This is a genomic window from Fundidesulfovibrio putealis DSM 16056 (assembly GCF_000429325.1).
Taxonomy (GTDB): Bacteria; Desulfobacterota; Desulfovibrionia; order Desulfovibrionales; family Desulfovibrionaceae; genus Fundidesulfovibrio; species Fundidesulfovibrio putealis.
Genome location: NZ_AUBQ01000015.1, coordinates 1 through 115,077, shown reverse-complemented (window position 1 = coordinate 115,077; position 115,077 = coordinate 1). Strand labels below are relative to the sequence as shown.

General features: G+C 62.2%; 102 protein-coding genes and 1 pseudogene. 68 read left to right on the top strand and 35 right to left on the bottom strand.

The features are described 5' to 3' along the window. Nucleotides 1–478 precede the first annotated feature (478 nt). From G453_RS28450 to G453_RS27245, 9 genes are all read left to right on the top strand, one after another. The gene (locus G453_RS28450; RefSeq protein WP_169725333.1) at nt 479–643 is read left to right on the top strand and encodes a hypothetical protein; all 165 of its coding nucleotides are present in this window, start codon (nt 479–481) and stop codon (nt 641–643) included. 12 nt (nt 644–655) lie between these two features. Then, the gene (locus G453_RS26395) at nt 656–892 is read left to right on the top strand and encodes an SHOCT domain-containing protein (protein WP_051272400.1); all 237 of its coding nucleotides are present in this window, start codon (nt 656–658) and stop codon (nt 890–892) included. Between the two features lie 20 nt (nt 893–912). Then, nucleotides 913–1,221, top strand: coding sequence for a hypothetical protein (locus tag G453_RS0113035; protein ID WP_027191424.1), 309 nt, complete (start codon nt 913–915; stop codon nt 1,219–1,221). Between the two features lie 117 nt (nt 1,222–1,338). Beyond that, nucleotides 1,339–1,623, top strand: coding sequence for a hypothetical protein (locus G453_RS27980; protein ID WP_156920912.1), 285 nt, complete (start codon nt 1,339–1,341; stop codon nt 1,621–1,623). 51 nt (nt 1,624–1,674) lie between these two features. Next, a complete protein-coding gene (locus G453_RS23950; protein ID WP_043645699.1) occupies nt 1,675–1,977 on the top strand; it encodes a hypothetical protein in 303 nt (100 codons plus the stop codon). 38 nt (nt 1,978–2,015) lie between these two features. Next, nucleotides 2,016–2,462 (top strand): periplasmic heavy metal sensor, encoded by a 447-nt coding sequence (locus tag G453_RS0113020; protein ID WP_027191422.1) that lies wholly within the window; start codon nt 2,016–2,018, stop codon nt 2,460–2,462. Nucleotides 2,463–2,588: 126 nt separating this feature from the next. Beyond that, nucleotides 2,589–2,969: an isoamylase early set domain-containing protein gene (locus tag G453_RS26390; protein ID WP_051272399.1), complete on the top strand. Its 381-nt coding sequence runs from the start codon at nt 2,589–2,591 to the stop codon at nt 2,967–2,969. A 124-nt stretch (nt 2,970–3,093) separates the two neighbouring features. Further along, nucleotides 3,094–3,681, top strand: a complete 588-nt coding sequence (locus tag G453_RS0113005; RefSeq protein ID WP_051272398.1) for an RNA polymerase sigma factor — start codon at nt 3,094–3,096, stop codon at nt 3,679–3,681. After that, nucleotides 3,668–4,297 (top strand): isoamylase early set domain-containing protein, encoded by a 630-nt coding sequence (locus G453_RS27245; RefSeq protein ID WP_084502312.1) that lies wholly within the window; start codon nt 3,668–3,670, stop codon nt 4,295–4,297. Before G453_RS0113005 ends, G453_RS27245 begins: the two co-directional genes overlap by 14 nt. A 423-nt stretch (nt 4,298–4,720) precedes the next feature. On the opposite strand, the gene G453_RS27975 is transcribed toward G453_RS27245, so the two are convergent. Further along, nucleotides 4,721–4,969 carry a hypothetical protein gene (locus G453_RS27975; RefSeq protein WP_156920911.1) on the bottom strand — a complete coding sequence of 83 codons (249 nt, stop codon included), beginning with the start codon at nt 4,967–4,969 and terminating at the stop codon, nt 4,721–4,723. 740 nt (nt 4,970–5,709) lie between these two features. Here G453_RS27975 and G453_RS28445 point away from each other — a divergent pair. Beyond that, nucleotides 5,710–6,003: a hypothetical protein gene (locus G453_RS28445; protein ID WP_027191419.1), complete on the top strand. Its 294-nt coding sequence runs from the start codon at nt 5,710–5,712 to the stop codon at nt 6,001–6,003. Nucleotides 6,004–6,383: 380 nt separating this feature from the next. Here G453_RS28445 and G453_RS28605 read toward each other — a convergent pair whose 3' ends face one another. Continuing rightward, nucleotides 6,384–6,737 (bottom strand): hypothetical protein, encoded by a 354-nt coding sequence (locus G453_RS28605; protein WP_205620069.1) that lies wholly within the window; start codon nt 6,735–6,737, stop codon nt 6,384–6,386. Between the two features lie 46 nt (nt 6,738–6,783). On the opposite strand from G453_RS28605, the gene G453_RS28440 reads away from it, so the two are divergent. From G453_RS28440 to G453_RS27235, 6 genes are all read left to right on the top strand, one after another. Then, nucleotides 6,784–6,939, top strand: a complete 156-nt coding sequence (locus tag G453_RS28440) for a hypothetical protein (RefSeq protein ID WP_169725332.1) — start codon at nt 6,784–6,786, stop codon at nt 6,937–6,939. A gap of 198 nt (nt 6,940–7,137) precedes the next feature. Further along, nucleotides 7,138–8,586: an outer membrane homotrimeric porin gene (locus tag G453_RS0112980; RefSeq protein WP_027191417.1), complete on the top strand. Its 1,449-nt coding sequence runs from the start codon at nt 7,138–7,140 to the stop codon at nt 8,584–8,586. Between the two features lie 240 nt (nt 8,587–8,826). Beyond that, on the top strand, nt 8,827–9,516 hold the full coding sequence (locus G453_RS27965) for a hypothetical protein (protein ID WP_156920910.1): 690 nt from the start codon (nt 8,827–8,829) through the stop codon (nt 9,514–9,516). Between the two features lie 234 nt (nt 9,517–9,750). Then, a complete protein-coding gene (locus G453_RS23930; protein WP_043645698.1) occupies nt 9,751–10,263 on the top strand; it encodes a periplasmic heavy metal sensor in 513 nt (170 codons plus the stop codon). A gap of 91 nt (nt 10,264–10,354) precedes the next feature. Further along, nucleotides 10,355–12,364, top strand: a complete 2,010-nt coding sequence (locus tag G453_RS0112965; RefSeq protein WP_027191416.1) for a methyl-accepting chemotaxis protein — start codon at nt 10,355–10,357, stop codon at nt 12,362–12,364. 396 nt (nt 12,365–12,760) lie between these two features. Next, nucleotides 12,761–13,514, top strand: a protein-coding gene (locus G453_RS27235) for an IS5 family transposase (RefSeq protein WP_156920909.1) whose coding sequence is annotated in 2 segments (ribosomal slippage) — nt 12,761–13,086 and nt 13,085–13,514 — 756 coding nt in all. Because the reading frame shifts where the segments join, the coding sequence is not laid out codon by codon here. 13 nt (nt 13,515–13,527) lie between these two features. Here G453_RS27235 and G453_RS0112950 read toward each other — a convergent pair. Continuing rightward, a complete protein-coding gene (locus G453_RS0112950; RefSeq protein WP_027191415.1) occupies nt 13,528–14,550 on the bottom strand; it encodes a transglutaminase-like domain-containing protein in 1,023 nt (340 codons plus the stop codon). Between the two features lie 484 nt (nt 14,551–15,034). Here G453_RS0112950 and G453_RS0112945 point away from each other — a divergent pair, with 484 nt between their 5' ends. From G453_RS0112945 to G453_RS28600, 4 genes and pseudogenes are all read left to right on the top strand, one after another. After that, complete coding sequence (locus tag G453_RS0112945) at nt 15,035–15,508, top strand: periplasmic heavy metal sensor (protein WP_027191414.1); 474 nt, start codon at nt 15,035–15,037, stop codon at nt 15,506–15,508. Nucleotides 15,509–15,597: 89 nt separating this feature from the next. Then, nucleotides 15,598–17,496 carry a heme lyase CcmF/NrfE family subunit gene (locus tag G453_RS0112940; protein ID WP_027191413.1) on the top strand — a complete coding sequence of 633 codons (1,899 nt, stop codon included), beginning with the start codon at nt 15,598–15,600 and terminating at the stop codon, nt 17,494–17,496. Beyond that, on the top strand, nt 17,486–18,067 hold the full coding sequence (locus G453_RS26375; RefSeq protein ID WP_027191412.1) for a tetratricopeptide repeat protein: 582 nt from the start codon (nt 17,486–17,488) through the stop codon (nt 18,065–18,067). Before G453_RS0112940 ends, G453_RS26375 begins: the two co-directional genes overlap by 11 nt. 12 nt (nt 18,068–18,079) lie before the next feature. Then, a pseudogene (locus G453_RS28600) lies at nt 18,080–18,976 on the top strand (UshA-like (seleno)protein family 2). Nucleotides 18,977–19,128: 152 nt separating this feature from the next. Here the strand turns inward: G453_RS28600 and cadR are convergent. Next, complete coding sequence (gene cadR, locus G453_RS27230) at nt 19,129–19,602, bottom strand: Cd(II)/Pb(II)-responsive transcriptional regulator (protein ID WP_084502308.1); 474 nt, start codon at nt 19,600–19,602, stop codon at nt 19,129–19,131. Between the two features lie 180 nt (nt 19,603–19,782). Here cadR and G453_RS0112920 point away from each other — a divergent pair, with 180 nt between their 5' ends. Together G453_RS0112920 and G453_RS23915 are read left to right on the top strand one after the other, a co-directional pair. Next, entirely contained in the window at nt 19,783–21,942 is a 2,160-nt protein-coding gene (locus tag G453_RS0112920; protein ID WP_043645759.1) for a heavy metal translocating P-type ATPase, read from the top strand. A gap of 40 nt (nt 21,943–21,982) precedes the next feature. Further along, nucleotides 21,983–22,549, top strand: coding sequence for a M23 family metallopeptidase (locus G453_RS23915; protein WP_051272395.1), 567 nt, complete (start codon nt 21,983–21,985; stop codon nt 22,547–22,549). A gap of 91 nt (nt 22,550–22,640) precedes the next feature. Here the strand turns inward: G453_RS23915 and G453_RS0112910 are convergent, their stop codons facing one another. The 3 genes from G453_RS0112910 to G453_RS0112900 form a co-directional block, all read right to left on the bottom strand. Further along, nucleotides 22,641–23,225: a flagellar basal body-associated FliL family protein gene (locus tag G453_RS0112910; protein WP_027191410.1), complete on the bottom strand. Its 585-nt coding sequence runs from the start codon at nt 23,223–23,225 to the stop codon at nt 22,641–22,643. 356 nt (nt 23,226–23,581) lie between these two features. Further along, nucleotides 23,582–25,222, bottom strand: coding sequence for a TraI/MobA(P) family conjugative relaxase (gene traI, locus G453_RS0112905; protein WP_027191409.1), 1,641 nt, complete (start codon nt 25,220–25,222; stop codon nt 23,582–23,584). A gap of 16 nt (nt 25,223–25,238) precedes the next feature. After that, nucleotides 25,239–25,568, bottom strand: coding sequence for a plasmid mobilization protein (locus tag G453_RS0112900; protein ID WP_027191408.1), 330 nt, complete (start codon nt 25,566–25,568; stop codon nt 25,239–25,241). Nucleotides 25,569–25,762: 194 nt separating this feature from the next. Here G453_RS0112900 and G453_RS27960 point away from each other — a divergent pair, with 194 nt between their 5' ends. Continuing rightward, a complete protein-coding gene (locus tag G453_RS27960) occupies nt 25,763–25,942 on the top strand; it encodes a hypothetical protein (protein ID WP_156920908.1) in 180 nt (59 codons plus the stop codon). On the opposite strand, the gene G453_RS23910 is transcribed toward G453_RS27960, so the two are convergent. The 5 genes from G453_RS23910 to G453_RS0112875 form a co-directional block, all read right to left on the bottom strand. Further along, nucleotides 25,929–26,807, bottom strand: coding sequence for a tyrosine-type recombinase/integrase (locus G453_RS23910; RefSeq protein ID WP_084502305.1), 879 nt, complete (start codon nt 26,805–26,807; stop codon nt 25,929–25,931). The two genes, G453_RS27960 and G453_RS23910, sit on opposite strands and share 14 nt — an antisense overlap. 458 nt (nt 26,808–27,265) lie before the next feature. Continuing rightward, a complete protein-coding gene (locus G453_RS0112890) occupies nt 27,266–27,781 on the bottom strand; it encodes a GNAT family N-acetyltransferase (protein WP_027191407.1) in 516 nt (171 codons plus the stop codon). A gap of 461 nt (nt 27,782–28,242) precedes the next feature. Further along, nucleotides 28,243–28,971, bottom strand: a complete 729-nt coding sequence (locus G453_RS0112885) for a PEP-CTERM sorting domain-containing protein (RefSeq protein ID WP_027191406.1) — start codon at nt 28,969–28,971, stop codon at nt 28,243–28,245. A 587-nt stretch (nt 28,972–29,558) separates the two neighbouring features. Continuing rightward, nucleotides 29,559–30,563, bottom strand: coding sequence for an Lnb N-terminal periplasmic domain-containing protein (locus G453_RS0112880; protein WP_027191405.1), 1,005 nt, complete (start codon nt 30,561–30,563; stop codon nt 29,559–29,561). After that, nucleotides 30,560–32,488 (bottom strand): esterase/lipase family protein, encoded by a 1,929-nt coding sequence (locus G453_RS0112875; protein ID WP_051272392.1) that lies wholly within the window; start codon nt 32,486–32,488, stop codon nt 30,560–30,562. The genes G453_RS0112880 and G453_RS0112875 overlap by 4 nt, the downstream gene beginning before the upstream one ends. A gap of 430 nt (nt 32,489–32,918) precedes the next feature. Between G453_RS0112875 and G453_RS0112870 the strand changes: the two genes are divergently transcribed. The 7 genes from G453_RS0112870 (at nt 32,919) to G453_RS23895 (ending at nt 40,054) form a co-directional block, all read left to right on the top strand. Next, on the top strand, nt 32,919–34,196 hold the full coding sequence (locus tag G453_RS0112870; protein WP_027191403.1) for an ammonia-forming cytochrome c nitrite reductase subunit c552: 1,278 nt from the start codon (nt 32,919–32,921) through the stop codon (nt 34,194–34,196). Nucleotides 34,197–34,261: 65 nt separating this feature from the next. Then, nucleotides 34,262–34,918, top strand: a complete 657-nt coding sequence (locus tag G453_RS28435) for a cytochrome c3 family protein (protein ID WP_043645697.1) — start codon at nt 34,262–34,264, stop codon at nt 34,916–34,918. Further along, the gene (locus tag G453_RS23905; protein WP_051272391.1) at nt 34,915–35,715 is read left to right on the top strand and encodes a formate dehydrogenase subunit gamma; all 801 of its coding nucleotides are present in this window, start codon (nt 34,915–34,917) and stop codon (nt 35,713–35,715) included. The genes G453_RS28435 and G453_RS23905 overlap by 4 nt, the downstream gene beginning before the upstream one ends. Nucleotides 35,716–35,988: 273 nt before the next feature. Beyond that, complete coding sequence (locus tag G453_RS0112855; protein ID WP_027191401.1) at nt 35,989–36,672, top strand: cobalamin B12-binding domain-containing protein; 684 nt, start codon at nt 35,989–35,991, stop codon at nt 36,670–36,672. Then, a complete protein-coding gene (locus G453_RS0112850; RefSeq protein WP_027191400.1) occupies nt 36,669–37,682 on the top strand; it encodes a uroporphyrinogen decarboxylase family protein in 1,014 nt (337 codons plus the stop codon). Before G453_RS0112855 ends, G453_RS0112850 begins: the two co-directional genes overlap by 4 nt. A 7-nt stretch (nt 37,683–37,689) precedes the next feature. Beyond that, entirely contained in the window at nt 37,690–38,289 is a 600-nt protein-coding gene (locus tag G453_RS23900) for a DUF1638 domain-containing protein (protein WP_051272390.1), read from the top strand. Nucleotide 38,290: 1 nt separating this feature from the next. Beyond that, nucleotides 38,291–40,054: a two-component system sensor histidine kinase NtrB gene (locus G453_RS23895; protein WP_051272389.1), complete on the top strand. Its 1,764-nt coding sequence runs from the start codon at nt 38,291–38,293 to the stop codon at nt 40,052–40,054. 120 nt (nt 40,055–40,174) lie between these two features. Here G453_RS23895 and G453_RS23890 read toward each other — a convergent pair whose 3' ends face one another. The 4 genes from G453_RS23890 to G453_RS0112815 form a co-directional block, all read right to left on the bottom strand. After that, complete coding sequence (locus tag G453_RS23890) at nt 40,175–40,675, bottom strand: MarR family winged helix-turn-helix transcriptional regulator (RefSeq protein ID WP_043645694.1); 501 nt, start codon at nt 40,673–40,675, stop codon at nt 40,175–40,177. Beyond that, nucleotides 40,675–43,797: an efflux RND transporter permease subunit gene (locus tag G453_RS0112830; protein WP_027191399.1), complete on the bottom strand. Its 3,123-nt coding sequence runs from the start codon at nt 43,795–43,797 to the stop codon at nt 40,675–40,677. Before G453_RS0112830 ends, G453_RS23890 begins: the two co-directional genes overlap by 1 nt. A 13-nt stretch (nt 43,798–43,810) precedes the next feature. After that, nucleotides 43,811–45,049, bottom strand: a complete 1,239-nt coding sequence (locus G453_RS23885; protein WP_043645693.1) for an efflux RND transporter periplasmic adaptor subunit — start codon at nt 45,047–45,049, stop codon at nt 43,811–43,813. A gap of 628 nt (nt 45,050–45,677) precedes the next feature. Then, nucleotides 45,678–46,931, bottom strand: coding sequence for a hypothetical protein (locus G453_RS0112815; protein WP_027191397.1), 1,254 nt, complete (start codon nt 46,929–46,931; stop codon nt 45,678–45,680). A gap of 881 nt (nt 46,932–47,812) precedes the next feature. Between G453_RS0112815 and G453_RS26370 the strand changes: the two genes are divergently transcribed. Beyond that, the gene (locus G453_RS26370) at nt 47,813–48,676 is read left to right on the top strand and encodes a PEP-CTERM sorting domain-containing protein (protein ID WP_051272388.1); all 864 of its coding nucleotides are present in this window, start codon (nt 47,813–47,815) and stop codon (nt 48,674–48,676) included. A 233-nt stretch (nt 48,677–48,909) separates the two neighbouring features. On the opposite strand, the gene G453_RS23875 is transcribed toward G453_RS26370, so the two are convergent. Both G453_RS23875 and G453_RS26365 read right to left on the bottom strand, forming a co-directional pair. Next, a complete protein-coding gene (locus G453_RS23875; protein ID WP_043645690.1) occupies nt 48,910–49,551 on the bottom strand; it encodes a hypothetical protein in 642 nt (213 codons plus the stop codon). Nucleotides 49,552–49,559: 8 nt separating this feature from the next. Next, on the bottom strand, nt 49,560–50,336 hold the full coding sequence (locus G453_RS26365; RefSeq protein ID WP_051272387.1) for a DUF2092 domain-containing protein: 777 nt from the start codon (nt 50,334–50,336) through the stop codon (nt 49,560–49,562). Between the two features lie 811 nt (nt 50,337–51,147). Here G453_RS26365 and G453_RS0112795 point away from each other — a divergent pair. The 14 genes from G453_RS0112795 to G453_RS0112730 all read left to right on the top strand — a co-directional run bounded on the left by G453_RS0112795 (nt 51,148) and on the right by G453_RS0112730 (nt 63,331). Continuing rightward, complete coding sequence (locus G453_RS0112795) at nt 51,148–51,558, top strand: NADH-quinone oxidoreductase subunit A (protein WP_027191396.1); 411 nt, start codon at nt 51,148–51,150, stop codon at nt 51,556–51,558. Next, complete coding sequence (locus G453_RS23865) at nt 51,528–52,025, top strand: NADH-quinone oxidoreductase subunit B (protein ID WP_043645688.1); 498 nt, start codon at nt 51,528–51,530, stop codon at nt 52,023–52,025. Before G453_RS0112795 ends, G453_RS23865 begins: the two co-directional genes overlap by 31 nt. 2 nt (nt 52,026–52,027) lie before the next feature. After that, nucleotides 52,028–52,663 (top strand): NADH-quinone oxidoreductase subunit C, encoded by a 636-nt coding sequence (locus tag G453_RS0112785; RefSeq protein ID WP_027191395.1) that lies wholly within the window; start codon nt 52,028–52,030, stop codon nt 52,661–52,663. Further along, nucleotides 52,660–53,778 carry an NADH-quinone oxidoreductase subunit D gene (locus tag G453_RS0112780; RefSeq protein WP_027191394.1) on the top strand — a complete coding sequence of 373 codons (1,119 nt, stop codon included), beginning with the start codon at nt 52,660–52,662 and terminating at the stop codon, nt 53,776–53,778. Before G453_RS0112785 ends, G453_RS0112780 begins: the two co-directional genes overlap by 4 nt. Before the next feature lie 9 nt (nt 53,779–53,787). Further along, nucleotides 53,788–54,780, top strand: coding sequence for an NADH-quinone oxidoreductase subunit NuoH (gene nuoH, locus G453_RS0112775; RefSeq protein WP_027191393.1), 993 nt, complete (start codon nt 53,788–53,790; stop codon nt 54,778–54,780). 2 nt (nt 54,781–54,782) lie between these two features. After that, nucleotides 54,783–55,226, top strand: coding sequence for a NuoI/complex I 23 kDa subunit family protein (locus tag G453_RS0112770; RefSeq protein WP_027191392.1), 444 nt, complete (start codon nt 54,783–54,785; stop codon nt 55,224–55,226). Further along, the gene (locus G453_RS0112765; RefSeq protein ID WP_027191391.1) at nt 55,223–55,753 is read left to right on the top strand and encodes an NADH-quinone oxidoreductase subunit J family protein; all 531 of its coding nucleotides are present in this window, start codon (nt 55,223–55,225) and stop codon (nt 55,751–55,753) included. Before G453_RS0112770 ends, G453_RS0112765 begins: the two co-directional genes overlap by 4 nt. Next, nucleotides 55,750–56,076 carry an NADH-quinone oxidoreductase subunit NuoK gene (gene nuoK, locus G453_RS0112760; protein ID WP_027191390.1) on the top strand — a complete coding sequence of 109 codons (327 nt, stop codon included), beginning with the start codon at nt 55,750–55,752 and terminating at the stop codon, nt 56,074–56,076. The genes G453_RS0112765 and nuoK overlap by 4 nt, the downstream gene beginning before the upstream one ends. A gap of 12 nt (nt 56,077–56,088) precedes the next feature. Then, a complete protein-coding gene (locus tag G453_RS0112755; RefSeq protein WP_027191389.1) occupies nt 56,089–57,585 on the top strand; it encodes a monovalent cation/H+ antiporter subunit D family protein in 1,497 nt (498 codons plus the stop codon). Next, nucleotides 57,582–57,833 (top strand): hypothetical protein, encoded by a 252-nt coding sequence (locus G453_RS0112750; protein ID WP_027191388.1) that lies wholly within the window; start codon nt 57,582–57,584, stop codon nt 57,831–57,833. The genes G453_RS0112755 and G453_RS0112750 overlap by 4 nt, the downstream gene beginning before the upstream one ends. Then, nucleotides 57,823–59,619, top strand: coding sequence for a Na(+)/H(+) antiporter subunit D (locus G453_RS0112745; protein ID WP_027191387.1), 1,797 nt, complete (start codon nt 57,823–57,825; stop codon nt 59,617–59,619). The genes G453_RS0112750 and G453_RS0112745 overlap by 11 nt, the downstream gene beginning before the upstream one ends. Before the next feature lie 23 nt (nt 59,620–59,642). Further along, complete coding sequence (locus G453_RS0112740; protein WP_027191386.1) at nt 59,643–61,163, top strand: NADH-quinone oxidoreductase subunit M; 1,521 nt, start codon at nt 59,643–59,645, stop codon at nt 61,161–61,163. 40 nt (nt 61,164–61,203) lie between these two features. Beyond that, a complete protein-coding gene (locus G453_RS0112735; protein WP_027191385.1) occupies nt 61,204–62,625 on the top strand; it encodes an NADH-quinone oxidoreductase subunit N in 1,422 nt (473 codons plus the stop codon). A 397-nt stretch (nt 62,626–63,022) separates the two neighbouring features. Next, the gene (locus G453_RS0112730) at nt 63,023–63,331 is read left to right on the top strand and encodes an RNA recognition motif domain-containing protein (protein WP_027191384.1); all 309 of its coding nucleotides are present in this window, start codon (nt 63,023–63,025) and stop codon (nt 63,329–63,331) included. 242 nt (nt 63,332–63,573) lie between these two features. Here the strand turns inward: G453_RS0112730 and G453_RS0112725 are convergent, their stop codons facing one another. From G453_RS0112725 to aprB, 6 genes are all read right to left on the bottom strand, one after another. After that, nucleotides 63,574–64,236 carry a hypothetical protein gene (locus G453_RS0112725; protein WP_027191383.1) on the bottom strand — a complete coding sequence of 221 codons (663 nt, stop codon included), beginning with the start codon at nt 64,234–64,236 and terminating at the stop codon, nt 63,574–63,576. 14 nt (nt 64,237–64,250) lie between these two features. Continuing rightward, on the bottom strand, nt 64,251–65,456 hold the full coding sequence (gene qmoC, locus G453_RS0112720; protein ID WP_027191382.1) for a quinone-interacting membrane-bound oxidoreductase complex subunit QmoC: 1,206 nt from the start codon (nt 65,454–65,456) through the stop codon (nt 64,251–64,253). Between the two features lie 12 nt (nt 65,457–65,468). Beyond that, on the bottom strand, nt 65,469–67,769 hold the full coding sequence (locus G453_RS0112715) for a hydrogenase iron-sulfur subunit (RefSeq protein WP_027191381.1): 2,301 nt from the start codon (nt 67,767–67,769) through the stop codon (nt 65,469–65,471). 6 nt (nt 67,770–67,775) lie between these two features. After that, a complete protein-coding gene (locus G453_RS0112710) occupies nt 67,776–69,023 on the bottom strand; it encodes a CoB--CoM heterodisulfide reductase iron-sulfur subunit A family protein (RefSeq protein ID WP_027191380.1) in 1,248 nt (415 codons plus the stop codon). A gap of 159 nt (nt 69,024–69,182) precedes the next feature. Next, nucleotides 69,183–71,180: an adenylyl-sulfate reductase subunit alpha gene (gene aprA, locus G453_RS0112705; protein WP_027191379.1), complete on the bottom strand. Its 1,998-nt coding sequence runs from the start codon at nt 71,178–71,180 to the stop codon at nt 69,183–69,185. A gap of 51 nt (nt 71,181–71,231) precedes the next feature. Then, nucleotides 71,232–71,726, bottom strand: coding sequence for an adenylyl-sulfate reductase subunit beta (gene aprB / locus G453_RS0112700; protein ID WP_027191378.1), 495 nt, complete (start codon nt 71,724–71,726; stop codon nt 71,232–71,234). A gap of 503 nt (nt 71,727–72,229) precedes the next feature. On the opposite strand from aprB, the gene G453_RS23860 reads away from it, so the two are divergent. From G453_RS23860 to G453_RS0112680, 4 genes are all read left to right on the top strand, one after another. Next, nucleotides 72,230–73,738 carry a sensor histidine kinase gene (locus tag G453_RS23860; protein WP_156920905.1) on the top strand — a complete coding sequence of 503 codons (1,509 nt, stop codon included), beginning with the start codon at nt 72,230–72,232 and terminating at the stop codon, nt 73,736–73,738. A 105-nt stretch (nt 73,739–73,843) separates the two neighbouring features. Continuing rightward, nucleotides 73,844–76,165, top strand: coding sequence for a glycosyltransferase family 2 protein (locus G453_RS23855; RefSeq protein ID WP_051272384.1), 2,322 nt, complete (start codon nt 73,844–73,846; stop codon nt 76,163–76,165). Then, nucleotides 76,162–78,483, top strand: coding sequence for a cellulose biosynthesis cyclic di-GMP-binding regulatory protein BcsB (locus tag G453_RS0112685; protein ID WP_027191377.1), 2,322 nt, complete (start codon nt 76,162–76,164; stop codon nt 78,481–78,483). Before G453_RS23855 ends, G453_RS0112685 begins: the two co-directional genes overlap by 4 nt. 7 nt (nt 78,484–78,490) lie before the next feature. Then, on the top strand, nt 78,491–79,090 hold the full coding sequence (locus tag G453_RS0112680; protein ID WP_027191376.1) for a tetratricopeptide repeat protein: 600 nt from the start codon (nt 78,491–78,493) through the stop codon (nt 79,088–79,090). Between the two features lie 615 nt (nt 79,091–79,705). Here the strand turns inward: G453_RS0112680 and G453_RS0112675 are convergent. The 3 genes from G453_RS0112675 to G453_RS0112665 form a co-directional block, all read right to left on the bottom strand. Beyond that, nucleotides 79,706–81,616: an autotransporter outer membrane beta-barrel domain-containing protein gene (locus tag G453_RS0112675; RefSeq protein WP_027191375.1), complete on the bottom strand. Its 1,911-nt coding sequence runs from the start codon at nt 81,614–81,616 to the stop codon at nt 79,706–79,708. A 292-nt stretch (nt 81,617–81,908) separates the two neighbouring features. Beyond that, the gene (locus tag G453_RS26360; protein WP_051272383.1) at nt 81,909–83,513 is read right to left on the bottom strand and encodes an ATP-binding protein; all 1,605 of its coding nucleotides are present in this window, start codon (nt 83,511–83,513) and stop codon (nt 81,909–81,911) included. Nucleotides 83,514–83,516: 3 nt separating this feature from the next. Next, on the bottom strand, nt 83,517–84,743 hold the full coding sequence (locus tag G453_RS0112665) for an HDOD domain-containing protein (RefSeq protein ID WP_027191374.1): 1,227 nt from the start codon (nt 84,741–84,743) through the stop codon (nt 83,517–83,519). Nucleotides 84,744–84,882: 139 nt separating this feature from the next. Here G453_RS0112665 and G453_RS0112660 point away from each other — a divergent pair, with 139 nt between their 5' ends. Then, complete coding sequence (locus G453_RS0112660) at nt 84,883–85,572, top strand: precorrin-8X methylmutase (protein WP_084502301.1); 690 nt, start codon at nt 84,883–84,885, stop codon at nt 85,570–85,572. Between the two features lie 181 nt (nt 85,573–85,753). Here G453_RS0112660 and G453_RS26355 read toward each other — a convergent pair whose 3' ends face one another. From G453_RS26355 to G453_RS0112640, 4 genes are all read right to left on the bottom strand, one after another. Further along, entirely contained in the window at nt 85,754–88,771 is a 3,018-nt protein-coding gene (locus tag G453_RS26355) for an EAL domain-containing protein (protein ID WP_084502300.1), read from the bottom strand. Between the two features lie 54 nt (nt 88,772–88,825). Beyond that, nucleotides 88,826–89,926, bottom strand: coding sequence for a redox-regulated ATPase YchF (gene ychF / locus G453_RS0112650; protein WP_027191372.1), 1,101 nt, complete (start codon nt 89,924–89,926; stop codon nt 88,826–88,828). A 206-nt stretch (nt 89,927–90,132) separates the two neighbouring features. Continuing rightward, complete coding sequence (locus tag G453_RS0112645; RefSeq protein ID WP_027191371.1) at nt 90,133–90,378, bottom strand: type II toxin-antitoxin system Phd/YefM family antitoxin; 246 nt, start codon at nt 90,376–90,378, stop codon at nt 90,133–90,135. 133 nt (nt 90,379–90,511) lie between these two features. Continuing rightward, the gene (locus G453_RS0112640; RefSeq protein WP_027191370.1) at nt 90,512–91,333 is read right to left on the bottom strand and encodes an alpha/beta fold hydrolase; all 822 of its coding nucleotides are present in this window, start codon (nt 91,331–91,333) and stop codon (nt 90,512–90,514) included. Between the two features lie 349 nt (nt 91,334–91,682). On the opposite strand from G453_RS0112640, the gene G453_RS0112635 reads away from it, so the two are divergent. The 7 genes from G453_RS0112635 to G453_RS23840 all read left to right on the top strand — a co-directional run bounded on the left by G453_RS0112635 (nt 91,683) and on the right by G453_RS23840 (nt 101,300). Further along, the gene (locus tag G453_RS0112635; protein ID WP_084502299.1) at nt 91,683–93,425 is read left to right on the top strand and encodes a transporter substrate-binding domain-containing protein; all 1,743 of its coding nucleotides are present in this window, start codon (nt 91,683–91,685) and stop codon (nt 93,423–93,425) included. After that, nucleotides 93,422–94,834, top strand: coding sequence for a sigma-54-dependent transcriptional regulator (locus G453_RS0112630; RefSeq protein WP_027191368.1), 1,413 nt, complete (start codon nt 93,422–93,424; stop codon nt 94,832–94,834). The genes G453_RS0112635 and G453_RS0112630 overlap by 4 nt, the downstream gene beginning before the upstream one ends. Nucleotides 94,835–95,154: 320 nt before the next feature. Then, nucleotides 95,155–96,264: a CocE/NonD family hydrolase gene (locus G453_RS0112625; RefSeq protein ID WP_043645683.1), complete on the top strand. Its 1,110-nt coding sequence runs from the start codon at nt 95,155–95,157 to the stop codon at nt 96,262–96,264. Nucleotides 96,265–96,611: 347 nt separating this feature from the next. Continuing rightward, a complete protein-coding gene (locus G453_RS0112620; protein WP_027191366.1) occupies nt 96,612–98,042 on the top strand; it encodes an anion permease in 1,431 nt (476 codons plus the stop codon). 104 nt (nt 98,043–98,146) lie between these two features. Further along, nucleotides 98,147–98,983 carry a fumarate hydratase gene (locus G453_RS0112615; RefSeq protein ID WP_027191365.1) on the top strand — a complete coding sequence of 279 codons (837 nt, stop codon included), beginning with the start codon at nt 98,147–98,149 and terminating at the stop codon, nt 98,981–98,983. Continuing rightward, on the top strand, nt 98,983–99,540 hold the full coding sequence (locus tag G453_RS0112610) for a FumA C-terminus/TtdB family hydratase beta subunit (RefSeq protein WP_027191364.1): 558 nt from the start codon (nt 98,983–98,985) through the stop codon (nt 99,538–99,540). The genes G453_RS0112615 and G453_RS0112610 overlap by 1 nt, the downstream gene beginning before the upstream one ends. A 98-nt stretch (nt 99,541–99,638) precedes the next feature. Next, nucleotides 99,639–101,300, top strand: a complete 1,662-nt coding sequence (locus G453_RS23840; RefSeq protein WP_051272381.1) for a cache domain-containing protein — start codon at nt 99,639–99,641, stop codon at nt 101,298–101,300. Nucleotides 101,301–101,446: 146 nt separating this feature from the next. Here G453_RS23840 and G453_RS0112600 read toward each other — a convergent pair whose 3' ends face one another. Continuing rightward, nucleotides 101,447–102,064, bottom strand: a complete 618-nt coding sequence (locus tag G453_RS0112600; RefSeq protein ID WP_027191363.1) for a YajG family lipoprotein — start codon at nt 102,062–102,064, stop codon at nt 101,447–101,449. Further along, nucleotides 102,061–103,107 carry a GTPase ObgE gene (gene obgE / locus G453_RS0112595; RefSeq protein ID WP_027191362.1) on the bottom strand — a complete coding sequence of 349 codons (1,047 nt, stop codon included), beginning with the start codon at nt 103,105–103,107 and terminating at the stop codon, nt 102,061–102,063. Before obgE ends, G453_RS0112600 begins: the two co-directional genes overlap by 4 nt. A gap of 197 nt (nt 103,108–103,304) precedes the next feature. On the opposite strand from obgE, the gene G453_RS0112590 reads away from it, so the two are divergent. Continuing rightward, on the top strand, nt 103,305–103,859 hold the full coding sequence (locus G453_RS0112590) for a DUF2939 domain-containing protein (protein WP_027191361.1): 555 nt from the start codon (nt 103,305–103,307) through the stop codon (nt 103,857–103,859). Nucleotides 103,860–104,283: 424 nt separating this feature from the next. On the opposite strand, the gene G453_RS0112585 is transcribed toward G453_RS0112590, so the two are convergent. Further along, on the bottom strand, nt 104,284–106,266 hold the full coding sequence (locus G453_RS0112585) for a peptidase U32 family protein (RefSeq protein WP_027191360.1): 1,983 nt from the start codon (nt 106,264–106,266) through the stop codon (nt 104,284–104,286). A gap of 203 nt (nt 106,267–106,469) precedes the next feature. Here G453_RS0112585 and G453_RS0112580 point away from each other — a divergent pair, with 203 nt between their 5' ends. From G453_RS0112580 to G453_RS0112535, 10 genes are all read left to right on the top strand, one after another. Next, the gene (locus tag G453_RS0112580) at nt 106,470–107,666 is read left to right on the top strand and encodes a pyridoxal phosphate-dependent aminotransferase (RefSeq protein ID WP_027191359.1); all 1,197 of its coding nucleotides are present in this window, start codon (nt 106,470–106,472) and stop codon (nt 107,664–107,666) included. Between the two features lie 104 nt (nt 107,667–107,770). Beyond that, nucleotides 107,771–108,004, top strand: a complete 234-nt coding sequence (locus G453_RS0112575; RefSeq protein ID WP_027191358.1) for a hypothetical protein — start codon at nt 107,771–107,773, stop codon at nt 108,002–108,004. An 89-nt stretch (nt 108,005–108,093) separates the two neighbouring features. Further along, a complete protein-coding gene (gene ffh / locus G453_RS0112570) occupies nt 108,094–109,548 on the top strand; it encodes a signal recognition particle protein (RefSeq protein WP_027191357.1) in 1,455 nt (484 codons plus the stop codon). Between the two features lie 88 nt (nt 109,549–109,636). Then, complete coding sequence (gene rpsP, locus G453_RS0112565; RefSeq protein ID WP_027191356.1) at nt 109,637–109,882, top strand: 30S ribosomal protein S16; 246 nt, start codon at nt 109,637–109,639, stop codon at nt 109,880–109,882. 57 nt (nt 109,883–109,939) lie between these two features. Then, nucleotides 109,940–110,173: a KH domain-containing protein gene (locus tag G453_RS0112560; protein ID WP_027191355.1), complete on the top strand. Its 234-nt coding sequence runs from the start codon at nt 109,940–109,942 to the stop codon at nt 110,171–110,173. A gap of 18 nt (nt 110,174–110,191) precedes the next feature. After that, nucleotides 110,192–110,713 carry a ribosome maturation factor RimM gene (gene rimM / locus G453_RS0112555; protein WP_027191354.1) on the top strand — a complete coding sequence of 174 codons (522 nt, stop codon included), beginning with the start codon at nt 110,192–110,194 and terminating at the stop codon, nt 110,711–110,713. Nucleotides 110,714–110,815: 102 nt separating this feature from the next. After that, entirely contained in the window at nt 110,816–112,093 is a 1,278-nt protein-coding gene (trmD, locus tag G453_RS0112550) for a tRNA (guanosine(37)-N1)-methyltransferase TrmD (RefSeq protein WP_027191353.1), read from the top strand. A 40-nt stretch (nt 112,094–112,133) separates the two neighbouring features. Beyond that, on the top strand, nt 112,134–112,487 hold the full coding sequence (rplS, locus tag G453_RS0112545) for a 50S ribosomal protein L19 (protein ID WP_027191352.1): 354 nt from the start codon (nt 112,134–112,136) through the stop codon (nt 112,485–112,487). 112 nt (nt 112,488–112,599) lie between these two features. Continuing rightward, nucleotides 112,600–113,253 (top strand): ribonuclease HII, encoded by a 654-nt coding sequence (locus tag G453_RS23835; protein ID WP_051272380.1) that lies wholly within the window; start codon nt 112,600–112,602, stop codon nt 113,251–113,253. After that, nucleotides 113,235–113,639: a YraN family protein gene (locus tag G453_RS0112535; RefSeq protein ID WP_027191351.1), complete on the top strand. Its 405-nt coding sequence runs from the start codon at nt 113,235–113,237 to the stop codon at nt 113,637–113,639. The genes G453_RS23835 and G453_RS0112535 overlap by 19 nt, the downstream gene beginning before the upstream one ends. Before the next feature lie 225 nt (nt 113,640–113,864). Here G453_RS0112535 and G453_RS0112530 read toward each other — a convergent pair. Next, nucleotides 113,865–115,077 (bottom strand): GGDEF domain-containing protein (locus G453_RS0112530; RefSeq protein WP_205620067.1); only part of this gene is annotated, 1,213 nt, incomplete at its 5' end.

Here is a 115,077-nt window from a genome sequence, read left to right as displayed (position 1 = left end):
GATTCCCGCCTAGAAATCCCATCCAAGTCCGCGTTTCCGGCCTCCAAAGCCCAAATCAGCACCTCGGCCTGTCCACGAGGCTCTGGGACATGCGTCGCCCTTCCCGCAGTCTGTTCCTGGCGGCCAGCATGGCGATGCCACACCGGAAGATTACGGCCCCCCACGATCAAACAGGGGCAAAGCTGAAGAAGAATTGGGCATGAGAAAAGGATGGAACGCAAGCCTCCCTGTCATTTCGAGTTCCTCTTCGTTTCAAGTTGCCGCCGGAAACAAGTTACCATTTTACGCATCGCACCCAGCAAAAAGTGGATACTTTTGACGCACTCAAAAACACATCCAGGTTGCGCACAAACCCGGCAGAACAGCATAAAGTTAATTATTTTAAGCAAATAGATTAATATTTTCATACTGGCACGGCGCTTGCCTTATAGGTTCCATCTCGCGTTGAAACTGAAAAGGGAACGCAAGGAGGCTCATCATGAATAAGGTTCTTCTGGCTGTCGCGGCTCTTCTGCTGGTCGCCTCGTGCGCTCCGTACCGATCCTGGGGCGGCCCCGGCTGGTGCTCGGGCGGATACTGGAGCGGCTCCGGCTACTACAGCGCCCCCGCCAATTACGGCCCCTACGGCGGGTACGGGAGATAGGAGGAGAAACGAATGTGGGGCTGCGACTACATACCCTACGCATCAGGCTGGGGCGGATGGATTCCGATGGTGTTCTGGTTGTTGATTCTGGGCGGAATTGCCCTCCTGGCCTTCAAGACGCTCTGCGGGAAGTCCAGGAACGGCAACCAGGATGCCGACAGAAACGATTCGCTGGCAATCCTGAAGACCAGGCTGGCCAGGGGCGATATCAACATGGACGACTACAACACGCTCAAGAGCGTGCTGTAGTAACTAAGGAGGGAAACAACATGACTTTTCAAAAGCGGATGCTGAAGGGATTCGCAATGGCTGCTGTCCTGGCCGGAGGCCTGGCTGTTTCCGGTTCCTTCCAGGAAGCTAAGGCTCAGATGATGTACGGCTATGACCAGAACTGGGTGCAGCCTGTGCCGCAATCGGTGGTGCAGAATCAGCAGGCGTATCCGCCTCAGCAGAATACGTACGGGTACGTTACGCCGAAGAATTACAAACGGTACGTCAACACCTCGGGCGGATACTACGGCCAAGGGCGGCATTACGGCCCGCGCGGATACGGCTACGGATACGGCTGCTCCTGGTGATAAAAATACCGCCGGAGCCGGGTGTTGTTAAGCCACCCTCTCCACCTTCACCGTCGTCCTTGCCCGGCTTCGGCGGAACAAATGAAATCAACCAAAACTGTACGTGAGGATATCTGTATGAAGACAAGATCGAAAAAGACCACCTTCCTCGCCGCCGTGGCTCTTAGCGCGGCCATCCTGGCCGGGTCGGCCTTGCCGTCCCCGGCACAGACCACCACCGTCCAGCCGCAGGCCACTATCCAGATCGCACAGTCTTCGCCCGCAACTTTCGGCAACTGGTCTTGGCCCATGATGTGGTGGCCTGCCGCTTCGAGCACCACGGCAACCACAACCATCGCGACACCGGGAACCACCTCTCAGCCCACGTCCTTTTGGGGCGGCTGGGGCGGCTGGTGGTGGTAATCCAGAACCTTTAACCGCGCCGAAAACGCACAAAATCAAGGAGAAACGCAAATGAAATCCATACTTAAAAAGTCCAGAAACGTTGGACTGGCGCTGGCTCTCGGCTTAGCCTCCCTCGCGGGGATTCCCAACATGGCTTCGGCCCAGACCCCTGACACCTCCACCACGGCCCAGCCCTCGGTCGTGCAGCAGGTCCCGGCCGGAACGTACGCACCCGCCCCCGGCTACTACGGTCCCGGCTACTACGGTCCCTGCTATTACGGCCCCGGCTATGCGCCCGGACCGCAGGCGTACGCTCCCAGGGGATACGCTCCCGGCTACGGCTACGGTGGTTGGGGATGCGGCTGGTATTAGGCCACCTGATTCAATCTGAACCCAAAAGGAAAACGACTATGAAGACCTCTCGAATGCACGCCTTGACCCTGACGCTTGCCCTGGTGGCCCTTCTCGGTCTGAGCGGGCTGGCAAACGCCCAAATGATGGGTCCCGGAATGATGGGCGGCCCCCAGATGATGGGCGGCCCCATGTACGGTCTGACCCCGGAAAAGCAGGCCGCCGCCCAAAAGCTTTACGCGGACTTCAACGCCAAGACGGCCACCCTGGGGCAGCGCCTGAACGCCAAGCAGTATGAGCTGAACGTCCTGCTTAACACCTCCAACCCGGATGACAAGAAGATCAAGTCCTTGAGCAAGGAAATCGCCGACCTGAACTCGAAGTTTTACGAAGCCCAGGCGGCTTTCCAGAACCAACTGACCAGGGAAGGCATTCCGGCCATGGGCGGCATGGGCATGATGGCGGGCGGAATGCACCATGGAATGAACATGGGGTGGTGCTGGTAAGTGATGCAGCATTATGATGCATGATCGAAGAAGAGACGGAGAAATGCTCCCTCCGTCTCTTCCTCATCTTTGTCTCCGTCCAGCAGCACCTGGAGGACAGGCACCAGGAAGCATCGGACTACAACCATGATTACAGAACATTTCCTAAGAAAACTTCTCCGTGCGTTACTTCCGCTCATCTCCATTGTACTGGCCGGTTGTCATATTGTCGCAGCTCGCCACCCTCTTCAGGGAAGGGATACTGGGAAAGAAGCCGTCATCAGATTCAGCTATCTGGATAAGGGTGCTGATTCTGTATGCGTTACAGGCGATTTCAATGGATGGTCCACAACGGCGGACTGCCTTTCCAAGCAAAAAAGCGGCTTCGCACTGGAAAAGCGTTTCGGTCCTGGACGCTACAAATACCAGCTGATCATTGACTCGAAGACAATGATTCATGATCCGAGGGCAATCATTTCGGAGGACGACGGGTTCGGCGGCAAAAACTCTGTCCTGGTGGTGGAATGATCGTGACCATATTCATCTCCAGTTCGTATATCTTATTATGAGGACCGCCGACCTCGCTTCCTCCAGCCGTCAATCCTCCGGGAATCCAGGGGAGGTGGCCAGTTCGATACAAGGACAGCCTGACGTGCACAGGAATAAGGATGTAACGAGCAACGACGCGGAACACCAAGAACGTGATGCGATTCGTGCCGTACTTTCTGGGAACGCCAACGCCTATAGGGTTATCGTCGATCGACACCAGAGGCCAATATATAACCTCATGCTCCGTATGTCAGGGTCTGAAGCGGAGGCATTAGACCTATCCCAGGAAGCGTTCATAAAAGCCTATCAAAACATCAACAAATTTAATGGCTCTGCACGGTTTTTTCCCTGGCTTTATTCGATATCCATGAACGTGGCACGCGACTATCTTCGGCGGAAGAAAACCGCACCTGTGAGTTACGAGGAAGATCCTGAAGAGGAGGTTGGCGACTATGCGGAAGAATCCGAGAAGATGTGCCAGAGGCTCGATGCCGCGCGTCTCAGTGCGGCGGTGCTGAAACTGCCCGAGGATTACAGGGAAGCGGTGATGCTGCGATACCATCACGAGTTGTCTTTGCAGGAAGTGGCCGATGCGCTTGGACTGACGTTAAGCGGAGCGAAGATGCGAGTCAGCAGAGGGCTTGGGCGTCTACGTCTGATGTTGAGGGAGCAAAATCATGCCATACGATAATCAATCTGGAGATGAAGAGCAAAAAGGAACTGGCCGCCGGATCCTTTCTCCAGAAGAGATTGACCTTCGTGAGATTGCATGTGCCTTAAGGGAACTTCCAGACCAACGTGTCCCAGACGCATTCACGGACATGGTGATGGCCAGCCTGCCGGTTGCCAGCAAGGGGAAGAGTGCATGGGCAAGGTTCGCCGACTGGGTGAAATCACCTCGCACCATAACCTATAGTCCCCTTAAGATTGCTCCAGCCTTCGCACTAGCTGCCATGTTGCTCGTGCTGGGCATTCGGGAAAAAGTGAACCTTAATACCGTCGATGTCCGCCAAGATCCGTCCGGAAAGCAAGTTGTGTCCTTTGTATTTCACTCACCTCAAGCCCGCACTGTTGCGGTTGTTGGCTCATTCAATGAGTGGACACCCGGCGGAAATGAGATGCGTCGGCTGGATAACGGCTCCTGGGTTCTTACTCTACCCTTGAATCCAGGCCGGCACAAATATGCTTTTCTTGTCAATGAAATGAATGTCGAGCCTGACCCAAGTGCCATAATGTGCGAAGATGATGGCTTTGGGAGTCGCAATTCAGTACTAATAATTGGAAACAACAATGACTTATCCATATAGACTACTCATTGTCACTGCGGCGCTAGCCACTGCATTCATGCTGCCACTCTTGGCGTGTAATTTATATGCGCAAACGCGTTCCCTTTCAGAAACTTCTGGAACAACAGCCAGTGGTGTCGGTGGAGATCCATACTCTGGGCACATTTTGTCGCTAAAGTCCGAAAATAAAATCAATGTTGAGGAAGCTACGGCACTTCTTGGCGTCATGGAGAAAGCGCGTCTTTTGAGTATGCCCCACAAGCCCCTCAACGACAAACTGGACGAAGGACTGACCAAGCGCGTCCCCCCGATGAAGGTGGCATCTGTTCTGGAGCGTAGGGTTAATGACTATTCGGAAGTGAAAAACTTGCTCGGACAATACAGAAAGAATTGGCCCGACACCGTGCGGGCCGACCTTATCGGACGCCTTGCGGATTGCTATGGCTACGGCGTCACCCGGGACGAATTATCGTCAATGATCAGAACGGCTCCAGCCTCTTCACTTCCCTCCTTGACGCAGGGAACAGAGGCGTATGCCGCATTGAAGCAGCGCGGGATAAACCCTGACAGCGCCAGGAATGTCATCGAGGCCGCCATGATGAGTGATCGCTTCTCGGACTGGAACTCGTTGGCCACAATGAGCAAATTGGCAGCGGAGCAAGGCATTACGCAGGATAAAGCGATGTCGGCCATGATGGACTCTATCGGTAAGTTTGGCGACATGCGGGGCGTGCCGACGGCGCTTGGCCTCAGCGAACATACTGCTCGTCAGTCTGCCGTAAACAACCGGGACACGGCCCCTACTGGGACCCAGAGAGAGGGAATGCCTGGGGACGCAGCAACCGGGCGGAGCACCGACAAAACCAATTCTTGGTCTGGCGGCAAGAGCCAGGGTGGAGAGTCTGTGGGGAGTGGCGGTCACGATGGGTCTGAAGGGGCTAGCAGTAGAAGCGGGAGTGGCAGCAGCGGTAGCGGCGGTAGCGGTAGCGGCAGCGGCAGCGGTAGCGGCGGCAGCGGTAGCGGCGGCAGCGGTAGCGGCGGCAGCGGTAGCGGCGGCAGCGGTAGTGGCGGCAGCGGTAGTGGTAGCAGCGGTAGTGGTAGCGGCGGCGGTGGAGGCAACAGGGGCGGACATGGCAGGTGAGGAATCTAATCTACTCTTCAGCATAACGATTGTTACCATAACAATGTCGCACCGTAACGCATGATTTCAGTTGAAACACCCTCCCATAATCATTCTTATTAGCAGCCATGCAATTAGATTCCGACTTTGTTGAAGACATTTATGCATTCTGAAAAAAAATTCTGTGACCCTTCACAAACCTCAATCGTATATCAATGTGAGTGCCCTTGATGGACTGGAGCGGCTCCTGCACGGCACTGACAATTCCTTGTGCTGCCGCATCACCCTTAACCACGTTTGGAGGGTATCGAACATGAGATCGAAAAAGACTTCCTTCCTGGCCGCCACGGCCCTGGGCGTTGCGGTTCTGGCCGGGTCGGCCCTGCCGTCCCAAGCGCAGACCACCACGGTCCAACCGCAGGGGACGATCCAGACGCAGGCCACTGCCCAGGGCGTCCAGGGCGTGCTGCCTGACTCCGTTTACACCGGCTGGAACTGGCCTACGGTGTTGTGGCCTACCACCTCCGCTACTCCAGGCACCGTGCCGGTAGCTCCGCAGGCTACCACTTCCCAGCCCACGGCCTTCTGGGGCTGCTGGTGGTGGTAAACCAAAGTTCCTAGTTGCGCAGCAAGTCTATAAAACAATGGAGCAATGTGCACAAAATTCATACTGAAATGGTCCAGAAATCGCGATCTGACGTTGGCCCTACGCATCGCCAAAGGCTCTTCTAGATCGCCTCGAACCCGCAGGAGACCGTGAAAAAGCACGGTGGAACGCAGGGCATTTTGTGACCATGCCCTGCGTTCCAACAACATTCCAGCTTTATTCAGCGTGCTGAATACACAATCGGGAACAAGAACGGAGATGAAAATGAACATACATTCCTTGAAAAAAATCCTGGCCCTGTGTCTCTCCCTGCTGCTCGTAAGCTCCCTTGCCTTTGCCATGGGCGGTGGTGGTGGCGGCGGCGGTGGTGGTGGCGGCGGTCACGGCGGCGACGGCGGCGGTGGCATGGGCGGCGGTGGTGGCGGCATGGGCGGAAGCTCCGGCGGTGGTGGCGGCATGGGCGGAAGCTCCGGCGGTGGTGGCCAGGGTTCCTCAAGCGGCAATTCCGGCGGGGGCAGCAATGGCAGCATGGGCTCGGACCACTCCGGGAGTTCCAGCAGCATGGGCAGTTCCGGGTACTCTGGTAGCTCCAGCAGCATGGGCAGTTCCGGGTACTCTGGTAGCTCCAGCAGCATGGGTAGCTCCGGGTACTCCGGGAGTTCCAGCAGCATGGGTAGCTCCAGCAGCAAGAGCAGCACCAGCAACTCCGGCAACATGAATGCATACAGTGGCATGACCAGTTCCACGGACATGAATACCAACATGAATACCGATACAAATATGAACAGCTCTGGAAACATGAGCTCCTCCAGCTCCAAGGGCATGAACAACACAAGCTACACCGACATGAGCAACCCCAGCGGCAAGAACAGCGCCACGAAAGGCCAGGGATACTCTTCCACGGCGAGCAAGGGGGTTCCTGTCAACGACCAATAAAGAGCGACTGGAAACCTCGCACCACTAAACACCTCGTCATCAACAATCCGAAAGCCTCGACTTCCGGCTACGGCTTGCCATTTGCGGGGGGGGGGGGTAACGAACAAGATATGGGAAAAGCGGCAGGGTCTTCATAGGAAGGCCCTGCCGCATCGATAGTCCGGCAATCTTCATCACAAACAAGGGGAAAGGAAGAAGATGAAACGATTGATCACCCTGGCGCTGCTCGGCCTCATGGCACTCGGCTGCGCGGCGACCGCCTCCGCAGCCACCGAGGTCAAAATGACCGGCGATGCACGTATATGGGGCAACTTCTGGTCCAACATCAACTACACCGGCTGGAACACCACGGGCACCAACACCGGCGATGCCCTGACCATCTGGGAGCGCTTCCGCCTGCGCACGGACTTCATCGCCAATGAGAACCTGAAGTTCCGCTTAGGCATCCGCGTGAACAACACCCCCTGGGGCAACGGAACGTTCACCGTGGACAACCCGGCCGTTTCCATCGACGTGTACCAAGCCTACTTGCAATTCAAGTGGCCCAACACCGACGTGGAGTTCACCCTGGGCTTGCAGGACATGGACCTGCCGATCTCCTCTCAAGGGCTGTTCAATTCTAACCCCGTGTTGGGCGGAACGCGCGCTGCGGCCGCCGTGTTTGTCATTCCTGTGGTAGACCAATTCAAGGTCATCGGCGGCTTCACCCGCCTGCTGGACACCAACAGGGACTTCGATCCCACCACTACTCAGGTGCCCGACGAATTGGACGCCTACTTCCTCGCTCTGCCCATCACCCTGGACGGTTTCGCCGCAACTCCCTGGGCCGTGCTCTCCTTCGGCGGCAAGAACGCCAACTATGTCACCCCCGTGGGCACGTCCCCCCGATTCACGAACCAGTCTCTGGCCACCAACCTGGCCTCGGCTGGCTACATGCTGGGACCCGTCGGCTTCCGTCAGGCCCAGACCACGTACTGGTGGGTCGGCAGTGCGTTCGCAGTCACCGCACTGGATCCGTTCAAGTTCTATGCGGACGTGATGTACGGCGAGGGAGCCGCCAACGACGGCAAGAACCGTCGCGGCGGCCTGTTCTTCGACGTGGCCGCCGAGTACGGCGGATTCGACATGCTGACCCCGCAGGTGGCCTTCTGGTACTCCACCGGCGAGGACAGCTCCACCCGTAACGGCTCAGAGCGGATGCCCACCGTCGTGGGTTCCTGGGGCCCCTCCACTTCGTTCTTGCTCGACTCCGGCCAGGCGTTCTCGGGCCATATGGGGTTGAACCCCACCGGTTCCTGGGGCTTCGCCGCCTCCCTGAACAAGATGTCCTTCATTGAGAACCTGACCCACCGCCTGACCTTCACGTACGCTCGCGGCACCAACTCCGGCCGCGCCCTGCGCGCCGCCAACGCCCTCTGGGGCACCGGCAGCTATGTCCAGATGGGCCGCGACCTGACCACCAACGAGTATGTGGTGGGCGTCAACTTCGACAACCAGTACAACATCTACGAGAACTTGGCCGCCATCGTCGAGGCTGGTTGGGCTCACGGCCAGTTCGAAAAGAGCGTCTGGGGACGCCGCATGGTGAACCAGTCCCAGAACGGCGACGCCTGGAAGGTCGCCTTCGGCATTCAATACAAGTTCTAAGCGGTTGAGGATTTTGCCGGACTAAGCCAGCGGCCGGGGCGCAAGCCCCGGCCGTCTGCTGTTATCAGCAGTCGCCCAACCAAGGTTTCATTATTTCAATCAATTGCCCCAAAGAGCGCCTCCTCAACCTCATGGATATTTTTTACCCACAACACCCAGGCACCATGTCCAGAAATCACCCGCCCTTGTGCCGCTTGATTATGAAACACACGGCCATGTTCATAAATATCATATCATTCCATGCCATTAACAAAAAAAATAGAACTTGGCACGCAATGTGCTCAACTGGCTACTGATGGCGAGTGTGAATACGCCGTCATTGAATGTCACTCTGGGTTATCCCACGAGAATAAACATATCGAGGACTTTATGTTAAATGTAATCAGTTTGCAAACTTGGACACCAATAAAAATTACTGTGCGCCAGCAACGTCTGATCAAGATATTTCATCTTTTTTGTGCCTCTTTATGGGGAGGCTCTACAGCCAGCGTCGCCCTCGTACAGTGTTTTTTTCAACCGAAAAATGCGTCCGAGTTGTATGCAAGCAGCTTGTCAGTAGCATACATTGACTACTACATCGTCGCGCCCTCAGCCATCGGCTGCCTTCTCACAGGAATTGCCTATGCTGCGCTCACAAAATTTGGTTTTCTCAAGTATAAATGGATCGTCTTCAAATGGATTATGACCATTGCATACTTAACGTTCGGCTTCGCTTGGTACATGCCCGGGCTGGAGAGGCTATTTTCTTATGGAGAATTCGTTAACAATGCCAAAGGAATGTTAGCAGAAACATTGCCAGTCTATGTTATGCGCAACACAATGGACATCATACAATTGTTTGCTGTGTTCTTCATTGTCAGCATCTCTGTCATAAAACCATGGGGGAGAACCAGACGTTTCTCGATTGAAAAGGGGTTTCCATCAGAATGACGACCGTTGCACGGAACAGCAGCTTAAGTCAAATAATCTTGATGGTTACAATTTGTAGCGCAACATCGTTGTCTTGCAGGATGGCGAGCCAGGAAAATCCCCCCGCAGGCCGTCCAGAACGGATGTAGTTGTTGGGGCGGCTACCTGTGGTAACAGCCCTCTAACCGTGATAACCATGGAGGCAAGTCCCTGGTTTTCAGTCAATCCACAACACTTTAACCAAGGAGAACTCCCATGAAGACTCGCAAGCACATTTCCGGCCTGACTGTGGCCCTGGCCCTGGTGGCCCTTCTCGGCCTCAGCGGCCTGGCCAACGCGCAGATGATGGGTCCCGGCATGATGGGCGGACAGGGCATGGGCATGATGGGTGGACAGGGTATGATGGGCGGCAACATGATGATGAACCTGCCCCCTGAGAAGCAGGCCGCCGCCCAGAAGATATACGCCGACTTCAACACCAAGACGGCCACCATGCGCCAGCAGTTGACCGCGAAGCAGTACGAACTGAACGCCCAACTCTACAGCGCGACGCCCGACGACAAGAAGGTCCAGGCCCTGACCAAGGATATCGCCGACCTGAACGCCAAGATCTTCGAGGCCCAGGTGGCTCTCCAGAACCAGCTGACCAAGGAAGGCATCCCGGCCATGAGCGGCATGGGGATGATGGGCGGCATGAGTTGCCCGATGATGGGCGGCAGCATGGGAATGGGTGGAATGGGCATGGGTCATCAGGGCATGGGCTACTAGCCGCAGGATTCGGATAGAACGGGGGAAGTCTCACGGCTTCCCCCATTTTTTCGCCATTTCAATGTCAACGCCGCTTCCAGGAGCAGACAGCATGTTTTCAACCAGGAACTGGAAAATCGGAACCAAGCTTACCCTGGGTTTCGTCGCCATAGCGCTCATCTTCATTCTCAACGGCATTGTCAGCGCCATTCTGATCTCTTCTGTCGATAAAAGCGTCATGAGCGTGGTGGACGAATACTTCCCCAACGCCCTCAAAGCAGACAAGATGGGCGATGATCTGTTGCGTTTACAACAGCTTTTTGTCGCTCAGTCTACCCAGCATCAACCCGATCCAGCGACTGAAACTGAAGTCAAGCGTCTCTCCCTGGAATTCCAGGAACTGACGGGGGGATTCTCCTCCACCTTTCGGAAGGAGGCAGACACCGAGAACCTGAAACTGGTCGCAGAGATTCAGGAGCTATTCCAGCGCTTCATGAAGGAAAACACCGACGCCGTGGCGGTCTTCCGCCAACAAGGCATGGAGAAGGGACACGAGAAACAGGAGAAAAACACCAGCATTCTTGAAGGGCTGGAGGAACGGATCGAGCAGCTTAGGACCGGGCAAACGGAGTTGGCCCACAAAGCGGCGAACGATGCGGACGATACCGTCGACCTTATGCGCGTTGTCATGGGCAGCACAGGCTTAGGAGCGCTCGCAACATGCCTCCTGGTGATCCTCTTCGTTCGCCGAGGGGTAATCCTGCCTCTGCGTTCTATCGCCTCTCAGGCGGCTCGTATCGCCGAGGGTGAAACCAACCTGCGCGTGAACATTCCTGGAAATGACGAAATCGCAGAGCTTTCTCGTACGCTTGATCATCTTTTGGAACGGATAGGCAAGTCTCTGGCCCTCAACGACGCAGTGCTCAATGCGGTGCCCGACCCTATATTTATGACAGGCGAAGATGACGCAGTGATGCTGGCAAACGCCGCCGCCGTCCGTCTGGCAAAAGTCCCCAAGGGATCTCTCATCGGGCAGAACTGCAAAATGGCTTTCAAGGCCGGTGTCTGTGGAACGCCTTTCCACCCCAGCAGCCAAGCAGGCGCAAAACTTGGAATCATAGAATGCAACACGCAGTCGGGATCGGTTTTCTTCCAACCCCATGCCGTGGCCGTGCTCGATGAAGGCCACCATACCATCGGCTTCTTGGAAGTTGCCAGGGACATCACGGAAATGGTCCTCCACGAGAGGGAAGTCGCCAAGCACCTGGAAAGAGTGCGCCATGTCAATTTCGAGGCGGACAGCGCGGCCCAACTGATCGCAGAAGCCACGGATAACATCGCCACCCAGATGGAGCAGGTGTCCTCAGGGGCCACGGCTCAAACCAACCGGATCGCCTTGAGCGTGGGAGCCATGGAACAAATCAGTTCAAAAATCGGCGAAGTCGCTGGGAATGCATCGCGGGCCTCTCAACTGGCGAATCAGGCGCGTGAAAAAGCCAGGCAAGGTGCCACTGTCGTATCCAGTTCGGTTGATGCTATCGCAAATGTCCAATCGCTGTCTGGCGAACTCCGGCAAAACGTTTCGTCCCTGGGAGTTCAAGCGGAGTCCATCGGCAGAATCATCAACGTCATAAGTGATATCGCAGACCAGACCAACCTGCTGGCCTTGAACGCAGCCATCGAAGCCGCCCGCGCGGGCGAGGCAGGCAGGGGATTCGCAGTCGTGGCCGATGAGGTCCGAAAACTGGCCGAGAAAACCATGTCCGCCACCCAGGAAGTTGGCCAAGCGGTGAAACTTATTCAGAATGGAGTCGGAACCAACATAGAAGGCATGGAGAGAGCCTCCAGCGCCATCCAACATGCTGCGGGCCTGGCTGTTGAATCTGGCCAAGCCCTGGAGGAAATTGTGCCCCTCGTTGAAGCCACATCGGCTCAGGTGGGCATGATCGCCCGCGCGGCGGAAGAGCAAGCTGTCACCAGCGACACGGTCAATCGCAATATTCAGGAGGTGGACGCCGTATCCCGGGAAATCGCTTCGGGCATGGCTCTTTCCGCGAAAGCGACAACGGACCTTGCTGCCATGGCCCACAAGCTCAAGGGGTTAGCTGAAGTTAAGGAATAGCGTCCCCTCCACCTTATAACTGGATCTTATCCCAGTCTGACCGCCAGCATCCAGTCTGCCTTCCTTCTGGAAGGTATCTCGCCATGGGTGAGACTTCCCCAAACAGTGACACCCCTTCCAGATTCCTGGAAGGGGTGTTCATGTTTAGAACGCGTCCGGTCTTCGTTCGAGAGCGTCATGCCCATACGCTTACGACCCAAGCGAGCGACATCTTTAGCCGCTGGAGACTCAATCCCGCTTTCCTTGGCCATGCGCGGAGCATCTTACGGTAGCTCTCGTCCTTTCGTCCCTGGATGTCGCCGCGATTGCCATCTTGTTGAGATAAATGTCGGCACGGCCTAGGGCCTGTCGACATTAGTAGCCTCCTGTGCTATTGATCAGCACAGGAGGACTGCAATGGAACGCAGACATGCTCTTAGGGATGATCAGTGGGAGAAGATCAAAGATGCACTTCCTGGAAAGATTGGTGACAGAGGGAGAACTGCATCTGATAATAGACTTTTTATTGACGCCGTAATGTGGATCGCAAAGACGGGTGCTCCTTGGCGTGACTTACCCGGTGAGTATGGGAAGTGGGCAACGGTGCACAAACGGTTCATTCGTTGGTCAAAGAATGGCGTCTGGCAAATGATATTCAATACATTGGCTGTTGATGCTGACACTGAATGGCTCATGGTCGACAGCACAATCATTCGAGCGCATCAACATGCAGCAGGCGCGCGGGGGGCAGCAGTGGCAGAAATTTGGTAGATCAAGAGGTGGGTTTTCAACTAAAGTCCATGCCACCACAGATGCCCTCGGCTGTCCAACTCGTTTTATTCTTACAGGTGGCAATGCGTCAGATTATACACAAGCAATACCACTTATTGAAGGACAAGATGCGGAACATATTGTTGCTGACAAAGGATATGACTCACAAGCCATAATCGATGCTATTGAGGCGAAGGGCGCAGAGCCAGTCATACCGCCTCGGGGTCTGCGAAAAACACAACGAGAATATGATCGTTATATTTACAAAGAAAGAAACGTCATCGAACGCATGTTCAACAAGCTCAAGCAGTTTCGAAGAGTTTCAAGCAGATACGATAAGCTGGCGACGTCATTCCTTTCCTTTCTGCATCTCGCCGCCATCGCTGTTTGGCTGAGGTGAATGTCGACGCGGCCTAGCGGTCGAGCGTCAAATCGACCTTGTAGCTGAATTTCTTGGGGTCGAAGAAGTTGAGGGTTTCCCCGTCCACTTGGCCGAAGGGATACATGAAGTAGGTGAGCGCTTCCCCGTGCTGCCTCGGGGTCAGCTCCACCTCCCGGGAGTCCTTGTTCAGCACGATGCGGAAGAGATCGTCCCCGTTCCAGAAGAACTCCCGCCATTTCCTGTTTTCCGCATCCTTTAGCTCCAGTTTGTTGACGAGCATCATCTTGCGCACGTCGGCTGGATCGACCATCACCCAGCCGTGGCCAGGCAGATAGAATTCGGCCCAGCAGTGGAAATCACTCGTGATTTCTCCGTCCTTGGGCTCGGCCAGGCGCAGCCCGACCACCTCGCGGGCGGGTACCCCGGCCGCCCGGGCCAGGGCCACGAAGACGCTGGAGATGTCGGCGCATTTGCCGCCCCCCTTGCCCTGAGTCATGGTCCGTCCAGGCAGGCCCAGGCCGCAGCCCTTGACCTCGGGATCGCGGAAGGTGTTGTCGATCGTCCAATCGTACGCAGCTCGGGCCTTTTCCAGAACGGACGTCCTGCCTCTGGTGATCTTTGCTGCCACCTGCCGAAAATACCCCTCCGGGGCTTCGTCCAGATAGCGGGAGCGGATGTCCGCCGGTATGGGCTCACCGGAGTTCTTCAACTTGGACCCCTTGCTGAAGTCCGGCGTGACGTGGAAACGCATGGTCAGTACCGGCTTTTCCTTGAGGTCCGACCACTGGGCATGGAGAAAGACCGCTGAGGATTTCGCGTCCCGGTACACGGCGGAGGCGGTGAAATTCCCCCCCACCGTGACACCGGTGATGGTCTGGTTTTCGTTGGAGAGCGGATAGGGCAACCAGACCTGCGCCGTCTTGGAGCCATCGATCACGGCCGGGGCCACGGTGTAGGTCACGGTCGCCCCCTTTGGGGCGGCCAGGGCCGCCTGGGACAGCAGCAGGCCGACGACAAGGGAGGCCAGAGAACGTGCGAAGATCCTGATGTGCATGGGTGCTCCTCTGCGGTGAGATGCTGGAGGGTAGAGGCAGAAACCCGTCCGGGCAAATTGAAATTTTGAATGTCAATATGATAAATAGATAGACCTGATGGATGGGGTCCACGAAAAGGAGGCCCCAGCGGGTTGGACTGCCGGAGCCTCGTTCGCTTTTTCGGGACCTGGGCGCTATTGGTGCGACCACGATCTATAATGGTCTCCAGCAAAGGAGGCCGATAATGGGGGCGCGTGTCAGCGTGGTAGTGAGCGAAAACCCCCACGGATACTTTTTACCCACAATGTGCAAAACCGTGCCCAGAAATTGCACATACAGTTCAGCCCAACCTTGAAGCATGCAACCTACACCAATAAATAGTCAGCAATCTCAGCATATTGTATCAACACAAACATTTGGCACGCAGTTTGCCTGATTAAAGCTGATGACGAAAGAAGCTAACTCATTTCGCGAAGCCTTAACTGCTGAGAAAGGAGAATTTCAATGAAGACTCGTAATCGCATTTCTGCTCTGACCCTGATGCTGGCCCTGGTGGCCGTCCTCGGTTTTGCTGGATTCGCCAGCGCGCAAGGTCACGGAGCTGGCAGCCCCGGCATGGGAATGGGCATGATGGGCGGGAATATGATGGGCCTGACCCCGGAGAAGCAGGCCGCTGCGCAGAAGATCTACGCTGACCACAACGCGGCCACGGTCCAGCTGAAGCAGCAGCTCTTTGCCAAGCAGTCCGAACTCAACGCCCAGCTCTACGGCGGAGCCACTGACGACAAGAAGGTCCAAGCCCTGACCAAGGAGATCAACGACCTCAACGCCAAGCTCTTCGACTCTCAGGTGAACCTGAAGCGCCAGCTGACCAAGGAAGGCATCCCGGCCATGGGCGGCATGGGTATGGGGATGGGTATGGGCGGCATGGGCTGCGGCATGATGAATGGCGGCATGGGCATGGGCATGCATCAGTAACTCTGTCCTTGGCTTGAGAATCCGGCGGGGCGCGTTGCGCCCCGCCTTCATCATGTCCGGGGCTTCGGCCCCGTTCCCCTGGAGGTTGGATGTATCTCGCGGCTCACGGAGCGATGCTCGTCGCCTTGCTCCTGTCGATACTGGCAGCCGGTCTCGCCTGCGTCGAGGCCTGGACAGGCAATGAGAAGGGTGTGCCCTGGCTGGAACGGATGAACATGTCCGCATTCATCCTGGTGACCATCACATCGGGAATTCTGCTCCAGGCGCTGGTATCCAGGGATTTTTCCCTGGACTACGTCGCCCAGTACACGGACAGCACCTTGCCGATCTTCTACACCATCACCGCATTCTGGGCCGGGCAGGCCGGGTCGTTGCTCTTCTGGACCCTGGTCATGAGCCTGGCGAGCGTGATGTTTCTCTTCTCCGACACCTATCAGGAAATCGCCCCCAGAACCCGGTTGTACTTCTGGATGTTTTTCCTGCCGCTGCAAGCCTTCTTCCTGTTGCTGCTGACTGGCATGAGCAACCCCTTCGTGGTGCTTGCCAACCCTCCCGTGGACGGCAAGGGCCTCAATCCGCTGCTGCGAAACATCGGCATGGTGCTCCATCCCCCGCTTCTTTTCGTGGGCTATGCTGGATTCACCATACCGGCCTGCCTGGCCCTTGCGTCCACCGTGGCCGGAGAACGCAAGTCCTGGGTGGAAGCCGCCCACAACTGGAACGTGGTCTCGTGGGCGCTGCTTACCTCCGGCATCCTGCTGGGTGGCTGGTGGGCCTACATGGAACTGGGCTGGGGCGGCTACTGGGCCTGGGACCCGGTGGAAAACGCTTCGCTCATACCCTGGTTTTCAGCCACGGCGCTTCTGCACACCGCAATGATCGAGCGCCGGTTCGGAGCCTTGCCGCGAACCAACATTTTCCTGGCCTGCCTGACCCTGCTCCTATGCCTTTTCGCAACCTATCTGGTGCGCAGCGGCGTGGTGGAATCCCTGCACGCTTTCGGAGAAGGCGGAGTGGGACGACCGCTTATCCTGGCAATCTCCTTCGGCGTGGCCGTGAGCCTGGCCGTGGCCTCCGCCAGGCCGCGCGGCCAATCCGCCTCGCTGCCAGTCCTGGGAAGCAGACAGGGCATGATCGTGCTGCTGGTGTGGCTGCTTGTCGCACTGGGTGTCGTCGTGTTGCTAGGAACCATCTGGCCGGTGATCAGCCAGCTCTGGGAATCCAAGCCCAAGGGAGTGAATCAGGCGTTCTACAATACCATCTGCCTGCCACTGTTCACTCTCATGGCCATGCTGCTGGCCGTGGCCCCATGGCTCGGCTGGCGTGGCGGACTCTGGAAACCGAAGGTTGCATTGATCCCAGTGGCCGCCTGGGCAAGCGTCGTTGGCGTCGGCGTCTGGCTCGACATAAAGCCCATGCTGGCCGTTGCAGGTGTCGGCGCGGCAGCCGCCGTGCTCGTGTCTCTCGTCATGCTTGCCATCGTCACCCCCAAGGCCGTGCGCACCAGGGTTTTCCTGTCCAGCCACGGTTCCCATCTGGCTTTCGCCCTGATCGTGCTGGGCGTGGCGGTTTCTGGTCCGTTCCAGAAGAGCCGTGAGATCCCGCTCTCGCCGGGTGAGGGCTTCTCATTCGGAGGTTATGACTTCAAATACACCGGGTTGCGCAACACCAAGAGCATTGAGGTAGCCATTGATGAAGCTGTGATAGAGGTGTCCAAAGAAGGTAAACGCGTGGGCGAATTGACCCCACAACGTCGTGTTTACCGGAACTACGACCACCCCAACAGCGAGGTGTCCACCCTGTTCAGCCTGGGCGAGGAACTCTACGCCACCATTCACGACATTGAAGGAGAGCGCGTCCAACCCCTTAAAGTGACCATAAATCCCATGGTGAACTGGGTATGGATCGGGAGTCTGGGCATCTGCCTGCTTCCGCTCCTTGCATGGCGCACGCGTCGCGCTCAGGGAGGCGAAACCCATGAAGAATAGGACCAAGGCCGTGACTGCATACGCTGAATTTCCCATGCGCAAATTGGTCGTGGGCATGATGGCCGTGGGCATCACGGCTATCTTTCTGACCTCGTTCATCACGGGAGCAAACGTTCCCCTTGAGCGTCAGGCGCAGAGCAAGAAATCCATGAAGTCCGACGAGATGGCCGCCGTGCCCGCTCTCATGGGCAGGGTCCAGGCCAATCCCAAGGATGAGGAAGCCCTGCTTGAGTTGGCTGAACTCTTCAGCCGCACGGAGAACTGGGAAAAATCCCTCTTCTTCTGGACCAAGGCACTCGAACTCAATCCAGATAACCTTGGGGGCCACTATCACAGGGCATACTCCCTGGTGGAACTCCAGCGCTACGAAGAGGCAATCTCAGACTACGAGTTCATCCTCAAGGTCAAGCCCGACGCGTATCAGGCTCACTATTACCTGGGCGTGATATACAAACACGGCCTCAACAAGCCTGATTTGGCGAAAAAGCATTTGCAGCAGGCATTGGCCACAAGTCCCAAAGACAACGATCTTATCGCGGAAATCAACAAAGAACTTTCGGATATGAAGTAACGGAGGAGCACCGTGACATTTCGCATTCTGCTGATCCTCCTGGCTCTGTGCGGCCTGCTGCCTACGGCAGCCCAGGCCGCCGGGCAGGCTCTTGAGATCTATTACACCGCCAACTCTTACGGGTACTATGACCCTTGCCCCGGCTGAGGGGGCAAGCTCATGGGTGGGTTGGCCCGGCGGGCCGCTCTTATCGCCTCGAAGAAGAAGGATATCGAACCAGATACGGTTCGACTTTTCATTGCTGGTCCGTATGAGTTGCAGGACATCGACGAAAACAAGAGTCCCGCTGCCACGGCACCCAAGATTGCCGGGCAGGCTTTTGCCGCCCTGGAAAACGACGCCATGATGCTCACCCCGGCGGACGCCGCAGTGCTCGGCACGGAGATGCCGGAGGCTCTCAAAACCTGGGTGACGGCTCCCGGCAAGGTGACGAGCAAAACCATCGAGCGTAAGAATCTGCGTATCGGGTTGGTGTATTTCCCGGTGCTGTCCACGCCTGAAACAACCCCTTCGGACGCAGACATGGATGCCGTCAAAAGAGAGGCTCTCAACGTCCGCCCCAACGTGGATGTGGTAATCGGCGTGAGTTCCTGGGGGATTCAGGGTGAGCAGGCATTCTTAAACAAGTTCAAGGAGTTCCCGCAGCCCCTTGATGTGCTGCTCGGAGGGGGCCATGGTTCGGGGAACCGAGGCAAGCTCGAGGCTGACAGCACCACCGCCTGGGTGCGTCCTTTCTCCAAGGGCAAGGCCGTGAACCTCGTCCGATTGGAAAACATCTCGAACCGTCACGCTGATTCACGGATGAAACACGAATCGGACGTGCGTTTCGACCTGGTGGTTCTGGATGAGAAGGCTCCTGTCGATCCAGGAATGGACGAATTGTTGGCCCCGGCACGTTCCGGGAACTGACCTACCACCATTTGAAAAATACCGATAATCATTGAGGAAAGAGGGGGCAGCCATCCAGGCTGCCCCCCCCAATGGGGACGGTGTCAAATGCGACTTGCGTTGTCCGTCAAAGAGCAAACTTGTCCTGTCGAGGAGAGTATCTTTCCCAAGCCTTACGTTGTTCCCGTTGTATGGGAACAATGGGTGCCGTGCACATGCGTTGCGGCATCGTTGCGAGTTGCTGAGTCATTCCCAAGAGGTCCATCCAACTCAAGAAGTATCGCACATTCCTTTCTAGGTTTAATCCTATGACACAAATTACGAAGCGATGTGAGCTGATCTTTGAGACCTTCCAACATACTAATCCTACTTGTGACATGGTCGATGTGTTCTTCGAGAATCCTATTCACTTCGCTGCAATCTTTGCCAGGGTCAAGTTTAAGGTTCATCAGTATTTTTATCTCTTCAAGAGTCATTTCAAATGCTCGACAATTTCTTATAAAACACAAGGCTCTTAAATGGGAAGAATCATACAGCCGATAATTGTTTGCACCGCGTTCAGGCTTGGGAAGCAGCCCCTCCCGTTCGTAGTAGCGGATGGTTTCCACCGTGCAACCCGCGCGCTTGGCAAGGTCTCCAATCTTCATCGGAACCTCCAAAAGAAAAGGCCTTGACCCTGTAGTTACTCCAGGGTGTGTAAATGTTCAAGAAGCGAGCTGACCGGGAACGGACGTAATCATCCAGATTATTCGGATGGACCCGGCACGGATACCACGCTCGCAACAACAAGGAACATTATGAATATATTGACGTTTCGCATTATGAACATGGACTGTTCCGAAGAGGTCTCTATCCTCATCCGGGTTCTTACCCCAATTGTTGGACAAGAATCCCGCCTGACTTTCGACCTGCTTCAGCGCAAACTTAAGGTGGACGTCTCGGGTCTCCTGGTCAGCGCGGACCAGATAACCCAGGCCATCAATGAGACAGGGATGAAGGCCGAGCCTTTTGTGGAGGCCCTGCCGTCCTGTGCCTGCTGCGGGGGAACATGCTCTACGAAGGGGAGCCTCTGGGAGCGCAGGGGGCGTGAAATCCTCTGCACCGTCAGTGGACTGCTCTGGGCTTCGGGGTTGGCCATGATGATGGCCGAGCACGGTTCATTCCTTGCCGCGTTCAAGGAGAGCGCGTCCGCGCCCGTTGCCGCCAAGTTCCTTTGGATTCTGGCGGCGTTTGGCGGGGTATGGCATGTGCTTCCAAAAGCCGCCCACTCCCTTCGCTCGCTACGCCCCGACATGAACCTGCTCATGGTTCTGGCAGTGAGCGGAGCCATGACCATCGGCGAATACTCCGAGGGGGCCTCCGTTGCCTTCCTGTTCGCCCTGGCCAACCAACTGGAAGCCTGGAGCGTGGGCCGCGCCAGGAATGCTATCCACGCCCTCATGAGCCTGGCCCCGGACAAGGCTCTTGTATTTACACCGACGTCTCCCGCTCCGGTGGACACGCCGGTGGAGGCCGTCCCCACCGGCACGCTCATCCTGGTCCGGCCCGGCGACCGCGTCCCCCTGGACGGCGTGGTACGCTCCGGCGCATCCGCCGTGGACCAGTCCCCCATCACAGGCGAATCCATGCCCGTGGCCAAGACAGCCGGGGACGTGGTCTTCGCGGGCACCATCAATGCCGAAGGTGCCTTGGAAGTGGAAACCACCAAGCCTGCATCCGAATCCACGCTAGCAAGAATCATGCGCATGGTGGAGGATGCCCAGTCCCGCCGGGCCAAAGCCGTGCAGTGGGTTGAGAAATTCGCTGCCGTGTACACGCCGGTGATGGTGGGCGTTTCCTTCCTGTTCGCGGTGATCCCGCCGCTTTTGTTTGGCGGAGCTTGGGATGAATGGTTTTACGAAGCGTTGGTCATCCTGGTGATCTCCTGCCCATGCGCCCTGGTTATCTCCACCCCGGTGAGTATCGTTGCCGCCTTGGCTTCGGCAGCCAGAAACGGCGTCCTGGTCAAGGGCGGAGCCTTTCTGGAGGTCCCCGCCGCGCTGAACGCCATAGCCCTGGACAAGACAGGCACACTCACCCACGGCAGGCCCGCCGTGACCGCCGTGACTCCTCTGAATGGCACGTCCGAGAAAGAACTCCTGGGCATCGCATCTGCCCTGGAATCTCGCAGCAGTCACCCCGTGGCACAGGCCATCATGCGCCATGCATCTTCCATGGGAGCCACCCCGGCACAGGTGGAAGATGCGCAGGCCAGACCCGGCCTTGGAGCACAGGGACGCATCCAGGACGCCATGTACTTCATTGGCAATCGCCGTTTTCTGGATGAGACGGACAACGCCCCGCAGACAACCGAGTTGGAGAAGGCCCTCGACCGCCACGAACTGTCCGCCGGAACGGTTGTGCTGGTCTGGACCGCAGGAAAGGTGCTGGGCTGCCTCACGGTAGAGGACAAGGTCCGGCCCCAATCCAGGGATGCCCTGACTGAACTCAAATCCCTGGGTGTGGACACCATCGTCATGCTCACAGGCGACAACTCCAAAACGGCCGAAAAGATCGCTTCCGAGACGGGGGTAACCCAGTACCGCTCCGACCTCATGCCGGAGGACAAAACCCGCGTGGTGGCTGAATTGGTGGCGTCCGGCAAACGGGTGGGCATGGTCGGTGACGGCGTCAATGACGCTCCGGCCTTAGCCGCATCCCACTTGGGCATCGCCATGGGGTCCATCGGCACGGACGTGGCCATCGAAACCGCCGACGTGGCCCTCATGTCCGACGATCTCTCCAAGCTGCCCTGGCTCATCCGGCACTCGCGCCGCACGATGGGAGTCATCAAGGCCAACATCTGGTTCGCCCTTGGCATTAAGGCCGTGTTTCTCGTGCTGGCTGTGTTTCAGATAGCCACGCTCTGGACCGCGATCCTTGCGGACCTCGGCACGTCATTGCTGGTCATTTTCAACGGCTTGCAATTGTTGCGCATCAAGCGTTAGTGACATCCACGCGTTCCTCATAGCTTCCAAAGGAGGATTCATGGCGAGTCAAGGCCCAACCCGCCTGATTATTCAGCGCTGCCTCAAGAGGATTGTTCTGCACGCAGGTTTGTTCGCGATGGTTGCTGGCGTGGTGGCTCTTGAGGTCACCCCCAGCAAAGCAGACACTGGGATCGCAAAGAATGGAGAGAGGCTTCTCAAAACTCCAGCACCCAAACGCAAAGTCGGAGCCTCCTCGGGATTCGGTGTTCGGCGCGACCCGATCAACAAACGACAGGATTTCCATAAAGGCATCGACATATCACGCCCGGCGGGTACAAAAGTTCTTGCCTGGTCGGGCGGGACAGTAGTGAAAGCGGGCTGGCTGGGAGATTACGGTCATACTGTGGACATTCTCCACCCCAATGGAGTGAAGACCCGCTACGCGCATCTCCGGGCTGTACACGTTCGCGAAGGAGAGCAGACTCGCCCTGGCCAGGTTCTCGGTCAAGTCGGACGGACTGGACGCACCACTGGAGCAAACCTCCATTTTGAAGTCATGGTGGAAGGCAAGCTAGCCGATCCTCGCAAGCACTTGGTTGACACAACACAGATTGTAGGCAGCTAAAAATGAGCACGCAGGCACTCTGGCGCTAGAATAGTGCGCAGAGTGCCTGCTTGTTGTTCAAATTGAGGCCTAAAATGTATGTGCACCGAGACTACTGAATCACCCTGTCCAGTATGAAAACTTGCTTCACAGCTCCAGGACCCATGATTTGGTTCACCCTGCTCTTGATATCTTCCTTTAGCGTAGACATCCCCTCAACCACGGAAAGCGTATCACTGCTCTTCGACCACAGCAATGTCAGTATAGCATCCTTAACACGCATTTGATACTTATCTGAAAACTCGTGTGCAACGCTATCATCCTTGAATTCAAACTCAACAGACATGCGTATATAACGCCTGCCGCCAGGGTCAGCCAAGTTCGTCACAATATTATTAATCGAGGTAACAGGTGCTACCTTATCATCCTTCTTATTCCCACTCTTTTTGTCATCCTTTTTTTCTTCCTTCGCTGGTGCAGACTTACCCTCTGCTTTCAAAGAGCCACCCGATTCAACTTCCGAAGGAGTTTGTCCTTCCTCGATAGGATTTGAATTAGGTGCTTTGAAGAACTTCATATAAGCAAAATATCCCCCACCCCCCAATACGGCAATGGACATGATCAATATAATAATGACCAACAGCTTGCCTTTTTTCTTGGGAACGTCCAAATCGCCTGCGTCATTGCCTTTTGCCATGTGACTCCCTCCCTGTTTATCTCGTGATTGCACTTGTTCCAGCAAACGGATAGCTGCAAGGACCTTGCCGACAGCTACGAACAACATTAACTGCTGAAATACAACGTCTTTTTAACGTTCTTTGCGACGAACAACGCGAGAAGATGGATATATAATACCCATGCGCCGACAAAAAACATGTGTAAAAATTATTCACAACATCCCTGTCGCTTGATGAAGCGGTACGCACGGGGGACATACTCCCAGGACACCGAGAGTACCCTGTTCGGGAGACCATCCTTCATTAAAATATGTTAGTGTGACTTCACTTCTTCCAAGCAACTTGTGGATGCGCCGAGAGGAGCCGAAGTGCAACTTTATCGCTCTAGGCTAAACTCTATCCGCTTATCCCTTGGCTGCAACCGAACTACATTGCCCTCCAGCCTGATGGCCTTGCCCCACTTCGATCTGGCAAATTGTAGAGCTGCCTCCTGGGTCGCCTCGTCATGAGCAGTGAACGCCACCTCCTTGCCCATGTCCCGGATCATTCCGCCGTTGGCCAAGTGGATGAACACCGTCCCACTGGCGTCGACCGAACTGGTGAACCCCGTGAAGAGCCTCTTGGCTCGTGGAGCCGCGCGCTCCAGTTCCGCCAGTTCGTGGGCCTTGGCCACGGCAAGAAGACCACGACGGGCTCGACGGCTCACGTCTGTCTTGGCAACCAAGTCAAGCTGCGTTCCGATCCACTTCTCGCGCACCACCTGCCTCCGGTCTATGCCTAAGGCCCCTGGAGCGGCCTCAGGCTCAACCAAGTCCCCTTTGGAGCGCAGGATGGCCAGGGCTGTTTCGTTCCCTTGGGTGGCCTTCCAGCGTAGGAAATCCGTCCAGGAGGCATAGGGTGCATCCTTCCTTGCCTTTTCCTGCTCGACTCTGATCCTCTTCTGAAGCTGGAGCCGTTGCTCCATCTCCTTTAAACGCGCGATCTTGAGGAGGTCATACCGATTCCGTCCGAAAAACTGCCGGTTGATCTTATCCCGCTCCAAATTCCAGGTTGCCCTCAGGGTTTCCAGTTCTTTAACCTGGCGGTTGGCCAGACCCTCCAAAGCCATCTTCCGGGGCTCGATGCCTTGCTGGTACTCCCGATACAAATCACCACGCTCTGGCCCCAGATGCAAGGGCCTGGCCGTGAATCGTTCCCCTTCGGGATAGTGCTCTTTGGTCAGACCCGACCGGGTATATGTCCCGAAGCGCTTCGTCAGTTTGGACAAGGACAGCGACCGGTCCAAGCGACTGGCCTTGATGGCGAGGTCTCCGTTGCGGTCCTTGATGACTAGCCCGTTGCCATGTGGCTTGATCTCCATTCCGCATCCAGCGAAGGCGGCGTGGACCTGCTCCCAATCGGTTGCCTGAGCCAGTGCCTCGAGGAGACGTTCCCTCCGCTCCTTGGCATATCCCTCAAATGATTGCTGGCCGGTATGGGCCTCCACGGTGGCCGCAATATCATTCATCTGCGGAGCCTTCTTCTCGACTCCGCGCCCATTGTCGATGGCTAGGCCGAACCGCTGCTCCAAGTCCCGGCAGACCGAGTCGCGCTTGATGAAGTCTCGGTATGGCTCATGCCGGGTCAGTCGCTCCGGGTGAATCATGTTGTAGGCCACGTGCATGTGGAGGTTGTTCGTATTCTTGTGAACGCCGCAATGGCGCTGGTGCTCGGAAAATCCAAGGGTCTTGGCGAATTCTTCCTCAATGGCCATGAACATCTCCGGCGTCAGCCGGGCCTCGTCCTCCGGTCGGAAGCTCACGATGAGGTGATACGTCTTCTCCTTGGTGGTCCTTTTGTTCATGGCCTGGGTATCCACTGCTTCCTGAATGCCCAGGGCGTAATCGTCTCCGGCCAGGCATCCGGCGCACCAACGCATCAGGGACTTCTCGCCTGAGTGGTCGGCTGCCGCGATGTAGCGGGCCAAGCGCCGGTAGTCGTCATTCTCCGGTTCCTGGAGGACACGTCGGCTGATCATGTTTTACGCCATGGGATTAAATACGAGCGATGGCAGCCTTCAGGTCTCGTTGCCGGGCTTCAACTTCCTTGAGCACTCGCCGCACCTCCGAATGCAACGTCTGGGTCGGGGTATCTTTCTCCGAAAGGCACATCTTGAAGAGGCCACCAAGCCTTCCAAGGTCGGCATTGATTTTGAGCAAGTCGCGCCTGGCGTGTTGCTTCTCCAGGCTTGGCGTCGGCTGCCCGAGGCAAACACGCTTGATGTAGGTGGACCGGGACAGGCCAGACCGCTCGGCGCTGGCGGAGATCAGGGCGTGCTCCTCCGTGTTGACGTAGCACCAGAGCGCTAGCTTCTTGGTCGGCATGATCGATCCTCTCCGGTTAGCGTTGAGCCGAAGGCGAATAAGCATCAGCCCCGCAGGGCAGGCGTGAGGTACTAGTACCTCACCTGTCCTGCCTCCGGCAACTCTGTCAGAGTATGGAATCTCTGTCTGTCAACATAATGCTTTGACACTTTCCGCCGCCTTGTTGACAGTTAAAAACGCTACGTTGACACAACATGCACGACGGTGACAGAAAAATGCGCTATGTTGACAAATCACAAGACAAAATAAAATCGAACTGGCTTTTGATTCTTGACAAGGTCTTGAATTTGAAAGACTGGTCTTCCGCTGGCTACAATCCAGCGGAAGACTTGAAGACGCCAAAAGAGGAAACCGACTTTTTTACTCCAAGTTGACAGAGTTGGTGAACTGCTCTAGGGCTTTGACAGCTGACACCCCTTGGGCTGGGGCGAGGTGGGCATAGCGCATCGTCATTTGCATGGATTTATGGCCGAGAAGTTGGCCAACCACGGCAAGGGGGATGCCTGACTGAACCAGCCAGCTCGCAAAGGTGTGGCGAAGGGTATGAAAAACTACCCGCTGGCGACGATCCTGTGTGTGGGAGTTCAGGCGACAGATTTCGACGGCCTGCCTGAAGGTTCTCCCGGCATACAAAATCTGCTTCCCATGCTCTGTGAAAATAAGTTCCTTGCGGGAAATGTTTCGACTCAGGACTTCCAACGCCTGCTTGTTCAGAGGCACTGTCCGGTTGCTGTTTGATTTCGTATCGAGCACATGCAGAGCGGAATTCTGAGAGTCGAAATGACAGGGGCGAAGCTTGAAAAGCTCCCCTGAACGCAGTCCCGTATGTAGTGCGAGCACGCAGATGTCATGCCAAAGTGATGACTTTAGTGACACACAAAGCAACAACTCGTTTGCCTCTTCTTTTGTCAAAAAACGGATGCGTTTGTTATCGAACCTTGGCATGTCAAACGAAGGAAGCTCACCACTTATCAATTTCCATTGCTTTGCACGTTGAAGTACTCGTCTAAACAGTGACAAGCAGTGACTTATGCTTTGAGGACTTAGTTTCTTGCCGATAAGAGAGGACCTGAACTCTAGTAAGTTCATACTGGTTATGCTCTCAATCTCGCAGTCTGGGTCAAAATGTTTGAGAATATGATTGTTCCATCGCCCTGTCTCTGTCGCGATTGAATGGGTTGATGCAGTTGACAGGACAAGTTTAGCATACAAGGCCCAAGCGCTCGAAATAGAAGCCATACTACACTCCTCATGCTTGTTTCGGGGTGTTTGTATGGACGAAAAAGGGGCATTTAGGGAAGGGTTTATGTTCACGGCCTCTCACGCCGCTAACAGGGGTTCAAATCCCCTTGGGGACGCCACAGAAAATCAGGAGCTTACGAAAGTAGGCTCCTTTTTCTTTGGGCCTGGGTATACGCTGGGTATACTGAAGCCATCTACCAAGCGGTGGCTTCTCTCTCTTTGAAATCCACCACTTTGCATTGGCCCTTGATCATGGCCTCGCCAAGCCATTGCCGGACTGTATTCAGCCCAAGGCTATGCAGTCTCTCTTGCCGTAGGGCTTGAGTAGCTGTGGACAACGACAATACCAGCGAGGGGCATCCTGCCTATGCAGGATGCCCCTCTTATCGTTGATGCGACCGCCCGGCAGCCTCGCCGCTGGTTCCGGCGTCGTCTCTCGTAAGGCGTTGCGGACGCTACACGGCAGTGATGTTAAAGGCCTTGTGAGCCACGATATCACCGTTGGGGGTCGTGTCCGCGAAGCGCGCCGCAAGCACATACTGGTCCGGAACGCCCGGATAGATCAGGCCCGGCACGCTTACGAACCCGAACCGGGTGTAGAATCCGGGGTCCCCCACCAGCACGACGCCGACGGCCCCCATGTCGCGCATTTGCCGCAACGACTCGCGGACCAGACCGGAACCTATGCCCCGCCCCTGGAGGCCAGGCAGGACGCCGACCGGACCGAGCAGGAACCAACCGTCGGAATCGCCTCCCACAACGGCGGGCGAGAGGGCGATATGCCCCACCGCCTCCCCTTCGACTTCCGCCAGCAGGGAGAGCGTCAGGGAACCGGAGGCGCGCAGACTCGCGACTATACGATGCTCCACCGGCTCCGAGCCGGGGGGATGGACCGGGTGCCCTTTGAAGGCGGCGTAGTGTATCTGTGATATGCGTGAAACGTCTTCAGGCCGTTCGTCTCTGATCAGCATTGTGGCACTCCTTGAGCGCAGTGTGGCCCATAGTCGGCGAAGAGACGGGCGCAAGGCCCGCTCATGCGACATATATGGCCGTGATTGCCATGAGAATCGCCAGGGACGCTGTTGTCGGACGAAAGCAGGAAGAGACCGGCCCGGAATGCCGGGCAGGTTTGGTGCGGGAGGACAGTTCGCCCCAAGAAACATGCCTGCCTCAAGAAGGCCAGGCTTCGGGGCGCTTACTGGCCGCGGCTCTCGCCGACAACCAGCCTGACAAGATCCATTGTGTTGGTTCTCAAAAAAACCTCTTGAGAATAGGCCGTGGGATGCAGGCTCGATACAAAACGACCAGGGCGGCGTCAAGGCCGCCCCCTCGTTCACACGGACAACTTCCAGCGGCCCGTGGTGCACAAAAAAGTCCCGGCAGACCTGAGCCTGCCGGGACGTTAGCATCCGAAGGAACGGATCGGGAAGACCTAGGCGGCGGCTCTGCCGTGCCTGCGCTTCAGGAAAAACGCGCCCACCGCGCCAAGACCCATCAGCACCATCGTGCCGGGTTCGGGAGTGGCAGCGACCTGCTGGATGGTGCCGATGGTGAAGTCGTCAAAGCCGAAGAAGTCCGTACCGGCGTTGGTGTTGCCGAAAGTGATGGAGGTGAAGGGGTTCAGCGTGTCGATCAGGCCCCAGAACAGCACGGACCCGCCGGAAATGTTCATGGAGTTGCCGACATTATACAGGTGTGAGCTGCCGTTCAGGGTGGTGGCGGTCACCTGGCCGTTGAAGTCGCCGATGTCGATGCCGTAGAAACCAAAGGCGACAATGGGAGCACTGAAATCAATGGAGAAAACACCGGAGGCTTCATAGTAGTTGCTTCCGGAGATGGGGTAGCGGCCAAAACCGTTGGTGCCGCTGCTCACGGTGGCTATTGAACCCGTACCGTTCAGGGTCGCGGTGACGCCGTTCGAGAACAACACGTTCAGGGGAGCGGAGGCTCCGGTGGAGAAACTTTCAAATTTTTCCGCACCAACCCCGACGAGGTTGCTCAGGAATGCCGCATTTGCAGAGGAAGCATTCGGGTAGGAGTTCAGTCTGGTTCCTTCTCCCAATCCCAAATCTTCACCCATGAAGGTCTGCGTAAGCGCGTGAGAATTCGTGGCGCAGGACAGGATGAACATAAACAGAAAGATAATTGATGAAATTTTCATATAAACCCCTGATTGAATTGGTTAATCATTAACACTGCACCATATCCGGCCACGACGAAACGAACGCACGACTCTGTTCAACCCGAATACATCAATATTCGTACATGCGGCGTATACCATCCGGAGGGGAGCCAGGCCGTGAACATCGAGCAAACCAGCTCGCGCCCCTAAGCACCACAAACCACACAGCAAAATACGGACCAATCACAACCTCAACAATTCAGGATATATACAGAACACCAATCATATGAATGTAAAACATGTCGACACGCTGTTCCCAAGTTCCTTACACTTGCCCAAGCGAACGATCTGTACCGTTTGCCGTCTTGAATTCCACGCCAATCACGTCTGCCATGCCTTCCAAGGCCCATGGCATCTTCCGGATTGCACCGCATTTTTGTGGAAAAAGAGACGGTCCTCGCCTCCGCGTTCAGAACTCTATGAATGCCCACAGCCAGGCCATGCCGAGCCGCAGCGTGTGCGTGGCTTCCCTGCCAGACGGCAAAAAAACAGGGCCTGCGGCAACATGCCGCAGGCCCTTCAGCGACTCCCGGACAAATATCCCGGAAGCCGAAGGCCTGATTGCCTCAGCGGGCCATTCCAGGCAGGCCCGCCCGAATCCTCGCGGAGAAATCCGGAGCGTCCCCTGCGGCGTGCGCCGCAGCATTCACATGACTCCTGGCCCGCAGTTCCTCGAAGGGGAGCGTCTCATCCAGGCCGCCCAGTTCGTACACATACTGCGGAGCATAGCCGGACAGCAGTATCTTCCAGTTGAAGCTTACCTTGCCGCCAAAGGCGCGCACATGGCTCACTATGTTCGTGGTGCAGTTGGTGGTGAGGGTGTTGTAGAATTCCGGCCTGGCATACAGACTGTTGATCTGTTTCACATATTCCATGAACAGCTTGCGGGCGTTCTCCTTCGGGATGCGGGTGCGGTAGAGGTACACGTCCTCGGGCGGATTCCGGTAGTCCGTACGCAGACGGATCAGATCACGCTCCTCTGCGGCCACGTACGTCAGCTCGTATTGCCTGAAGAAGCCCTTGAGCGAGGAGTACTCCTCGCCCACTTCCTTGCGGGTCTCGATGGAAAAGCACAGGAAGTCCCCTCCCTCGAAGCCGAAGCTCATCATCACGTGGGCGATGGCGTCCCCCATCCAGTACACGGCGATGAGGTCCACGGTGTCGAGCCGCGCGAGGTCGTAGGTCTTGTCGTGGTAGCGGGGCTTATAGTCTGTCTCGGTTGCATAGGAGAAGTCCCGGACGTCGTGCATCGTCACCAGGTCGCCATTCACCTCGGCATGTGGCGGCACGGCCACGTCGCGTTGCCAGTCGCGGACGTTGGAGGGGGCGATCCCGGACCACCAGAGCGTAAACAGCAGGAAACAGGCCAGATACCCGGCAAGCACCCTGCCCTTGCGGGGCTGTAGCGCGAAGGCCAACACCGTCGCCAGGGCAATCCCGACCGCCAGGGACGTGCGCAGGGCCGGGCTCTGGATGTCTGACCAGTAGACGGCCAGGGCGGCCCACCCGGTCATCAGGGACACGGCCACCGCCGCCAGGAACCTCAGGACCAGTGCGGCGGCTCGGGTCATTGGGGGTTCCTGTCATCCCTCGAGGCGTGTTCCAGCATGATGCGCCGCACCTCGCGGATGGCCAGGGGATGCTCGTGCGCCCCGTGGCCGGACTTGACGACAAGCTCGGTCTGCGCCCCGTCCAGGTGGGAGCTCCAGTAGGGCACCACCCCGTCCGACCCGCCAGCGACCCCGGCCTTGCTCTCGTTGCCGATGATGGAGTGGAAGGGCACGGCCACCGGCAATCCTGCCGACGCCTTCAGCACCGGATTCTTCGGAGAGAGCCCGTCGATGCCGGTGGGCAGGCCTTCCACGGGGGATTTCTGGCCGAGCGAGGCCAGCGCCTGGAACAAAGCCGAACTCACCTTCGCCATCGTCAGGGGCAGCGTCACCAGGGCCTTGGCGATCCTGCCGATGTTGCCCAGCGCCATCTCCGAGCCCCGGTGCGGCGTGGCGATGAACACGGCCTCCGTAATGTAGGGCAGGGGTTTGAAGAAGAATACCTTGTCCAGCAGCTCCCGTGCGTCCGGGGAGATGGCCACTTCGGAGAACTGCGCCTTGGAGAGGGCGCTCCACAGGCTGTCCCCGCTGTCCTGGACCATGGCCTTGGCCAGCAGCCCCCCCATGCTGTGCCCCACGATGAGCATGTTGTTGAAGGCCGGGTCCGTGCCGTCCGGGTCGAAGGCCTTGCGGGTGTTCTCCAGGCTCTCGCGCAGGAGCGAGGCGGAGTAGTACACCGGGTTTCCGGTGGGGTAGGAGAAGTACCAGAACTGATAGCGTTCGCGTAGCGCCGGATCGCCCATCAGGCCGTTTATCATGGGCAGCCAGGTCATGGGGGAGCTTATGAGGCCGTGCACGAACACCACCGGGATTTTGCCCTTCTGGTAGGGCTGGAGCATGTAGAGCCCCTGGGCGGCCTTCAGGGCGTCCGGGTCCATGAGGCCCTTGATTCCCTGGGGCGCTGGAGAGGTGGCGGCCATCCAGGCCAGGGGCGTGGTGGTGTCGGTTTCCAGGGGCACCGACATGTCGCCCACCTGGACCGTGTTCACCCGCATGGGATCGTAGAGTTCCAGGCGGCTGCGGTAGACCCGGTTCCCGTAGGCGTCCAGCTCTGGTTCGGTTTCGATGCGCAGGAACAGGGTCGCGGCCAGCACCTGGCGCACGCGCGTCAGAAAGCGGTCCTCCGGGCGGTCCCCGCCTGGCTTGTCGGTCTTGCCGGAATTGCGCACCAGAAACAGCGGCGCGCCGATGCCGGGAACGGAGTAGGTCACGTCCAGACCCGAGACAGCGTACTCGAAGGCCAGATGGAACTCGGAGAACTCTTCGGGGCTGAACGGCAGGCCGCTCAACCGCTCCTTGAGCTCCAGCAAGCCCACAGCCAGGGGCAGCTGCCTGCCGGGTTCGAAACGGATGTCCGCCGAGCGGGCGTACAGCAGATACCTGGACAACGAACGGTTGTGGAATTCCGAGGCCAGCCGCGCGTTGGGGCGAAAGGCCCCCTTGGGAGGGATGACCTTGGGGTCGAACAGGAACAGATAGGAATAGACCGCGCAGGCCAGATCGTAGGTTGCGGCCTTCTCCGGCTGGGATTTCAACCGCTTGGCCTGGAGGTGCGAGAGCTCGACCAGGGCGAACAGGGTCCCGAGGCCCGGATCGGCGTGATATTTGGCGTCCAGGCGGCTGATGAGCCCCTCGGGGTCGTTGTTCCACTGCTCCGTCAGGTCGCGCTGTTTCAGGTAGGCCAGGGTGAGTTCGCTGGGCAGGTCTGAGTTGAGGGCTGTCCGGTCCAGGGCCTTGAAGCGCTCGGAAAGCGGGACCGGTTTGACGCTGGTCCCGGCGCAGCCCGAAAGAAGCGCTCCCAGGACGGCCAGGCTCACGAGGCACAGGATGAAGCTTCGGGTTCGGGGGGCAGTCCAGGACACAGCCGGTAGGACGGTCGAATTCATTGTGTGCTCTGGGGAATACGGTTCATCACCCGCAGGGGTACGTCATCCTGATCCGGAATCCGGGAAAACTGGCGGCATGAACCATGCCGCAAAAGCGAATCCTGGCGGTTAGGGGTTCATCCCGCCGCCGTTGCGCAATACCTGCCTCTTGCGGCTCTCGTGGATCAGATGGCGCGCAATAAGCATCCGTCAGGGTTGCTAAAGGGTATTCGACTCCAGGGCAACTGCTTTCAGCCGACGTCAAGCGAGGTTTCCCGCCGCCAGCCCTTTCAGGCGACGCGCACCTGGAGACAGTGGAAAAGATTTCGCGCTGCCGAGGACAAATCCATTGACAGTTTCCCAAAGAAGGCGAACATAGTTAGTGTCAATAATAATACCTGTAGCATGAAGGAGAGAAGTACCGGCTGAACCAACCGAGGAGGATCGGCATATGAAACGGGCGTCCTTGTTCCTGGCAATGCTTGCGGTTTTGGCAGTTCTGGCCGTGACGGCGTGCGGAGGCGGCGGAGGGGAGAAAGTGAACGTGGCGGAGGTCACGTCCAAGCCCAAGGTCTATGTCGGTTCCGATCGATGCAAATCCTGCCATCTCGAACACTTCGACTCCTGGATGATGACCCTGCACAGCCGGATGCTTGGCGACGCGCGAAAAGACAAGGACGTCATCATCGCCGACCTCAATCCCGACGTGATCCGGGCCGATCTGGCCAAGCTTCAGAATCTCAAGGTCAAGCCCGAGGACTTCTACATCCCCAAACCCGAGGAAGTGCTCTACACCATCGGCAGCCAGTGGAAGCAGCGCTACGTCGTCGAGAAGAACGGCATGCTGGTGATAGCCCCCATCCAGTACAACTCCGACACCGGGCGCTGGGTGAACTACAACGAGGCCACCTGGGACAAGAGTTCCTGGATACTCAAGTGCGGCGGCTGCCACGCCACCGGCGTGGACCTGGCGAAAAACACCTTCGAGCCGAGCGTGGGCTGTGAAGCCTGCCACGGCCCGGGTTCCTGGCACACGGCCCTGCCCAAGGCCCAGGTGTTCGACAAGCGCGCCACCATCGTCAACCCGGCCAAGCTGACCAGCGGCGTGGCCGCCCAGATATGCGGCTCCTGCCACAACCGGGGCAAGGCCACAAAGAACGACAAGGCCGAATGGCCTGTGGGCTACCTGCCCGGCAAGGCCCTGGAAACCTACTTCAAGTCCACGTCCTTCGCGGGCGGGGACGCCCAGCACCTCTACGGCAACGAGTTCTCCAAGGCGCACCACCAGCAGTACATCGACTGGAAGCAGTCCAAGCACTTCGCGGAAGGCGTCATGTGCACCTCCTGCCACTACGTGCATGAGCTGGGCATCGGCAAGACCCGCTTCCAGACCCGCGAATCCGGCTCCAAGCAGTGCCTCTCCTGCCATACCCGCACCAACTCCAACCAGGCGCACGCCATCCACTCCTTCGGCAACTGCCTGGGCTGCCACATGCCGCGCGTGGTCACCAGCGCCGAATCGGGCGACCTGCACAGCCACGTGTTCAAGACGCTCTTGCCCAAGGAAACCCTCAAGGACCCCAAGATCCCCAACTCCTGCGTGAAATGCCATCACCACGCCAAGGACGATCTGGCCACGCTCCAGCAGAAGTACGACGCACTGGCCCAGCTGCCCAGGCCGCAGGGCAAGGTCATCGACAGCGTGGACATGATCAAGGCGGGAAACTAGCGCCCGGATGACGGTCCGTCCGCCGGGCATTCCAGGCGGACGGGCCTCAACGAGTGGAGGGCATCATGAGGTTCAAAGCCATAGCCCTGCTTGTTCTGGGTATCGCGCTGGCCGCGCCGCCCTGGGCGTGGAGCCAGGGTGAGTATTCGTCGCGCCGCACCGGCTACCAGGCCTACGAGGCCAGCAGCGGCCAGTACGACGACACCGAGGTCCTGCCCAGGCAGAGGCAGAGCGAGTTCCAACGTCTGGGACCGGGAACCGTCCAGGGGTCTGCCTCGCAAAGCCGGGCGCGCAACCGGATGTTCCTGGCCGATTCCCACGCGGGCATCCCCTACTATCGCTTCAAGAAGTGCGAGGACTGCCACGCCGGGGCCGCGCGCAATAGCCACGCAGAGCACGCGGGCATCACCTGCCGTCAGTGCCACGGCCCGGAGCCCGTGGCCAGCGTCAATCACTTCTTCTCCAGGCTGAACCCCGCGCGCAAACACGCCTACGTCTGCGCCAAATGCCACGAGGGGGCCGGTGCGTCCTTCGCCACGTTCGTGGTGCACCAGCCCGCGCCGCTCTCGGAAGAAGCCGCCAAGGAGTTCAAGGCGCTGTCCTGGGTGTCCTGGGGCATGAGCGCGCTGCTGCTCGGCGTTTTCCTTCTGTTCGTGCCGCACACGCTGCTGTGGCTTCTGCGGGAATACCGGGAGCGCAGCCGCAAGGGGGACCGGCCATGAACATCCGACGCTTCACGCTGACCCAGAGGATCTTTCACGCCCTGATGGCCTTCTGCTTCATGGCGCAGTCGATCACGGGACTTGCCAGACTCTACGCCGAAAACGCCTGGGGAGAGCGGCTGGCCGCCCTCTTCGGGGGACAGGGCGGGGTGCTGGCCGCGCACAAGGCCGGAGGCATCTTCATGGTGGCGCTCCTCCTGGCCCATGTGCTCCACGTGCTTGCCACCTCGCCGCGCGGGCTCATTCCGGGGCCGGATTCCATGATGCCCCGCATCCGGGACGTTTCGGACTTCTTCAGGCACGTCGGGTGGATGCTGGGCATGAACAAACACCCCAGCCTGGACCGCTTCGCCTATTGGGAGAAGTTCGACTACTGGGCGGTGTTCTGGGGCGTGGCCATCATCGGCGGCAGCGGCCTGCTGCTGGTGGACCCGGTGACCTCGGCGCGCTTCGTACCGGGCTGGTGGCTGAACATCGCCCTGGCCCTGCACCACGACGAAGCCTTCCTGGCCATGGGCTATATCTTCCTGATCCACTTCACGGTGGCGCACCTGCGTCGCTCGCGCTTCCCCATGGACATGGCCATGGTGGACGGCTGCATCCCCATGGAAGAGGTCCGGCTTGAGCGCGGCGACTGGGGAGCGAGGCTCGAAGCCCCGGCAGACGCGGGTGCATGCGTGGCGCGCATGACCCCGGCAGGACGCAGCCTCGCGCTGATCGCGGGATGGGTCGTGGTGCTGTGCGGCTGGCTGCTGGCTTTCTGGGCGCTCAGGGAAATAATCCGGCACGGTCTCTGATGTGGCACAGGCCGCACGTTCGGAGTGCGGCCTGTCACCGCTCCGGAAAGCTGATGCGCTGATGGACTCAGGTCATTGTCTTCAGGTCCGCGCCACGACCGTCACACGCCCGGACAACGCAATCGTTTTCCGCATCTCCCCGCCACGAAGCATCCCGGCACCGCAACATCCTGTATTTCCGACAGCATCCAAGACTCACATTGCCACTTTTACGGTTCCGATATAGGATTAATACGCTATGGTATTGTGTCTAACCCCAGTGCCGGAGCCTACATGAGCGAACCTCTCTCCAGGGAATGCCGGGACCTGTATGGACTGATTCTCTCTGCCAAACGCGATCAGGCGGTGGCCATGCTTCTGGGTGAAGTGGAGCGCTCGGGCTTCACCTGCATGTTCACCAGCCTGCTGGAGCCGGTCCTTGCCGAGATCGGCGAGAACTGGATGGCGGAGCGCATCTCCCTGGCGCAGGGCTACGTGGCGGGCAAGGTGGCGGAGGAAGTGCTGCTGGCTGCCGCCGAGCGGGGGGAGCTGACGCCCGCCGCAAAGAAAGGTCCCGTGGTGCTGTGCTGCATCGAGGACGACTACCACGCCCTGGGGCGCAAGCTGGTCGGCATTTTCCTGCGCGCCTCGGGCTGGGACGTGATTGACCTTGGCAACGACGTCTGCGCGCCGGAACTGGTGGACAAGGCCGTGGCCACCGGGGCCAGGGTCGTGGGCGCCTCGGCCATGATGCTCTCCACTGCCGTGAACATACGCTCGGTGCGCGAGGAACTTGACCGCAGAGGTCTTTCGGGCCGCATCCAGCTGGCCGTGGGCGGGGCGGTGTTCAGGCTGCGCCCCGAACTGGTCGAGGAGGTCGGCGGGGACGGCACCGCGGCAAGCGCGCTCCAGGCGTCGTCCCTGTTCGAGAGGCTCCTTGCGCGCTCGCTCTCCCTCTTTCCGGAGCAACCGGCATGACTTCCGCCCAGCGCGTCATGGCGGCCATAACGGGCGACAAGGCCGACCGCCGGGCCTTCACCCTCACCCTGAGCCTTTACGGGGCTGCGCTCACCGGCTGCCCCCTTCCCTCCTACCACGCCGACCCCTCGAAATACCTCGAAGGCCAGCTGGCCGTGCGTGACGCGGTGGAACCGGACATCCTGTTCAGCCCCTTCGTGCTGCCCCTGGAAGGCCGGGCCTTCGGCTGCACCCTGGCCGACCAGCAGGCCGGACCGCCCAACGTCAGGAGGCCCGCGTTCAGGAGCGCCGCAGAACTGCTGGCTCATCCCCTGCCCCGCGTGGACGCCGATCCGGGCCTGGCCTATCTGGTGGAATCCGTACGGCAAATGGTCCAGTCGCTGGACGGCGAGACCCCGGTGGCGGGCATCCTCACCGCGCCAACCGACCTGGCGGCCATGCTCCTGGGCCTGGAACCCTGGCTGGAGGCCCTGCTCTTCGACCCCGACACGGCCCGGCGCGTGCTGGAGGCCACGGGCGCGCACTTCAGGGCCATGAGCGCCGCCATGATGGAGGCCGGTGCGGCCTGCATCGTAACGCCTATCATGTGCTGCAACCCGCGCATCATAAACCCCGAGATCGCCCGGACCACGGTGCTCCCCGCCCTGCGCGAAGCCTTCGCGGCAGCGCCCGGCCCAGTGGTGTTCCACCACGGCGGCAATCCCCTGTCGCAGTACCTGGGCCTCTTCAAGGACGTCCCCAACGTCCTGGGATTCGTGCTGGACGAGCGCGACAGCTTCATCGAGGCCAGGCAGGCACTGGGACCTGGACACCTGCTGATGGGCGGGATCAGCGGACCGCACATGTCCGCCCGAAAGCCCGGAGACATCCGCCGCCGCGTGGAACACCTCCTGGACGACCGCCGCGACGATGCCCGCTTCATCCTGGCCTCCAGCCACGCAGACGTCCCCCTGGACACGCCGCTTGAGAACCTCCTGGCCGTGCGCGACGCCGTCAGGGAGCACGGATAAGGCTCCCATGACGCAATCATCCGGGGCAACCTTCATCACCTGCGGAATTTTCCGCAACGAGCTGGCCGCGCTGGGGTATTCCTCCCGCCATGGCCGCAGGCTGGTCCGCCTGGACTCCATGCTGCACATGCGCCCCGCCCTTCTGGACTCCATGCTGGCCAAGGCGCTGCATGAACCCCGGAAGGGGCGTTTCCTGCTGATCTACGGCGACTGCTGCCCGCACATGGACCAGTTCGCGCGCATGGACGGCGTCCGCAGGGTCGCGGGCGTGAACTGCTGCGAGATCGTCCTCGGGCATGACCGCTACCGGGAGTTGCGGCGCGCGGGAGTCTTCTTCTTCATGCCCGAGTGGACCCGGCGCTGGGAGCGGGTCTTCAAGACCGAACTGGGCTTCACCACCCGGGAGACTGCGCGGGAGTTCATGCGCGAGATGCACTCCCGGATCATCTATCTGGACACGGGCGTGGAGGAGGTCCCACGGGACACGCTGGCTGACATCGAGGCGTATCTGGGCATGCCGGTGGAGGTGTGCCCCGTCGGGCTCGGCCAGCTCGAAGCGGCGCTACGGGACGGGCTGCGAAGCCTGGACGCAGCCGGGGACGCATAGAATGCCGCAGGAGCAGATCGCCTTCTCCGAACTGTTCGCCGACCTGGTGATCGACATCCTGGCCCTGGCGGGTAGCCCCGGCGAGTGCGGTGAATACATCGCCACGCAGGTTCGCAGCCTCATCGGCGTGCGGACCGTGCTCATCCTGCAATGCGACCGGCAGCTGGATGACGACGTCCATCGCGTGGTGGCCGTCGTGCCTGAGCGGCGGAGGTCCCTGGGAGAAACACCGGAGCTGAACCTCCTCGCGAACCTGAGCCACCACATGGACAAGGCCACCGTCATCGGGCCGCAGAGCCTGCCCGGCTCGGGCTGGGAACAGCTGCAGGCGCTGGGCATCGGCGAATCGGTCGTCATCCCGCTGTGCTATTCGGGGAACCGGGCCGGGGTGATGCTGCTGCTTGATCTCATGGACAAACGGGGGACCGGGACGATCCTGCGCACACTGGACAAGCTGGCCCCGGTGCTGGCGCTCATCCTGCGCAACGCGTCGCTGTATTCAGGCCTTGAGGTGCAGGTGAGCCAGCGGACCATGGAACTCTCCAGGGCCAACGCGGCCCTCAAGGAGAGCGAAGAGCGCTACGCCCTGGCTCTGCGCGGAACCAACGACGGCATCTGGGATTGGAACCTGCGCACGGGAGAGGTGTATTTCTCGCCCCGCTGGAAGGAAATCATCGGATACGGCCCGGACGAGATCCCCAACGAACTCGACCAGTGGCGGACCCGCCTCCATCCGGACGACGCGGACCAGGCCATTCACGCGAGCCAGCGCTGCATAAGCGGCGAAGTCCCTTCGTTCGAGGTGGAATTCCGGCTACGCCACAAGGACGGCAGCTATCGCTGGATTCTGGGACGGGGAGCATCGCTTAAGAACGAACAGGGAGAGGTGGTGCGCATGGCGGGAGCTCACACCGACATCACCGAGCGCAGGCGCATGATGGACGTGATGCTCCAGACGGAGAAGATGATGAGCGTGGGAGGGCTGGCTGCGGGCATGGCCCACGAGATCAACAATCCCCTGAGCGGCATCCTGCAGAACGTCCAGGTGATGGCGCGTCGACTCACCATGGACACTCCCGCCAACATCCAGGCCGCAAACGAGGCCGGGTGCTCCCTGGAAGCGATCAGGCACTTCATGGAAAAGCGCGACATCCTGGCGTCACTGGACGCCATCCGCGAGACGGGGTGCAGGGCGGCGCGCATCGTGTCCAGCATGCTCGAGTTCAGCCGCGCCAGCACCGGCAACGCCAGCTGCGCGGACCTGGGCCAGCTGCTGGACAAATCCACTGAGCTCTGCGCCACGGACTACGACCTGAAAAAGAAGTACGACTTCCGCAACATCCGCGTCGTCAGGGAATACGACAGCCACCTGCCGCCCGTGCCCTGCTCGGACACCCAGATCCAGCAGGTGTTCATGAACCTGCTGGCCAACGCCGCCCAGGCCATGGCCGACACGCCCGCCCCGACCATCACGTTGCGCACCGCCCTGGAGACCGACCACGTGCGCGTGGAGATCGAGGACAACGGGCCGGGCATGCCGCCGGAAGTGCGCAAGCGCGCCTTCGAACCGTTCTTCACCACCAAGCCCGTAGGTGAAGGCACGGGGCTTGGCCTCTCGGTCTCCTACTTCATCATCGTCAACAACCATCACGGGGACATCGCGGCGCAGCCCGTTCCCGGCGGCGGAACCCGCATGGTCATACGCCTGCCGCTTTCCCAGGCGTACCCCAAGCACGGCGGCGGGGACACAGCTCCCTGCCCGTGACGCGCTCCTGGAAAACTTGGGAATGTCCCCAGGAACAGCGGCCCCGCTTTCGAGCTTCGACCTTGAGCGCCACGGTGCAATTGCGCCAGTGACCCCGCAGCAGGCCCGGCCCGAGACCCCTCAGTCCGGAGTCCGGGAGCCTGGAGCCTGCCCTGTCCTGACAGACAGGCTGCCCAGGCGCTCCCGCACCAGCAGCAGCACCTTGTGGGCCAGGCGGACGTCCGCTTCCGGGATGCCCTGCATGATCTCGCGCTCGATGTCCACGGCCGTGCGCACCAGCTCTTCCAGGTACGGTTCGGCCTTCTGGGTCAGGTGCACGTGCTTCATGCGGCGGTCGCCCGGCACGGGCTCGCGCCTGACCCAGCCCGAGGCCTCCAACCTGTCCAGCAGACGGACCAGGGTCGGCCCCTCCACGAAGATGGCTTCGGCCAGCTCGCGCTGGGTCAGGGGCTTCTGGTTGCAGGCCAGGGCTCCGATCACGCTCAGCGTGGCCTTGGAGAGCCCCAGCGGCTTGAAGCGCTCGTCGATGCGCGCCCTAAAGGCCTTGGCCACCTCATGCGCGGTGAGGGCGAAACCTTCCGCCCCCTCCCGTGGCAGCCTGTGGAGTGGTTCCTTGCTCATTACTCGTCGGTTTTCGGCTTACGGCTCAGATACTGTCCAGCCCCGATGATGAGTTTGAAGAACACGGGAATGAAGAACGGCGCAAGCACCGTCGCCCCGAGCATGCCGCCGATGACGCCCGTTCCGATGGCGTGCCTGCTGTTGGCGCCCGCGCCGGTGCTGATGGCCAGCGGCACGCAGCCCAGCACGAAGGCCAGGGAGGTCATGATGATGGGCCTGAAGCGAAGGCGCGCCGCCTCCACCGAGGCTTCGAACAGGGAGAGCCCCTGCCTGTGCCGGATGACCGCGAACTCCACGATCAGGATGGCGTTCTTGGCCGCAAGACCGATGAGCGTCACCAGCGCCACCTGGAAGTAGATGTCGTTGGAGAGCCCCCTGCCCCAGGTGGCCAGGATGGCCCCGAACACCGCGAACGGCACTGCCAGCACCACCGCGAACGGCAGCGACCACTTCTCATACTGGGCGGCCAGGATCAGGAACACCATGATGATGCCCAGCAGGAACACCAGGGTCGAGGACCCTCCGGCGGCCTTCTCCTGGTAGGACGAGCCCGACCAGGCCAGGCCGAACTCCTGGGGCAGCACCTCGGCGGCCACGGCTTCCATGGCGGCCATGGCCTGACCGGAGCTGTAGCCCGGGGCGGGCGCGCCCATGAGCTTGGCGGCAGGGAACACGTTGAAGCGCTCCATGACCTCGGGCCCGCTGGACTGGGTGACGGTCACCAGGGCGGGCAGCGGGATCATCTCGCCCTTCTTGGTGCGCACGAACACGTCGCGCAGGGCCTCGGGGCGGTCGCGGAACTCGGCCTCGGACTGGAGCGTCACCCGGAAGGTGCGTCCATATTTGTTGAAGTCGTTCACGTAGTAGGCGCCGAAGGTGGCCTGCATCACCTCGAACACGCTGGAGACGCTCACGCCGTGGGCCAGGGCCTTGTCGCGGTCCAGCTCCACGTGCAGCTGGGGGACGTCCGCGCCGAAGGTGGTGGACACGCGGCCAAGCTCGGGTCGAGTGGCCGCAGCCGCGATGACCTTGGCCACCATGGCGGCCAGGGCCTTGCTGTCGCCCTCGCCCCGGTTCTGGATGTAGGCCTCGAATCCGCCGGTGGTGCTCATGCCGCTGATGGGCGGCGGGTTGAAGGCCAGGATCAGCCCGGCGGGCTGGGACATGCCGAACCCGAAGACGCGCTTCACCAGATCAAAGGAGCTTAAGCCCGGAGCCTTGCGCTCGTCCCAGGGCTTGAGCGTTATGAAGGACGTGCCGTAGTTGGAGCGGTTGGCGCCGGTCAGGGCGTCGTAGCCCGCGAAGGTGGCCGCGTCCTGCACGGCGGGGTCCTTCAGGGTCATGGAGTCCAGGGTGTCGGTAAGCTCCCGGCTTCTCTTGAGGGACGAGCCATCGGGCAGGATGGTGGCTGCGATGATGAACCCCTGGTCCTCGTCGGGCAGCATGGACCCGGGCACCAGCTTGAACAGGCCGAACGTGGCCGCGCACAGGACGGCGAACAGCCCCAGCGCGATGAGCGGCTTTTCCAGCAGGAAGCGCACGCCGCCCACGTAGGTGTTGGTCACCTTGGTGAAGCCGGTGTTGAACATCTTGAAGAAGCCGCGCGGCTCTTCATGCAGGTCGGGCAGCAGGATGGCGCACAGGGACGGCGTCAGCGTCAGGGCCACGATGCCCGAGATGACCACGGACACCGCGATGGTGATGGCGAACTGCTTGTACATCTCGCCGGTCAGGCCGCCCATGAAGGCGACGGGCACGAACACCGCGCACAGCACCAGCACGATGGCAATGATAGGTCCTGTGACCTCCTCCATGGCCTTGGCCGTGGCCTGCTTGGCGCTCATGCCCTCGGAGCGCATTATTCGCTCCACGTTCTCCAGCACCACGATGGCGTCGTCCACCACGATGCCGATGGCCAGCACCATGCCGAAAAGCGTCAGGGTGTTGATGGAGAATCCCAGGGCGTACATGCCCGCGAAAGTGCCTATGATGGACACCGGCACGGCCATGAACGGGATGAGCGTCGCCCGGAAGTTCTGCAGGAACAGGTACACCACCAGGAACACCAGGAGCATGGCCTCGCCAAGGGTCTTGACCACCTCGTTGATGGACACGCGCACGAATTTGGTGGTGTCGTAGGGGATGTTGTAGGTGATGCCCGCCGGGAAGCGCTTGGAGAGCTCCTCCAGCTTGGCGTGCACCAGGTCGGCGGTGGCCAGGGCGTTGGCGCCGGGCGCCAGGAACACGCCCATGGGCACGGTGGGCTGGCCGCCGCGCTTGCCGGAGAAGTTGTAGTCGCGCGCGCCAAGCTCCACACGGGCCACGTCTTTCAGGCGAAGGGACGAGCCGTCCGGGTCGGAGCGCAGGATGATGTTTTCAAACTCCTCGGCGGAAACGAGCCGACCCTTGGTGGTGACCATGAAGTTCATGTCCACCCGCGCGGCCGTGGGTTCCTGGCCGATGCGCCCGGCAGCGTACTGGGCGTTCTGCTCGCGGATGGCTGCCGCCACGTCGCCGGGGGTGAGCTTCAGCTGCGCCAGCTTGTCCGGGCGCAGCCACACGCGCATGGAGTAGTCCTGGTTGCCGAAGATCACCGCGTCGCCCACGCCCGGCAGGCGGCGCAGCTCGTCCAGCACGTTCACCAGGGCGTAGTTGCTGATGAACACCGTGTCGTAGCGCCCGTCGCGCGAGTCCATGGTCAGGACCTGCAGGAAGTTCGAGGACTTCTTGCTGACCGTAACGCCCTGGCGGCGCACTTCCTCGGGCAGCGACGTCAGGCCGGACTGCACGCGGTTGTTCACGTTGATGGTGGCCTGGTCCGGGTCGGTGCCCACGGAGAAGACCACGGAGATGGAGATGGAGCCGTCGCCCGCGCTGGTGGAGCGCATGTACAGCATGCGGTCCACGCCGTTGATCTGCTGCTCCAGGGGCGCGGCCACGGTCTGGGCGATAACCTCGGGGCTTGCGCCCGGATAGGAGGCCCGCACCTGCACTTCGGGCGGGATGATGTCGGGGTACTGCGAAATCGGCAGCACGTTCATGGCCACAAGTCCGGCCATGAGGATCACCAGGGAGAGAACCGTGGAGAAAATGGGACGGTTCAGGAAAAAGCGTGCCAGCATGATGAGTTCCGCCTTATCCCGTTTTCCCGGCAGGGGCCTGGGTCTTGTCGCCCTGGCCCGTCGGAGGGGCCTGGGCCGGCGCTGCGGGCTGGCCGATGTCGCGCGGGCGCACGGGCGCGCCGGGGCGCACCTTGATGACGCCCTCCACGATCACCCGCTCGCCGGAGTTCACGCCGCTTTCCAGCAGGTAGTTGTTGCCGAGCGTGACGCCGAGCGTCACCGGGCGCGGCTCCACCGTGTCCTGGGCGTTCACCACCCAGACCATGGGACCCTGCTGGGTGCGCAGCACCGCGCCCTGGGGGACGGTCATGGACTGCTTGAGCACCGCGCCGAGGAGTCTGGCGCGCACGAACTGGCCGGGCAGGATGTCGCCCGAGGGGTTGGGCAGCTCCGCCCTGGCCTTCACCACGCCGGTCTGGGCGTCCACCTGGGTGTCCATGAAATTGATGTGGCCCGAATGAGGATACTCCGTGCCGTCGGACAGCAGCAGGCGCACCTCGAAATCTCCGCCCTTGGGAAACACGATGCGGCCCTCGGCGCGGTCCTTGCGGAACTTCATGGACTCCGCTCCGGGGATGGAGAAGTTCACGTACACCGGGTCGATGCGGTTGATGGTGGTCAGGAGGCTCGAGTCCGCCGTGTTGCCGATGAGGCTGCCTTCGGACTTGGTTTCCTTGCTGGTGATGCCCGTGATGGGAGCCTCCACCCGCGTGTAGCTCAGGTTGATGCCCGCCTCGCGCACTTTGCCCTGGGCGGCGCGCACGTCGGCGGTGGCCGACTCGTACTCGGTCTGGGCGTCGTCGATGTCCTTCTGGCTGATGACGTCGGCCTGGCGGAGCTTTTTCATGCGGTCCAGGTTGCGCTTGGCGCTGGCGAGCCGCGCCTCGGACTGGCCGAGCGCACCCTTGGCCTGCTCAAGCGCTGCCTTCAGCGGTTCGGGGTCGATCTCGAAGAGCAGGTCGCCCTGGCGGACCTTCGCGCCCTCCTCGTAGGCGCGGCGAAGCAGGATGCCGCCCACGCGGGCGCGCACCTGGACCTCGCGCGAGCCGGAAACCTGCCCCACGTACTCAAGATCGAGGGGGATATCGGCGCTGACCAGGGTCTTCACCACCACTTCCGACGGCGGCGGGGCACCGGCTCCGGGCGTCTGGCCGGAACTGTCCTTTCCGCAACCGGCCGCGCCCAACAACGACAGCAAGGCAACGAGCGGCAGCAGAAGACCGCGCCCACGCTCATGCATGAACAGCTTCATAACGTGCATCCTCCGGGGAAGCTCCCGCCACTGGGACCAGCGACGGGTGAAATAGATAGCATCCGATTAGCTAGCTACCTAACTATGTGGACGGGGGACGTCAAGTGATAGGACGGGAGACGAAGAATCGACCGGAAATCTGGACACGCTGGCCAAGGGGCGAGAGGCGTGCTCCGCCGACTTCCTGGCGCCATACTACAAGAAGAAGTGAAACATCGCGATTGCCGGAAATCTCAGCTGACAGTTGAAGACCACCGTGGGCACGCCTCCGAGACGTGCTCCCCCGCATCGTTGGCATACTGGAGCACATCGTCCTGAAACCGTATCGTGACATCCTTGCCCCCGGGACGTCTGCACGTTCCCTCGAAGCCTGCGTCCGACTGGTACCAGACAGGTTCCCACAGGCAATTGAAGCAGGAGTTCTTGACCTTGTGTTTCTGCTCTTTGTGCATCGGTACCTCTCGCCTCTCCCAATAAGACGAGCGACCGGATTGAAAAGGGAGGGATTCACGAAAAAACAGCCCGGTCCGCGCTTCGTGCGAACCGGGCAACGTGCCACTCCCATGAATAACATGCACATGTCTTCAGGGCGCAAGGCATGACCTCAAATTTCCGGAAGGCGTGCCGGTTACGGCGTTCCCAAAAGCTTCTGCGAGCAGTTCTCGGTCAGCTTCCAGCCCATGCGCTTCATCTGGCGCTTGGTCTCGGGACTGACCTTGCCGGTGGTCCAGAACTCCACTCCCTTGGCGGAAAGCTCCCTGGAGGCGTCTGCCAGCGCCCGAGCAACCGTCGCGATGGCGGGCGTCCAGGCCAGGTAGTCCAGGGGGAAGGCCAGTACCAGGGTTCCGTCCTGCTTCATTGCCCCAACGAAACGCCCCAGGGGCATGAAGCCGTCCAGCCGCGCCACGCCCTTGTCGTATCCCGCGTACATCTGGCTCATGCGCTGGCGGAACAGGGCCAGATCCTGGTTGTTGGTGTGCACCAGGAAGCTCACGAAGGCGGACTTGTTCTTCACGTTCGGCATGGCCTCCAGGGCCTTGACGATCCAGGTCTGCTGCGTGGGCGTGAAGTCCTCGTTGTCGATGAACAGTTCGGCCACGGAGGACGGCACGCCCATGTCCTTAAGCGACTGCCGGTTCTGGCGTCTCAGGTCTTCCGGCGCGACGGCCACGTCTATCTCGCCAAGCACAGCCGACCCGCTCACCGCGCTCACCGCGATGCCGACACCGCCCGGAATGAGCGCCTGGAGCGCGCTGCCGGTGATGCTGCCCGCGTACCCGGCCTTGGAGATGTCGTCCAGGCGCTGCTGCAACACCGGGTTGGTGGAATAGGGGTCCACGCCGAACTGCTTGGCGTAGTCGCGCTTGGTCTGGGAGAAGCCGACCAGCTTCTTGAAGCGGTTGTCCTCGTACTTGCTGGGGTTGCTCTCCACCAGACTCTCCTGGGCGCGCGCGAACATCTTGCCCACGCCGGAGAGCGCCCCGCTCACGGAATCGATGGGGTGCACCACCAGATTGGCCGCGCCCTGCACGGTCTGGACGCCCTTGTCCGCCAGGGATCCCCCGAACTGGCTGGAGGAGCTGACCTGCTCCATGGCGGCCATGGCTTTGACCTCCGCGATGCGGGTATGCAGGAGCGCCGTGGACACCACCGTGAAATCGCCGAAGCGCGAGTGCAGCACATAGGTATTCAGGTAGCCGTCGTTGGTGACGATGTTGTCCACCCGCCAATCCTTCCCGGACAGGAGGGACTTGGGCAGGACGGCGGAAGCCTCGAATGTCGGCGGGGATTCGAATTCCTGCGAAATGGCCGGATGTGCGGCGAACATGATGAGGGCGAACAAGGCGGACATGGACGTGAGGGCGGCTTTTACATGCGTCATGGCGTTCCTATCGCGGGTTTGTACGGCATTTGTGTTTATCACGGTCGGATTCAGCACCCAGGTGATCGCTGGACCCCATTGGTCTGCCCCACTCAAAGAGTATCTTACAGCAAAGATACGCCACCGGGAAGTTCTCAATATGGCGGGAGGAGCAGAAAGGAGTCACCTCGTCCCCGGCTGGGCAGGACATCGGCGGCACCGGACACGCTGCCGGAACCCGGCCCCCGTGCTCCGGTTGCTGGGAATGAAGCACCAGGGTTTACGTAATCATGCAAACCTTCTGCATGACATGACATTTAAGCCGCACAGCCCCGCAACCCTTCACGCTTGTGCTTTATGAGACACGCTCTGCGACTGCAGGCTACAGTGGACACCTTTCAGGCACACCAGGCAACTGATCCTGTCGGAGCATTTTACAGAGACTCAACCGCATCCTAAATTGTCAACGCACCAAACAAAAACAATGTCAAACCGTTAGCAACATGAACGTTGTCGGCCAACAACGCACTCTCCAATATTATTATTTCATTACAGCAACATAGGCAGATTTCCCCGCATTTTGTCGAAATACTTAACAGCAACAAGCGTGTTGCGCGCATGTTGACCATGCCCGAACCGCTCCCCGACCCGAGAGCCAAGACACCGGATTTGCGCACTTATATTATCAATTAATTACCAAAACCGACATCATTTTCACCAATACAACCAAACGATTAATATTGACCGCGACAGCCAGAGTTTCTGTATACCACCGTAATACCCTGCAATCCACCCAAGGCATGCTTATTGCTCTTACACCGCATACAATCTTGAGCTCGAGCTATTTTCTGGATTGCATTGCGGTTTTCCTGCTCACCACACCAACACCATGGGGAGGCCTTATGATAAAGCGTCTTTTGCTATGCTTCATGGCCGCGCTGATGTTGTGCTCTCTGACGGGCAACGCGATGGCCAGCACCATTGTCTGGGGGAACAACGCCTCCTTCGGGAACGTGACCCTGGAAGCGTTTGACATGTCCACCGGAGCTGTCGTGCAGCAATTTCTGGCTCCAAATCCGATCGCCGTGCAGGATAACGGTCGCGGCATCGCAGTCGTCGGCACTACCATCTACTACACAACGGCAAACTCGGGGAACATCTATGTAACCAACACAACCACCCACGCCGACCTGGGCATTCTTGTGGATACCGGCCTGAGCGGCATCGCCAGCATCGCCTACGACGGCACCGACCTCTATGTCATTCCGTACAACAACGGCACAGGCGTCTTCAAGTACACCACGGCCGGCGCCCTTATCGGCAACCTGCTTCCGGGGTTTGGCGGTAACAGCCAGGATGGGTTTGAGATCGCCAACAACAACATTCTCATGAACCATGGCGACGCCATCGGCCCGTACGACAAGTACGACCTTGCTGGAAACTTGATCCAGGCCAACTTCATCACACCGACCTTCGCCCCCACCGGCATTACGTTCGATGGCACCAACTACTTCGTATCGGACATCTTCAACAACGCCATCGCCACGTACGACATCAACGGCACCTTCATATCCCACACCGTTCTGGGCCTTCCCTTGCCCCAAAACGGCAACGGACGTCTCCTCGAAGACCTTTCGTCCCTTGGCAACGTCCCCAACAACCCTCCGCCAGGCTCCGTTCCCGAACCCGGCACCATGCTGCTCATGGGCGCGGGCATAGCCGGAGCGATCTTCATGCGCAGGCGCTCCCAAAAGGCCAAGGCTTAAACCCTGAACCACACCCCGGTTCCACATCAGCCCGGACGGCTCCCGCCTCCGGGCTGATTCTGATTTGTCAGCCAAGCCCGAGCTTACGACCCGCAAGGCCAGCCCGCCAGAAGGTGCACGCCTGCCCCCCCCTGCTGCGGACAAATCCAGGCACGAAAACAACAAATCCAGGCAGGGCGGGATTCAACCCCACCCAGCCTGGATCGCCGTCGCCTGACTTCAGCCCGCTGTGCCTACGGACAGGAAATGACCTTGTAGTAGGTGTTTCCGCCCTGGCGGACCTCCTGGAAACACTGGCCGTCCGCGCTGTAGACCGTACCCTTCGAGGAATTGGAGACGGCTATGGCCGTAGCCGGAAGAATGGTGAGCATCGCGCCCAAGGCCATGCCCGCAGCCACGCCCGAGGCCGAGGGGCCGTAGTACCCGCCGTAGCCGTACCCGTAGGCAGGCGCGACCGGGACCGGAACAGGCACCGGTGCAGGCACGACCCTGCCGCGCGGTGCGGCCACCACCCCACCGTTGGGACCGACGGCGGCAGCGCCATAAGGGCCACGGACAGCTGCCCCCCCGCCGGGGCCGACTGCTGCGGCTCCGTAAGGCCCGCGCACGGCTGCTCCGCCAGCGGGTCCCACGGCGGCAGCACCTCTGGGACCTGCGGCGGCAACGCCTCCGCGCGGCCCCACACCCACGGCTCCGCGCGGCGAGTAGGCCACAGTTCCTCCACGGGGTCCGGAGGCCACACCGCGTCCGCCGCCCCTGGCCTCGCTGTCGGTCGGCGTGAACCAGTCGCCCATGAGGACAAGCCCCCCCGTCAGCCACAGCACCAGCGCCAGCGAAACGGTTCGTTTCGCGGCACGCATGGTTTCGGGTTTCATGTGGCCTCCTACTTGCCGGACTTCGCGCCGGTGATGACTGCGTCGTCGCGGGTGAAGCCGACTGGCGCCGAGAAAGCGAAGGCGTCCAGGGACGACTCGCCCGTCTTCCAGCCGCTGAGCACAGCGGTGAACTGCGGGGAACTGCGCAGCTTCTTCTCGGTGATCACGATCTTTCGCGGCAGGGCGCTCGGGCCGTCCTCCACCCATATCTGCCAGTCCACGTCCTTGCCCTGGAAGAACAGGTGCTCGCACACCGTTCCGCGCACCTTGGACTTGCCAACGTAATAGCCTGCCACGCCCTTCAGCTTGGAGCAGGTGTCGTTGGAGAGCAGGTCGCCCAGGGGTGATTCAATCCCATAGGTGGAGGCCAGCATGTCCATGAGGGCGTCCGTGTCCATGGCGGCGGCGATCTGGCCGTAGACCTTCTTGTCCGGCAGGGAGAGGCTGAAGGTCTTGCCGTCGAACACCGAACTGGCCTGGAAATCATCGCCCGCCGTGGCGACCTTGAACGCTCCCGGCCGCAGGACCGACACGTCCATCACGCGTCCTGCCTGGATCTTGGAGCCGTCCTGATAGACCTTGTCCACGGCAACCTCGGCCCGGAAGGAGTAGCTCTTGAGAGCCCCGAGCGCCTTGCACGCCTTGTCGAGGATCTGGGCGGCCTTTTCTTCCATAACGGGCGTTTCGGGAACCTCCGCCTTCTTCTTCGCGGCAAGGCCCAGGCCGGGCAGGGCCAGAAGACACGCCAGCGCGACCGCGAAAGCCGCCTTGGGAGCACAGCGCATGCGAACCTCCATCACTCTCGTGTTTGCATCTGAAAGACTCATCGCCTGTTCGAACGGACGTCTTCCCCGAAGGGGCGGGTGGGATGTTCGCCTCATGTACGTCGCCATGCCCATGAGACCTTTTTATTGATCTTTTGTCAGGTGACTTGGGAAAAGGCAAGCCGCCTGAACGGCCCGACGGCCCGACGGCCCGACGGCCCGACGGCCCGACGGCCCGACGGCCCGACGGCCCGACGGCCCGACGGCCCGAAAAACAGCCTACTTGTGAATTTTATGTCAAGTAGACGGAGCAACTTTTTTTCACTTTCCCCAACCTTTCCTACCAACCGGGTCCGCATGCCTCCCCCTGAAAACGCAACAAGTGCCAACATTACCGCATGTTAACCAACACTCTCAGCCCTGAATCGCCTCTGACTTTTCTGCCCTGACCCGACAAAAACACGACCCCAGCCCAGCCATGGCATTGCTCAATTCCTTACCAGGAATTCATCCGGAGCCATTCTCCAGGCCGCACAACCATCCGAATCGTGCGACTCGCATCCTGGACTTCTCCCGTATCGGCAGGCCTTTAGCTTACATTTTTGTCTGACAATCTGAGGAAATTACAAACTTCAGAGAATTAGTGCTGGCAACAAAGTCAACTTTATCATAGGGTAGCAGCAAAGAAATCAAGCTGCGGTCGTGACGCCTGCCAGCGTCTTTCTCCCCCCGCTGCCTGTAACCATACTCGACTTCTCCTTAGCCTTCATGGGCTTCCCCCTTGTTGGGAAGCATTTCATATGGCGACACGTCTTACGGAAGGAGGATTGTAGTGGGAAACGGCTCGGAAAATGACCTTCTCTATATTGCAGCGTTCTTCCTGGCCGGCCTTGGCTTTGCGGTCGGTCCTTTCATAATCGTCGCTCTTCTCTCCCCCCGCTCCACACGAAGCGTTCGCCAGAAAACAAAACAGCTCATCGAATGCGGCGTTGATCCGATCGGCGATGCCTGGGTCAAATTCAGCGTCGTCTACTATCTTTACGCCCTGATGTTCGTGGCTTTTGCCGTGGACATACTGTTCCTGTTCCCGGCAGCCCTGGTCTACAACAAACCTGGGCTTGTTGATGGCTCTCGAGCATTCCTGGAAATCCTTCTTTTTGTCGGAATCCTTTCGCTCATTATAGTGTACGCTTGGAAAAAGGGAGTCTTCGATTGGAAACGCAAGAGTTACAGCCACCGATAGTCCAGTTCTCGCAGCTCTCGAAACTGCTCGACCTGTGCCGGGCGAACTCGCTGTGGCCCATGACCTTCGGGCTGGCCTGCTGCGCCATCGAGATGATGGCCACCGGCGCGTCGCGTTTCGATCTGGCCCGCTTCGGCGCGGAGGTCTTCCGCCCGTCGCCCAGGCAGAGCGACGTGATGATCGTCACCGGGACCATCAACAAGAAGATGGCCCCGGCCGTCCAGACCCTCTACGACCAGATGCCCGAGCCCAAGTGGGTCATCGCCATGGGCAACTGCGCCATCTCGGGCGGCCCGTTCGTGTTCGAGGGGCAGTACAACGTGGTGGAGGGGGCCTCGAAGCTTTTCAACGTGGACGTGGTCATCCCTGGATGCCCGCCCAGGCCCGAGGCGCTGATCGAGGGCATCCTCAAGCTTGAAGAGAAGTTGACCGGCACACGCAGGTGGCCGCGAGTGGAGGCAGTCTGATCATGGACACCGATGCCATAACCCGGCCCCTGGAAGCTGTCCCCACCGCAGCCGTGAAAACGGTGGACTACAAGGCCAGGGGATTCCACCTGGATGTGAGCGTCTCCCCGCAACACCTGCGCGATGTGGTCACGGTGCTCGACCGCACGGGCTTCTTCATCGAGACCATCACCGGCGTGGACTGGCTGGGGGAAAAAGCCGCCCTGCGCAAGGAGGCCGAAGCTGCGGCTGCGGCCAAGGCCAAGGCTGCCGCCGCCAAGGCTGCCAAGGCCGCCGAAGAAGCCGCTGCCGAAGTCTCCACGGATGAAATCCCCGCTCCCAAAGCCGAAAAGGCCCCCGCACCCGCCGCCGCGCCAGAAGCGCCCAAACAGCCCGAAGCCCCCCAGACGGACGACCTGGAAGCCGTCTACGACTTCAACCGCTACGACACGCTCTTCCGGGTGGCCGTGCGGGTGCGCGTGCCCCGCGACGCGCCGGAAATTCCCACGATCTCGGAAATCTACCCCGCCGCCCACTGGCACGAGCGTGAAGCCCGCGACTTCTTCGGCTTCACCTTCGCGGGCCACCCCTACATGGTGCCGCTGCTCTTGCCCGAGGACGCCGACTTCCATCCCCTTCGGAAGGATTTCACCGCATGAACTCTTTCGCCCCAAACCCGGCCAACGAGACCTTCGTCCTGAACCTGGGCCCGCAGCACCCCGCCACTCACGGCGTGCTGCGCATAAAACTGGTGATGGACGGCGAGTACATCGTCGAGGCGGAGCCCGTGCTCGGCTACATCCACCGCATGCACGAAAAGATGGGCGAGAACCGCACCTGGGCGCAGTTCATGCCCAACACGGGCCGCATGGACTACCTGCACGCCCTTGCCTACAACCACAACTTCGCATGCATCGTGGAGCGCGCGGCTGGCATCGAGGTGCCGGAGCGGGCCGAATTCATCCGCGTCATCACCAGCGAGCTGAACCGCATCTCCAGCCACCTGCTCTGGTTCGGGGCCTTCATCCTGGACCTGGGCGGCTTCTCCCCGCTGCTCTACGCCTTCGACGACCGCGAACAGATCCTGGACCTCCTGGAGACCGTGACCGGCTCGCGCCTCACCTACTGCTACTTCCGCTTCGGCGGCGTCTACAACGACATCGACGAAAACTTCGAGGCCGGAGCCAGGGCCTTCATCACCCGCATGCGCGAGCGCATGCCCATGTACCACGCCCTGGTCACCAAGAACATCATCCTGATGAAGCGGCTCAAGGACATCGGCCACGTGCCTGCCGAAATGTGCCGCAAGTACGGCGCCACCGGCCCGGTGGCCAGGGGCGCAGGCATCGACTTCGACGTGCGCAAGCACGAGCCCTTCTCCATCTATCCGCGCTTCGACTTCGACATCCCCGTGTACCACGAGGCCGACTCCATGGCCCGCTACATGGTGCGCATGGACGAGATCGAGCAGAGCCTGCGCATCATCGAGCAGGCCCTGGGGTCCATGCCGGAAGGTCCGGTGATGGCTGAGAAAGTCCCCAAGACCCTCAAGCCCCCCAAGGGCGACTATTACCACGCGGTGGAGACGGCGCGCGGCTCCTTCGGCATCCGGGCGGTCAGCGACGGGACCAACACCCCATGGCGGCTCAAGCTGCGCACGCCGAGCTTTTCCAACCTGATCGTGTTCGGCGAGGCCGCCCGGGGGATGCTGCTCCCGGACGCGCTGGCTCTGCTTGGGAGCCTGGACCTGGTCATTCCTGAGATCGACAGGTGAGGAGGCGCGATGTTTCTTGACTCTGAACTGATCCGGCTCTTGGCTTTCGTGCTGGGGGTCGTCGGCTTCGTGGCCATGAACGCGGCCTACCTCGTGTGGCTGGAGCGCAAGGAAGCGGGCCACATCCAGCGGCGCATCGGCCCCAAGGAAGTCGGCCCCTACGGCCTGCTCCAGCCCATGGCCGACGGCCTGAAGCTGATGACCAAGCAGCTCATCACACCGGACGGAGTGGACCCGATCCTCTTCAAGGTCGCCCCCATCCTGGTGATGGTCCCGGCCATCATGAGCTTCGTGACGCTGCCCTTCAGCGAGACCCTGGTGGCGCGAAACCTGGACGTGGGCCTTCTGGCCGTGTTCGCCTTCGCCTCCATCAACGTGCTGGGGCTTCTGCTGGGCGCGTGGGGCTCGCGCAACAAGTACGCCGTCATCTCGGCGGCGCGCGTGGTGTCGCAGAACGTGGCCTACGAAATCCCCATGCTGATCATCATCGTCACCCTGGTGATGATCACCGGCACCCTGAACCTGCACGAGATCGTCACCTTGCAGACCGGCGGGTTCTGGCACTGGAACGTCCTCAAGTTCACGGCCAGCCCGCTCATGCCGGTGGCCTTCCTGATCTTCTTCATCTGCATGCTGGCCGAGACCAACCGCGCCCCCTTCGACATGGCCGAGGCCGAGAGCGAGCTGGTGGCGGGCGCGTTCACGGAATACCCGGGCATGGGTTTCGGCGTGTTCTTCATGGGCGAGTACGCCAACATCGTGGTGGGAACGAGCCTTGCCACCATCCTGTTTCTGGGCGGCTGGGACTGCCCCCTGGGCCTCTTCCCCGGCGTGCACTGGTTCCTCATCAAGATGTACGCGCTCATCTTCGTGGTGATCTGGATACGCTGGACCTATCCGCGAACGACCTTTTACGGACTCCTGAACCTCTCCTGGAAGATCCTGATCCCCGTTGCGTTCTTCAACCTGATCCTGACCAGCGCCATGTTGAAGGTGTTCTAGCCATGACTGCCTACTTCAAAGAGATCATAAGCGGCACATGGAGCCTGTTCGTGGGGCTCGGCATCACCATCGTGTACTTCTTCAAGCCGGTGGTCACGCTGCAATACCCCCACGAGACCGTACCCATGACCCCGCGCTACCGGGGCCACATCGACCTGGTGTGGGACGAGGTGCGCGGCACCAACAAGTGCATCGTGTGCAACGGCTGCATGAAGGCCTGCCCATCCAACTGCATCACCCTGGCCGGAGAAAAGGCCGAGGGCGGCAAGGGCAAGGTGCTCACGCAGTACACCCTGGACTTCACCAAATGCAGCCTGTGCGGCCTGTGCGTGGAGGTCTGCCCCACCGAGGCACTGGAATTCTCGAAAGAGTACAACCTGGCCGGGTTCGATGAGAAAGACTACGTGTTCGACCTGCTGAAACGGCTGGAGGCAAAGCACTCATGACGCCTTCCCTGGCATCCGCCGAGGGCCTCCTGGGCCTTCTGTTCCTGGTGTTCGTCCTGGTCACCGTGGCCGGGGCCTTGATCGCGGTCCACACGAGGCAGCTCATCCGCGCCGTTGCCGGGCTCGGCCTGTGCTTCATCGGCGTGGCCGGGCTGTACTACTCGCTGGGCAGCCCCTTCGTGGCGCTCATGCAGGTGCTCATCTACGTGGGCGCGGTGTGCGTCACCATCATCTTCGCGGTCATGCTGGCCGACCCGGTGGAAAGCCCAAGGCCCGCCAAAACCGCCGTGTTCTTCGGGGCGCTGGCCATCATCGCCAGCGGGGGCATCATCTGGGCGCTGGCGAGCCTCGGCCTGCGCACCCCCTGGAAGGAGCTGCCCGGAGCCAGCGGACAGGGCAGCGTGGACCAGCTGGGCGTCTCGCTTTTGACCAGCTACTCCATGAGCTTCGAGCTGATCTCCGTAGTGCTGCTGGTGGCCATCATCGGTTCGCTGGTGCTGGCGCGCCTGGGAAGGAGCAAGCAATGAACATCCTGACTCTCGGCAACAGCCTGGACACTTACCTGGTGATCGGGGCGGTGCTTTTCGGCATCGGGCTGTACGGCATCGTGAAGCGCCGCACCTTCATCGGCATGCTCATCTCGGCGGAGCTCATGCTCTCGGGGGCGTCGGTGAACTTCATGGCCTTCAACCGCTTCCTGGCCCCCACCCCGGTGACGGGGCAGGTGTTCACGCTGTTCATCATGGCCATCGCCGCTGCGGAAGCGGCCATCGTGCTCAGCATCATCATCGCGGTGTACCGGAACTACAGGTCGATCGAGACCAACGACGTCGTGGACCTGAAAGGGTAAAAAGGACTGGGCATGGACAGCATCGTTTCCATCAAGCCGCTGCTTGCCATATCGACCGCCTTGGCCGGGTCCTTTCTGGTCATGCTGTCCGGGCGCAAGCCAGACGTGCGCGAGTCGTGGTCGTTCATCGCGGCGGTGGTCATGTTCGGGATCATCGTCTCGATGATTCCGGCCGTGGCCCCCGCGCCTTGGGGCCAGGGGCAGACCCTGGTGTTCCACCTGTTCAAGATTCTCCCGGGCCTGAGCGTCTCTTTCCGGGCGGACGCCCTCTCCATGGTGTTCGCTGTGGCGGCGTCCTTCCTGTGGATCATCGCGGTGTCCTACTCAGCCGGATACATGCGAGGGCTGCATGAGCACGCGCAGACCCGCTTCAACGCCTGCTTCGCGCTGGCGCTGTTCGGGGCCATGGGCGTGGCCTTCTCGGACAACCTCTTCACCCTGTACCTGTTCTACGAGATCGTGAGCGTCTGCACCTACCCGCTGGTCGCCCACCACCAGGACAAGGAGAGCTACGAGGGCGCGAAGAAGTACCTGGTCTATTTGGCGGCCACGGCCAAGGGGCTGGTGCTCCCGGCCATGGTGCTCATCTACGTGCTGACCGGCACGCTGGACTTCGCCCAGGACATCCACAAGGGCATCTTCGCCCTGGGGACCAACCCCACCCTGGTGACCATCCTCTACGCCTGCTGCATCCTGGGGTTCGCCAAGAACGGCATCATGCCCTTCCACAACTGGCTGCCCGGAGCCATGGTGGCCCCTACGCCGGTCTCCGCGCTGCTGCACGCGGTGGCGGTCGTGAAGGTGGGCGTGTTCTGCACGGTGCGGGTCATGCTCTACGTGTTCGGCACGGACCTCATGAAGGAGCTCAACCTGGGCGTGCCCACGGCCTACTTCGTGTCCTTCACCATCCTCACGGCGTCCATCATCGCCCTCTCGAAAGACAACCTGAAGGCCCGGCTGGCCTACTCCACCGTGAGCCAGCTCTCCTACGTGGTGCTTGGCGTGTCGCTTCTGACCATCGACGGCATCCAGGGCGGCATCGTCCACATCGCCAACCACGCCTTCTCCAAGATCACGCTCTTCTTCTGCGCCGGCGCGATCTACGTGGCCACGCACAAGAAATCCATCTCGGAGATGGGGGGCCTGGGCAAGGCCATGCCCTTCACCTTCGCGGCCTTCGCCATCGCCTCGCTCAGCATGATCGGCGCGCCCCCGGTGGCGGGCTTCGTGACCAAGTGGAAGCTCCTGGTGGGGACCATGGCCATGCCTGACCACTCCACGGGCATCCTGCTGGTGCTTCTGGCCTCCACGCTCCTGAACGTGGCCTACTTCGCGCCGGTCACCTACAAGGCCTTCTTCGGCAAGCCCCCGGCGGGCGAGGTCTACACGGGCATCAAGGAAGCGCCGCTGGCCATGGTGGTGCCCATCATGATCGCGGCATTCATATCGTTGGCAATAGGCATCTACCCGGACTTCTTCATGGTCTTCGTCAAGGCGGTGACAGGATGATCGTTCAAGTGATCAACTTCCTCAGGGACAGGCTGCCATCAGTCATCCGCTGGTGCTACGTGGGACTCGCGGCGCTGGTGGCGTGGGACATCGCCTTCGTGGACAAGAGCCACGCCCACACCGCCATGGAAAAGCTCCCCGGCTTCTGGGCGATCTTCGGGTTCGTGGCCTGCGTGCTCATCATCGTGGTGTCCAAATGGTTCGGCCATCAGGGCATCATGACCCGCGAGGACTACTATGACGACTGAGTTCTGGTTCCACCCGTCGCTGATACTCATCATCGGAGCCGTGCTGCTGCCGCTGGTGCCAAAGGCGCTGAAAAAGGCGTTCCTGGTGGCGGTGCCCGTGCTGGCCTTCCTGGACGTCCTGTCCATGCAGGGCAACAACGGCACCTTCGGGGTGGTCCAGTTCCTGGACTGGTCCCTGACCTTTGGACGCGTGGACGCGCTGTCCATGGTGTTCGCCTACATCATGACGCTCATGTGCATCATCGGCACCATCTACGGGCTGCACGTTGAGGAGGACTTCCAGCACGTGGCCGCCTGGCTCTACGTTGCCGGGTCGCTGGGGGTCATCTTCTGCGGCGACTACCTGGTGCTCTTCCTGTTCTGGGAAGTGATGGCCTTCTCCTCGGTGTTCCTGGTGTGGTTCCGCAGGCGCAAGGAATCGCTGGCCGTGGGCTACCGCTACCTGCTGGTGCACACCGCAGGCGGGCTTCTGCTGCTGGCAGGCATGATCCTTCGTTTCAAGGCCACCGGGGGCGATCTGTCCTTCGGGCCGATCGGCGTGGACAACCCCCAATTGTACACCTACCTCATCATGGCGGGCTTCATCCTGAACGCAGCCGTGCCGCCGCTGCACGCCTGGCTGCCCGACGCCTACGGCGAAGCCACAGTCAGCGGCGCGGTGTTCATGTGCGCCTTCACCACCAAGACGGCGGTCTACGCCCTGGCTCGCGGCTTCGCGGGCATGGAAATCCTGGTGCCGCTTGGCGTGTGCATGGCCCTCTACGGCGTGGTCTACGCGGTGCTGGAGAACGACTCACGGCGACTGCTGGCCTATCACATCATAAGCCAGGTGGGGTACATGGTGGCGGGTGTGGGCATCGGCACGCAGCTGGCCATAAACGGCGCCTGCGCCCACGCCTTCGCCCACATCCTGTACAAGGGCCTTCTGTTCATGGGCTGCGGCTCGGTGCTGCACATGACCGGCAAGAGCAAATTCTCCGATCTTGGCGGCCTCTACGCCAAGATGCCCCGGACCTTCATCTTCACGCTGATAGGCGGCCTGTCCATCTCGGCCTTCCCGCTGTTCAGCGGCTTCGTCAGCAAGGCCATGATCGTGGCCGCAGGCTTCGAGGAGCACAACTACTGGGCCGCATTCCTGCTGACGCTGGCCTCAGCCGGAACATTCCTGCACACCGGCCTCAAGGTTCCGTACTTCATTTGGTTCGGCAAGAACAACTGCAGCCAGGAGACTATGCAGAAGGCCGCTGACCCGCCCATGAACATGCAGGCGGCCATGATCATCGCCTCTTTCCTGTGCATCTTCATCGGCTGCTACACGCCCTACCTGTACGACATGCTGCCCTACCCGGACGTGGCGGCCAATTATCACCCGTACACCCAGTACCACCTGTCCGAGACCCTGCAGATCCTGCTGTTCACGGCCCTTGGGTTCTTCCTGCTGATCAAGAAGCTGGCCCCCGAACCCAAGATCAGCCTGGACCTGGACTGGTTCTACCGCATGGGCGGACGCGGGTTCCTGTGGCTGGCCAAGAAGCCCATACAGGCCGCCGACAACTGGGTGAGCGAGGCCTACCGCCTCATCGGCCTGATACCGCTCATGGCCACGGCCCGGTTCTGGTCCTGGTTCGACTGGCACGGCATCGACGGCGTGGTCGACGGCCTGGCGCGCACCGTTCAAGGCATCGGCGGGCAGCTTCGCGGCCTGCAGAACGGCCAGCTTCAGTTCAACATCCTCTATGCGATGTCCCTGGTGGCCATCGTGCTCGTGATCTTCGTCTTCGTCTGATTTCAACATGGAGGATTGAGGGCATGGACTTTCTGATGCTGAACAGCTCCGGGTTCCCCATCCTGAGCACCTTGATATTCCTGCCGCTGGCCGGGGCGCTCGCGCTGCTGGCCATACCGGGAGCCAATGCCCAGCGGTATTGGACCCTCCTGGTGACCGGCGTCACGGCGGCCATTTCCCTGCCGCTCTACTCCGGGTTCGACGCGAGCACGGCCAAGTACCAGTTCGGCGAGCACATCCCCTGGATATCCTCCCTGGACATCAACTACACCCTGGGAATCGACGGCATCTCGCTGCTCCTGGTGCTCCTGACCACGCTGTTCATGCCGCTTTGCGTGCTGGGTTCCTGGAAGTACATCGAAACGCGCGTGCGGGAATTCATGATCTGCCTGCTGCTCATGGAGACCTCCATGCTGGGCGTGTTCATGGCCCTGGACTTCGTGCTGTTCTACATCCTCTGGGAGGCCATGCTCATCCCCATGTATCTGCTGATCGCAGTATGGGGCGGGCCGCGCAAGGTGTACGCGTCCATCAAGTTCTTCCTGTACACCCTGGCTGGCTCGGTGCTCCTGCTGGTGGCCATCATCGCCCTGTACATGAGCCAGGGCACCTTCAGCATCCCGGCGCTCATGGGCCAGAGCTACTCGGCCACCTTCCAGCTGCTTGTCTTCCTGGCCTTCTTCCTGGCCTTTGCCATCAAGGTGCCCATGTTCCCCTTCCACACCTGGCTCCCGGCAGCCCACGTGGAAGCGCCCACCGCGGGCAGCGTCATCCTGGCCTCGGTGCTCCTGAAGATGGGAACCTACGGCTTCCTGCGCTTCTGCCTGCCCATCACGCCCGAGGCCACCCATGTGGTGCTGCCCTACGTGCAGTGGCTCTCAGTGGCGGGCATCCTCTACGGAGGGTTCACGGCCCTGGCCCAGCAGGACATGAAGAAGCTGATCGCCTACTCCAGCGTGGGCCACATGGGGTTCGTGACGCTGGGCATCTTCGTGCTGAACCAGCGCGGCATCGAAGGCGCGATTCTTCAGATGATCAACCACGGCATCACCACCGGCGCACTCTTCTTCTGCGTGGGCATGATGTACGAGCGCACCCACAGCCGGGAGTTGGCCACGGCGGCGGGCGTGGGCAAGTTCATGCCCATCTACGTCACCTTCCTGGCATTCTTTTCGCTCTCGTCCCTTGCCTTCCCCGGCACCAACAGCTTCGTGGGCGAGTTCCTCATCCTGGCGGGCAGCTTCGCCGAAAACAAGATCCTCACCGCCTTCGCCATCCCGGGAGCCATCCTGGCCGCCGCCTACATGTTCCGCATGGTGCAGCGCGTTATCTGGGGCGGTACGGACAACCCCGAACACAAGGGCCTGATGGACCTCAACCTCCGCGAGATTCTGACCCTGGCCCCGCTCCTGGTGGGCGTGTTCTGGCTGGGGCTGGCTCCGGAGCCGGTCATGAACGTGATGCAGGCCAGCGTGGCCAACGTGCTCAAGCAGGTGGGAACCGCGTCCGGCGGCGTGGTCGCCGTGACCAGCCTGATGCCCTAATGGAAACCGAACGCTTCAGGACCTCAGAAAAGGCCGCACTATGAAGATCATGTTGTTCGCTCCCGAGATGACGCTCCTGCTGGGTGGTCTCGCGCTCTTCCTCCTGTCCATCGGGAAGAATACGGCCCGTTTGGCCCGCCCCCTGGCACTGGCCGTGGCCCTGGCAACTTTCGGGGCCAGCCTGTTCAGCCTGCGGGCGGAGGGGTTTCTGTTCTTCGACTCCTACAAGATCGACCTCTTTTCCCAGGTGCTGAAGCTGATCCTCTCCGGCGGCCTGGCCTGCGTGCTGCTCTTTGGAAAGGAGCTTAAGGACATCGCCGAGGAGATTCGCCCTGAATACTACATGTTCCTCTGCCTGAGCACGCTTGGGCTGGTCATGCTGGTCAGCAGCGTGGAACTGGTCACGCTGTTCATCGCGCTGGAGCTGTCCTCCTACTCGCTGTACCTGCTGGTTCCCATGCGGGAAGAGAGGCCGGGCCTTCGCATGCAGATGGAATCGGCCATCAAGTACATCCTGTTCGGCGTGGTGGCCACTGCGGTGATGCTTTTCGGCATGAGCTACCTGTACGGCCTCACCGGAACCACCTACTTCGCAGGCCTGATCCCCGCGCTTCGCACCATGATGGACTCCCCGGCGGCTTTGGCCGGCATCGCCATGGTCATGGGCGGCTTCTTCTTCAAGCTGGCCGTGTTCCCCTTCCACTTCTGGGTTCCCGACGTCTACCAGGGCGCGTCCAACGAGACCACGGCCTTCATCTCCTCCGTGCCCAAGGTGGCTGCCGTGGCCATGCTGATCCGCATCGCGGCCATGGCCACCTCCGAAGGCCACCACCTCACCAGCATGCTGGCCATCTTCGCGGTCCTCTCCATGTTCTACGGCAACCTGGTGGCCTTGGTGCAGACCGACATCAAGCGCATGCTGGGTTTCTCGGGCATCGCTCACGCAGGCTACGTGCTCCTGGGCATCGTGACCTTGCAGGAGGTCGGCTACGCCACCTCGCTCTATTACATCACAGGTTATCTGGCCATGAACGTGGCCGGTTTCCTGGTGATCTGCACCGTGTCCCAGAACGGCGAGAACCTTCAGATCAGCGACCTGAGCGGGCTGCACAAGCGCTCGCCGCTCATGGCCTTCACCCTGGCCGTGAGCATGTTCGCCCTGGCTGGCCTGCCGCCTTTCGCCGGGTTCATGGGCAAGTTCATGCTGCTCACAGGAGCTTACAAAGCCGGGTACCTGCCCTTGGTGATCATCGCGGCTGTAAACACCGCAATTTCCATCTATTACTATCTCTCAGTAGTCCGCGTGACCTACGCGGCTGGCGGCGACAAGACCGAGACCATCAACGCCAGCGCATCGGCCAAGGCCCTGTCCGTGGGGCTGGTGCTCTTGATTCTGGCACTGGGCTTGGCGCCGGACATGCTGATGCGGCTGGCCACCGACGCCGTGAAGAGCATTCTGTAGCGCGTGCAACGAGGGGTGGGGGAGCTGGTATTCCCCCATTTTCCCTTTACTTTTTAACCCGAACGTTCGAAATGCCGAGGAGATGATCGACTCTTGACGACTTGAAGCACGTGGTTTCACGGTTTTCGCCGTGATGAGAGCCAAACCAGTGACCTCACAAACCCCGAAAAACTTTTGCGCATGAAAACAACTGTTTTTCCTTGGTTTCCGTGAGGGGCCTCATAAAAATCACGTCAAATACCGGCCGGATCGCAATATTGTTGTTGCCTTTCAACCGGAATGCGTACAAGAGTACATAAAACTTTAACCGAGCATGGCTTCTTTGAATCATGGGCTATCTGGTTTGCTCAGATCCTAGTGATGAAACAAAACATGCCAAAAACGGGAGCAACAGCCCATGTCTAAGAAACTCTATGTTGGAAACCTTTCCTTCAGCACCTCCGAAGATGAAATCCGCAACGTGTTCTCCGCCTTCGGCGAAGTCCACAGCGTCGCTCTGATCACCGACCGCGAGACCGGCCGCCTGCGTGGCTTCGGCTTCGTGGAAATGGACGACGAAGGCGCCAAGGCCGCCATCGCCGGCATGGACGGCAAGGAGCTCGGCGGTCGTACCCTGAAGGTCAACGAGGCCCAGGACAAGCCCCGCTCCGGCGGCGGTGGCGGCGGCGGCCGTGGCGGCTACGGTGGCGGCGGCGGTCGCTGGTAGTCTGACCAGCCTCTCTGATTAGCTTCTGAGAGATCCCAGGGCCGGAACATGTTTCCGGCCCTTTTCATTTTTCCGGCCAGTTTCTGCTCATCCTGCGATTTCTGCACCTGATTGCCTGTGCAAACAGCGTTGCACTTCCAGATCATCCAATTCGCTATCCCAACCCATTCCACTCCACGGCCATAAAAAAGGCCGCCCGTTGCCGGGCGGCCTTTACCGTCACAGACTTTCGTCTGAATATTCTACCAGTCGGACTTGGTGAAGGTGTCTTCCACACCGAAGTCGACGACGGGCTCGGCAGCGGCGGCAGGAGCGCCGCCAGCGGCGGGGGCGCCACCACCGGCAACGGTCACCACGCCGTGCTTCTTCACGTCTTCGATCATCTTGAGCAGCTCATCGACCTTGCCGATGTACTCGTTGACCTTGGCCAAGGGAGCCACGAGGATCTTCTCGCTGTCCTTCTGGGAGGAATCCTCGAAACGCTTCACCGAGGCTTCAGCGGCCTTCAGCTTGGCTTCCACGTCGATCAGGGTCGCGGTCTTGGCGGCCAGTTCGGCCTTGACCTTGGCCAGCTCTTCGGCCTGGGTCACAGCGGCGGTCTTGTACTGAGCCAGCTGGGCGAACAGAGCGCTGATCTCGCCGACGGTCTCGGCGGGCAGCTTGGGCACGGAGACATTCTTGGCGGTGGAGGCCAGCTGAGCCGGGCTCATGGCGATCACTTCAGGATGCTGCTCGTAGATCCACGCCTTGGCGAGGGCGCCGGCGAAAGGAGCCAACTCCTCGTCGACGACGGTGTCGGCCATGTAGCTGACCAGCTCAACTACGCCCTTCTTCTGGCCTTCCTTGTCCACGCCCTTCAGATACGACATGAAGGTGTTCATCGGGAAAACTTTCGTCTCAGCCATCGGAGTTCCTCCTCTTAGATCTCGAAAACTTTGTCTTCAACGCGGGACAGCGGCAGACGTCCGCTCACTCGCGCATACACCAGGGCCGTAGTGCGGTACACAAGGTGCCCAAGCTTGGACCAGGGCAGGTACGCAAACAACATGAACACGGTGATCAGGTGCAGGTAGTACATCGGGTAGGCAAGCCCGGCCACGCCAGCGAGGCGCAGCAGGAAGCAGCCGGTGCCGGTGACGAACACAGCCCAGACCACGCCAAGCAGATACCAGTCGTAGAAGCTGGAGCCGGACTTCTGGGAGTCCTGGTTCAGGCGGCGACGGGTCAGCATGGTCAGGCCGTAGAGGCCGAGCACCATGCCGGCCACGGCCAGCAGCTTCACGGGGCTGTACAGCGGCATGGGCGTGTCGCCCAGCACGTGCAGCCAGTTGAACCCGGGGACCTTGGAACCCCAGTGCGACACGGCGACCACACCGGTGACGATGGCCAGGGCAACGAAGGCGAACACCAGGGTCCAGTGGCCCTTGAAGCGCTCGGTGTTGTCCTTGCCGCAGTCGTTCCACTTGCGGTGGGTGATTATCTCGTCGCGCACCACGTCGATGATGGCCTGGATGATCGTGGGCTTCTCAACTTCCTGGCCCAGCTGCCAGGTCTCGGGCAGGCTCTTGAAGGACTTCCACATGTTCATGACGCCCTTGTAGAAGCTCCATCCCATGAAGATGAAGACCAGGATGAACAGGGGGTCGATGGTGTAGTCGCCGGGGTAGAGCTTGCCGAACCTGATATCGCCTTCAGGAATGCTGAATCCGCCCTGGGTGATCAGCCAGATCACGGCAAAGAGGATAGCCGGGATGGCGATCAGCTTGGGAAGATGCTTGGAGGAGCTCATCCACTCGCCGATGCATTCCGGGCCTACCAGCTTGCGGTAGGTCATGTTGCGGATGGCGGCCAGGGTATCGCCGGGCCTCGCGCCACGGGGGCAGAGGTCCGAGCAGGTGCCGCAGTTGTGGCACAGCCACACGTCGATGTCGTTCATGAGCTTGTCTTTGAGGCCCCACTGCGCCCAGACCATCTCCTTACGGGGATAGGGGTTCTCGGGCGGGGACAGGGGGCAGGCCACGGAACAGGTCGCACACTGGTAGCACTTCTTGACCGACTCGCCACCGGCGGCCTGAAGCTCCCTGACGAAGCTCGGATCGGGTTGGATCCGGACCGGAGAAGACATAAGCAGGGCCTCCTAGTATCCTTTGAACGGGTTGGGACCCATTTTCACGATCATGTTCATGAACTGATCGATCATACCGGGCACGACATCATACTCGTCAATGGCGACCTGGAGCTGATCCACGCGCTCGGGCTCGACGCCAAGGCGCTTGAGCGACTCGGAGATGTTCTCCTTGCGGCGGTTGCACAGCTCGGAACCCTTGACGAAGTGGCACTGGTAGTCGTCGCCGTATTTGCAGCCGAGCAGCATCACGCCGTCGATGCCCTTGGACATGGCGTCGGCCACCCAGATGGCGTTGACCGAACCCAGGCAGCGCACCGGGATGACACGCACGTAGGAGCTCCAGGACTTGCCGCGAAGCGCAGCCATGTCCAGGGCCGGATAGGCGTCGTTCTCGCAGGCCAGGATCAGCACGCGGGGGCCGCCCACGTCCATCTTGGGGGGAACCTGCATCTCGCGGATCATGGTGCCGATCATGTCGATGTTGTAGTTGTCGAAGCTGATGACGCGCTCAGGACAGGCGCCCATGCAGGTGCCGCAGCGGCGGCAGCGCGTGGGGTTGGGCATCGGGGTGCCCTTGGGATCGTCGTCCAGGGCTCCGAAGGGGCATTCCTCGGTGCAGCGTTTGCACTGGGTGCAGCGCACGAAGTTGAACACCGGATAGCTGCGGTCGCCCGAGCGGGGATGCACTGCCACGCCCTTGTTGGCGCTGGAGACGCACTGGATGGCCTTGAGGGCCGCGCCCATGGCGTCGTCGGCAGAGAGGGCCAGGCCCATGGGCTGGCGCACCGCGCCTGCGGCATAGATGCCGGTGCGGCGGGTCTCGTAGGGGAAGCAGATGTAGTTGGAGTCGGCGTAGCCCTCGAAGAGGTTCAGGTCCGGGAAGGCCAGGCCCTGGCGGTATTCCAGGTTGACCACCGGGCTGTGGGCCGTGGTGGGGACCAGCGCCGTGGGCAGCACCACCAGGTCGGCCTCGATCTCGATGGACTCGCCCAGCAGGGTGTTCTCCATGGAGATGATGACCGAACCGCCGGAACCGGACTTGACGGACTTGATGTCTGCCTTGCTGAGCATGATGCCCGGCTTATCCTGGGCGGCCTTGTAGTAGCGCTCGTTGATGCCGGGGACCATCATGTGGTCGTAGAAGATGAAGGCCACGGCCTCGGGGTCCTTCTCCACCACGTAGTTGGCCTGCTTGAGGGCCACCAGGGTGCTGATCTCGGAGGACAGGGCCAGATGGCGCTGGGACTCCAGATCGCAGAAGGGAGCCGGTCCGGCCTCTTCACCTTCGGCAGGGGCGGCGGGCGGGTTCTGCGGAGCGTCGGCAGCCGCGTCGCACTCCATGACCACGTCCGAGGGACAGGACACGGTGGAGCAGGCGGCGGTGTTCAGCAGGAAGGCCACGCTGCGGGGAGCCTTGCCGTCCGAGGGACGGGTGATGCAGCCGCCCTTGGCCATCTTCTCGAGCTCGGCGGTGGTGATCACGTTCTTGATCTCGCCGTAGCCCAGGGGCGCCAGGTACTTGGTGTCGCCCGCGTCCCAGCCGGTGGCCAGGACCATGGAACCGATGTCCAGGGTCTGCCCGTTGGACAGCTGGGCCTTGTACTGGCCCGGTGCGCCGGAGAACTTCTCCAGGCTGGTGCCGGTGAAGATGGTCACCTTCTTGCTGGCGTTCACCTGGGAGATGAGCTTGTCCAGCCCGGTCTCATGGGCTTCGGTGTAGGGGTGGCTCAGGGGGAACGTCTTGTAGAAGTTCACCACCTTGCCGCCCAGGGTGTCGCTCTTTTCGACCAGGACAACCTCATATCCCAGGGACGCGGCCGCGTTGGCGGCGTTCAGTCCGGTCCAGCCGCCGCCCAGGACCAGAATGGTCTTGAAGGTCTCGGCGACTTCGGGGTTGGGGATGTTGGACTTGGTGAGCTTCACCACGCCCATGAGCGAGTATTCGTTGCAGATGATCTGCAGGTCGTTGATGCCCTTGGCCATCTCGATGACGCCGGTTTCCTTGTCGAAGGACCAGACGCCCTGCTCGCGCAGGTTCACGCGTTCCACCTGGACGGTGTCGCCGAAGGCGAACACATCCCACTTGGAGCGCGGGGAACATGCGCACAGACACACGCCGTCCAGCCCCGCCTCGGCGATGTCGGCCTCAATGGCCGCCTTGCCTTCAGGGGAGCAGAGCACGGGGTGGGTTTTGATGACCGGGCACTGCGGCTGGTACTTGTTCTTTACCGCGGTGCACACTGCGTCCAGATCGACGGCTTCGGCCAGGCCGCAGCCGCCGCAGACGTACACGCCTATTTTCTCGGCCATGAATCCTTACCTCCCCGCAACCGTTTGTATGGCCTTGAGCGCCGCGCCCGTGGCCGCCTGGGCCGAGCGCATCACGTCCAAGGGCAACTTGGCGCAGCCCGTGGCGATCACGCCGGAGTCGGGCGAGCCGATGAAAAAGCCTTCCTCATCCCTGGGCGTGTTGACGGCCACAGCCTCGCCAGCCGTGGAAGGCTGCATGCCGGTAGCCAGAACCACCAGATCGAACTCTTCCACGTTCTTGATGCCGGTATCCACGTTCTCGACCGTGGCCAGCACCTTGCCGGAAGCGGATTCGGTCAGCTCGGCGACCTTGCCCTTGACCAGCGTAAGCTTGTCGTCGGCGGAGACCTTTTCCAGGAACTTCTGGTAGCGGCCGGGGGTGCGCAGGTCGATGTAGTAGATGGTGACCAGCGCCTCGGGCACGCGCTCGCGCACATAGGTGGCCTGCTTGAGGCTGGCCATGCAGCAGATGTACGAGCAGTAGTTCAGGTGGTTCTCGTCGCGCGAACCGGCGCACTGCACGAAGGCGATGCGCTTGGGAGCGGCCTTGTCGGAAGGCCGGAGCAGCAGGCCGCCGGTGGGCCCGTTGGGGGCGCACAGGCGTTCCATCTGCATGTTGGAGATCACGTTCTTCAGCTTGCCCGCGCCCAGGTTCTCGAGCTTGGACATGTCGTAGGGCTTCCAGCCGGTCGCCTCGACCACCGCGCCGACCTTGAAGGTCTGGGTGCGCTCCTGGTCGGCGAGATCGATCGCGCCGTACTTGCAGGACGCCTCGATCTTCTTGGCCTCGGCTTCGGAGCAGCGGTTCTTCTCGAACACGTAGCGCATGGGGAATGCGAACAGGTTCGGCCTGAAGGCCACCTTGCGCTGTCCCATGCCCAGGTCGAACTCGCAGGGGACCTTGGTCTCTGCGGCTTCGGCGCAGGCGTTGCATCCCGTGCACTTCTCGTTGACGAAGCGGGGCTTGATGGACAGGGTCACGTCGAAATTCCCGGCCTGGCCGGAAACCTTGGTGACCTGCGCCATGGTGATCACCTTGACGTTAGGATTGCTGCGGATGCGCTGGAACTGAATCTCCAGCCCGCACGAGGGGGGGCAGAGCTTGGGGAAATATTGGTTGAGCTGCGCCACCCGCCCCCCAAGATAGGGATTTTTCTCCACGAGGATAACCTCGTAGCCCATTTCGGCGGCCTCCAGGGCAGCGGTGATACCGCTGAATCCCCCGCCGACCACCAGTATCGCGTTGCCAGACATTGACACCTCCCTGCTCGGATTTGACCTTTCACGGTCAAACGGCCTGATCCGGGACGCCTAGCCCGGTGCGCCCCGGATCAGACCGTTTGGGACAAACGGCCGGTTTCCGGCTTGAAAAAACGGCCGCGGGCAGATGCCCGCGGCCGCGCTTGGTCCGACTTACTCGGTCGGGATGATCTGAACGTAGGGGCGCTTGAAGACCTTGGTCTCCTTGGTGACCGGATCGTACTTCGAGTTCACGAAGCAGTGCCACTTGGAGTCGTCCAGGCCCGGGAAGTCGCCACGGTAGTAGAAGCCGGGGTAACGGGACTCTTCACGGAAGGCGATGTGCTGCATGTGCAGGCGCACGGTCCACAGACGGTGGAACTGCTCCCAGCAGCGCATCAGTTCGTGCAGGTCGCGGGCGGCCAGCTTCTTGGAGTCCTCTTCCATCATGGCCAGCAGCTTGAAGCCGGTGTCCAGGAGGGATTTGGAGGTGGTGTACAGGGTGCCAACGCCTCCGCCGTATTCATCGGTGCACTTGATGAGGCGCATCATGAAGTTCTTGGGCGAGATGAAGTTGGGGTTCACAACGGGGTCGGTGGAGACGCCCTTGAACTGCTCGAAGGTGTACCAGGGCTGGTAGATCTCTTTCTTCAGGTCGTCAGCCTTCTCGGCGATCGTGGGGACGTAGTCCTTGTGATCGACGCACCAGCGGACCATCTGCTTGCCGACGATGCGGCCTTCAGCGTGGGAGCCGGAGGAGAACTTGTGACCGGAAGCGCCGACGCCGTCAGCGCAGGTCCAGAGACCCATGACGGTGGTCATGCGGTTGTAGACCTTGCCGTTGTCGGCGCGGACCTTGTACTCTTCGGGAACCCAAGCTTCGTCGGGACCGGAAGCCCAGATGCCGCAGCAGCCGGAGTGCGAGCCGAGCAGGTAAGGCTCGGTGGGCATGATCTCGGAGCCGGACTTCTCAGGCTCGATGTTCATGCAGGCCCACAGGTTGGCCTGGCCGACGCACATGTCGAGGAAGTCTTCCCAAGCCTCGGACTCCAGGTGCTTCTGCTGCTCGGGAGTCATGGTGGCGAAGGTAGCCTGCAGGGCGCCAGCGGTGTCCATGTAGATGGGACCGCGACCGGCGCGCATTTCAGCCAGCATCATGTGGTTGCGCAGGCAGGTCGGGATGACGTGGCCCTTGGCGTAACCGCGATCTTCGTAGGGCTTCAGCATTGCACGGTTGGTGGTGCAATAGTCTTCGCCCTTGGAGTTGGTGGCCTTGGCCTTGAAGAGCAGGAACCAGGCGCCGACCGGTCCGTAACCGTCCTTGAAGCGGGCGGGGACGAAGCGGTTTTCCATCATGGTCATCTCAGCACCGGCCTGAGCGCACATGGTGTAGGTGGAACCGGCGTTCCAAACGGGGTACCAGGCGCGGCCGAGGCCTTCACCGGTGGAGCGGGGCTTGTACACGTTCACCGCGCCGCCGCAGGCTACGACCATGGCGTTGCAGGAGAAGATGTAGACCTTGTTCTCGCGGGTGGAGAAGCCAACGGCGCCAGCGACGCGGTTGGGGATCTTGGCGTCCATGATCATCTTCACGATGAACACGCGCTCGATGTAGCGATCCTGGCCCAGGGCATTCTTGGCGGCTTCGGCCACGATGCACTTGTAGGACTCGCCGTTGATCATGATCTGCCAGCGGCCGGAGCGGACCGGGTCGGCGCCGGTGCGCAGGGACTTGCCGGCGGCCTTGGCCTGAGCGCCGTCCAGGTTGTGGCCGTGCTCGTCCTTGATCCAGCAGGGCAGGCCCCACTCTTCGAACAGGTGGACGGAGTCGTCAACGTGACGGCCCAGGTCGAAGATCAGGTCTTCGCGGACGAGGCCCATCAGGTCGGTGCGAACCATGCGGACGTAGTCGTCGGCGTTGTTCTTGCCCAGGTAGGTGTTGATGGCCGAGAGGCCCTGGGCGACGGCGCCGGAACGCTCGAGGGAGGCCTTGTCGACGAGAAGCAGCTTCAGGTCGGGGGCGTACTTGTCGGCCCAACGGACGGCCTCGAAGGCCACGCCGCAGTTACCCATACCACCGCCGACCATCAGGATGTCGACATGCTGCTGAATGACTTCGGGTTCAGCCAGAGCGACGCCCTTCGCGTCCTCTTTCATGGGAATACGGGGCATTTGTGTGCTCCTTTTATCTTCTGTGTCGTGAGTTCACGCAAACGCTTCTGCTTACTTGCAGAAACCATCCAGCCAGCACTGCACGGTGTCGCCCTCGGTGACTTCGGACTTCTTCATGGAAGTAGCCTGAGGAACCATAAGGGAACCGGTCTCCGTGAAGAGCAACTCGTCATCCAAGCTGCCGGGCTCGGGCTTGCCTTCGAAGGGCTTGATGGAGCCTTCGGGGGTGGTCCGGATGGGGAACTTGAAGCGCTTGACGTTGCCGTTGCGGAACTTCACGGTCCACATGATGGAGTCGGCCGAGCGCATGGGGATGGAGGTGCCGCCCATGGGAGCGAAGTCGGCGTAGGGCCTGGCCTCGATGGCGCCCTGAGGGCAGATCTTGACGCAGGAGTAGCACTCCCAGCAAGCCTCGGGCTCCTGGTTGTAGGCCTTCATTTCGGCCGGGTCGAGGATCATCAGGTCGTTGGGGCAAATGTACATGCAGGCGGTCTTCTCGCCGCCCTTGCATCCGTCACATTTGCTGGGATCGACAAAGGTAGGCATACCACGTCCTCCACGCTAGTTTTGATGGTTGACTTCTTTTCACCCACTCCACAAACAAAACACGCAGCCCAAAAACACGCAGCCTATACCCCGAGAGGGAACAAGACACCCGGCCATCGACTCTCGACGAGGGCCGGGAAGGCAGATCATTCCGGGCTAGGCGCGGACACGGCGAACATGGGAGGAACGCACTCGGGAAGAAATTCACATCCCACTACGATTCCCCTGCAATCCACCGTTAACCTCCAGAAGTCAGCCGCCATTCCGACGGCTTGTGATGAATGTAACGAGACGACCCGGCTCCGTCAAGCCGAAAGTGAAATTTATTACAAAGAAACTAAGCGACTGAAATATATAGAATAAATATGGGCCGCCAGCCGCATATAATCAGACAAGGGTATCCGCCCGGATCGTCTACCATGCTCTTGGCGTAGTGGCAAGGGATTACTCCCCGTTCGCCTTTGCTTCTTGCCTTCCTCACCGATTGCCGCCATAGTTCCCTTGTGAACGCCCACCACAAGCAGTCCGCCGACTGCGACGCGCACTTCCAGGCCATCCTGGCGGCCGCTGTCGAAGCCATCGTCATCATCGACCATTCCTGCCGCATCCAGGCGTTTTCCGACGCTGCCCAGAAGCTGTTCGGCTATTCCAGACAGGAAGTCCTCGGCCAGAACGTCAGCATGCTCATGCCCGAGCCCTTCCGCTCCAGTCACGACGCCTGGGTCGCCCGCCACCTCGCCACCGGCGAAAGGCGCATCATCGGCACGGGCCGAGAAGTGACCGCCCGGCGAAAAGACGGCAGCGTGTTCCCGGTCTATCTGTCCGTGGGCGAAGGCAAGTCCGCCGAGGGCGGTTTCTTCGTGGGCATCCTGCACGACCTGACCCGGGAAAAGGCCGCCTTCCGCCGGGTTCAGCAGCTGGCCGCCATCGTCGATTCCACCGGAGACGCGGTGCTGGGCAAGACCCTGGACGGCGTGGTGACCTACTGGAACAGGGGCGCCGAGGAACTCTACGGCTACTCAGCCGAGGAAGCCATCGGTCGCCACGTGTCCGAGCTGATCGTCCCCCTGGAAAAGCTGGAGGAGCTCGACTCCATCGCGGCGCGCATCCGCCACGGCGAGAACGTGGCCCGCGTGGAGACCGAACGCCACGACAAATCCGGCAGACGCCTCATCGTATCCCTGACCATCTCGCCCATCCTGGACGCCGACGGCAACGTGACCGGGGCCTCTGCCATCGCCCGCGACATAACCGCACGTCGGACCGCCGAGCGCGCCCAGGCCGACGCGCGCCGCGCCGCCGAGGAATCCAACCGGGTCAAGACAGATTTTTTGAGCATCGTCTCCCACGAGCTGCGCACGCCGCTCACCATCATACTGGGCAACATTTCTCTCCTGACCGACCACGAGCACATGCCCGACCCCGCCGAAGCAGCAGGCATCGCCCAGGACATCGAGGACAGCGCCAACCGCCTGCTGGCCCTGATTAACGACCTGCTGGACATCTCCGACATGGAGGCCGGCGAGGCGCGGCTTCGCCTGGCGCCCATGCAGGCCGAGGAGCTGGTGCTGGAGGTGGCCCAGGCCGCCGACGTCATGGCAGCGCCCAAAGGCCTGGAGGTGGAGTTCTATACCGAGCCGCTGGCGCTCATGGCTGATCCCCTGCGGCTCAAGCAGGCGCTCATCAACCTTGTGGACAACGCCGTGAAGTTCACCCAGTCCGGCACCATCACCGTGGGAGTCAGCCGCGCAGGCGAGAGCGCCCTGTTCGAGGTGCGCGACACCGGGCCGGGCATCCCGGAAGTGGAAACCGGGCGAATCTTCGACGCCTTCCACCAGGCCGACACTTCAAGCACCCGCACGGCGCAGGGAACAGGCCTCGGACTGACCATAGTCCGCCGTATCGTCGAACTGCACGGCGGCGTTCTCAGCGTGGAAAGCGAACCGGGCAAGGGCAGCATCTTCTACATCGCCATCCCCCTCAACGAAGACGCCACAGACCTGCACGACTGACCAACGTTTCACGATTGCAACAAAACCCCTCTTCACTTGAGATAAAATTCATGTAAGAGTTTCCACTGACTCAAAGTAGTCTATCCGTCTCAAGGATTCCCAGCCATGGACGCCGCCGCAACGATTCAGGACAGCCGGATTGCACCGGCGACGTACGCCACGCTCATCCTGACGGCGTCCCTGACAGCGTTCGCCTCCGGCCTGCACCTCACGCTGGAACATCAGCAGATGCTCGGCTGGATGCTGGTCGCTGCGCTCTACATCATGAGCCTGATGGAAAACCGCATGGGCCTAGCCTTCCGCGTGTTCTTCCTGGCCCTGGGCGCGTTCATCTCCCTGCGCTACGTGGTGTTCCGCACAACCGAGACCGTCTTCTTCACAGGGCCCGTGGACTTCGTGTTCATGATGCTCCTGTTCCTCTCCGAACTCTACGGGATCACTGTCCACTTCCTCGGCATGTTCGTGAACGTCTACCGGCTGAACAGGACGCCCGCGCCGCTCCCGGATGACACCGCCCTGTGGCCCACGGTGGACATCTTCATCCCCACCTACAACGAACCCGACGACGTGGTGTTCCTGACCGCCACGGCCTGTTCCATCATCGACTACCCCAAAGACAAACTCACCGTGTACGTCATCGACGACGGCGGCACGCTGGCCAAGCAGAACAACCCCGACCCCGAACTGGCCTGGGAGGCCCGCGACCGGTCGCTGCGGCTCAAAAGCATGTGCCAGGATCTCGGCATCCGCTACCTGACCCGCAACTACAACCGCAAGGCCAAGGCCGGAAACATCAACTCGGCCTTCATGGGGCAGTCCTTCGAGGACGTCGTCGTAGACGACGCGGACAGGGCCGTGACCGGACCGGACGGGACGGTGTCCACCTCCGGGGAGCTGGTGCTCATCCTGGACTGCGACCACGTTCCCACGCGCGACATCCTGAAGAACACCGTGGGCTTTTTCCTCAAGGACCCAAAGCTCTTCCTGGTGCAGACCCCGCACTACTTCCTGAACCCCACGCCCGTGGAAAAGAACCTCCACACCGCCCAGGACTCCCCCGGCGAGAACGAGATGTTCTACGGCGCGGTCCAGCTGGGGCTCGACTTCTGGAACTCGTCCTTCTTCTGCGGCTCGGCTGCTGTCCTTCGCCGCGAGTGCCTGGTTTCCCAGGGCGGCATCGAGGGCGAGACCATCACCGAGGACGCCGAAACCGCCCTGGGCCTGCACGCCAAGGGCTACAACTCCGTCTACCTCAACAAGCCCATGATCTCCGGGCTGTCCCCGGAGACCTTCGCGGACTTCATCCTTCAGCGCTCCCGCTGGGCACAGGGCATGACCCAGATTTTCCTGCTGAAGAACCCGCTGCTGCAAAAGGGTTTGAGCCTCAAGCAGAAGCTCTGCTACTTCAACTCCTGCTTCTTCTGGTTCTTCGGGGTGGCCCGGTTCATCTTCTTCATCTCGCCGTTTCTGTACCTGTGCCTGGGCATCCGGCTCTACAACGCGTCCATGAGCCAGATCGTGGCCTATGCCCTGCCCCACCTGCTGGCCAGCTACATCATCTCCAACAACCTGTTCGGACAGGTGCGCCACCCGTTCTTCTCGGAGCTTTTCGAGACAATCCAGAGCTTCTACCTGCTCCCGGCCATCATCGCCGTGGCCCTCAATCCGCGAAAGCCCAGCTTCAAAGTCACCCCCAAGGGCGTGGCCCTGGAGCGCGACTTCCTGAGCCACCTGTCCGCGCCGTTTTATTTCATGCTCATCATCTGCTTTTTCTCCTTCCTTTTCGCCGTGTACCGATGGACAGCCTACCCAATGGAGCGTGACGCCATCATCGTCACCGGCCTGTGGAACGTCTTCAACCTCATGATGCTCATGCTCTGCCTGGGCGTGGTGTGGGAGAAGCGCCAGATCAGGCGCTTCCACCGCTTCAAGGCCCAGGGGCTGGTCATGCTCGGCGACCCGGACTCGCTGGACTTCATGCCCACCGCGCTTTTCGACCTGTCACTTCTGGGCATGGGGGTGCTCATCCCCTCGCCCGCGCCCTACGCCATTGGTCAGAAGATCGCGGCCCAGGCCAAGGATTCCTACGGCAATTCCTACACCTTCCGCCTGCGCGTGGAGCGCATATTCCCCCATGGGGGCATGCACTACATCGGCACCCAGTTCATCATACCGGACGACAAGGCCATGGCCGACGTCGTAGGGTTCGTCCACGGCGACTCGGCCCGATTCCAGTCTTTCGCCCGCAGCCTCTTCAACAAACGTATCGGGCTGGTCACCGGACTCTACTATCTGGTAGCCAAGAGCATGACCGGCACTGTCCACAACATCCAGGGCATCTGGTCCGTCATGAGAGACATGGGCGAGGCCCTTTTCCTGCGTCTTCTGCGCAGGGCACACCTCGCCCCGGCAAGGAGATATCGATGAAGCGCCCCATCCTGTTGGCCTTGGCCCTGATCCTCAGCCTGAGCATCCCCTGGGGCGACCTGTACGCCCAGACGACCAAGGCCGCGCCCGTGAAGCCCGAGGCCGCACAGGCCCCGGCCACGTCCAGGGAGGTCGCCGCCCAGCCCAAGCCCGAGCGCAGGCCGGACGGGACCTACTCCATCAAGCTGCCGCTCAGCAGCCTGTCTCCGGTCAGGAACGTTCCCCTGAAGGGCGCCAGCGCGGCCTTCACTTTCAGCCTGCCGGTGCCCGAGCGCTGGGAGGTCAAGAGCGCGGCCGTAAGCTTCGGCTACGTCAACTCGTCGTCGCTTATCGCCCGGCTGTCGCGCCTGAGCTTCCTGGTTGGCGGCCGCGTCCTGGGCCAGATCGAGTTGCGGCCCGAATCGCCCAAGGGCAAGGTGGAGATCCCCATTCCCGGCAATCTCCTGCCCCCCGGCTACAACGAGTGCACCTTCAGCGTGGTGCAGAGCTACACCGAGGAGTTCTGCGAATATCCCCAGCACCAGTCCCTGTGGACCAACCTGGAGCTGGAAACGGCCACGGTGGAGTTGAACTACGCCGTGAAACCCGTGCCCCGCAGGCTCTCGGCCATCTCGGACTTCCTGTTCGATCCGCGCGGCTTCCTGGGTTCCGACGTGAACATCGTGCTGCCGGACATCTCCGAAAAGTCCGTGAAGCTGGCCGCCCTGGCCGCGTCCGGCGTGGCGCTGCGCATGGACTACCAGGCCGCGCGGGCCACTGTGTCCAGCGGCTTGAAGCCCGGCATGGACAACATCGTCATCGGCGACGCCTCCTGGGTGCAGAAGCTGCTCGGTGCACGCGCCCCGAAAATCGGCGAATCCACCATGGCGCTTATCCCGGAAGCCTCGTCCGGCAACTCTTCCCCCGACAACGCCATCATCGTGCTCTCCGGCACGCCGGAAGGAACCGACAAGGCCGTGCGGGCCTTCAGCTACCTGTCCTTCCCCTTCCCCGACGCCGCCGAGACCGACCTCTCGCAGGTAGACGACCCCGAAACCGACATGCTGGAAGCGGCCAGGAACATCAGCCGCGATAAGGAATACACCCTGCGCTCCATGGGCTACGTCACCCGGACCGTGCGCGCCGAGACCGCCCGCGCCCAGCCCATCGACCTCTCCTACACCTTCCCCTCGGGCCTGGACCTGAACCCCAACAGCAGCGTGGCGCTCTCGCTGCACGTGGCCTACGCACCCGGCATGCGCGAAGACTCGGTGCTCCTGGTGCACATCAACGGCATCTACGTGGGCGGCGTCCACTTCGAGAACGTCAAGGGCGGCACCTTCCTGGACTACCGCATCAACCTCCCCCTGTACGCCATGAAGAAGGGCACGAACACCATCACCCTGACACCCGTGCTGAACCCGCTCAAGACCAACCTGTGCGAGTTCTACCAGTCCGAAAACCTGGCCATGACCCTCTACGACGACTCCACGCTCACCTTCCCGGACATCCCCCTGTGGGTGAAGCTGCCTGACCTCAGCCTCTTCTACCAGGACGTGTTCCCCTACGCCCAGTGGCCCGACCTTCGTGACTCCACCCTGCTCCTGGGCGACAAGGAGGCCGACACCGTCAACGCCGCCGTAAACCTCGCAGCGCAGGCCAGCCAGCGCGTGGGTCTGGCGCCCCTCAAGCTCGCGGTCAGCTTCGGCCCGGCCGTGTCCGGCAACGTCATCGCCGTGGGCGGCGTGGACACCCTGCCCAGAGAACTGGTGTCCGCCGCGCCCTTCTCCCTCTTGCCCCAGGGCAAGCGCCCCTATCCCCAGATGCCGCGCCCCAAGCCCCAAGATGACGAGTCCGCCTCGCACAAGGCCCCCCTATGGTCCAAGTTCCTGCCCTTCCTCTGGGAACGCGAGCGCAAGCACTCCGAAGTTACCCGCTACATCTGGGCCGACGTGCGCTCCGGAGCGACCCTCTCGCCCGGCAAGGGCTTCGTGTCCCAGTTCAAGTCGCCCGGCACCGCCGCCGACACCGTCACCCTGTTCACCGGAGCCACACCCAAGGACGTGGCCATGCTGGCCGCACGACTCTGGGAGCCCGCCGTGCGATCCCAGATCACCGGGAACGTGGCCATGGTGGATCTGAACGCCGCCAACCCCAAGGTCGCCTCCCTGGAAGCCGGGGACAGCTACTACATCGGCAAGATCGGCGTGCTGCCCAAGCTGACCATCCTGGTGAACACCTACCCCTGGTATTCGCTGGGTACGGTGCTGTTCCTGCTGCTGCTCTTCGCCTGGGGCTCCCTGCGCGCGCTCAAGGCCGTAAGGGCCTCCAGGAAATAACCAGGGAATGCGTCCGCGCCACGCCATACAGGCCTTGCTCCGCAAGGCCTGCCAACTGACGCTTCTGGCGGCGCTGGCCTCGCCATCCCTGGCGGCGACCGTCACGCGCGAGCCCATGCCCGATCCGGCCCGGCACCAGGCGCTGGAAGGCACGGCGGACCAGGCTCCCGACGCGGTGGCTCCGTCCGTGCAACGCGAATCCGTGGGCACGGACATCAGCCCGCCCGTCAAGACACCGCCCAAGCTGGCGCGAGGCAAGCCCGCCCAGCGCCAGCCCGCGCGGGACCTTGAGGCGCTCGGCATTGGCTGGGAGCGGTTGAACGCCGGCGACACGCCAGCGGCTCTCGCCTCATTCGGACAGGCCGAAGCCTCCACGGACAAGCTCATCTCCCAGGAGGCGACGCTTGGCATCGGGTACGCCTACTGGCGGCAAGGCCGCGAAGCCCAGGCAGAGGCCAAGTTCAAGGCGTTGATCGAACAGGGGTTCCGCATTCCGGAAGTGCTGCCCAATCTGCTGTATCTGCTCTACAAACGCGGCGGCCCCAAAGCCGCCGAGCCGTACCTCAAGTATCTGCCCGAGAACGAACGCGCCGCCTGGCGCAGGTAGCCGGAGGAGGATGCCTCCGGCGGGCAAAGAAGGCTCCGCCCTCTCTGCACTCTCCCGCCAGGGGGATGATCCCCCTGGACCCTGCAGCCGCTTCGCGGGCAGCACCGTTACTGCTCAGAGAGCTCGCAAATAGCCCTGAAGCGCGCAAAGCCGCGCTTCAGGGCGTTCTTATTCTTGATTTTGCTGTCCTCTACGATGCCTGTTTTCTGAACCTGACTCCTGAAATCCTATGTCGCTGGTCGAATTCCCAAGGTCTGGTCATTTACCCTGAGAGGTCAGTGAGAGAGGCCGAAGGTTGAGACATGTAGCCTGAGGGCTTTGGGCGGGAAGGCTGCGAGCCGGGAGGTTAGAGACCGGGACCTTCGGGGCGGGAACACTGGGTGCAGGGTGCTGTCACGCTCGGGTTCTGGCGGGCGGGCGACGAATCGTCTTCAAATCGGTTCTAGCCCGCCCGCCAGGACACGAACGGGACAGCCCCCAGCACCCGTCCCCACATAACTCAAGCCTCCCGCACACGACGCGAAGCGGAAAGCCGGGTGCAGGGGAGGCTTCTCCCCTGCCGGGTCCAGGGCAGAGCCCTGGCGGGTCTGGGCGGAGCCCAGTGAGCAATCCCAACTAGAAGCTGACGTTCACGCCCAGTTCACCGCCGTAGGTCACCACCTGCGGGTTGGAGAACATGGTCGATACCGAGCCGCGCAGCGACACCGTGTCGTTTATCTTGAAGATCGTGCCGATGGAGGCGGTGCCCCAGTCGGTGGTCACGGGGGCGGCGTCCATGGAATAAGGCGCGGCGGAGGCCGTGGTGATGGCGGCCTTGACCCTGCGGTCCCTACCCGCGAACTCGTGGTTCCATTTCGCCTCCGCGAACGGCTGCCAGCGGGCCACGTCCACCAGGACGCGCCAGCCCAGCTGACTGACCACGGAATCGCGCGTCTGGCCGCCGAAGGACAGCGCGGTGACGCCGCTGGTGCCGGATTCCGTGAAGCTCTTGATGGTGACCTGCTGCAACACCAGCCCCACCACGGGGCCGGTGGTCACGGGTCCCAGCGTGATGTCGCCGCCAAGGCGCAGGGCCAGGGCCAGGGAGTGCCCGGAGGTGTCGGCGCTGTTCTGGTCGGGGAAGAGGCCCAGGGTGACCGGGCGGGTGATCTTGTCCTGGTACAGGCCGTAGGACGCCACCGCGTTGCCCCAGACCGGACCGGCCTTGTAGGCGGTGTAGAGGCTGAAGGCCTGGTCGTTCTGGTCGAAGTGGCCGCCGTCCTGGGAGAAGTTCTGGGTCTGGGTTCCGGCGGTGAAGGCCGCACCCAGGATAAGCCCGAAATGCGTCTGGTAGTCCACGCCCGCCGAGCCGGTGAAAGGGGCGCCGGATGAATCAGGGAAGCCCGTGGTGGTCTTGAGGTTCAGGGAGCCGACTCCGCCGCTGGCCCAGACGTTCACGCCATTCGGGCCTCGATTTTTGGAAGAGAGATCGATCTGACCCTGGATGGTGGCCGCGCGGGCCAGACCGCCCTGCACCGGGGCTTCCGCCAAAAGCGACATCTGGACCGGCGCGACGAGGAGGCTGTGCTCGTAATCCGCCTCGATCTGCTGGCCCGCCGTGGTGAAGTGCACGCCGTTCGCGCCGATGAACAGGTTGGTCTGCAACTGATCGGGCGTGACCTCGGCCCAGCTGATCAGCAGAGGGCTGAGCTGAGGAGACAGGGTGTTGGCCGACAGCACCGAGGTGGGGGTGAACCCGAACAGAGTGGGATGCTGCACCACAAAGCGCATCAGGGAGTCGATGTCGGCAGGGATGAAGCGCACGCCCGCCGCGGTCAGGTCCGCCCAGCGGTTGCGCCCGTAGGCCAGGGAGGTCGCGTACAGGCCTTCGTTTCCGGGAGCGATGGCGCCGCCGAGTCCGGCAAACACGGCGTAGTTGTAGGAGTTTGGCACCAGGATGGTGCGCGCGCCCGCAGCCTGCAGGGCGGCGGCGCTGACCGCCTCCCCGGCGGCCAGATTTGCCAGGAAGTTGGGGTTGGCGGCGACCCAGGCCGGGGTCATGGCCCGGAGGAACTGGAGGTCGTTGTCGCTTGTCTTGATCATGTAGACGGCGTTGGGGTTGGCCGCGCCGCCTGTGGACAGCAGATAGTTCTGGATCTGCTGGTTCGTGGAGACGTTGGTGGGGGCCGAAACACCGGAGAGGGCGGGAGAATTTTCGGAGACGCGCAGCGGGGCCGAGAACGCGCCGCCGTTGGCGTAGTTTGTCCCTCCGCCGCCGATGGCCGCGCCGTTCAGGCCGAACTTTCCGGCCAGCATGGTCGAATTCATGATGCCTGGCCCGACGAAAGCGCCACTGGCCCCGCGAGACACCGCGTCGGCGATGATCCTGTCGAACGCCGGGAGCCCCGTGGTGTTGTAGCGGAAATAGCCGCTGTCCTGGGTGCTGTCGCCGAATCCGACGTACTGGGTGAACCTGGCTGCGCTGGCAGGACCGGCCATGCTGATGACGAGGGAGAACAGCGTTGCGACAAGGGCGAGACGTTTCATGGTGGCCTTCCGGATAGGGTGGAGATCACGCTACGTCAAAAAGCCCTCGAGGATTCCAGGAGGCGAGACGCGGAGGAACACTATCTGTTCCGCTACCAAATTAAAAGCATTTTTAAGCAGTTACAGCAAAAGAGCCCTGCCCTTCTCGCATACCGGCGCAGCTCCCGGCATATCCCGCGAAGCGAATAGCCGGGTGCAGGGGAGGCTTCTCCCCTGCCGGGTCAAGGGCAGAGCCCTTGCGGGTGCAGGGCGGAGCCCGCCGGGGTGCAGGGGCAGCGCCCCTGCCTCTCCCCTACTCCTCGCCGGTCGCCAGCGGCAGGGTCAGGCAGAAGACGCTGCCGCCGCGTGGGGCGTGTTCCATCCAGATGCGCCCGCCGTGATGGTCGATGATGTGCTTGCAGATGGCCAGGCCCAGACCGGTGCCTTCGGGCTTGTCCTTGAGGGTGTCCCTGCGGTCGTGCTGATGGAACTTGTCGAAGATCTTCTCGGTTTCCTCGGGCGAGATGCCGGGGCCGGTGTCTTCCACGCAGATGAGCATCATGGCGTCGGGGTCAACGCTGGCGCGTACGGTCACGGAGCCTTCCATGGTGAACTTGAGGGCGTTGTCCAGCAGATTGATGAGCACTTGCAGCACGCGGTCGCGGTCGCCCTGCGCCGTGGGGAGCGAGGCGGGCAGTTCCAGGCGCACGTCCACGTTGGGGCGGTTCTCGCGCCGCCCGCCCACGGCCATCAGCGCGTCGGCCACCACGTCAAAGACGCTCAGGGGCTCGTTGCGCCAGGGCATCTTGCCGGACTCGATGCGGGTGAGATCCAAAACGTCATTTATGAGGCGGGTAAGGCGTTCGGATTCCTTCTCCACGATGTCCAGGTTTCGCAGCAGCCGCTCGGCCTTGGACGCCAGGGGCGAGCCGGAGCCGGGCTGGAAGAAGCGCTCGAAATCCTTGGCGATGAGCTTGGCGAAGCCCAGGATGGACGTGAGCGGCGTGCGCAACTCGTGCGACACGGAGGACAGGAACGAGGACTTGAGGCGCTCCAGCTGCTTGAGCTGTTTGTTGGCGGCCTCCATCTCGGCGATCTTGCGGAAGAGCGCGCTGGTGCGCAGCTCCACCTTGGCCTCCAGGCGCTGGTTGAGCGCGGCCAGGAGCGCCTCGGCCTTTTTGCGTTCCTTGACCTCCTCCTCCAGGCGTCCCATGGCCTCGTGCAGTTCGGAGCTCTTTTCGCTGATGAGCCGGACCTGGCTGTCGCGGTCGGCCTTGAGTTCGGAGGCGGAGCTGGTCAGACAGGCGACCTCGCTTTTCAGGGAGCTGTTCATGGCCTGGATGCGCTGGTGCAGGAACAGGCTTTCCAGGGCCTGTGCGGTGTTGTTCAGGATGATGGAGAGGATGGAGAGGGTCACCTCGCTGAGATTCGGGGCGTCGGCGTCCATTTCGGCCACGAACATGCCGCGCGTGCGTGAGGCGGTGGTGACCACGTGCAGCAGATGCCGGGAACGCGGGAGGCCTCCCGCTGCCGGGGGCGCGACAGGGGCGAGCACGGCGCGCTTCTCGCGCAGGGCGAAGGCGAACAGCCCGTCCTCGATACTCTGGTCCACGAAGGCCTGCAAACCGGGCAGGGCGGACGGCGGCGAGCAGCGGGCCATGAAGAAGGATGAATCGGCCTCGTCCACCAGCATGACCCCCAGGGTGGTGAACGGCAGCAAGCCGGCCAGACGCTCCAGGCAGAGGTCCAGGAGCGGGTCCGGCCCTTCCAGGCGGGCGAGGCTCAGGGAGAAGTCAGAGAGCGCGGCAGCCTGATCCAGCGCGGCCAGGGCCAGCCGGGTGGTCTCTTCCAGGTGGTTCAGCCTGGAGGCCGGGGTGGGATCGCCCTGCTCGGTGAAGAGGCTGTCGTGTGCGCTCATGGTTCAGCTTCCGCCCAGGAAGATGGATTCGAGCTGCCCCAGCTGTTCCTCGATGCGCGCCGCAACCTGTGCCGCAACTCCGGGCGGGACATGCAGCATGCCCAGGGCCGCCGTGTTCAGGGGGGCAAGCACGGACTGGCCGTTGGAGCCGAAATGGAGCGCTTCGGCGATGAAATCCGCCACATGCACGATGGTCGCGTCCTGGGGCGCGGGAGCCGCGAGCGGATCGTGATGGCAGGCGGCGGCCTGCACCAGGCTCGCGGGGAGCTGCCATGCGGCCAGGAGCGTGCCGCCCGCCTGGCCGTGGTCCGCACCCAGGCAGCGACGCTCGGCGGACTGGAGGCTCTCACCGGTCGCGCGCACCTGCGCGAGCACCAGCCGCGCCCGTTCGGGCACATGCAGAAAGAAGAACAACTGCCCCACGTCGTGCAGCAGGCCGCCCACGAAGTAGCGCTCGGTGTTGGGCAGCCCCAGAGCCGAGGCCAGGGCGCGCGCGCCGCAGGCGCAGGCCAGGCTGTGCAGCCAGAACTGCCGGGTGTCCAACAGGTTTTTGGGGATGCTCCTGAACACGCCCATCACCGTGACGCCCAGGGCCAGCGCGGAAAGCTGCTGCACGCCGATGATGGTCACGGCGCGCGAGATGGTGTCGATGCGTTGGGGAAAGCCGTAGAGAGGGCTGTTGACCATCTTGAGGAGCTTGGCGGCAAGCCCCGGATCGCACTGGATGATGTCCGCCGCCTCCGCCGGGGAGGCCGAAGGGTTTTCCATTATCTGGGCCAGCCGGGCCAACACCTCGGGCATGGCGTCCATGGGGAGGTCTTCGGTGGCCAGTTGCTCCATGTCCAGGGGGGCTAGGTCCGAGCCCTCGTCGCCGGGCTTTGCGAGCGTGGGGGGAACCAGGGGCGCGCCCTTTTCCAGCAGGTGGCCGACCCTGGCGACGGCGAGATGGAAGACGTCTTGCACCACGGGGTTGGCGAGGTCGCATCGCGACAGCCTGACCGCGCAGATTTCCTGCGCCCTGGCCGCAAGGCTCTCGGGCAGGCCGTCCCCGGCGTCGGCCAGGGAGCACGTCTTCTCGCCCTGCACGGCCACTTCGGCGATGCCCCAGGCCTTGAGGACCCCCAGGAACCGCTCGGTCAGGCAGGTGCCTTCGCCCATGAGCAGCCGACCGTTCACGTCGCGCACCGCCTGGGCCAGCAGCATCCCGGGCCTGAGTTCGCCAACTTTCATCCACGTCTCCCGGTACTTCTTGAACAATTCAGCCCGCCAAAGGCGAGATGAACACCGCCGCCCATCAAAATCATTCACCTCGCTTTGTCAAGCGCACCGGAGCTTGGCGCGAAAGGGGACCGGTGGTACAAGCACGTCCATGCATGAAAACAATCAGAGCAAACCCGGCCAGCCCGGCAGCTCAGTGACCATTTCCGGCCCCGCCGACCCGGTGGGCATAGAACGCAAAAGCTTCGCGATAATAGACTCCGAGGTTCCCGAACCGCGCCCCTTCCTGGGCGAGGAGTGGGAAGTGGCGCGCAGGCTGGTGCACACCAGCGCGGACTTCGAGCTCTTGAACCTGCTGCGCTTCTCGCCCGGGGCCGTGCAGGCGGGCGTGGCCGCGCTGCGCTCGGGCGCGGTGATCGTCACGGACACGCGCATGTGCCAGATGGGCATCCCCATGCGCCGTCTGACCCCGCTTGGCTGCACCACGGTCTGCCACATGAACGATCCCGACGTGATCTCCGAGGCCAAGAAGCTGGGCACCACGCGGGCCAGGGTGGCCGTGGAAAAGGCCGCGAGCATCTCCGGCCCGGTGATCTACGCCGTGGGCAACGCCCCCACAGCGCTCTTGCGCCTGATGGAGCTCATGGACCAGGGCGTCGTGGCCCCGGAACTGGTGGTGGGCATGCCGGTGGGATTCGTGAACGCGGCGGAATCCAAGGCGCTCTTGTTTACGCGCACGGACGCGGCCTTCATCGGCATCAGCGGCAGGAAGGGGGGCTCTCCCCTGGCGGCGGCCTGCCTGAACGCCCTGGCCGAGCTTGCTCTTAGGGGAACGGCCTAGCAGCCTGTTGAAAAATCCTCGCTGGCTGCGTTGCTGCGAATAAGTCAAACCCTCGCGTATGCCAAATACGCTTCGGCCTTGACTTTTTCTTGCGCCTTCCCAGCGAGTTTTTTGAACAGGCTGCAAGAATCGACTTTTACAACGGGCTGTTAGGGGTCGCGCGACAACAAGAGCGCGAAAATCAGGCCAGGGCCTGGCGCAGGTACTCCTGGGCGGCCCCTGCCGACAGGGGCCGGGCGAAATGATAGCCCTGCCCCATGCCGCAACGCAGGCTCCTTAAGACCGCCAGTTCCTTCACGGTCTCGATGCCTTCGGCCACCACCGCCATCTCCAGGCTGTGGGCCAGCTGGACCACGGCCTTGACGATGTGCAGGTTGTCGCGGTCGGTGTCCAGGTTGCGCACGAAGGCCCGGTCCACCTTCAGGGCGTCCACCGGGAAGCGGCGCAGGTAGGCCAGGGAGGAATACCCTGTGCCGAAATCGTCGATCATCACCGAGAGGCCCAGGTTCTTGATCTCCCCGAGCATTTCCGCTGCGCGCTCGGCGTTTTCCATGAGCACGCTCTCTGTGATTTCCAGCTTCACCACGCTGGGGGGCAGGCCCGTATCCTCCAGGATGCGGCTGATGCGGCCCAGCAGGTCGCGCTGCATGAACTGGCGGCCTGAAAGGTTGACGCTCATGGACAGGCCGTCCATGCCGGGGATCGACCTGCGCCAGGACGCCAGCCGGGCACAAGCCTGGGCCAGCACCCACTCCCCGATGCGCAGGATGAGCCCGGTGGCCTCGGCCACGGGGATGAACTCCATGGGGCTCACCAGCCCGCGCTCGGGATGCTGCCAGCGCAGCAGGGCCTCGAACCCGGAGGGGCGCAGGTCGGAGAGGTTCACGATGGGCTGGTACACCAGGAACAGCTCGTCGCGCTCCAGGGCGCGGCGCAGGTCGTTCTCCAGCATCAGCCGGGAGCGGACCTCGTCGTGCATGGCCTTGTCGAACACCATGTTCTCGCCCTTGCCCAGGGTCTTGGCCTGGAACATGGCCGTGTCCGCGTCGCGCAGGATGTCCTCGATGTTCTGGTAATGCCCCTCGTTCAGCACCAGCCCCACGCTGGCGGAGATGAAGATCTCGTAGTCCTCCAGGCGTTCGGGGCTGGCCAGCTCCTTGTGGATGCGCCCGGCCATGGCCATGGCCTCTTTGGGGTCCTGCATGTCTTCCAGGAGCACGGCGAATTCGTCTCCGCCAAGGCGCGCCAGCAGCCCGCGCGGCCCGATGGCGGAGCGCAGCCGCTGGCTGATGGAGCGCAGCAGCCGGTCGCCCAGGGAATGCCCCAGCCCGTCGTTGACAACCTTGAAGTCGTCCAGGTCCAGAAACAGCACCGCGAACCCGGCGCCGGGCCGGGACCTGTCCAGCGCCGACTCCAGGCGCAGCTTGAACTGGCTGCGGTTGGGAAGCCCGGTCAGCTCGTCGAAGAAGGCCAGGCGGCGCAGGCGTTCCTGGGCGCGCTTGCGCTCGGTGACGTCCTCGAACACCACCACCGCTCCCTCCAGCCGGTCCTGGGAGAAAAGCGGCGTGCAGGAGTAGTCCACGGGGAAGCTCGTGCCGTCCTTTCGCCAGTAGACGTCCTCCTCCACGTGGCGCAGCTGCCCGTCCGCCAGGGTGTGCGTGATGGGGCAGGCCTCCTCGGTGTAGACGCTCCCGTCGGGACGGGTGTGGTGCAGCAGCCAGTGCGCGTTGGCCCCGGAAAGCTCCGTGCCGGAAAACCCCGTGAGCTTCTCCACCGCCGGGTTGGCGAAGGTGATGAGCCCCGCTTCGTCCACCCCGAAGATGCCCTGCGCCACCGATCCCAGTATGGCGGTGTTGCGCTCGCTGAGCGCCTGGAGCGTCTTCTCGGCCTGAAAGCGCGCCACGGCTTCGGAGAGCACGTTGGCCACGGACTGCAAGGTGTTGACCTCGTCCCCGGAGAAGCGGCGCTTCCTGACGGAGTGGACGCCGAGCACGCCGAACGCCGAGCTGGTCCCGTGGATGACCACGCTCATGCCGCTGGCGATCCTGTGGTCGAGAAAAGTCTGGATCTCGCTCAGGCGGGTGTCGGTGCAGACGTCCTCCACCACCGCCGGGGCGTTGGATGACAGGGCGAGCCCGGCCAGGGTGCCGCTCAGGGAGACGCGGAGCGTGCCCAGCTGGGAGGCGTTCCAGCCCACTCCGGCGGTCAGCAGCAGGTCATCCTGTCCTGGGACGACTTCCAGCACCTCGCAGAAATCTGCCTCGAAGAGCATGGCCGCCAGACGGCAGGTTTTGTCCAGGATGTCGCGCAGGCTGAGGTTGGAGAGCGCGAAGATGCCCAGCTCCGCCACCACGCCCTGCTGGAAGGCGCGTTTGCGCAGCTGCACCTCGCTCTGGCGGCGTTTGGTGATGTCGTGGCCGAAAACCGCCACCTTGGAGACGTTCCCGTGCTCGTCGAACACCGGGAACAGGTTGTTGTCGAAGATGATGTCCGCGCGTTCGTCCTCCACGCGCAGCGGCTTGCCCGTGTCGAACACCCGGCGCAGGTTGGCCAGGCGTCTCTCGAACACGTGGGGCGGGAAGTACTCGCTCATGCGTCGGCCGACCATGGCCTTGGCCTCGGAAACGCCGAGCTTGCGGGCCGCGTGCTCGTTGGCGGCGTGAATGACCCCGTCGCGGTCGAACAGGAAGGCGGAATCGAGGGTGGCGTTCAGGAGCGTCCAGCCGGTGCGCTCGGACTCGCGCAGGGCGCGCAGGGTCTCGCGGTTGCGGGCCTCGCGGGCCTCGATGAGGGCGGAAACGTCAACCAGCAGAAGCCCGATGGCGGCGGGCCGTCCGGGGTTGCAGGGCAGCGGCGTGACCGAGGCCAGGGCGCGCAACCCCTGGGGCTCGTCCGCCTGGAGCAGGCCCTCGTCCAGGCCAAGCTCGGCCCGGCAGGGTTCGCCGTCGCGCGCGGCCGCCAGAACCCGCCTGAGCTCGTCGCGGCAGGAGGCCGGAAACATGTCCGGGACGTGGTCGCCGGATGCGACGCTCTCGCGCCCCATCAACGCCTTGAAGGCCTCGTTGCAGGTGATGAGCCCGAAGGAATGGTCCAGAACGGCCAGACCGTCGCCCAGGGCCGAAGCCATCACGCCGCAGCAGGCTTCCTCCCAGGGCCAGGACGCCGCCGTACAGGCCGGTTTCCCAAGGGATTTATTCATAAGCAAGCCCGGAATCCGTCCCGGACCGGAAGCCGCCGTGTGCGTAGCGCCGCACTAGACGTTGAACAGGAAGTGGACCACGTCGCCGTCCTTGACCACGTACTCCTTGCCTTCCTGGCGCAGCACGCCAGCCGCGCGGCAGGCAGCCTCGGTGGAGTGGGCGGTGTAATCCTGAAAGGATATGACCTCGGCGCGGATGAAGCCCCGCTCGAAATCGGTATGGATGACGGAAGCCGCTTTGGGCGCTTTCCAACCCTGCTCTATCGTCCAAGCCCGCACTTCCTTGGGTCCGACGGTGAAATAGCTGATGAGCCCCAAAACGGCGTATCCCGTGCGTATCACCTGGTCAAGCCCGGAGCTCTCGACGCCGTAAGATTCAAGGAATTCGGCGCGTTCCTCGTCGGAGAGCGTGGCCATCTCCTCTTCCATCTTGGCCGACACCTTGACCACGGGCGCGCCGGTCCTGGCGGCGTGGGCGCGCACGGCCTGCACCTCGGGGCTGTCCTCGCCAAGGCCCGCCTCGTCCACGTTGGCGCAGTAGATGATGGGCTTTGCGGTGATGGGGCCGAGCTCGTCGAACAGCTCAGCCATGGCTCCCTCCTTCGCGCCCTCCAGGGCGGAGGCGGGGCGGCCTTCCATCAGGTGGGCCAGGAGCTTCTCGGCTGCGGCCAGCTTGGCCTGGTGCTCCTTGCCCGCCTTGGCCTGCTTGCGCAGACGGTCCATGCGGTTCTCCAGCACCTGGGCGTCGGCCAGGATAAGCTCGGTCTCGATGACCTCGATGTCGCCCACGGGGTCCACGTTGCCGTGCACGTGCACCACGTCGTCGTCCTTGAAGCAGCGCACCACGTGCAGGATGGCCTGGGTCTCGCGGATGTTGGCCAGGAACTTGTTGCCAAGGCCCTCGCCCTTGCTCGCGCCCTTGACCAGCCCGGCAATGTCGGTGAACTCCACCGTGGCCCCGATCACCTTCTGCGGGTTGGCCAGCCGGGCCAGGGCGTTCATGCGCTCGTCCGGCACGGCCACGATGGCCTTGTTGGGCTCGATGGTGCAGAAGGGATAGTTGGCGGCCTGCGCGTTCTGAGCCCTGGTCAGGGCGTTGAACAGCGTGGATTTTCCGACGTTGGGGAGGCCGACGATGCCGATGCTCAGTGCCATTTCAGTACCTTATGATTGATCTCCCGCGATGCGGGGAAGCGTTCCGTGCTCTGTGCCGCCGTTGTGCGGCTGCGAAGCGGGGTGAAGCCGATGGCTCTTACCCTGGCTTGACGCAGGAGTCCAGCCATGAACGCGGTCGACCGTGGGTGAGGTGGAAGTGAGTAGTGACGCGGGCAGGACAAATGCGAGGGGCGTGAGAGAGCAGCCTAAAGCTCATCAATGTCCACTTCCACGAAAGGCCCACCTGAGCGTTCCCGGACCAACCGGGCGTCCTCCAGGTCCTCCAGCCGTTCCAGCAGCCGCGCGTAGTGCTCGGCAGAGAGCAGGTAGGCTTCCGGCTTGTTGTGGTTCAGCACCGCCACCGGGTCGTTCCCGGCTTCGTTCAGGATGGCGCTGAAGTTCCGTTTGAGTTCGGTGACGCTCACTGTCTTGTCGGCGTAGATGGTCTGCATGGCGGCAACACCTTTCACGATGCGAATTTGACATCAAAATAAGCATCACAAAAAGTACTGTCAACCTGTGAAAAAGCCTCCCGCCCACCGGAGCGGCTTCTCACCACTCCGGCGGGGGAAAGCCGCCGTCACGCTAGGACTTGATGAAGGCCAGCAGGTCGGCGTTGAACTCGTCCTGCATCGTGGTAGCCAGGCCGTGCGGCGCGCCAGGATAGACCTTGAGGGTCGCGCTCTTCACCAGCTTCACGGCGAGCATGGCCGACGCGCCGATGGGGACGATCTGGTCGTCGTCGCCGTGGATGAACAGGGTGGGCACGTCGAACTTCTTCAAATCCTCGGTGAAGTCGGTCTCGGAGAACTGCCTGATGCAGTCAAGCACGGGTTTGAAACCGGCCTGCATGCCCTGGAGCCAGAACGAATCGCGCACGCCCTGCGAGACTTCGGCCCCGGTACGGTTGTAGCCGTAGAACGGCATGGTCAGGTCCATGAAGAACTGTGAGCGGTCGCTCAACACTCCGGCGCGGATTGCGTCGAAGACTTCCATGGGCAACCCGCCCGGATTGGCCGGGGTCTTCAGCATGAGCGGAGGCACCGCTCCCAGGAGCACCGCCTTGGCCACGCGAGACGTACCGTGGCGGCCGATGTAGCGGGCCACCTCGCCCCCGCCGGTTGAGTGCCCCACCATGACCGCGTTCTTCAGGTCCAGCGTCTCGAACAGCGCGGCCAGATCGTCCGCGTATGTGTCCATGTCGTTGCCGTCCCAGGTCTGGTCGGAGCGGCCATGTCCGCGCCGGTCGTGGGCGATGACCCGGTAGCCGCGCTCGCCCAGAAACACCATCTGGGCGTCCCAGGCGTCGGCGCTGAGCGGCCAGCCGTGCGAGAACACCACGGGCTGGCCCGAGCCCCAGTCCTTGTAATAGATTGAGACGCCGTCTTTGGTTTTGAAAGTGCTCATGTGAACTCCCTGGAATGTATTGAATACAGGATGAATGACGGAGAATCACTCCATCGTGTAGACGCCTGACAGGTTTGAGTCAAGATGATTGAAAAAAGTAAATAGCCTCTCGAGCCTGTCATCAGGGGTTGCTACGCCGAAAGCATGGGATATTGTTCACTCACATCCGCAGCGGACCAGATTGCTTCGTAATGCGAAGCATTTCCGGGCACGTTCATCCGTGCCGCACACGGCCGATGCGCCAGGGCCGCCCCTCGCAATGCCCCCGGCGGCCTTGGCTTGCGAGCTCCCCTCCGTTATAGCTCCTGGGGAGGCGCCGCGTTATTCCCGCGCGGCCAGCCGGGACGCCATGCACAAACACATCATCCTCGCCGCCCTTTTCGCCCTCGCCGCCCTCCTCGCCGGCGGGGCGCAAGTGTGTGGCGCGCAGGTCCAGTCCACTCCAACCCAAGGCATTCCGGGGATTGGCCGCCCGGTCATCGTGGGCGGCGACCGCGACTACCCCCCCTACGAGTTTCTGGACAAGAACGGCCAGCCCGCAGGCTACAACGTGGACCTGACCCGCGCCATCGCCGAGGTCATGGGCATGCGGGTGGAGTTCCGCCTGGGGGCCTGGAACGAGATGCGCACCGCCCTGGCCGAGGGACGCGTGGACATCCTGCAGGGCATGTCCTTCTCCGAGGAGCGCTTGCAGGAGGTGGACTTCACCCCGCCCCACACCACGGTCAACCACGCCGTGTTCGCCCGCAAGGGCACCCCTGCCGTAGCGTCCCTGGAAGATCTTCGCGGCTCCGTGATCGCGCTGCACAAGGGCGGCATCATGCACGACACCATCAGGCAGATGGGTTTCGAGCAGGACCTCGTCTTCAGCGACACCCCGGCCGACGCGCTGCGCCTGCTGGCAGCCGGACGCTGCGACTTCGCCGTGACCGCCATGCTGCCGGGCATGTACATCATCCGGGAAAACCATCTGGACAACGTGGAGGCCGTGGCCAAGGGCGTGGCCACCGTGCGCTACGGCTACGCGGTGAAGAAGGGCAACGACGTGCTGTTGGGGCGCTTCAGCGAAGGGCTGGCCATCCTGGACCAGACCGGAAAATATGAAGAAATCCGCCTGAAGTGGCTGGGGGTGCTGGAAGGCCAGCGCATCCACTGGCGCGAGACCCTCAGGTCGCTTTCGCTTATCTTCATCCCGCTGCTGCTGCTGCTTGGCGGCTCGGTCTTCTGGACCCACACGCTGCGCATGAAGGTGGCCGAACGCACCAGATCGCTCTCCACGGCCCTGGACCAGCTCCACCGCCACCAGCAGCAGCTGGTGCAGGCCGACAAGATGGCGGCGCTTGGCGTGCTGGTCACGGGCGTGGCCCACGAAATAAACAACCCCAACGGCCTCATCCTCCTGAACATCCCGCTCCTGAAAAAAGCCCAGACGGACGCCATGCGCATCCTGGACGAGTACGCAAAGCTCCAGGGCAGCTTCACCCTGGGCGGCCTGCCCTACGAACGCATGCGCCAGGAGCTGCCCGCCATGCTGGAGGAGATGCAGGAGGGCGCACAGCGCATCAAGCGCATCGTCAACGACCTGAAGGACTTCGGGCGCATCGACGAAGGCGGCGACCGCGCCCCGGTGGACCTGAGCGACGCCGTGGCCAAGGCCCTGCGCTTGGTGGAGCCCAACATCAAAAAGGCCACCGACCGGTTCACCGTCCGGCTGGAGCGCGACCTGCCCCCGGTGCTGGGCAGTTCCCAGCGCATAGAGCAGGTGGTGATCAACCTGGTGCTGAACGCCTGCCAGGCCCTGCCCGGCAGGGACCGGGCCGTGGAAGTGGCCACCGGCTACGACTCCGCCTCGGACTCCGTGTACCTGACCGTGGCCGACGAAGGCACCGGCATCGCGGCGGAGAACCTGCCCCGCCTCACCGACCCGTTCTTCACCACCAAGCGCGGCATGGGCGGAACCGGCCTGGGCCTTTCCGTGTCCGCCGGAATCGTCAAGGACCTGGGGGGCGCGCTGGAATTCCAGTCCGAACCCGGAGCCGGGACCATCGTCACCGTAAGCCTGCCCGCCGCCCCCCAGGAGCCGACCCCATGAGCGCGTCCCTCTACCCGTCCTTCACCATACTGCTCGTGGACGACGAACCGGCCTGGCTGCGTTCGCTCTCGCTCACGCTGGAATCAGCGGCGGGGCTCACCAACATCGTGGCCTGCCAGAGCGGCGCGGAGGCGTTGGAGATTCTGGCGCGCGGCCACGTGGAGCTCGCCATCGTGGACCTCACCATGCCCGGCATGTCCGGCGAGGAGCTGCTGGCCGTCATCGGGGAGCGCCACCCCGAGATCGTGCGCATCGTGGTCAGCGGGCTCAACCAGCTGGAGAGCGCTGTGCGCTGCATGAAGCTCGGGGCCTACGACTACTTCGTGAAGACCGACGAGGAGGACCGCATCGTGGGCGGCGTGCTGCGCGCCGTACGCATGCTGGAGCTGCGCGACGAAAACCGCGAGGCCCTGAGCCGATTGGCCTCCGGCGGGCCGCTCACACCCGGCGCCTTCGCGGGCATCATCACCCGCAGCCGCCTGATGCGGGCCGTTTTCGCCTACGTGGAGGCCGTGGCCCAGAGCCCCCAGCCGCTTCTGGTCACCGGCGAGTCCGGCGTGGGCAAGGAGGACGTGGTCAGGGCGGCGCACGCCCTCTCGGGCCGCTCCGGCCCCATGGCCTGCGTCAACGTGGCGGGCCTGGACGACTCCATGTTCGCCGACACCCTGTTCGGGCACGTGCGCGGCGCATTCACCGGCGCGGACGCGCCCAGGAAGGGCATGGTGGAGGAGGCCGCCGGAGGGACACTTTTCCTGGACGAAATCGGCGACCTGTCCATCGCCTCCCAGGTGAAGCTGTTGCGCCTGCTTCAGCAGGGCGAATACTTCCCCCTTGGGAGCGACCAGCCCAAGCGCCTCAAGGCGCGGGTCATCGTGGCCACCCACTGCGACCTGGCCGCCAAGGAGGCCAAAGGGGAATTCAGGCGCGACCTGTATTACCGCCTGCGCACCCATCACGTGCACATCCCGCCCCTGCGGGAGCGCACCGAGGACATGGAGCCCCTGCTGCACCACTTCCTGGAGGAGGCGGCCCAGGCCCTGGGCAAGAAAAAGCCCACACCTCCGCCCGAACTGGCGCAAAGGCTGGCGGCCTACGCCTTTCCCGGCAACATCCGCGAGCTCAAGGCCATGGTCTACGACGCGGTGAGCGTCCACCCCGGCAGGATGCTCTCCATGGAGACCTTCCTCAAGGCCATCGGGCAGTCTGCCACAGCCCCGCCCGCCCCGGCCATGAACCCCTTCACCGCGTTCGAACGCCTCCCCAGCTTCTCCGAAGCGGCGCGGGCGCTGGTGGAGGAAGCCATGAACCGCTCGGGCGGCAACCAGACCCTGGCCGCCCGCCTGCTGGGCATCTCCCAGCCAGCCCTCAGCAAGCGCCTGAAGCTCATGCGCCAGCCAGCAGGCGACTGACCATCCAGGGGCGTCGTGGCTCCCCCCTCCGCCTGACCGGGCGCGGCAGGCGGATTGGTCCTGCGGCGCAGCCCGGACAGCCCCCCTGCGGCAACACGCCGCCGACGATCCGGTCAGGCGCGACTGTGCGCGTCTTGACTTCCATGTCTTTGTTTTTCACAGGTATTGTGCCGATGCCCCGCGTCCCCCCACAAATCACCCCGGACATGGGCCAGGAGTATGAGATGCCCGCACGATTCCCATGTCACGTTCCGCTCCCATCGGGTTTGCATCGGCTGGCTCCAGGATCAGGACCGCGCAGCGCAGCCGGGATCCCAAACATGCTGGCCGCTTTGTTGGCCTGCCTGCTTCTGCTGGGCGGCCTGGCCCCAGGCGGCGCACGCTCCGCCTGGGCCGCGCTGCTGGTGGAGGAGATGTCCCTCCCGGCCAGGTTCAGCCAGGGCGGCCCCCCCACCCTCCTGGAGGCCGTGGTGGTCCGCCCCGGCGACGCCTCGCGCCATCCCCTGGTGGTGATAAGCCACGGCACCCCCCGGGACCCCAAGGACCGGCCGGGCATGAACGCCATCTCCAGGCTGCGGGAGGCTGAGGAGTTTGCCCGCAGGGGTTTTGTCGTGCTGGTTTTCATGCGCCGGGGCTACGGCTCCTCCGCCGGGGGCTTCGTGGAAGGCGTCGGCCCCGGCGACGACCCGGACTACGCCGCATCAGGCCGCAAGGCCGCCGAGGACATCCGCGAGGCCATCCGTTTCATGAAGACCATGCCCTACGTGGACCCGGACACGATCATCTGCGTGGGGCAATCCGCAGGCGGCCTTGCCACCCTGGCCCTGGCCTCGGACCCGCCTCAGGGCGTGGTGGCCGTCATCAACTTCGCGGGGGGCAAAGGCTCCAAGGCGCCCGACGTGGTGATCAAGCCATCCAACCTGGTGAGCGCCTTCGCCCAGTATGGCCGCACCGCGCGCGTCCCGGCGCTCTTCGTCTACAGCGAGAACGACCGCTTCTTCGGGCCTGGGCTCGCACGCGAGCTGTACGCCGCCTACACCTCCGCCGGAGGCAAGGCCCAATTCGTCATGGCACCCGCCTTTGGAGAGGATGGGCATACTCTCTTCTCCCGCCTGGGCATCCCCCAATGGACGCCCTATGTGGACGCATTCCTGGCAACCTGCGGCCTGAGGCAACGCGCCGCGCCCATGGCTGTGGAGCGGCCCAAGGTCCCCGCTCCCCGCAAACTGTCCGAAAAAGGCAGGACGGACTTCGAAAACTACCTGGAGTCCCCGCCCCACAAGTCCTTCTTCATGGGGAGCAAGGGCGGCTACGGCTGGGCTTCGGGCAAGCGCACCGCAGAGGAGGCCGCCCGAAAGGCCCTGGAGAACTGCGAAAAATTCAACAATACCGGCTGCGCAGCCTTCATGATCGACGACACGGCGCAATAAGCCGCCCCCCAGACCAGGGCGAACCCTCATAGCCCAGGTTATGGCCATTCCTTCAGGAATTGCACGTAATACACTGGAAATGCTGCATTATGTTGCCCTGCCAACATTTGCCATAATCCAGGTTATCCTCCTTTGCCGACACCCCGCCGCACAAGCGCTCTATCTCACTGTATATTCTCGACAAACAGGGCTGGCATCAACCTTGCCTATTCATCGTGAGCGTCCCGCCGCGCCACGAAGGGCGGCACATCGGCGTATCGTGTCCTGCCCACGCCCGGCGGCAAGACATGCGCGGCATAGCCGGGCGGCCAGAACACCATGACCAGAACACCATGAGAGGAGCAACGATGAAACTGAACGTGAAAGCCCTGATCCCGGTGATCGCAGGATTGACCCTTTGGCTTCTGCCCGCTCCGGCAGGGCTGTCCTCCGGCGCCTGGACCTATTTCGCGATCTTCGTGGCCGTTGTCGCCGCCCTGGTCCTCGAGCCCATCGCCCCCGCCCTGGCCGGGCTCCTGGGAGTCTCCCTCGTGGCCGTGCTCAACCTGATCCCCGCCGCACCCGGCAAGGCGGGCACCCCCGCAGAGTCGATCAAGTGGGCCTTGTCCGGCTTCTCCGACGGCACGGTCTGGCTCATCTTCGCGGCCTTCATGTTCGCCCTGGGGTATGAGAAAACGGGCCTGGGCAAGCGCATCGCGCTGACCCTCATCAAGCTCATGGGCAGGCGCGCCCTGGGCCTCGGGTACGCCGTGGCCCTGGCCGACCTGATCCTGGCTCCGTTCATGCCCTCCAACACGGCCCGCAGCGGCGGCACCATCTTCCCCATCATCAAGAACATCCCGCCGCTCTACGGCTCGACCCCCGAGGACAACCCGCGCGGACTGGGCGGCTACCTGATGTGGACCGCCCTGGCCACCACCTGCGTGACCTCCTCCATGTTCCTCACCGCGCTCGCCCCCAACCTGCTGGCCCAGTCCCTGGTGGAGAAGACCGCCAAGGTGACCCTCTCCTGGAACGACTGGTTCATGAGCTTCCTGCCCGTGGGCATCATCCTCTTCGCGATCACCCCGCTCCTGGCCTACGTGATCTACCCGCCCACGAAGAAATCCTCCGACGACGCGCCCATCTGGGCTGCCGGGGAGCTTGCCAAGCTGGGCTCCATCTCCGCGCGCGAGATCATCATGGGGCTCCTGGCCGCCGGAGCCCTGGCCTGCTGGATACTCCTCGGCAAGGAGATCAACGGCACCACCGTGGCCATCGCGGCCATCTGCCTCATGTGCCTGTTCAACGTGGTCACCTGGGACGACATCGTGAGCAACAAACAGGCCTGGAACGTGCTGGCCTGGTTCGCCACCCTGGTCACCCTGGCTGGCGGCCTCTCCAGGACCGGCTTCCTGGACTGGTTCGCCAAGTCCATCTCCGGCTCGCTCCAGGGCCTCTCGCCCACGGCGGCCATGATCGGGCTGGTGGTGGTGTTCTTCGCGAGCCATTACATGTTCGCAAGCGTCACCGCCCACGTGGCCGCCATGCTGCCGGTGATGCTGGCCGCAGCCATGGCCGTGCCGGGCATCAACATGCCCCTGGTGTCCATGCTGCTGTGCTCCACGCTCGGCATCATGGGGGTCATCACCCCCTACGGCACGGGCCCCTCGCCCATCTATTACGGATCAGGCTACGTTAAGGGCAAAGAGTTCTGGCTGCTGGGCCTGGTCTTCGGCATCGTGTATCTCGGAGTGTTCCTCCTGGTCGGCTTCCCCTGGAACCTCGCCAGAGTGTAGCCGACCCGTTCGCTTCGCCAGCCTTTGCTTCGGAGTGACTCCGGAGCAAAGGCCGCACGTCTGGGCGGCCCCGGCCGCCCAGGCCAATACATGCAGGAGCACTCATGCGGAAAATCCCCGCCCGGGCCGTGGTCGACCAGGTCGCAGCCATGTGCGTCGCCGCCAACCGCCGCCTGCCCCCGGACGTCCATCGCGCCTTCCTGCGCGCCCAGGCGCAAGAGACGCCCATGGGGCGCGAAGCCTTCCGCCAGCTGCTGGACAACGCCGCCCTGTCCGCCGAGCTGGGCCTGCCCCTGTGCCAGGACTGCGGCATGGCCGTGTTCTTCGTGGAGATGGGCGAGGACGTGCGCGTGGACGGCATGGGCCTTCGCCAGGCCATCAATGAAGGCATGGTCAAAGGCTACCGCGAAGGGTTCCTGCGAAAATCCACCTGCGACCCCTTCACGCGCATCAACCGGGGCGACAACTCCCCGGCGGTGATCCACTTCGACATCGTCCCCGGCGACACGCTGCGCATCGTCATGACCGCCGAGGGTGCAAGCGCCGACAACGCCTCGCGCGTGGCCATGCTTGCCCCGCACAGCGACCTGGACGCCGTACGCGATTTCGCGGTGCGCTGCGTGGCCGAGGTCTGCCACGGGGTCTGCGCGCCTGTCAGCCTGGGGCTTGGCATTGGCGGCAGCTTCGAGCTGGCCGCGCTGAACGCCAAGAAAGCCCTGCTGCGCCCCATCGACAACATCCACCCCGACCCGGCCATGGCCCAGCTGGAAGAGACGCTGTGCGAAGCCGTGAACCGCCTGGGCACCGGCCCGCTGGGCCTTGGCGGAAATACCACCTGCCTGGGGGTCAAGGTGCTGGCCGCGCCCTGCCACCGCGACGCCCTGCCCCTGGCCGTGTACATCCAGTGCCACTGCGCCCGGCGCGTGGAGGTCGTCCTGTGATCCGCACCCGCGCGCTGTCCACGCCCCTCTCCGCAGAAGATGCGGCAGGGCTTCGCGCCGGAGACGTGCTCTATCTCACCGGCACGCTCTACACCGCGCGCGAGGAAGCCCACCAGCGCCTGCTTGACGACCTGGACGCCGGGCTGCCCGAGCCCTTCCCCCTGGAGGGCGCGGTGATCTACTACGTGGGGCCAAGCCCCATGACCCAGCACCGCCCCATCGGCGCTGCCGGGCCAAGCTCCGCCAGCCGCATGGACCCCTACGCCCCGCGCCTGCACCAGCTCGGCGTGCGGGCCTCCATCGGCAAGGGCAGGCGCTTGCCGCTGATGCGCGCGGCCCTTATGGAGCACGGCGGCGTCTACCTGGGAGCCACAGGCGGGGCCGGAGCGCTTTTGTCCTTATGCATCAGGCAGGTGCGCCTCGCGGCCTATCCGGAGCTGGGGCCGGAGGCCGTCTACGCCCTGGACGTGGCCGAATTCCCCCTGGTGGTGCTCCAGGACTGCCACGGCGCGGACATGCACGTGGCCCCAAACCTGGAGGCCGCCCTCTCCGGCTGAGCCGGATTTTTCCCCCGCTTCGTAAGGAACCCGATGATTTCCCGAGCGTTTCGTGCTATCGAATGCATGACCGTCACCGGAAACCATCGGGGGATGTCATGCTCAGGCGTATCTCCATTGCCGCCAGACTGCTGGGTCTGGTGGGACTCGTGGTCCTGTTCGCCGCCGCCGCGCTGTTCTTCGTGTCGGCCATCGCCTCGCGCCTGGAAGTGCTGGTGGTGGAGCATACCCAGTCAGTGATGCTCCAGGGCGAAAAAAGCAGAATCAAGACCGCAGCCCACACCATGGCAATGGCCCTGGCCAAGGCCATGACCTACGCCCGCACCCCCGAGGAACAAAAAGAACTGGCCCGGACCCTGGTCGAGCAGGTCCGCTTCGAGGAGGACGCCTCCGGCTATTATTTCGTCTACACCGGCACCACCAACATCGCCCTGCCTCCCCGCCCCGAACTCGTCGGCCAGGACCTGAACGACTTCAGGGACCAGAGCGGCGTGTACTACGTGCGCGAGCTCTCCCGCCAAGCCCATGCGGGCGGAGGATACGTCCTCTACACGTTCCCCAAGCCCTCCGGCCAGCTGGAGCGCAAGCTGTCCTACTCGGAGATGATCCCCGGCACGGACATGTGGGTGGGCACAGGAGTGTACATCGACAAAGTGGCCAAGGAGGAGGCCGTGCTGGCCGCCATGGTGGCGGACCTCTTCAACCGGGCCTTCACCGGGTCGGCGGCGGTGTTCGCGGCCATGGTGGTGGTGCTCTCCCTGGCCTGCCTGATTATCGCGCGCAGCGTGGCCCGGCCCCTGGCCGAGGCCACCGGAGCAGCCGAGCGCATCGCCGCCGGAGACCTGTCCGTGCGCCTGGACGATTCCGGGCGCGACGAGGCCTCCAGGCTTCAGGCCTCGCTTAACCGCATGACCGTGGTGCTGCGCCAGAACATTCAGGAGATAAAAGCCCGGCGCGACGAGGCCGAGCAAAAGGCCCATCTGGCGGGAGAGGCCCTCAAGGAGGCCAAGCGGGCCGGGCAGGAGGTCATAACGCAGGTGGCGCTGCGCATCGAGAGCCTGCAGAAGATCTCCTCCGCCGTGGCGCACCAGCTGAGAAACCCCACCACCATCATCGGCGGGCTGGCCGGTCTTCTGGTCAAGAAGCCGAGCATGCGCCAATCCTACCTGGAATACCTGGACGGAATCATCGAGGCGGCGCGGCGCATCGAGCACATCACCGCAGCCGTGAAGGAATACAGCAACATCCGCCTGGGGCGGCTGGAGAAGGCCTCAATCGGGGACGTTCTTTCCGGCGTGGCCCAGTCCGGGGAACAGCTGGCGCTCAAGATGGGGAAGAGTGCGGTCTGGGAGGTGGAGGTATTGCCCGGCGGGTTGCAGGCGTTCGCCGATCCGGAGCTTCTGCGCCAGGCCCTGTGCGAGGCGGTGACCAACTCGGTGGAGGCGCTGCCCGCCGAAGGAGGACGCATCCGGCTGGCCGCCCGAGTGCGCTCAGGCACGGATGGGAGCCAGGACGTGGAGATCGCCGTGTCGGACAACGGCTGCGGCATCCCCGAGGACGAGCTCCAGTACGTCCTGGACCCGTTCTACAGCACCAAGCCCGTAGGCGTGGGCATGGGGCTCACCAAGGCCAACCGCATCGTGCAGGAACACGGAGGGAGCATAACAGTGGAGAGCGCCGTGGGCCAGGGGACGACCATCCGCATGCTGCTCCCCGAGCAGACACCGGACCTGTCCGTCATGATGCAGGAATATACCTGAACGCGAAGTGCATGTCGGGCGGGCGCGCCTTAATGCCCCGAAGCAGGGCGTGCGGCTGGAAAAAGGGCTGACCAAGCCGGGAGGACCGGGACTCTTCCCCCGAAACGGAGGAAATGGCCCCGATCCCCGCCAGCTATACCGGGGGGTTACTCCCCGGTGATGGTCTTGTTCTGGAGGAAGTCCTTGGCCATGTACTGCACCATCTCGGGATCGGACAGCAGCATGGTCAGCGACTCGGAAAGCACGTCGTTTATGAAGCGGGCGTTGGCGGTCTCGTCCGGGGCGGTGACCACTTCCTTCTCCTGGGCCACGGGGAAGGAGCCTTCCCAGTGTCCGGGTCCGTTGATCACGCGGGCCGACAGCACGGCCTTGACTCCGATCTTGCGGGTCACGGTCTCGCCCTTGGCGCTGTAGTTCAGTTCCCGGATGGTGATCACCAGGGACAGGGGCGCGTTCTCCTTGAAGGGAGCGGGCTTGAAGCCAAGTCCCCCCAGCGTGCGCTCGGCTGCCTCGCCCACGGTCCTGGACAACTCGCCTTCCACCGTGATGGGGGCGCTGCGCCCGCCGTCGGCGTTGCGGTAGCCCACCACCTTGTCCACCCTGGCGTCCATCACCTTGAAGGCAAGGGTCTTGCCCTTGCCCACGTTGCCCGTGGGGGACTTCACCTCGGGGTGGAGGCTCACGCTCTGGGGCTGCACCCCGGAACAGGCCGCCAGCAGGCCGGCCAGAACAAGCGCCGTCAGAAGAGTGGCGATGCGTTTCATGCTTGCTGCTCCTTTTCTGATTCCGATTCGGATTCCTTCAGTTTTGCGGTCACGGCCCACATTTCTTCAACCAACTTCTCAAGCCCGTTGCCCTCTTTGGCAGAGATGAACCTGACGCTCAGTCCCTTCTCCTTGGCGAGGGCCTTCAGTTCGGCCAGCCGCTCGGGCGAGAGGGTGTCGATCTTGTTCACGGCGCGAAGCTGCGGACGCTCGGCCAGGCCGGGGTCGTAGCGCACCAGCTCGTCGTCCACCAGGGAGAACCCGGCGAAGGGGTCGTCCCCTTCTGTCTCCTCGGCGGCCAGCAGGTGCACCAGCACCCTGGTGCGCGAGACGTGCTTCAGAAAATCATGCCCCAGGCCCTGGCCCTCGTGCGCGCCCTCGATCAGCCCCGGGATGTCCGCCGCCACCAGCTGCATGCCGTCCTCGCCGAGCAGAACGCCCAGGTTGGGGGTCAGCGTGGTGAAGGGATACGGCGCGATCTTGGGCTTGGCCGCAGAGACAGCCGAGATGAGCGTGGACTTGCCCGCGTTGGGCAGGCCGATGATGCCTATCTCCGCCAGCAGGCGAAGCTCCATGCGCAGGTTCTTCTCCTGGCCTTCCTCGCCCGGCTGGGCGAAACGCGGGGCGCGGTTGGTGGAGGTCTTGAAGTGCATGTTGCCCTTGCCGCCCCGCCCGCCGTGCACCGCGATCCACTCCTGGCCGATCTCGGTCAGGTCGGCGGCCAGATGCTCGGTGCCATCCTCGTTCAATTCATAAATTAGCGTGCCGCGCGGCACCTCCACCACCAGATCGTCGGCGTTCTTGCCGTTGCACTGGCTGCCCAGGCCCATCTGGCCGTTCTTGGCCATGTAGCGGCGTTTTACGCGCAGGTCGTACAGAGTCAGAAGGTTCGGGGACACGCGAAAGATCACATCGCCGCCCTTGCCGCCGTCGCCGCCGTTGGGGCCGCCGTATGGGATGAACTTCTCACGGCGGAAAGCGATGCAGCCTCGCCCGCCCTTGCCGGAAGAAACGTAAATTTTTGCTTCGTCGATAAAACGCATGGATGTTCACTCTGTCCTTGTTGATCGATGGCCCGATACGGCCCTTGCCTGCCTGAAGTCAAGCGAACGGCCTGCCCGCTGCCCATCCGGAAAGCCCCGCCCTGCTCCTTGATGATTTTCCATCTTGAGAGCATAGAAACAAAACGGCCCCGGCACATTCACATTATTCCGGCAAGAGCCGAAACAGCGGGAGAAACATGCGCAACACAATCATACTCTGCGTCCTGATAGCCGCCATGGCCGTGGGCGGAGCCTGGCTCTACGTCCAGCCGTCCAAGGCCTTCCAGGCCGTGCAACTGGCCGTGGACCGCGACGACCCCGCACTGCTGGCCCCCTGGCTGGACGCGCAGGCCCTGCGCTCCAACCTGAAAAACCGCGAGGCCGCCAAGCTCCCTGCCCCGCTGGGACCAGACGCCCAGCCCGGACTTTCCGGCCTGTTCGGCATGCTCGGCCAGGCCCTGGCCGACTCGGTGCTGGGCGCGATCACCCAGAACCTCGCCACGCCCGAAGGCGTGCTGGCGCTCCTGCGAGGCGCGGCAGCCGGTGCGCACACGCCCCCGAACAAAAACCCGCGCACGCCCTCGGAGCGACTCTTCGCCCAGGCCAGCACCGAACTCCTCGGCTTCGACCGCTACGTGGTCAGCGCGCCGATTCGCCCCAACGCCGTTCTTCAGCTGGTCTTCACCCGCCAAGGCACCAAATGGCTGCTCTCGGACATCGAAGTGAAGCCGATAGCGCCGCCCAATGCGTAGGAGAAGCTGGAGGATGAAGACGCCTCCGGCGGGCAAAGAGAATTGGGGCGCTGCCCCAAACCCCGGCAGGGCTCTGCCCTGCACCCGCCAGGGGGATGATCCCCCTGGACCCTCAGTGGGCTTCGCGTAACGAATAGTTACACATCAGAGTCATGCTTCTTGAGCCCGTAAATGCGCAAAGCCGCATTTACGGGCTTTTCTCTTGAAATCGCCGTCTTCGGCGATGGCGATCCGCCGGGATAAGCCGCTTTGGGCGTTCCCGGCGGTTCACACCCGCTGCCCTCCCCCCCGTCCAACACCAGTCACCCGCACACGACGCGAAGCTAAAAGCCGGGTCCAGGGGAGGCTTCTCCCCTGGCGGGTGCAGGGCGGAGCCCGCCGGGTCTGGGCGGAGCCCAGCGGGGTCCGGGGCAGCGCCCCGCTCTTACATCACGCCGATGTCCCAGTTGAACACGCAGCCGCGATCCTTGCGCTCGATGCTCTTGGGCATGGGCTCGCGCATATGGATCAGCTGCAGGAATCCAGCCTTGACCAGTGCTTCTTCCTTGTCGCGCATGTCCAGCTCCCAGTTGGGGTAAATCCAGTGGTTCTGGCCGTAGCGGGTGACGAAGCAGGTCTCGCCCTTGGGGCTGACGATGGGTTCGCAGGCTTTGACTTCCTGGGTCATGGTGCGGCTGATGCCAAGCGGCCACAGTCCGGAGACCACGATGCCGAGCGGCAGCGGGCTCTTGCGGGGCAGGTCCAGGATGTCCGCGCCGGAGAGTTCGGGGCTTATGATCGCGCCGTCGAAACCCATCTCCTTGAGTTTGCCAAGCGCCAAGGGGTTGGCCAGGTTGCAGAACGGCCCGGCCCAGAGCTCCATCTCGCGGCGCTTGCGGTTGCCGAAGAGTCCGGTCTGCCAGGGCGCGTTCAGCACGAAGCGCTTACCGCCGCGCTTGAGGATGACTTCGAGGATGTCCAGAAAGTCCTTTTCCTCGTTGGGCCAGATGACGGGCGGAACCCACCACCAGGTGGACGCGGCGCGCCCGAGCGGCAGATGCTGCGTCTTGGTGGCGGAGACCCACACGCCGGCAGCGCCCTTGGCCGGGCCCTTGGGGGGCTGGCGCCAGATGTGCACGGACTCGGCGCGAACGCCGCGCGGGGCCTTGTAGGGCTTGGGCACAACGGGCTGGAAGGAGGACTCCACGGAGCTGACCTCGGGATACTTGCGCAGCTCGGACTCCAGGGCGGCGATGCGCCTGCCGAGCTCCGGCTCGCGGCGGTCGATGAGGAAGACGCTCATGCCAGCGCGGGGGCGCTCCTTGCCTTTTCCGGCAAGGGTGAGGTCGTAGCGGCCTCCCTTGGGCACGGTGCGGGAGACGCGCACCACCTGATGCCCGGCCTCGTCCTCGTAGCCCAGGCGAAGGAGGTCGCCGGGGAGCAGGGGCTGGCGCGGGTTGACGAAGTAGCGGCGGGCCTCGCTCATGGTCAGGCGGCCCACCAGCATGCCGGAGCCGGTGGGGGACTGGGCGTCCACGGGGTTGCGGGGCTTCTGGGGCAGGAACCCGTAGTGCGTGGTCGGGCGGCCCAGGGCCTGCTCGATGTAGGAGAGCGCGGCCTTCTTGGCCTGCGGATCATCCGGGGAGTCGCGCAGCATGCGGTAGGCCGTGGTGGTGTAGAACACGTAATGCGGGCCTTTCTTGCGTCCCTCGATCTTCCAGGCCTTGATCTGGGGGATGGTCAAGAGGGCCTTGGCCAGCACGTCCAGAGAGAGGTCCTGGCAGGAGAAGTAGCGCCCCGGCTGGCCCTTGCGGGAAAACACGCGGCGGCAGGGTTGCACGCAGCGTCCGCGCAGGCCGGACTTGCCGCCCAGGAAGCTGGACCACCAGCAGCGCCCGGACACGTTGTGGCACAGCGCGCCGTGCACGAACACTTCCAGGTCCACGCCCTCGGGGCAGGCGTCGGCCATGAGGCGCATCTCGTCCACGCCGAGCTCGCGCGGCAGCACCACGCGGCTGATGTCGAGCTGCGGCAGCACGGACAGGCAGGTCTGGGAGGTGACGTTGGCCAGGGTGGAGAGGTGCAGCTCGCCGGTGAATCCGGCCTGACGGGTCACGTCGGCCAGCCCCAGGTCAGAGATGATAAGCGCGTCGGGCTTGACGACCTTGGCCAGACGGTCGGCCAGGCGACCGGCCTTGCCCTCCTCGCCAGCCTTGGTGAGGGTGTTCATGGCCACGTAGACCTTGCGGCCCTTGTCGTGGGCCAGGGCGGTCAGGCCTGCGAGTTCCTGTATGGAGAAGTTCTCGGCCTGCATGCGGGCGGAAAAATGCTTGAGGCCGCAGTACACGGCGTCAGCGCCTGCGGATATGGCGGCCAGGAAGGAATTGGCGTCACCGGCTGGAGCGAGGATGTCTGGAATGTGGTTCATAGTCCGTACGCAATGGATGGAAACTGGTTCAAAAAGACCCGCCAGGGCGGCGGGAGCCGGCAACGCATAATGAACGCCCGCAAGGGCGCGGTTTTCAAAGAGGCGGGGAGTACATAGCCACTTCCTGAGATTCTGGCAAGCTTGAAGTATGCGCCGGGGCAGGATAGAGGTCGTGCTTCATTCAAGCACAAACGGAGCAGGCCATGAGCATGTTGTCGACCGAGATAAGCGAGGCGTTGTCCAAGGGTTCCTGGATCAGGCGGATTTTCGAGCAGGGCGCGGAGATGAAGAAGCTGCACGGCAACGACCGCGTGTACGACTTCAGCCTGGGCAACCCGGACCTGCCCGCCCCGCCCGTGGTGGGCGAGTGCCTGTCCGACCTGGCCGCGCGCGCTGGCGAGCCCTTCGCCTTCGGCTACATGCCAAACGCCGGGTACCCCCACGTTCGCGAGGCGCTGGCCAAACAGGTCAGCCAGGAACAGGGCGTTAAGTTCGAGGGAACCGACCTGCTGCTGACCTGCGGCGCTGCGGGCGGCATCAACGCCTTCTTCCGCGCGGTGCTGACCCAGGGCGACGAAGTGCTCTGCCCGCGCCCCTACTTCGTGGAATACGGCTTCTACGTGGGCAACCACGGCGGCAAGCTGGTGACCGTGGCTGCGGCCCCGCCGAATTTCGACCTGGACGTGCCCGCCATGCTGGCCGCCATCACGGACAAGACCCGCGTGGTGATGCTCAACTCGCCCAACAACCCCACGGGCTGCATCTACTCAGAAGAGACCCTGCGGGAGCTGGCCAGAGGGTTGAGGGTCCTGAACGAAAAACGCGAGAAGCCCATCCTGCTGTTGGCCGACGAACCGTACCGGTTCCTGGCCTACGACAACGCCGTGGTGCCGTCGCTGCCGAAGATTTATCCGTACACCGTGGTGGTGAGCTCGTTCTCCAAGAACCTGTCGTTGGCGGGCGAGCGCATCGGCTACGTGGCCCTGGCACCCAACATGCCCGGCAAGGAAGAGTTGATGAACGGCATCGTGTTCGCCAACCGCATCCTGGGCTACGTGAACGCGCCAGCCATCGGCCAGACCCTGCTGCTGAAATCGCTGGGCCATCAGGTGGACGCCAGCATCTACGCCGAGCGGCGCGACGCCATGGCCAGGGTGCTCACCGAGGCCGGGTACGAGTTCTCCATGCCCGCCGGAGCGTTTTATTTCTTCCCCAAAGCCCCCGGCGGCGACGACATCGCCTTCGTGGCCAAGCTGTGCGAGCAGCGGGTGCTGGCCGTGCCGGGCACGGGGTTTGGCATGCCTGGATACTTCCGCCTGACCTTCTGCGTGGACCAGAAGGTGATCGAAAACGCGGCGGAAGGGTTCGCACGGGCGATCATTGCGGCGGAGATGAAGTAACCACCATATCGCAAGCCGATATTGTATCGGCAAATCGCCAACAACACACTTGCAAATCCAATACGACATGCTATCATAGGCTCAAATTCCTATCGGGAGGACCTATGAGCTGGGATGATGTCGACAACAAGTTGAAGAAAGGTGTTGATGCTGGATTTGTGTCTTGTTCGGAGTCCTACGAGAAAGCATACATCAAGAAAACCATCCAGGAGGCGTTTGGGAAGAAGTTCTCCTCAGACGCCATTGACAGGGCCATTGAATCCTGCTGCGATAGCGTCAAAGGAAACAGGCCCAGGGACAAATTCCTGGCGTGCATGAAAGAGAAGCTCGGCAGCTAGCACCCCGCCTGGACAACTTAAAACTTGACAGGCCCTCCCCGCTGCGTTAGCCGGGAGGGCTTAATTTTTTCGCCAAGTAAGAAGGGACCATGTTCGAAAGCCTGCAAGACCGCTTAGAGTCGGTATTCAAGAAAATACGCGGCCACGCCCGTCTGGATGAGACCAACATCCAGGAGGCGTTGCGCGAGGTTCGCCTTGCCCTGCTTGAAGCTGACGTAAACTTCAAGGTGGTCAAGGCCTTCACGGAGCGCGTTCGCGAACGCGCCCTGGGCCAGGACGTCGTCAAGTCCCTTACGCCCGGCCAGATGGTGGTGAAGATCGTCCACGACGAGATTCTCCAGCTGCTGGGCGGCGAAGCCCAGACCGTGGACTTCCGCCACAAGCCCCTCATCATCATGATGGTGGGCTTGCAGGGCTCCGGCAAGACCACCACCACGTCCAAGCTGGCCCTGTGGCTGCGTCGCAACCACAAGCGCAAGCCGTATCTCGTGCCCGCCGACGTGTACCGCCCTGCGGCCATCGACCAGCTGCACAAGCTGGCCCAGCAGCTGGACCTCCCGGCGTATCCGTCCAAGCCGGGCATGAACCCGGTGGACATCTGCCGCGACGCCGTGGCCGAGGCCGAGCGCCAGGGCCTGGATGCCATCATCCTGGACACTGCGGGCCGCCTGCACATCGACGAAGTCCTGATGGACGAGCTGAAGGCCATCAAGGACGCCGTGGGCCCCCACGAGATCCTGTTCGTGGCCGACGCCATGACCGGCCAGGACGCCGTGACCGTGGCCGACAGCTTCAACGCCCGCCTGGACATCACCGGCGTGGTGCTCACCAAGATGGACGGCGACGCCCGAGGCGGCGCGGCCCTCTCCATCAAGGAAGTCACCGGCAAGCCCATCAAGTTCGTGGGCGTGGGCGAAAAGGCCTCCGACCTGGAGATCTTCCACCCGGACCGCGCGGCCTCGCGCATCCTGGGCATGGGCGACATCCTCTCGCTCATCGAGAAGGCGCAGGAAGAGTTCGACGCGGGCGAAGCCGCCGACATGGAGCGCAAGCTCCGCCAGGCGCAGTTCACCCTGGACGACTTCCGCACCCAGATGCGCCGCGTCAAGAAGCTCGGCTCCCTGGACACCATCCTCAAGATGATCCCGGGCATGGGCAAGCTGACCAAGCAGCTGGGCGAGATCCAGATGCCCGAGAAGGAGATGGCCCGCCTGGAGGCCATCATCGGCTCCATGACCAAGAAGGAGCGCACCGAGCCCAAGATAATAAACCAGAGCCGCAAGGAGCGCATCGCCAAGGGCTCCGGCGTGCAGGTGGGCGACGTGACCGGGCTCCTCAAGAATTTCGAGCAGATGCGCATGATGATGCAGCGCATGATGGGTGGCGGCGGCAAGATGCCCGCCATGCCGGGCGGGCGCATGCCTGGTGGCATGGGCGGCATGCCCGGCCTTGGCAGCATGGCCACGGCCATGTCCGGCAAGGGCAGCCCCACCAAGAAGAAGAAGGAAAGGGACAAGCGCAAAAAGAAGAACAAAAAGCGCTAGGGCCGGGACGCGCCTCTCCTCATCACGGGAAGGCGGACTTGCCAGAAGTTGAAAACTCGTTACATATCCTCATCGGGGGTGAATTAGTATGGCTATGAAAATCAGACTGACCAGAATGGGCTGCAAAAAACGTCCCTTCTACCGCATCGTCGCCATGGACAGCGCTACCCGCCGCGATGGCCGCGCCCTGGAGTACGTCGGACACTACAACCCGATGGTCGAGCCCGCAGACATCAAGATCGACGCCGAAGCGGTCGCCAAGTGGATCGCCTGCGGAGCGCAGCCCACCGACACCGTCGCAGCCCTGCTGCGCAAGGCCGGCATCAAGTCGTAGTCCGTCGCTTCTGACGATGCGGCGCCGGGTCGCGTGCAACCACACGGGAGGCGTCACATGTTGAAAGATCTGATCGAGTACGTCGCCAGATCGCTGGTCGATAATCCTGATGCCGTTTCGGTGAAGGAAATCGAAGGCGAGCAGACGTCCGTCATCGAACTCAAGGTCGCCAAAGAGGACCTGGGCAAGGTGATCGGCAAGCAGGGACGCACGGCCAGAGCCATGCGCACCATTCTGGGCGCGGCGTCCACCAAGATGCGCAAGCGCTCGGTGCTGGAGATCCTGGAATAAGCCCAGGAGGGCCACGGATTGACTCAAGCCAAGTTGGTGGTCATCGGCGAGGTGATCAAACCTCACGGTATCCGGGGGGAGTTCCACGTGGCAAACCACGCGGACTCCCCCTCGCTCTATGCGCCCGGCGCGCGCGTGTGGTTTCGCGCGCCCGGCAAGCAGGAGCGCCCTGTCAACATTCTCAGCTGCCGCCCTCATCAGGGACGGCTCCTGCTGACCATCGAAGGCGTGGCCGACCGCGACGCCGCCGATGCCCTGCGCGGCATGGAGGTGGTGGTGCGGCCGGAAGACCTGCCTGAGCTCGACGAAGGGGAAGTCTACCTGCACGAGATCGTCGGCTACGACGTGGTACTGCTGGACGGCTCCAAGGTCGGCGTGCTGGAGAGCTTCATGGACATCCCCGGCCAGGACGTGTGGGTGATCCGTGGTCCGGACGGCAAGGAGATATTGCTGCCCGCCCATGAAGAAACCGTGCCGGAGATCGACGCCAACGCGCGCAGGATCACCATCAACCCGCCGCCGGGGCTTCTGGATTTGTAGCAGCCAGGTGCAGGCGGCACGTATCCCGCGCCGCCTTTTTCTTCCGGGGAATTTCCCCAGGGGCAATTCTCTTAGCGCCTGCCCGGCGCCCTGGACCAACGCATGCGCTTCACCATCCTCTCCCTGTTCCCGGAATTCTACGATTCCCCGCTGTCCTGCGCCCTCATGGGCAAGGCCCGCGAGCAAGGCATCGTGGACTTCAATCTGGTGAACCCGCGCGACTTCGCCCTGAACAAGCACAAGTCCGTGGACGACCGCCCCTACGGCGGCGGGCCGGGCATGGTCATGGCCCTGGACCCGCTGGCGCGGGCGCTTAAGTCCATCGAGACCCCCGGCCGGATGCTGCTGCTTTCGCCGCGTGGGCGCAGGCTGACGCAATCCTTCGCGCGCGAGCTGTCCGCCGAGCCCAATCTGACCATCCTGTGCGGCCGCTACGAGGGCATCGACGAGCGCCTGTTGCAGCTCTTCCCCATCGAGCTGGTCTCGGCGGGCGACTTCGTGCTCTCAGGCGGCGAGGCTGCGTCCTTGTGCCTGATCGAGTCCGTGGCGCGCCTGCTCCCAGGCTTCATGGGCAAGGAGGAATCCGGCGACGAGGAGAGCTTCTCCCACGGCCTGCTGGAATATCCCCACTACACCCGCCCGGAGACCTACGAGGGCCTCACGGTGCCGGACATCCTGCTTGGCGGCGACCACGCCAAGGTCCGCTCCTGGCGGCGCGAGCAGTCGCTCCTGCAAACACTCGCAAGGCGCCCCGAGATCCTGGCCGACGCGCCCCTCACCCCGCAGGACCGCACATTTCTGGCTGAAAAGCCGCGCACGCATCTGGCGCGCAACCTCCATCTCGCCCTGGTTCACGGGCCGGTGCTGAATAAATTCGGGCATACGGTCACTGTGTCCTTGACCAACCTCGACCTGCACGATATAGCCCGCATTTCCCGAACATATGGACTTGCGGGATTTTTTGCGGTCACCCCTCTGGAAGACCAGCAGGCCCTGGCCGCCACACTCCTCGGACATTGGACCGCCGGAGCGGGCGGAAAGGGAAACCCCGACAGGGCCGAAGCCCTCGGGATGGTCCGGGTGACGGCGACCCTGCAGGACGCCATCGCCCAGGTCCGCGACAGCAGCGGACAGGACCCCCTGGTGCTGGCCACCAGCGCCCGCCCCGACGGAGCCGTGACCCCGCAGGGAGTGCGACAAAGCCTCGGGGAACGCCCGGTGCTTCTGGTGCTGGGAACGGGATCGGGACTCGCGCCCGAAGCCCTGGCCCTGACGCACGGCCAGATAAGCCCGGTAAGGCCATTCGGCGGCTACAACCACCTTTCGGTGCGGGCCGCCGCCGCGATCCTCACGGACCGCATACTCGGAGACATTTTTTGAGCTTCCCGGTGAAGCCCAGTCATAAGGAAGGAGACAGGCAATGAACATCATCCGTCAGATCGAAACCGAGCACCTGCGCCTGGACATGCCCAAGTTCAAGCCCGGTGACACCGTCAAGGTGCATTTCCGCATTCTGGAAGGCGAGAAAGAACGCATCCAGGTCTTCCAGGGCGCCGTCCTGAGGGTCCGCAAGGGCACCACCGACAGCACCTTCACCGTTCGCAAGGTCTCCGACGGCGTCGGCGTCGAGCGCATCTTCCCCATGCATTCTCCCTTCATCGAGCGCGTTGAAGTGATGATCGAGGGCAAGGTCCGCCGTTCGCGCCTGTACTACCTGCGCAACCTCAAGGGCAAGGCTTCCCGCATCAAGTCCAAGAACGCCTGGAACAACTAGGCGATCTTTCGCGATTTTCGGCCCGCCCCCGGCCTCGCGACAACATCAGGGGGCCGGGGGAAAGCCTTCCGGCAACGGAAGGTTTTTCCCTGTTTTCTTTTCAGGAGCCAGCATGCCCGACTCCCCCGCCTCCCCCCTTCCCCATCCCTCACCTGCCCCCAATCACGCAGGTGTGGACGAGGCCGGGCGCGGCTGTCTGGCTGGCCCCGTGGTGGCCGGGGCGGTCATCCTGCCCGAAGCCTTCCATCTGCCCGGCCTGAACGACTCCAAGAAGCTCACCGCCGCCAGGCGCGCCGCCCTGGAGCCCGCCATCAAGGCCCAGGCCGTGGCCTGGGGGCTGGGCGTGATCTGGCCAGCCGAGATCGACCGCATCAACATCCTTCAGGCAACCTTCCACGCCATGGCCCGCGCCGTGGCCGTGATGAAGCTCAAGCCCCATTCCCTTCTCATCGACGGCAACAAGACCATCCCCGTCCATCTGCTGGTCTCCCCTTTGCCCCAGCGCGCAATCATCGAAGGCGATTCACTCGAACCGGCCATCTCGGCGGCCTCCATCCTGGCCAAGACCTTCCGAGACCGGCTGCTCGAACGCCTGGACCGCCGCTATCCCGGCTACGCCCTGGCCGTGCACAAGGGCTACGGCACGGCCGTGCATCTGGCCGCGCTGCGCGCCCTCGGCCCTTGCCCGCAGCACCGCCTCACCTTCCGGGGCGTGTTGCCCGAGAAGCCCTCAGCTGGAGTCCAGGGATGCCTGCCGGGCATCTGACGCTTGGACGCGAAGGCGAGGACGAGGCGGCGCGCCTGCTCACGTCGCTTGGCCTGCGCATCCTTGCGCGCAACTACAGCACGCGCCTTGGCGAGGTGGACCTCATCTGCCGCCACGGAGACACGCTGGTGTTTGTGGAGGTCAAGACCCGCGCGGACTCGAGCCTGGGCGTCGGCACCGACGCAGTGAACCTGCGCAAGCGAAAGCGCATCGTGAAAGCCGCCAGCGAGTATTTGTCGGTGAACGATCTGTGGGCGCATCCCTGCCGCTTCGATGTGGTGAGCGTGGTCAAGACCGGCGGCAGGCTCAAGGCCGAGCATCTGCCCGACGCCTTCCAGGCCGATTTCGATGCCGCCAGGGGTGGCCGGGGCTGGCAGCCCTGGTAAGAGAAGAGCGACTGTCGTATTTTTGAAAAACATGAATATGTTTTTCAATAATCAAATTAGTGGTTCTCTTGGCTTGGATTCATGAACTGCAAGAACGTACCTTGAGAACGCCTACAAGAGAAGAGTAGGAGCCTCCGGCGGGCAAAGAGGGCTCCGCCCTCTCTGCACTCTCCCGCCAGGGGGATGATCCCCCTGGACCCTCAGTTCGCTTCGCTGGGAGCCGGGTCAGCTCGCAGATGGTGCGAGAGCAAGGCTGGAGTGCGCCACCACGCGGTTGCGGCCTTGTTCCTTGGCGCGGTACAGTGCCAAGTCCGCAGCTGCCACAAGCGCCTCGAAATCAAGTCCCACATGAGATGAGTCCGCGACACCGATGCTGATGGTGCTGCGAATCGTCTTGCCGGAATACACTATTTCCATGTCCTCGTAGTTTCTGCGCAGCCGCTCGGCCAGAGACAGCGCGTCTTCTTCCGTCGTGGCGAGCAACAGAATGCAGAACTCCTCACCGCCGTACCGGGCAAGATAATCATCCGTGCGGACTGATGCCTGCGCGACTGCTGCCAACCGCTTCAGCACTTCGTCGCCTGTCTGATGACCGTACAGGTCGTTGACCTCCTTGAAATGATCGACATCCAGCATCATCACGGTCAACGCGTCCCCGGTCCGTCCGCAACGCACCACCAGACGGGCGGCCTCCTCTTCCAGGCGACGCCGGTTGAATACCCCGGTCAGCCCGTCCCGTGATGCAATTTTCTGAATATCCGCGATGAGCCTGTAGTTTATCATCAGTACGAAGCCGAATGTCACGCAGAGCTGAATCAAAATCCCCAGGAAGAACGACGCTTGATTTATTGCCGTGTTTTCAAACAAAGCATAGTCGCCTTGGTGATCGAAACCGATCACCAGCAATCTGGTTATCATGAGTACCGCCATGAACGCGAACGATGCACCTGTCACCCAATATGCGGTCCTCTGGGGGGATTCGATACGAATCAACAACTCGCGGGCGCAGGCGACGTACCCCACTGTGAACAGGACCGCGTTGGCCATGGCCCGTGCGCTCGGTTCAGGGTGAATGACCCTGAACCAGACGTTCAGCAAACACACCAGAACGCAGAGAGCCAGCGCAACGCGCCAATGACTTGGTTTTCCGGAGAATTGCCGTATGCCCGTGAATTGCAGACTGATCCCGGCCGCCATCAAGGTCGACCCGACCACCACGGCCCATACGTATCCAGGAGTGAACTCATCGAAAAAGTAGGAGGTTCCTATCCCGATGCTGATGCACAGATTGGCTGCCGCCCAATGCCATATGCCGCGAATGCCGCCAACATACAGCCCGGCAAGCGCAAGAAGCCCAGACAGCATGAGCGCCAATATGGCGACCATCACCAGAATCGTGCGTATTTCGAGTTCCATTCTCCCCCTCACCCCGACCATC

Bases quoted from the DNA above. Each gene is read 5' to 3' on its own strand.
- G453_RS28450 (WP_169725333.1), top strand. From the start codon at position 479: ATGAATAAGGTTCTTCTGGCTGTCGCGGCTCTTCTGCTGGTCGCCTCG.
- G453_RS26395 (WP_051272400.1), top strand. From the start codon at position 656: ATGTGGGGCTGCGACTACATACCCTACGCATCAGGCTGGGGCGGATGG.
- G453_RS0113035 (WP_027191424.1), top strand. From the start codon at position 913: ATGACTTTTCAAAAGCGGATGCTGAAGGGATTCGCAATGGCTGCTGTC.
- G453_RS27980 (WP_156920912.1), top strand. From the start codon at position 1,339: ATGAAGACAAGATCGAAAAAGACCACCTTCCTCGCCGCCGTGGCTCTT.
- G453_RS23950 (WP_043645699.1), top strand. From the start codon at position 1,675: ATGAAATCCATACTTAAAAAGTCCAGAAACGTTGGACTGGCGCTGGCT.
- G453_RS0113020 (WP_027191422.1), top strand. From the start codon at position 2,016: ATGAAGACCTCTCGAATGCACGCCTTGACCCTGACGCTTGCCCTGGTG.
- G453_RS26390 (WP_051272399.1), top strand. From the start codon at position 2,589: ATGATTACAGAACATTTCCTAAGAAAACTTCTCCGTGCGTTACTTCCG.
- G453_RS27245 (WP_084502312.1), top strand. From the start codon at position 3,668: ATGCCATACGATAATCAATCTGGAGATGAAGAGCAAAAAGGAACTGGC.
- G453_RS27975 (WP_156920911.1), bottom strand. From the start codon at position 4,969: ATGGCCGACATCGCTTTATCCTGCGTAATGCCTTGCTCCGCTGCCAAT.
- G453_RS28445 (WP_027191419.1), top strand. From the start codon at position 5,710: ATGAGATCGAAAAAGACTTCCTTCCTGGCCGCCACGGCCCTGGGCGTT.
- G453_RS28605 (WP_205620069.1), bottom strand. From the start codon at position 6,737: ATGCCACTGTATGCATTCATGTTGCCGGAGTTGCTGGTGCTGCTCTTG.
- G453_RS28440 (WP_169725332.1), top strand. From the start codon at position 6,784: ATGAACAGCTCTGGAAACATGAGCTCCTCCAGCTCCAAGGGCATGAAC.
- G453_RS0112980 (WP_027191417.1), top strand. From the start codon at position 7,138: ATGAAACGATTGATCACCCTGGCGCTGCTCGGCCTCATGGCACTCGGC.
- G453_RS27965 (WP_156920910.1), top strand. From the start codon at position 8,827: ATGCCATTAACAAAAAAAATAGAACTTGGCACGCAATGTGCTCAACTG.
- G453_RS23930 (WP_043645698.1), top strand. From the start codon at position 9,751: ATGAAGACTCGCAAGCACATTTCCGGCCTGACTGTGGCCCTGGCCCTG.
- G453_RS0112965 (WP_027191416.1), top strand. From the start codon at position 10,355: ATGTTTTCAACCAGGAACTGGAAAATCGGAACCAAGCTTACCCTGGGT.
- G453_RS0112950 (WP_027191415.1), bottom strand. From the start codon at position 14,550: ATGCACATCAGGATCTTCGCACGTTCTCTGGCCTCCCTTGTCGTCGGC.
- G453_RS0112945 (WP_027191414.1), top strand. From the start codon at position 15,035: ATGAAGACTCGTAATCGCATTTCTGCTCTGACCCTGATGCTGGCCCTG.
- G453_RS0112940 (WP_027191413.1), top strand. From the start codon at position 15,598: ATGTATCTCGCGGCTCACGGAGCGATGCTCGTCGCCTTGCTCCTGTCG.
- G453_RS26375 (WP_027191412.1), top strand. From the start codon at position 17,486: ATGAAGAATAGGACCAAGGCCGTGACTGCATACGCTGAATTTCCCATG.
- cadR (WP_084502308.1), bottom strand. From the start codon at position 19,602: ATGAAGATTGGAGACCTTGCCAAGCGCGCGGGTTGCACGGTGGAAACC.
- G453_RS0112920 (WP_043645759.1), top strand. From the start codon at position 19,783: ATGGACTGTTCCGAAGAGGTCTCTATCCTCATCCGGGTTCTTACCCCA.
- G453_RS23915 (WP_051272395.1), top strand. From the start codon at position 21,983: ATGGCGAGTCAAGGCCCAACCCGCCTGATTATTCAGCGCTGCCTCAAG.
- G453_RS0112910 (WP_027191410.1), bottom strand. From the start codon at position 23,225: ATGGCAAAAGGCAATGACGCAGGCGATTTGGACGTTCCCAAGAAAAAA.
- traI (WP_027191409.1), bottom strand. From the start codon at position 25,222: ATGATCAGCCGACGTGTCCTCCAGGAACCGGAGAATGACGACTACCGG.
- G453_RS0112900 (WP_027191408.1), bottom strand. From the start codon at position 25,568: ATGCCGACCAAGAAGCTAGCGCTCTGGTGCTACGTCAACACGGAGGAG.
- G453_RS27960 (WP_156920908.1), top strand. From the start codon at position 25,763: ATGCACGACGGTGACAGAAAAATGCGCTATGTTGACAAATCACAAGAC.
- G453_RS23910 (WP_084502305.1), bottom strand. From the start codon at position 26,807: ATGGCTTCTATTTCGAGCGCTTGGGCCTTGTATGCTAAACTTGTCCTG.
- G453_RS0112890 (WP_027191407.1), bottom strand. From the start codon at position 27,781: ATGCTGATCAGAGACGAACGGCCTGAAGACGTTTCACGCATATCACAG.
- G453_RS0112885 (WP_027191406.1), bottom strand. From the start codon at position 28,971: ATGAAAATTTCATCAATTATCTTTCTGTTTATGTTCATCCTGTCCTGC.
- G453_RS0112880 (WP_027191405.1), bottom strand. From the start codon at position 30,563: ATGACCCGAGCCGCCGCACTGGTCCTGAGGTTCCTGGCGGCGGTGGCC.
- G453_RS0112875 (WP_051272392.1), bottom strand. From the start codon at position 32,488: ATGAATTCGACCGTCCTACCGGCTGTGTCCTGGACTGCCCCCCGAACC.
- G453_RS0112870 (WP_027191403.1), top strand. From the start codon at position 32,919: ATGAAACGGGCGTCCTTGTTCCTGGCAATGCTTGCGGTTTTGGCAGTT.
- G453_RS28435 (WP_043645697.1), top strand. From the start codon at position 34,262: ATGAGGTTCAAAGCCATAGCCCTGCTTGTTCTGGGTATCGCGCTGGCC.
- G453_RS23905 (WP_051272391.1), top strand. From the start codon at position 34,915: ATGAACATCCGACGCTTCACGCTGACCCAGAGGATCTTTCACGCCCTG.
- G453_RS0112855 (WP_027191401.1), top strand. From the start codon at position 35,989: ATGAGCGAACCTCTCTCCAGGGAATGCCGGGACCTGTATGGACTGATT.
- G453_RS0112850 (WP_027191400.1), top strand. From the start codon at position 36,669: ATGACTTCCGCCCAGCGCGTCATGGCGGCCATAACGGGCGACAAGGCC.
- G453_RS23900 (WP_051272390.1), top strand. From the start codon at position 37,690: ATGACGCAATCATCCGGGGCAACCTTCATCACCTGCGGAATTTTCCGC.
- G453_RS23895 (WP_051272389.1), top strand. From the start codon at position 38,291: ATGCCGCAGGAGCAGATCGCCTTCTCCGAACTGTTCGCCGACCTGGTG.
- G453_RS23890 (WP_043645694.1), bottom strand. From the start codon at position 40,675: ATGAGCAAGGAACCACTCCACAGGCTGCCACGGGAGGGGGCGGAAGGT.
- G453_RS0112830 (WP_027191399.1), bottom strand. From the start codon at position 43,797: ATGCTGGCACGCTTTTTCCTGAACCGTCCCATTTTCTCCACGGTTCTC.
- G453_RS23885 (WP_043645693.1), bottom strand. From the start codon at position 45,049: ATGAAGCTGTTCATGCATGAGCGTGGGCGCGGTCTTCTGCTGCCGCTC.
- G453_RS0112815 (WP_027191397.1), bottom strand. From the start codon at position 46,931: ATGACGCATGTAAAAGCCGCCCTCACGTCCATGTCCGCCTTGTTCGCC.
- G453_RS26370 (WP_051272388.1), top strand. From the start codon at position 47,813: ATGATAAAGCGTCTTTTGCTATGCTTCATGGCCGCGCTGATGTTGTGC.
- G453_RS23875 (WP_043645690.1), bottom strand. From the start codon at position 49,551: ATGAAACCCGAAACCATGCGTGCCGCGAAACGAACCGTTTCGCTGGCG.
- G453_RS26365 (WP_051272387.1), bottom strand. From the start codon at position 50,336: ATGCGCTGTGCTCCCAAGGCGGCTTTCGCGGTCGCGCTGGCGTGTCTT.
- G453_RS0112785 (WP_027191395.1), top strand. From the start codon at position 52,028: ATGGACACCGATGCCATAACCCGGCCCCTGGAAGCTGTCCCCACCGCA.
- G453_RS0112780 (WP_027191394.1), top strand. From the start codon at position 52,660: ATGAACTCTTTCGCCCCAAACCCGGCCAACGAGACCTTCGTCCTGAAC.
- nuoH (WP_027191393.1), top strand. From the start codon at position 53,788: ATGTTTCTTGACTCTGAACTGATCCGGCTCTTGGCTTTCGTGCTGGGG.
- G453_RS0112770 (WP_027191392.1), top strand. From the start codon at position 54,783: ATGACTGCCTACTTCAAAGAGATCATAAGCGGCACATGGAGCCTGTTC.
- G453_RS0112765 (WP_027191391.1), top strand. From the start codon at position 55,223: ATGACGCCTTCCCTGGCATCCGCCGAGGGCCTCCTGGGCCTTCTGTTC.
- nuoK (WP_027191390.1), top strand. From the start codon at position 55,750: ATGAACATCCTGACTCTCGGCAACAGCCTGGACACTTACCTGGTGATC.
- G453_RS0112755 (WP_027191389.1), top strand. From the start codon at position 56,089: ATGGACAGCATCGTTTCCATCAAGCCGCTGCTTGCCATATCGACCGCC.
- G453_RS0112750 (WP_027191388.1), top strand. From the start codon at position 57,582: ATGATCGTTCAAGTGATCAACTTCCTCAGGGACAGGCTGCCATCAGTC.
- G453_RS0112745 (WP_027191387.1), top strand. From the start codon at position 57,823: ATGACGACTGAGTTCTGGTTCCACCCGTCGCTGATACTCATCATCGGA.
- G453_RS0112740 (WP_027191386.1), top strand. From the start codon at position 59,643: ATGGACTTTCTGATGCTGAACAGCTCCGGGTTCCCCATCCTGAGCACC.
- G453_RS0112735 (WP_027191385.1), top strand. From the start codon at position 61,204: ATGAAGATCATGTTGTTCGCTCCCGAGATGACGCTCCTGCTGGGTGGT.
- G453_RS0112730 (WP_027191384.1), top strand. From the start codon at position 63,023: ATGTCTAAGAAACTCTATGTTGGAAACCTTTCCTTCAGCACCTCCGAA.
- G453_RS0112725 (WP_027191383.1), bottom strand. From the start codon at position 64,236: ATGGCTGAGACGAAAGTTTTCCCGATGAACACCTTCATGTCGTATCTG.
- qmoC (WP_027191382.1), bottom strand. From the start codon at position 65,456: ATGTCTTCTCCGGTCCGGATCCAACCCGATCCGAGCTTCGTCAGGGAG.
- G453_RS0112715 (WP_027191381.1), bottom strand. From the start codon at position 67,769: ATGGCCGAGAAAATAGGCGTGTACGTCTGCGGCGGCTGCGGCCTGGCC.
- G453_RS0112710 (WP_027191380.1), bottom strand. From the start codon at position 69,023: ATGTCTGGCAACGCGATACTGGTGGTCGGCGGGGGATTCAGCGGTATC.
- aprA (WP_027191379.1), bottom strand. From the start codon at position 71,180: ATGCCCCGTATTCCCATGAAAGAGGACGCGAAGGGCGTCGCTCTGGCT.
- aprB (WP_027191378.1), bottom strand. From the start codon at position 71,726: ATGCCTACCTTTGTCGATCCCAGCAAATGTGACGGATGCAAGGGCGGC.
- G453_RS23855 (WP_051272384.1), top strand. From the start codon at position 73,844: ATGGACGCCGCCGCAACGATTCAGGACAGCCGGATTGCACCGGCGACG.
- G453_RS0112685 (WP_027191377.1), top strand. From the start codon at position 76,162: ATGAAGCGCCCCATCCTGTTGGCCTTGGCCCTGATCCTCAGCCTGAGC.
- G453_RS0112680 (WP_027191376.1), top strand. From the start codon at position 78,491: ATGCGTCCGCGCCACGCCATACAGGCCTTGCTCCGCAAGGCCTGCCAA.
- G453_RS0112675 (WP_027191375.1), bottom strand. From the start codon at position 81,616: ATGAAACGTCTCGCCCTTGTCGCAACGCTGTTCTCCCTCGTCATCAGC.
- G453_RS26360 (WP_051272383.1), bottom strand. From the start codon at position 83,513: ATGAGCGCACACGACAGCCTCTTCACCGAGCAGGGCGATCCCACCCCG.
- G453_RS0112665 (WP_027191374.1), bottom strand. From the start codon at position 84,743: ATGAAAGTTGGCGAACTCAGGCCCGGGATGCTGCTGGCCCAGGCGGTG.
- G453_RS0112660 (WP_084502301.1), top strand. From the start codon at position 84,883: ATGCATGAAAACAATCAGAGCAAACCCGGCCAGCCCGGCAGCTCAGTG.
- G453_RS26355 (WP_084502300.1), bottom strand. From the start codon at position 88,771: ATGAATAAATCCCTTGGGAAACCGGCCTGTACGGCGGCGTCCTGGCCC.
- ychF (WP_027191372.1), bottom strand. From the start codon at position 89,926: ATGGCACTGAGCATCGGCATCGTCGGCCTCCCCAACGTCGGAAAATCC.
- G453_RS0112645 (WP_027191371.1), bottom strand. From the start codon at position 90,378: ATGCAGACCATCTACGCCGACAAGACAGTGAGCGTCACCGAACTCAAA.
- G453_RS0112640 (WP_027191370.1), bottom strand. From the start codon at position 91,333: ATGAGCACTTTCAAAACCAAAGACGGCGTCTCAATCTATTACAAGGAC.
- G453_RS0112635 (WP_084502299.1), top strand. From the start codon at position 91,683: ATGCACAAACACATCATCCTCGCCGCCCTTTTCGCCCTCGCCGCCCTC.
- G453_RS0112630 (WP_027191368.1), top strand. From the start codon at position 93,422: ATGAGCGCGTCCCTCTACCCGTCCTTCACCATACTGCTCGTGGACGAC.
- G453_RS0112625 (WP_043645683.1), top strand. From the start codon at position 95,155: ATGCTGGCCGCTTTGTTGGCCTGCCTGCTTCTGCTGGGCGGCCTGGCC.
- G453_RS0112620 (WP_027191366.1), top strand. From the start codon at position 96,612: ATGAAACTGAACGTGAAAGCCCTGATCCCGGTGATCGCAGGATTGACC.
- G453_RS0112615 (WP_027191365.1), top strand. From the start codon at position 98,147: ATGCGGAAAATCCCCGCCCGGGCCGTGGTCGACCAGGTCGCAGCCATG.
- G453_RS23840 (WP_051272381.1), top strand. From the start codon at position 99,639: ATGCTCAGGCGTATCTCCATTGCCGCCAGACTGCTGGGTCTGGTGGGA.
- G453_RS0112600 (WP_027191363.1), bottom strand. From the start codon at position 102,064: ATGAAACGCATCGCCACTCTTCTGACGGCGCTTGTTCTGGCCGGCCTG.
- obgE (WP_027191362.1), bottom strand. From the start codon at position 103,107: ATGCGTTTTATCGACGAAGCAAAAATTTACGTTTCTTCCGGCAAGGGC.
- G453_RS0112590 (WP_027191361.1), top strand. From the start codon at position 103,305: ATGCGCAACACAATCATACTCTGCGTCCTGATAGCCGCCATGGCCGTG.
- G453_RS0112585 (WP_027191360.1), bottom strand. From the start codon at position 106,266: ATGAACCACATTCCAGACATCCTCGCTCCAGCCGGTGACGCCAATTCC.
- G453_RS0112580 (WP_027191359.1), top strand. From the start codon at position 106,470: ATGAGCATGTTGTCGACCGAGATAAGCGAGGCGTTGTCCAAGGGTTCC.
- G453_RS0112575 (WP_027191358.1), top strand. From the start codon at position 107,771: ATGAGCTGGGATGATGTCGACAACAAGTTGAAGAAAGGTGTTGATGCT.
- ffh (WP_027191357.1), top strand. From the start codon at position 108,094: ATGTTCGAAAGCCTGCAAGACCGCTTAGAGTCGGTATTCAAGAAAATA.
- rpsP (WP_027191356.1), top strand. From the start codon at position 109,637: ATGGCTATGAAAATCAGACTGACCAGAATGGGCTGCAAAAAACGTCCC.
- G453_RS0112560 (WP_027191355.1), top strand. From the start codon at position 109,940: ATGTTGAAAGATCTGATCGAGTACGTCGCCAGATCGCTGGTCGATAAT.
- trmD (WP_027191353.1), top strand. From the start codon at position 110,816: ATGCGCTTCACCATCCTCTCCCTGTTCCCGGAATTCTACGATTCCCCG.
- rplS (WP_027191352.1), top strand. From the start codon at position 112,134: ATGAACATCATCCGTCAGATCGAAACCGAGCACCTGCGCCTGGACATG.
- G453_RS23835 (WP_051272380.1), top strand. From the start codon at position 112,600: ATGCCCGACTCCCCCGCCTCCCCCCTTCCCCATCCCTCACCTGCCCCC.
- G453_RS0112535 (WP_027191351.1), top strand. From the start codon at position 113,235: ATGCCTGCCGGGCATCTGACGCTTGGACGCGAAGGCGAGGACGAGGCG.